Origin of the sequence: Pseudoalteromonas sp. GW168-MNA-CIBAN-0100, from assembly GCF_040309225.1 — a bacterium.
GTDB lineage: Bacteria > Pseudomonadota > Gammaproteobacteria > Enterobacterales > Alteromonadaceae > Pseudoalteromonas > Pseudoalteromonas arctica.
Map to the genome: position 1 here is coordinate 1 of NZ_JBEOOL010000007.1, position 115,343 is coordinate 115,343.

The window sequence follows — 115,343 nt, forward strand, 5'->3', positions numbered from 1 at the left end:
CTGTGGTTTGTGTGGTAACAACCATTTGATCATGAATTGAGCTTCAACTCAATTTCTTAAGATCTTACCTATGACATGGATGTAGGTAAGGGGCGTGAGCAGGACGCGGAAGCTTTGCTCGGTTTTTACTTATTCTTACAGGGATGTAAGTCAGTAGAATAACGTAGGAGCAGTTACCGAGCCACTAGGTTACAAATCTCGCGCCGCGATTAAATAGCCCCTAGATTGAACAAATTTTAATCCTGAAAGGTCAACAGGTCCAATAACTGAGACATTATTTATATGCATTCAATAAAGTTAGTATCTGAAGAATTAACACCATCAAAAGTAGTCTGTGTTGGCCGTAACTATACCGCACACATTGCAGAGCTAAATAACGAAACGCCAGATCAAATGGTGTTATTTAACAAACCAAATAGCGCGATTACTAATACGTTATTTGCGGCTCATAACGGCGATACGCTGCATTATGAAACCGAGCTATGTTTTGTAGTTAAAAATAAAAAATTTGTGGGGGTTGGACTCGGCCTTGATTTAACTAAGCGCACGGTACAAAGTAAGTTAAAAAATAAAGGGCTTCCATGGGAGCGCGCTAAGGCGTTCGACGGCTCTGTAATTTTAACTGATTTTGTAGCGCTAACTGATGAAATGAAGCACTTTACCTTTGAACTTAAAATTAATAATAAAGTAGTTCAGCGAGGTGATACTCATTTTATGCTGCATAACCCGGACTCAATTTTACAAGAAATTAGTGAATTTATGAGCTTAGAAGATGGTGATGTAGTAATGACAGGCACACCTTCGGGCGTGGGCGAGGTAACGCCTAAAAGTATTTTTGCTGTTGCACTTTATGCTAATGATCAGTGTTTACTTGAGCATCAGTGGCAAGTAAGTAAAAATTAATAACTTGCTGTTGGTAGTGTTTATCAAAGTCGGCAAAGGTAGTTTTAAGCCAATTATGCTGACTTTGTTGATACTCAGGCGATTGTAGTACATTATTTTTTAGCGCGCGGTTAATTTTTTTAAGCGCTTGCTGTGCAAAATTATTAGGTGCGTTAGCCGCACAACCTATTGCTCCTCGTATAAATTGAACATCATTTTCTTCTATTGGTACACTTTCTATATTCGTATACTCCCCTTGTTTATTAAAGTAATCGGCCATAAACGGGTAATCAATTGAGTAGTCTAAAAAGCCATGACTCAAGCGTGCTATAACAGCCTGACTTTCATTTTCGCTACTCCAACTTAACGATGACTCTTTATCTCGTTTTGTATTTTCAATAATTGTATTAATTTTAGTTGTAAATTTACGTGCAGCAGCTTGCCCGTATACGTATTGCGGGTCGGTTAATAAATTAATAAGGTGAATGGGCGAGCCGTGCTTTTCTTCTAATTTGGGCTTTAGCTCTTTAGTCGTGATAATTGAAAATGGGGGATATACCGTTGTTGGATTTGAGTAGTTAAGTAGTTGGTTATTATGTTTTTTATAAATAACACACGGGAAGCATACGTTTTTTCCTTCATTTAAATATTTATTTATACGCTGCTGAGGGACAATTAAGCGGGTATGTTTTACATCTGTTATTGTTCTAATGAGTTGCTCGGTTAGGTTGTCGCAAATACCGCCTTGTGGTGCACTTTCGCTTTTAGCTATATGAAAAGGGGGCGTGTAACTTTGCAGCCAAACAATTTCTTCTAGAGGCTGTACTTTTTTCTCAACGGCATGCGCGTTAAATACAATTAATAGGCAAAATGCATAGTATCCGTTTCTCAGCATTGATAAGTGTTCGTTGAATTAAGAAAACTTAATTAAAGTATAGTGTTGGTTGTAGTAGGGTCAAATATTTTAGTTAAAAGCAGCCTTGTTCAAGGCTGCTTTTAACTGGTACATGCTTAATAAGGCATAGGATAGTTTTTAAATATAGTGTTAATCTCACTAAGAATTTCGTCGCTTAACGTGATGTTAAATGCATCAATATCTTCTTTCAATTGGGCTATGCTTGTTGCACCAATAATTGAAGAGGTTACGCCATCTACTTGGTTACACCATGCGAGTGCTAGTTGTGCTGGAGTAATATTGTTTGCATGAGCCAGCTCAACATACTGCTTAGTGGCTTGCTCTGCATTGGGTGTATCTCTAAAAATACCGTTGCGCTGCATGAAGGTCCAACGAGAGCCTTCTGGGCGAGCACCATTTAGGTATTTACCCGTTAATAAACCGGCCGCTAAAGGCGACCACGGTAAGTAGGCAATATCTTCGTGTACACATTGTTCTATTAAATACGGCCAGTCTTTAGCATGCGCTAAGCTAAACTCGTTTTGAATAGATACCATGCGCGGTAAGTTATGCTCTTTGGCCAAACTTAAAAACTGGCTTATACCCCATGGCGTATCGTCAGATAAACCGCAGTGTTTAATTTTACCTCCTTTAACACATTCATTAAGGCCTTCTAGAATATCAAGCATACTAGCTTGCTGCTCTTGTGTATTTACGTCGGTAAATTTAAGAGTGCCGGGCCATTGTCTGCCAAAGTGCGGGGTAGAGCGGTTTGGCCAATGCAGCTGATATAAATCAATGTAGTCGGTTTTAAGGCGCTTAAGTGAATCGTCTACGGCTTCTATTACTGTTTGGTGCGTAATATTGCCACCATCACGTACCCACGATAATCCATTGCCTGCAATTTTTGTAGCAAGTACCACATCGCTGCGCTTTTGCTGATTACGCGATAGCCAATTGCCAATAATTTCCTCAGTTTTACCATAGGTCTCTGGAGAGGGCGGTACTGCATACATTTCGGCTGTATCAATAAAGTTTACGCCTTGCTCTAACGCGTAGGCTATTTGTTCATCAGCATCGCTTTGAGTATTTTGTTTACCCCAAGTCATACTGCCTAAACATACTCTTGAAACGTTAATACCACTGCTGCCAAGTGGGCTGTATTGCATGAGAATTCCTTATTGCTCGTCTTGAGAGTAGCTAACTAACGCCGATAAAAGAGGCTCTGCAATGAGGGCTTTTTGGCCTGTTTCAAAATCAAACATAACCACTTTTGAAGTGCCTGTTGTTGTTATAGCGTTTTGTGCGTGACTAAATACGGTGTAATTCATAACAAATCGGTCTGTTTTTATATCAGAAATAGTAACACCGACTGTAAGCGTATCTGGGAATGTAACTGGGCGTTTATAACGAATGTTATTTTCGCTTATTACCGGGCCCACGCCATTAGGGCTTATTGTATCGAACAGATTTATTTTATTTAAGAAGTCGATTCGGGCTATTTCAAAGTAACGTAAATACACTACATTATTTACGTGTTGTAGTGCATCCATATCAGCCCACGCTACGGTGATGTCGGTATGGATAGGGTGCTGATCTTTAAACGTTTGCATTATTTATTGGCCCTTAATTTTAAAGTACTTAGATTATCAACATGGGGTTACGAGCTCAAGGTAATTAATGGCATGTTTTTTTATAAGATGATTGTACCTGTTTAATTTTAGGTCTACAGTTAAATTACACAGACAAACACAAAAACACACAAAGGTAAAAATATGCAGAATATAATTAATTGGTCCTTAGCTTGTTTAGTTTTTATAGCCTCTTTTACCTGTTACGCAATGGGTAACGAATCAGGCGCTATTATTTTAATGTTAGCGGGGTTTTTTTTCGAGGTTATGTTTTGGTTGCGCGGTTATAAAGAGCAAGAAGGTAATAAGCGCTTTTTTTAATCGCTAACTAGGGCCTGTTGACCTTTCAGGATTAAAATTTGTTCAATCTAGGGGCTATTTAATCGCGGCGCGAGGTTTGTGACCTAGTGGGCTAAGTAAAAACCGAGCAACAAAGAGTAAATTGCCCCTAGGCAGAACCCTTCGGGCAGCGTATGTTTGGCATTTGTGCTACGTTATCGCCTATTTATGGGGAATAACCACACTACATAGGCTCTGCCTTTCCTAAATACCAAACATACTGCTGCAAATTTAACCTCGAAAGATAAACAGGCCCTAGGCTTGCTTATCACATTTGATTCTATAATAATGACTGTATAAATAACCAGTTATTGTTGTGGTGATGAAGAAGTTTATTCACATAGACATGGATTGCTTTTATGCAGCAGTAGAAATGCGAGATAATCCAAAACTTGCATGTGTACCGCTTGCTATTGGAGGCAATAGCCGACGAGGCGTGCTCTCAACCGCTAACTACATAGCTAGAGAATATGGCGTACGATCGGCTATGTCGAACTATCATGCTAAACAATTATGCCCCGATTTAGTTATTGTCCCTGGGCGCATGGCTGTATACAAAGAAGCTTCAAATCAAATACGTGAAGTATTTAGCCGCTACACAGACTTAGTTGAGCCTCTTTCTTTAGACGAAGCCTACCTAGATGTAACAGACAGCACTGCTTGTAAAGGCAGTGCCACACTTATTGCACAGCAAATAAGAGCCGATATTTACAATGCCACAGGGCTCACTGCATCAGCAGGTATTGCACCGATTAAATTTATTGCCAAAATAGCCAGCGACGAAAAAAAACCGAATGGTCAATTTGTCGTTTTGCCTCATGAGGTCGATGACTTTTTAGCGCAATTACCGCTGGGGAAAATTCCGGGGGTGGGTAAAGTAACGCTCGAAAAGCTAAATTTAAAAGGCTTATATACCGGCAAGGATGTTCGTGAAAAAGGCGTTAACTGGATGCAGCAACATGTGGGTAATTTTGGTGTGTCGCTTTATCAAAAATGTGCAGGTGAATATGTTGGTAAAGTATCAACAGATCGCATCAGAAAGTCGCTGAGTGTTGAGCATACCTACGAATACAATAAAACAAGTTTGCAAGAGTGCTTAGATGAGCTGCCAAAATTGTTAGACGAATTAGTTTTAAGACTTAATAAACAGCAATTACAAAACCGTATTAATAAGCTGAGTGTTAAAGTGAAGTTTGCAAATTTTGTAGTAACCTCAGCCGATCAGGCATACCACGAGCTAAACACAGAAATATTTATTCAACTCCTTACTAAGGCTTATCAACGAGGGCTACAACAACCTGTAAGATTACTTGGCATAGGCGTTGGCATTAAAAGCGAGCCAGAACAAAACTTTCAACTTAGTATTCTCGATTAAGCTGTAAAGCCTGTAACCCCAAGTTGCCATTTATTGGCAACTTGTATAATTAGCTCATCGCACCTTGCTGGTCTTCAATATTTAAATCGACGATAATAGGGGCTTATGTTTTCTAACAGGACTTTATTTATGGCATACCCTCAAGCGGTTAGTGCAAGCCTTGAATGTACATCTCATGATGCGCTTATTATTATTAGTGATGACTTTTCTCAATTACCAAATAACTCATTACGTGATGCTATTTTAGACCAAGCAAAAGTTGATTCTCGTATTGGTAAACAAGTTACTTTATTAGTGATTGAAAACAAACGCGTTGTACTTGCGCCAACGGGTCCGTTAAATAGAGATTACGACGATGTTCGCCGTTATTTTGATGCTGCTAAATTAGCAATTAACGAAGCAAAAGCGTCGGGTAGTGTTAATCCTGCATTATTTTTACCAAATTTAAATGGCGATAGCCGTTATCAGCATGCTTTAGAAGTTGCTTATTTAGGCGCTTGCCAAGCCTTATGGCAGCCATTAGAAGCGCGTGAATATCACGGTGAAAGTATTGAACCTATTACTCAAATTGGTTTAGTTGGCGCAAGCGAGCAAACAATTAAAGCTGTTAATGCAATTGCTGCAGGCCAATATGCCGCGCGTGACTTATGTGGCACTGAACCTGAGCGTATGGCTCCACCACGTTTTGCTGATTACTGCGTTGACTTATTTAAAGGCTCAAACATTGCGGTTGACGTAATTGATGATATTGCAGCTATTGATAAAAACTACCCAATGCTAAGCACTGTTGCTCGTGCATCGTATGCAGTTGAGCGCCATCACCCACGTGTTGTTAAGCTTGAATATGTACCAGAGGGCGAAATTACTCGCACACTTATGTTTGTAGGTAAGGGTCTTGTATACGATACAGGCGGCGCCGATTTAAAAGTTGGCGGGCACATGGCAGGCATGAGCCGCGATAAAGGCGGCGCTGCTTCTGTTGCGGGCTTTATGAAAGCCGTTGCGGATTATCAGCCTAAAGGCGTTAAAGTGGTATCGTACTTAGCTGTTGTTCGTAACTCTATTGGCTCGGATTGTTTTGTGCCAGATGAAATTATTACTAGTCGCGAAGGTATTCGTGTACGTATTGGTAATACCGATGCAGAAGGGCGCTTAGCAATGGGCGACCTGCTTAGCGAAATGAAAGATTTAGCTAAAGGCGAAATAAACCCAACGTTATTTACTGTTGCTACATTAACGGGTCACGCGGCACGTGCAATGGGTCCTTACGGTGCGTATGTTGAAAATGGTCCAGCTCGTAGCGCTGGTATTTCACGTCAAATAGCTGACCTTGGAGATTTGTGGGCCGATGGCGCTGAAGTATCGCGTTCTCGCCGTGAAGATTATGACTTTATTAAACCACGCACGCTAGCTGACGATGTACTCTCGAGCAATAACGCAGCATCTGCTGTTACTGCGCGTGGACATCAGTTCCCTATGGCGTTTATGGCTATTGTTGGTGGGCTTGATAAGCACGGTAACGACTCTGCACAACCTTTGCCTTATGTGCATATGGACATTGCAGGAAGCGGTGTTGAAGGCGGTGATTGGCAGCATGGCAAGCCAACGGCTGCATCAGTAACCAGCTTGTTTGCACGTTACTGTTTGTAAGCTAAAAACCTACATGCAATAAAAAAGCCCTGTTAATTCAGGGCATTTTGCATTTTATGATAATTATATGGGTTAGGGTTAATCTAATTTAAAACGATTAACTACGCTCGAAAGCTCTTGGCTACTTTGTTTAAGATTATCACTGGCATCGGTAAGCTGTTTAGTATTATTTAATGATTGCTCAGTTGATTGAGATAGCTCATTAATACGCAAATTAACCTCGTCGGCAGCTTGAGTTTGTTGCTCTGTGGCGCGTGCTATTTGGCTGTTCATTTCGGTAATAATTGAAACAAGTCGTTCTATTTCATTAAGTGAAGTATTGGCCGATGACGCCTGATCTACGGTAGAAACTGAAAGTGCTTGGCTTGATTTAACAGCTTCTACTGCTGCTTTTGCACCTTCTTGAAGTTTAGTGATCATGGTTTGAATTTCGTCGGTACTTTGCCCTGTACGACTGGCTAGTGTTCTTACTTCATCTGCAACAACAGCAAATCCTCGGCCATGCTCTCCTGCGCGAGCAGCCTCAATGGCAGCGTTTAATGCCAGTAAGTTTGTTTGCTCCGATATGCTTCTTATTACATCAAGTACAGAGCCTATATTATGGCTCTCGTTGGCTAAATCTTCTGTTACACGGCTGACTGTTTCTATGTTGCTTGAGAGTGTTTCTATTGCTGTAATTGTTTGCGCAACCACATTTTTACCCGTTGATGCGTTTTGTGCTGCATCTTTAGCTGCTTGCTCTGCGGCTTCGGCGTTACGGCTTACATCATGTATTTGGTGAGTCATTTGCTCCATGGCAGCTGCAACTTGGGTTGAGCTATCGTTTTGGAGCTCAATAAACGAGTGGCTTGTTCTACTTGAATCATCAACTGTATGCGCATGCTCACTTACGTCGTTTGCACTTTGTGCTACATGAACAAGTGACTCTCGCATTTTTAAAACAAATAAATTAAATGAATGTGATAGTTCAGATATTTCATCATTACCGGATTCATTTAATTTACGGGTTAAATCGCCTTCACCTTGTGAAATGTCTTTCATCATATCGGCTGCTAAACGAGTAGGTATTAAAATGCTCTTGCCTATAAAGTAACTAAGTAAAATAACAGCAATAATCATAATTGTTGCACTGACGACTATAAGGTTTCGTTGCTCGCTAAATGCTTCGTCAATTGAATCAAGATAAACACCTGAGCCAATAATCCATTGCCATTGATTAAAACCTTTAACAAATGCGATTTTTTCAACGGGTTTTTCTTTACCTGGTTTTGGCCATTTATAAGGAATAAATCCCTCGCCAGAGCGTTTAACTATATTAACCATATCAACAAACAATGCTTTGCCGTCAGGGTCTTTGTTATTGGTTAAATCTTTTCCCTCAAGCGCAGGTTTTATAGGATGCATAACCATTGTTGGCTGGTAGTTGTTAATCCAAAAGTAATTGGTTTTGTCGTAGCGTAGTGCTCTTATTGCATTAAGTGCTTGCGATTGAGCTTGTTGTTGAGTAAGTGAATTACTTTGCTCAAGGTCATAAAAGTGCTCGATTATACTGTACGCAGTTTCTACTACATTTTGTGTTTTTGTGTATTGCTCGTCTTTTAGCGAGCTATATTGATGAGTTAGGCTCGATATACTAAGTACTATTAGTCCAAATATAACTATGGCTATTAACAGTGAAAAACGCTGGGATATACTAAAACTTCGTAGATTAGGCATACATTTATCCTCAAAAAGTGTGCGCTTTAGCGCATAGAATAAGCGTAGCTAAAAAAAGAGTTTAATCTAGGCTTAACGTCCATTAATGCAAAAAAAAGGCTGATTTATCAATCAGCCTTTAGTCTGTTATTACTTTACTTGCTTATTTAACATCAAAATGACGATTAAAGAAGTTTGTAATTGTTTGATGTAAGTGTGTTTGCACTTGTTTACCACGTAGGCTGTGCTTAGAGCCTGGGTAGGTCATCATTTCAAACTGTTTTTCGTTATCTTGCAGTTGTTTAAACAATTTAGTTGAATGCGTAAACAGCACGTTGTCGTCAGCCATTCCATGGTAAATCATTAATGGGCCTTTTAAGCCATCAGCATATGGAAATACTGCGCTGTCTTCATACCCTTTAGCATTCGTATCAGGGTGACCTAAATAACGCTCTGTGTAATGCGTATCGTATAGAGCCCAATCGGTTACAGGAGCACCCGATACGCCGGCTTGAAAGTAATCGCCTGCTTTAAACATAGTCATAAGTGCCATGTAGCCGCCGTAGCTGTGGCCATAAACACCGATGCGTTGTGGGTCTACGTAATCAAGTGTACGTAAAAACTCTACGCCTTTAATTTGATCGGCAACTTCAACCACGCCTAGGTTTTTATAAATAGCATCTTCAAACTTTTTACCACGGTTGTACGAACCACGGTTATCCAGTTGAAAAATTACGTAACCTTGTTGCGCCATGTACTGAAAGTACAAGTTTTTACTGCGCCAGCTATTCGTCACTCGTTGAGCATGCGGGCCGCCGTATACGTTAACAATAACAGGGTGCTTTTTGCCATCAGTAATGTTGCTAGGCTTAAATAAACGGTAATGCATAACTTGGCCATCTTCGGCTTTAATTGTGCCGTATTCTGGTTTTGTTAAGTCGCTTAAATAAGGAGTAAGCGGATGGTTACTATCAAGCTTATTTTCTTCAAGCCATGTAATAAATTCGCCGTTTACTTTACGAAGCGCTGCTGAGTTTGGTTTATTATCAGACGAGCTATTATCGATAAAGGTTTTATTGTCTTTTGCTAGCACAACATTATGGTACTGACCTTTTTCGGTGATACGTTTGGCATCGCCCTTTTTAAATAAAGGCGCGCTGTATAAATGGCTTTCAAGCGGTGTATCTTTTCGGCCGGCAAAGTAAACAATGCCTTTTTTCTCATCAATACCTTTTAAGCTATCAACAGCCCAATCACCAGAGGTGATTTGACGAACAAGTTGACCGTTTGTGCGATACAGATATAAGTGTTTAAAACCGTCGCGCTCAGATGCCCATACAAAATGTTTTTTGTCTTTTAAAAACTCAAGATCAAAATGTAGGTTAATCCACGTTTCGCTGTTTTCGGTTAATGCTACTTTTTGGACTTTAGTTTCGCTGTTATAAAAACGAAGCTCTAATTTATGTTGCGAGCGATTTTGCCATTGGTAAGACAGTGTATTGCCGTCTTTTAGCCACTTAGCACGCGCGATATAAATGTCTTCATCTTTACCTAAATCAATCCAATCTACTTTTTGGTCATTTAGTTTAACCACACCGAGTTGAATTTTTACGTTATCGGTACCTGTAAACGGGTAGCGTTGATTAAATAATTTAACTTCATCAGCGTAAATTTCGTTACGGATAGCTTCTTTTACTGGGGTTTCGTCAACGCGGGTATAGGCAATTTTAGTTTCATCACCTGACCACCAGTAACCCGTCATGCGGCTCATTTCTTCTTGAGCTACAAATTCGGCCATGCCGTTTTTAATTACGCCGCCGCCATCTTTACTAAGCTGAATCTCTTTACCTGATTCAAGCTCTAAAGCGAATAGGTTTTGCTCTCGAATAAACGATACGTAGTTACCTTTAGGTGAAAAGCGTGCATCGGTTTCAAATGTTTCAGTGTCGGTTAGTTTTTTACTTTTAGCAGAGGCTAAATCGTAATAGTAAAGGTCGCCGTTAAGTGGGAATAAAAGTGCTTTACCGTCTTTAGACCATTTGTATTCTAATATGCCTTTACCAAAAATACGTTGGCGTTCGCGGCGTGCTTTTTCTTCATCAGATAGGTTTTCTGGGCCTGAAAATAACTTTGCCGAATCAACTAGCACACGGTTGGTGTTATCTTTTAGATTGTATTCCCATAAATCGTAACGGTTGTAGTCATCGCTTTTGCCTTGTAAATAAGTTACACGGCTGCCGTCAGGCGAAAATTTAAGTTGTACAGGTGATTTACCTGAAAGGCTCGGATCGTCAAAAATACGCTCCAACGATAAAGGTTTTGCTTGAACACTAATAGCGCCAACCATTAATGGAAGGGCTAGTGAGAGGTGTTTTATTTTTTTTAGCACAAGGTTGCCTTAGCTTATTATAAATATTGCTTTGATGGTAAAGCCAAGCGTGTGCAACTGCAACTAAATGCTATAAAGTGGCGATTATTAAAGACAAAGTAGGACATAACAATGACTAACCCTGAATTTAAACTAGCGCCAGAACTTAAACGCGACTGTATAGAGCTTGCCGATTGGCCACTGTGTAAAGTACTTTTATTGAACGACAGCCAATATCCGTGGTTTGTATTAGTGCCTAGGCAGGCTAACTTAAAAGAGATAATTGATTTATCTGAGGATGATCAAATTGTGTATTTAAAAGAGTCAGCCAAGCTAAGTAAATTATTAATGGATGTGTTTAGCCCTGATAAGTTAAACATAGCGGCTTTGGGTAATATGGTGCCGCAATTACATATTCACCATATTGCACGCTTTACTACTGATGCTGCATGGCCTGCGCCAATTTGGGGTAAGTATCCAGTTGTGCCGTATACAGATGTACAAATTACAGAGTTAAAAAAAGCGCTGCAGTTTTAAGCTGCAACGCTTTTTTAGGGTTTAGCTAAGTTTAACTAAAATTACTTAAGCCCTAGTACTTCTTTACCTTGCTTAAACGTTACATCTACAGGGATATTTGCTTTACTTAGTTTTTCTAAGTCTTCAGCAAGTTCTTCTTTTATATCGCCATGCGTTGCAATTAGTTGATCTACTTTTTCGTAATCGCCATCACCTTGTAAGGTTAAAATTAAGCGAGAAAGCTTGGCCATTGCAATGCTCATTTTTTCCATATTAACGCGGTACAGGCCTTCTTCATTTTTAGAAAAAGCGCCTTCTTGAGCAAAAAAGTTAAAGCGGATCATATTTGCTTTACCATGCGCACTTGATGCTCCAAAACGAACTGAGCGGAATATACCCGCCATGAAGGTCGTGTAATAATCTTCAATAGTTCCTTCTGTAATTTCGCCCTTTTTAAGTAATTGCTCAATCATGTACAGGCCTAAAATGTCGGCTTTACCTTCTTCAAGCGCACTTGCGTGTTCTTGTAATGATTGACGAACAGTACCTTTACCTGTGATTGTATTTTTAATACCTAAACCGTGAGCGACTTCATGGAACATCGTATTGGCAAAAAATGCATCAAAAGTAATGTGTTTACGCTGCTCAGGTACAATTAACTGCTTTGAAATTGGTACTAGAATTTTATCAAATTTAGCACGCATCGCATTTTTAAGTTGCAGGCGACGAGTTCCTTTTTCTAGCTGTACTTGCTCATCGTTTGGTAAGTTAATTGCAATTGTTTTACTCCCCGCGTTTGAATGCCCAGCGTAGTAAACAACATCATATGCATTTAGGTCGGCGTCAGAGCCCGGTACTTCTTGTTTGTACTTAGCATCAACGGGTAAGCCTTTTTGAAGCTCAGGTAAAAATGCGGCAAACTTAGCTAAGCGTTCGCTCCATTTTAAATCTTTAATAAGTACGTAAGATTCATAAGCTGCGCGGTAACCAAATAATTGATCTTCATAAGTCTCAATTGGACCAATAACCACATCTACTGGGTTGTTTTTCATATCCATCCAAGCAAAGTCAGATACTTGGAAGTCATCCTTTTGTAGAGCATCAGCACGCAGATTTAAGTAATTAGCAAACTCTTTATCGTCAGCAAGTTTACTAGCTTGACGTAAAAGGTCAGCGGCTTTTGCAAGCTCATTAGCGTATTCTTTTGAATATGGCACGCTGTAAAGCTTACCTTGCTCATCACGCTTAATTACAGAGTAAAGGCCAGTTTTGTCTTCAACGTCTGCATTGTTTAACTCTTCTTTGGTTATATCGGCAGGGTAAAACTGTGCGCCAAGAGGTTTTTCTTTATAGCTGGATAAAAACGCTTCATCGCCATTTAAACGATCCCATGGACCGTAGTTAATATCGGCAAATTTACGTACTTTGTCGTCGTTTAGTTTTGCTAAAAAAGCATCTTTATTTTCACCAAAAGATTGTTTCCAAAATAACTCGTCCATTATTTTTGAAGCATCAATAAGCTTTGCAACCATTGCTCGTTGGTTGTCGCTTAAGTGCGATAAATCACTTTGTAAGCTAAAGTCGGTGTAAATATCTAAACGTTGGTTATTTGCATTAATAAGCTCAGGGCCTGATTGTGCACTGCTTTTTTGAGCAAGCTCTGTGGCTGTGTTGTCGGTAGAAGACGGCGCTTGTTCAGAACATGCACTAAGAAAAACGACACCAGAGAGCATAATTGCTTGGCTAATTTTATTTAAGATCATTATATTGCCTGTTAAAAAGTAAGTTTAATAATTTGTACTGCTTTAGTTAAAAGACTAAATATGTACAAACGCTTCCTTATTGTGAGTGCATTAAAGCAAAACTAAATAGTAAATAGCAAGTATTTGGCGTTGTAAGGCAAGCATGAGCGATAAAGCATTATAAATAAAAATAAACTTCTATAATTATCTTAACTTTATCGGTAAGTTAGACAATACTAATTATATTACTAATACGAAAATTAACTGCCTGAGTTTGCAGTTACTTTACAGGCTGAACACAAAAGGACGGCAGCTTTATGTCTACAGAAAACGCTTTATTAACGATTCTAGTCGATAGAATAAATAACGATACGTTGGTTTTACCAACGCTACCTGAAGTAGCGATTAAGGTTCGCCAAGCTGCAGATAACCCTGATGTGAATTTAATGCAAATGTCAGATGTAATCTCACAAGACCCAGCGCTTTCAGCTCGTATGATAAAAGTAGCTAATAGTGCGATTATGGGACGTTCTGTAAAAGTATCTAATTTACAACAAGCAGTGACTCGCATTGGGTTGCGCCAAATTAAAAATATTGCAACGGCTATGGCTATGGAGCAATTATTTGTATCAAACAATGAGCTGATTAAAGGCTACATGGGCAAGGCTTGGCAAAAAACATTAACCGTTGCTAGTCATTCAATAACACTCATGGAGTTTTACTTAAAAAACAATAAACACACTTCATTAAATCGTGATTCAATTACATTAGCTGCGCTTGTTTATAATATTGGTGTATTACCAATTTTAACAGAAGCTGAGCGCCACCCTGAAGTGTTTGCCAACCCAAGCTTTTTAGCGCACGCAATTCAAAAGCTGAGTGGAAAAATTGGCTCATCTATTATGCAAGCGTGGGAATTTCCTAAAGAGTTTGTTGATGTAGCTCTAAGCTGGGCAGATCCAAGTTACAAACCTGATAAAGTTAGTTACGTAGACTTTATTCGAGTAGGCGCTATTTTAGAGGGAACATTACAGGTTTCTGATAAGTCAGCAGCGCTGCAAACGTACATAGATAAAGGTGTAATACCGTCTATGCAGCTATTCACAAGTGATGAGTACAACGACATGCTAAAAGATGTGAAAAACATGTTTAGCTAAACATGTTTTATCACATAAATAAAAAGGGTTAACTTGCGTTAACCCTTTTTATTTATTTATCGATAGTCTTTTCTGTTTTGGTTTTTTCGTACCGTTTTATTCCTGCTACCCATGTTTGCAGTACGTTTGTTTTGTATATCTCGTCAACAGGTACTTTAAAGTAGTTTTTATCAATTAAAATAAAGTCGGCCCATTTACCTTTTTCTAAACTACCCACCTTAAATTCTTGATGAGCTGAATAAGCGCCACCGAGAGTAAATGCACGTAATGCATCTTCGCGGCTTAGTACTTCACTTGCGCGCCAGCCGTTTTCAGGTAGTTTGTTATGATCCATGCGTGTAATGGCTGAATACAAACCATCAAATGGATTTGCAAGCTCTACCGGGTAATCAGAGCCTGCTGCAACAACCGATCCTTGCTTTAAAAATGTTTGCCAAGCATAGGCACCGCTTAATTGTTTTTCAGTTAAGCGTTGCTCTGCCATATGCATATCAGAAGTGGCATGTACTGGCTGCATTGAAGGGATTATTTTTAACGCTTTAAAGCGAGGGATATCCTCAGGCGTTACAATTTGTGCGTGCTCTATTCGGTTACGTAGTAATATACCGCCCGTTTTTTTAAACACATTTTGATAAGCATCAAGTACTACTTTATTTGCTTTATCGCCAATGGCGTGGGTATTTGCGCTAAAGCCGCTTTTAAAGCTTTGTGTAAAGAGCGCTTCGAGTTTTTCTTGTGTTTCAAGCATTAAACCATGGTGACCAGGTCTGTCTGCGTATTCTTCAATCAGAGCGGCTCCGCGAGAGCCAAGTGCGCCATCGGCGTAAACTTTAACACTGCGAATTTCCATAAAGTCATTTTTGTCGTGGTATCGGCCTGCCTTTAACATTGTATCTAAATCAGGGCTTGCACCACTTAACATTGCCACAATACGTAGCGGTAAATTACCAAGGTCGCCGCGCTCTTTGTAAACCTCCCATGTGGCTTTATCAATACCTGCATCGTGAGTAGAGGTAATGCCTAAACTTAATAAATGCTTACCTGCTGCATCTAGTGAGTCACTTATATCTTGCTTTGAAGGGGCTGGCATATGCTGGGTAATTAGCGATTCTGCTTTATCTACAAAAATACCTGTAGGATTGCCAAATTCGTCTTTAATTATTTCACCGCCCTCAGGCGCTTTTGTTTGGGCGGTAATACCAGCAAGTTCGAGCGCTTTTGAATTAACCCAAATGGCGTGACTATCAACCCGCGAAAGAACCACAGGTCGATCGCTAACTACTTTGTCTAAATCTTTAGCTGTAGGAAAGCGTGTATCAGCCCAAAGCTCTTGGTTCCAACCACGCCCTATAATCCAACCTTGTTTGTTATCGGCAAATACTTTTAGTTTATTTGTTACTTCATCAACCGATGTTGCGCCGCGTACGTCAAGTTGCGATAAATTGTCGCCAAGGCCAATAACGTGCCCATGAGCATCAATTAAGCCAGGTAATAAGGTATTACCGTGCGCGTCAATTAGCTTGGCATCTGGGTAGCTATCTTTAAGTGTTTCGCTACCGAGCTTAACTACTTTGCCATTTTTAATAACGAGGGTAGAAAACTGCTGTATTTCACCTTTGTATAAAGGGGTATAACCATTGGCGTTATAAATTACTTTTGTTTGTGCGAGAGTGTAGCTAGAACTAGCGCAAAGGCTGGCTAGTATGAGTGGTTTGATTATTTTTTTGAGTGGCATAGTTACTTAATTTTTATTGTTAATTTACTTACATTAACAAACTTGATTTTATAATACCAATGAATTGATAGACCTCATTTTAATGTTTTTCTCTATATTAACTGTTTACAAAATAGGTAATTGATGTGATTATTTAGTATGTAAAACAATCAATAAAGCATAAGGAAACGCTATGAAAGCCCTCTATTTATTACTCCCATTAACTTCATTACTTGCGGCATGTGGATCGACACCTACTGCAGATAAAAGTGTAGAAAAGCTAAACCATACTGATGTATCAAATGCTGAAATACGCGATTATATAGATTTATCAAGTGTTGAACTGCGCGACAGGGTGAAAGACTATTGGAATATTTCCACAAGAACAGAACCACGATATCCAATAGCTGCTGCAAAAAAAGGTCTTGCTGGTTGTGTAGAACTCATGACTATTATTAATTCTGAGGGTAAGGCGCAAGGATATAAAGTAATTTCTTCATATCCTAAAGGGTTATTTGATGAAGCCGCAGCTCAATCTTTAAATACATGGGCCTGGCTGCCTACTGCCGTAAATGTAACTAAACAACCTATACTTACTCATATTAGAATTGATTTTATGATTGATTCAATACCAGTAGGTAAAAAATATTTAAAAAATTGTCCGGCTGGCGAAACATTTCAAGTAACAGGAAAAACTAAAAAAATCTCCTACTGATGAAACATTTCAAGTAACGAGAAAATTACAAGGTTTGAAAAAAAGTACTTATTTACCTCACTTTAAAGTTACTTTCGGTGTGTGTAATATTTTAGCTCGAACCTTTGTAAAATCAGATGGGTATTAATACTAATATTTATAAATAAATAAGCATTAAGAATAAGGAAATGCTATGAAAGCCCTCTATTTATTACTCCCCTTGAGCATGATGCTAACAGATTGTAGCTCAACGTCTGATAAACAAGTAAGCGATGAAATGCTGAGTTTTATTGATTTATCGAGTCCTGAACTGCGAAGTAAGGCAGGTGAGTATTGGGGTGTTGCTAAAAGAGTTGAGCCGCGATATCCGATAGAAGCTGCAAAAAAAAGTATTTCAGGTTGTGTTGAGCTTGCTACGTTAATTAATTCACAAGGTAAAGCCCAAGGGTATAAGGTTATCTCGTCTTACCCTGAGGGCGTGTTTGATAATAATGCGGCAGCTGCTGTGGGTTTATGGCGCTGGAAACCGACAACTGAAAATACGAGTAATCAACCTGTTCTAACTTATCTCAAAATGGATTTTATGGTAAGCCCAAAACCTACTGATGCAGAGTATTTGGCGCATTGTTCTAAAAATAAAGCCTGAACGTAATTAATAGATATAAATATAATAAGCTAGGTGTTTGTTTACCTAGCTATAAAACTACTTACTTGCATATAAGCCATATTCATTTAATGCTAATTTACCGTCTTTGTCACTGTCGTAGCTTGAAAATCGTGACCACAAAGCCGGGTCTATAGCGGTTTCTGAACGTGATAAAAAACCGTCTTTATTCCTATCTAGCTTTTTAAATTGCTTTGCAATGTCGTTACTTGCGGCAAAACTAAATGCGCTAAAAATACTAAACGCCAGCAGCGTTATATAGCTAATACTTTTCATATAAATCACTTAGTAAAGGTTGTTAGTTAGATAACTTTTAAATTCGACTAGCGAAATTTGGTTATCTTGGTTTTTGTCCCATTTTACAAAGGTGTTTAAAAGTTGTGGTTGGGGATCAAGTTCGTCGTGTGTTAAATAGCCACTTTTGTCGCTATCTAGGTGATCAAAGCGTTGCTTTACATCAAGTGCCGCGGCATCAAAACTTAATAGCATTAAAATGCTTATAACAAGGGAAAGTATCTTCATGGTTTTCCTTCCAAAAGATGTATTAAAAGTTCGTGGCTAAAATAAAGTAAAAAGGAAAAAGCACTTGCCGTAATTTAACTCCCAACATTAAATCCTTTTACACACTCCCTCAGGGATTATGGCAAATGCTTTTAAATTCAGTTTACCTGTAACAAGCTTAAGTAAAGCTTAATCAGTAATTACTCATTAAGGCTTAAAGCTTTCAAATTCTTTTTTTGAGACTTTTTCATCACCGTCTTCATCTAAGTCGGCAAATTGTCTCATTACTTCTTTGTCTTCCTTTGCTTCTACAATTGATATTTGTCCATCCATATCTTTATCTAAATGGGCAAAGCGCACGTTTGTTGGCGATGCAATTACGGTGGCACTAATTGCTAAAAACATTAATGAAAAAGCGGCTATAAGTTGTTTCATAATCACGTTCCTTATTAAATGAGTTTATTGAATAAATTTTTTGAATTCATCTAGCGACAATTGCCCATCTTGATTAGTATCAATTTGTAAAAAATTTTCGTGTAGAACGGCATCTTCACCTGCTTCGGCTTCACTTAATGTGCCGTTACTGTCTTTATCAAGCTCGTTAAAAGTCGCGTGAACGTCCATTGCGTGTGCGTTAGCGCCTAAAAAGCCTAAAGCCAGTAATGATGAAATTACTAAAATGCGTTTGTTCATAATTATTTCCTTATTGATTAAAGTTATTACTCCTACTACAAAAATGATGCCAAAAATAATTGTTGTTAATTTTCAAGTGTTTATATTTTTAACTTGAAAGGGGTGAGAAGTTTTTACGGGGTTTATTGTAATTTTTGTGTGCCTTTTGCAACACTATATAGTGAGATTAAAGGTAGGTTTTAAAAATCAATGGTTTACGTTGTCTCTATTTGGCGACACATTGTTTTTGTAGCGCTGGCTGTTAATCGTATTAAATATAATTGCTGGTTCAGCTAGTGTATAAGGTAAGCACTTAATAATAGAACGCTTAACTTAAAAGGACTAAACGAAATGCCAGCAACCATAGCTAAAAAATACCATGCAATGCTTAACTGGCGGCCTAATTTAATTGGGCAATTTGCAATGAGTATGCTGCTTTCGTTACTCCCGCTTTCTATAGTGGTGATTGTATTTTTAAATGCGCTTAACAAGCAGTTAGCAGTGACTCAAAGTATCGTGAGTAACAACTACCAAGTTACCAAATCGTTTAATATCCTAAAACAAGAACTCAACAGCCTTGAGCGCGCCACTAGGCAAAACTGGGTATTAAAAAGCGAATCGTTAGATAAGCTCATTGTCGATAAATGGCAATCATCCCTGCAAAGTGTTGATGAACTTAAATTTGTAAACACGGATAAAGATTATACCCACCAATGGCAACGCTTATATGTCACCTTACAAACAGCGCATGTAGAGCTTGTTGAGCAAAAACAACAGCAAGCGGAGCTATTTGTGCCAGTGAGCGATTTAGTTGCTGAGCTTACTTTATGGTTACGTGATAAAAATGAAGCGCAAATTACCAATAACCAAAATGAGCTTACAAGCCTACAAACTTCATTTATAAACTGGCTGGTGGCACTTATTCCGCTTACTTTAATTGTTGGTGGTGGTTTTTTATGGCGTATAAGTGGGCGATTAAAAGGGTTAACTACGGTTATTGATAAGCTAGGGCAGGGACATTGGCAGCAAAAAATATCTGTGAAAGGCTCCGCTGAGCTAGTTGAGCTAGGAGAAAAACTCCAATGGGTGCAAGAGCAGCTTCATATGCTTGAGCAGCAAAAAGATACCTTTTTACGCCATGTTACCCATGAGCTAAAAACGCCGCTTGCTTCAATGGTCGAAGGCACTGATTTACTAACTGATGAAATAGTAGGCCCAATTACTGCTGAGCAAAAAGCAGTGCTTGAGCTTATTAGCCAATCTATGGTGCGCCTTCGTACAATGATTGACAGCCTGCTGAGTTATAATGCAATTCGCACCAGTAAAGACAGCCTAAGCGAAGTTGAGTTTAGCTATCTTATTAATAAAATTAATAGCCATTTTGAACATCGCTTAAGTGCGCGTCAGCAAGCTCTGCAATGGCAAAATAACTTACCTAATAAAGAGCTTGCTTTACCTAGTGAGCTTATTGAGATGATTTTAATTCAGCTTATTTCAAATGGCTTAAAATTTTCACAAGATAAGCAAAGCGTTACTATTAATTTAGCACTTGAGCAAAACCAACTTTGCATTGCAGTGCTTGATAAAGGGTGTGGTATTAAAGAGCAAGAAAAAACTCAAATTTTCAGCGCATTTTATCAAGGTAAACACAGTAAAAATGTTACGCTGCAAGGCAGTGGGCTAGGCTTAACTATTGTGAAAGAATCTGTTGAACAGCTAAGAGGTACACTTACTGTTGAGCATAACGAGCCGCATGGTTGCCGGTTTTCAATTAAAATTCCCATAACAAAAAATCTAGGAGTTAATTAACATGCGCTTGCGTTTAATCGCTATTTTATGTGTGCTCAGTAGCAGCATGGTTATATCAGGTTGTGCAATTACTAATGGGCAAGAAGAGCGTGTGTCAATTACACCTGCACCTGTGGTCGATACCAAAATAACAAACGACAAAAACAGTAAACCTAGTCCAAAACCCAGACCAAAAATTGAACCAAGCTATCCGCCTGCAGAGCAAGTTATTGCATGGCACGCTAATCAGTGTGGCGGATTTAAATTGGTGCCAAAAAAAGATATTTTTACAGGTGAAAACGATCTTAAACGTTTTTTTAAATTTATGTGCTTAAACATAAATGATGATCCAAATACGGTAATGACTCAGTTGCTAAAACTCGATCTTGCTTACTTTTGGCCAGATGATATAAAGCAATATTTATGGCTTCAAAAGCAGCAAGTGACTATGCAAATAAATGCTAAAAAAGAGCAGCAAGCACTTAACAATAAAATGCAAGAAACCCTCTCATCGTTAGCAACGATTGAGCAGCAGCTTTTACTACGAGAAGAAACTAAGGAGCAGTAACTATGGCAGCAACTAAAGTGCAAGGTGCAAAAGTATTACTCGTTGACGACGACGCTAGCTTATTAAAACTGCTTGCTATTCGTATCAAATCAAAAGGATACGAAGTAACGACCTGTGAAAGCGGCTTAACCGCACTACAAACACTTAAAAGCCAAGTGTTTGACGCCGTAATAACCGACCTACGTATGGATGAAATGGATGGCATGGCACTGCATCGTCAGTTGCAAAGCCGCTACCCTGCATTACCTGTCATTATGATGACAGCGCATGGTTCAATTCCTGATGCCGTAGAGGCAACTAAGCAGGGCATTTTTGCATTTATAACTAAACCTGTAGATAAAGATGAGCTATTTGACAGCCTTGCTAAAGCGATAGAAATACATGGTGTTAATGCAGATGAAGCAGCACCTAAAAGTAATATAGTTACGCGCAGTGGTGCAATGCTGCACTTGTTAGAGCAAGTAAAACTACTTGGGCCAACGCAAGTTAATGTATTGATTTCGGGGGCTAGTGGTACAGGTAAAGAGCTACTCGCACAGGCGATTCATCAGCATAGTCATGTAAGCGGTGGTCCTTTCGTTGCAATTAACTGTGGCGCTGTACCAGGGGAGCTTTTAGAGTCTGAATTATTTGGTCATAAAAAAGGCTCTTTTACGGGCGCAATTAAAGATCACCAAGGCTTGTTTCAACAAGCTGAGGGCGGCACGCTATTTTTAGACGAGATAGGCGATATGCCACTTAACTTGCAGGTTAAGTTACTGCGCGTATTACAAGAAAAAACAATTCGCCCCGTAGGCTTTCAAGAAGAAATAGCAATTGATGTACGTATTGTATCGGCAACACATAAAAATCTTCCTGAAGCTATTTTAAACCAGCAATTTAGAGAAGATTTATACTATCGCTTAAACGTAGTTAATTTAAAATTACCGCCACTGTGTGAGCGCCGCGAAGATATAAGCTTATTAGCACAGCACTTTAGTGCAAGCATTGCTAAACGCATGAAGCAAACTGAAAAACACTTTGCAAGCGATGCTATGCATGCGCTTGTGCGTTACGACTGGCCAGGTAATATCCGCCAACTACAAAACGTAGTAGAGCAGGTTGTAGCATTAACGCCAAGCGATGTTATTTCAGAGCACTTAGTGTTAGCTGCGCTAAATAGTAACGAAACAAACGTAGAGCCATTATCACTAAACGACGCTAAAAAAGAGTTTGAGCGCGACTATGTAATTAACACTTTAAAAATGGCAGGTGGTAACGTAGCCGAAGGCGCTAAGCTTGCCAAGCGCAACCGCTCAGATTTTTATAAGTTGATTAAAAAGCATAATATTGATGTTGATAATTTAGGTTAAGGAAAAGCATGCAGTTATTTATGGTGTATTTAGGCGGGCGAATTCAAGGATGCCACATAGAAATGCACGACATTCGCTTTGTGGTTGGGCAAACCATAGAGCAAACTTATACAAAGTTAAAAAGCCAGTGGGTAGGCGACAGAAGTAGTGTTCATATGGATAGCTACATGGCAATTAATCATATTGATGGCTTTAAAGTAGAAGTTGTTGATAGCTATGTGGAGCAAAATAAACAACTCTATTTTGTAAATTTAGGCGCTTACAGAAGTGATTCTATGGCTGAGCAACACGACTTTGCACTGTATGTTGCAAGCAGTAGTCATGAAGCTAAAGAGCGAGCTAAAAACGATTTACTCGCAGGGCTTAGCCATATTCATAAAGATGATTTACATGACGTAGACGATTGTTTTGCGATTGATTTACTCGACAGCCAGCTAAACATTAAGCTCACGCCCAGCGGTATATCGCAGCCTATAAAGCCAGACTGGTTTGGCTATCACATACTTTAAATTATAATAAGTAGCTAAAACTAAGCAGGATTAAGAGTCCTGCTCGTTTTGTTCATCCTTTTCGCTTTTAGCCGCCATTTTAAACGCCACAATAACCAATCCAAACATAGCAAACGGCAGTGCTGCTAACATGTATTCAACCACATTACTGTCTTGAAAATTTGCTTGTAGTAAAAAGTGACCCGCCACACACATTAAAATAACCACTAATAAAATAGGTAGTAACATAAGTTCTTTTTTTGATGAATGGTTTTTCATTAATTGTGAGGCTATAGCTGAAAATAATGCGCCATTGTAATGAGCTTACTTAAGCTTGGCAAACACCGCAGAATTTTTTAATTAATGTTATGATTAGTATCAAACCATTTTATTAATGTTCATGGGAATAAAGTGAAAAGTAACTTAAAAAAAGTTTACCTCGTTGGTGGTGCAGTGCGCGACAAACTGCTAAATATAAAATCAAAAGATAACGATTATGTAGTGATTGGTGAAACGCCAGACACAATGCAGTCGCTCGGTTTTGTACCAATAGGTAGCGACTTTCCGGTTTACTTGCACCCAAAAACAAAAGAAGAATATGCACTTGGGCGCACAGAGCGTAAAAGCGGCAAAGGCTATACTGGCTTTGTGGTTGATGCCAGCCCAACAGTGACGCTAGAAGAAGATTTAGCAAGGCGTGATTTAACCATAAATTCAATGGCGCTTGATGAACACGGTAATATTATTGACCCGTTTAATGGCCAAACTGACTTACAAAATAAAACACTGCGCCACACCACTGAGGCATTTGTAGAAGACCCTGTTCGAGTACTGCGTATTGCCCGTTTTTTAGCCCGCTATGGCAGTGATTGGCGTATTCACCCAAGTACGTATGCATTAATGCGCGAGCTTAAAAATAAAGGTGAGCTAAATCATTTAGTACCTGAGCGCGTGTGGCTTGAAACTGAAAAAGCACTGGGTGAAAAGTACCCTGAGCTTTATTTTGAAGCACTGCAAGGCTTAGGTATTTTTCCAGAACTTGAGCGCATGGTTAATGTACCGCAACCGGCAAACCATCATCCTGAAGGTGATGTATTTGTACATACTATGCTGGTACTTAGGCGTGCAGCCGATTTAAATTTTAATTTAGAAACACGTTTTGCTGCACTAACCCATGATTTTGGAAAAGCGCTTAGTTTTAAAAAATATGGAAACCTACGTGGGCACGAACGCGAAGGTGTTGCAGTTATTGAGGCGTTTTGTGAGCGCTTAAAAGTGCCTAACCGTTTTCGCGATATTGGCGTACTCACCAGTGATAATCACACCCTTTGCCACACGATTGATCAGTTAAGGCCGCAAACCATTCACAAGCTAATAGTGACTAATTTAAATGCGTTGGTACACCCAGAACGTTTTATAGCGTTTACCCAAGCATGCCAATGCGATGCACAAGGGCGTGGTGAAACACTTGTTGATAAGCCATACCCGCAATCAGCTAAGCTGCGAGCAATTCATACTGAACTGCAAAAAATGGATAAGAAGCTGGTAGTGCAAAATGCACTTAAAAATGGCAAAAAAGGCCCTGAAATAGGCGAAGAAGTAAAACTTGCAGAAATAAACTGCATTAAAGCATTTTTAGAACATGAGAAGTCCCAAGCGTAATAAAATTAGACTAAGTAGTGCGATACGCCTTGGTTTTTAGTCGCGTCGTGCTTTCTTAGCTCTTTGTAGTTTGTACTTTTTGGTTTTACATTTTCAGACTCAGGTTTTTTAGAGGGCCTGTATAAGTCAAAAATAAAGTCTAGTTCTTCACGCTCCAGTGATGGTTTCATGAGTATTCCTTCAATTTAACACTTTAATATGATGTAGGGTATGGTCATTCGACTGAATTAAAAGTGAATAGTTACATTTGAAGTTGTACTAAATTGTAACTGGCAGGTTTTGAGGGATGAGAGGTGTTTATTTGTTAATTTATATGGAGTTAAGGTAAATTAAAATAATTCTTTTTAACTAAAAATATACAGCTTAATTTATTACGTACTTACTATTTGCATATAATGCTGTGGCTATAAATATAACGGTACAGATATAACGGTATAAATACAGCCCTAACTATTAGCTAACGGCAGTGTTACGGTAAACACGACACCATCACCTTGTTCGTTGTTTTGCGCAGTTACACTGCCTTTATGATAGTCGCACACCAGCCTTACAATATAAAGACCTAACCCCAAATGTGGCTGTTGCTGCATTTGCTGGCTACGTACCGACACCATAGAGTCAAAAATATGCTCAGTTAATCCTTCGGGTAACGCGGGGCCTGTGTTACTCACTGTTAATGTTGCTTTATTTTCGCTCTGCTTAAGGCCTACATTAATAGCCGTATTGGCCTCACTAAACTCCAGCGCGTTATTAATAAGTTTATCAAGCAGCTGAGCTATAAACTCCGGTGCACCTTGCATAGGTAATTTGTTTTGGCATACATCAAGCGTAAATAACTGGTTTGGGTAAGTAAGCTGATAGCCTTGCATGCAGCCATTTATTACTTTTTGTAAATCAAAAGGCTCAGGCTCGTTGCTTTGAATACTTTGCTCAAGGCGAGTGGCTTCGCTCATGGTGGTTATTATTTTACCTAAGCGTTCAACGCCTTCACTGGCGCGATCGAGGTATTTTTGACTCAGCTCGTTTTGTGGCAAGCTTTGTAAGTTTTCGAGTGACGAGCGCACTACGGCAACAGGCGTGCGAAGCTCATGTGACAACCGCGACGACATATTTTCTAAGTAATCGGTATAGCCACCAAGTCTACTAACAATGTTTGAAAAACTACGAGACAGATCGCCAATTTCATCGTTAGCGTCACTGTAATTAATACTGCCGGTAACACGCCCTTGTGCATCAATTGCTTGCTCAGCTGTATCGCGTAGTCGTCTAATACGGCTCGATATACGCGAGGCAAAAAAGAACAGGGTAACAGTGCCAATTAGCATAACGGCTAAAATAACGTTAAAGAGTTTTTCGAGCGATTTGTTACGCAGTGTTCGTACGCCGTTTGTGGTTTCCTCTGCTATTACTGCGCCAATTACTTGGTCTTGAATCCAAATAGGGTAAGCGGCCGATAAAATAACGGCTTTACTGTCGGGTGTTAATCGCCAAGACGATGCTGGTTGTCCTTTTAATGCTTTCGCTAAATGTGTGCCCTGCATAGAAGCTACATCGTGCAGGGTATCTAAAAACTTATTTTCGGGGCGCGTTAATATTTTATAGTAAATTGGGTGCAAGTAATTTTGCTCAAAGCGCTGCCACCAGGTTTCAGGTGCTTGGTTAGCAAGTCCATCAGCCCAAACGCCATCTGCATTTTGAATAGTACCCGATTGCGCAAGTACACGATGATGGTTATCGACCACCCAAATGCGGCTACCACTGTGGCCCATGCCTTTTAAAATACGGCTAATTTCTGGAGAAGGGACTAATACTGAGCCTAAATCGTTTGGGTTATTTAAGTTTGAGGTCGACATTATTTTAGGCTCTAATAATGCCTCTTTACTATCAATGTCAACAATGGCAAAGCCAAGTTTGTTGCCCAGCATGTTAATAGGAAAGCGCAGCTCTACGTTATAACCTGATTCGGTACTTTCAAAATAGCCCTGAATTTTTGTAAAAGGGGCTTTGGTATTTGCATCAAACGCATTAACCCAGCCGTCTTGGCGCGGCGCAATAATGTAAGTGTTAAACTGGGCGTCAGGTGTTTTTAAACCAATTTGTAAATAATCGTTATTGGTAATGCTTAAGCTATTTTTAGCGCGATAAATAAGTGTGTTATCAGTTACTTTAAATACGGCGTATAAATAATTATCAAATTTTCCCACCATATGATCAAACGATAAGTCACTGGCTTGATGTTTGTTATCTGTTTTTTGTAAGTAGCGCTTGTCGTAATGCCAAAATAGCGGTTGATAGCTGTCCCAATCGTTAAGTTTACCGTCGAGCTGAATAGGGTTTTTAAGATTATAAGCGTATAAATCGCGGCCTTTTACTACTTGGTCTAAAAAGTTAGTTTGCTCGTCAAATAACGCAGGGCGCTCATGCAATGCGGTAGCAAGTGCTCGAGTGGTGCCTACGAGGGTTTTTTCTTGGCCTTGGCGTAAAAACTTTTCCATTTCCCACACGTACTCGTAGCCAAGCCACGGTAGCAGAAACAAAAAACATGAAAGTAATATAAATTTACTGCGCAGACCAAATCGAAGCATTAGTGTTGTTCCCACCGATAGCCCATGCCATACACGGTATCTATGCAATCAAAGGCGCTGTCGAGTGCTATAAACTTTTTACGAATACGTTTTACGTGTGAAGTAATGGTGCTGTCGTCTACATAAATTTTTGCATCGCTCATTAAATCGTTACGGCTTTTAACATGGCCTGGTCGCTGGGCGAGTGAATGCAGCATCCAAAATTCGGTTACGGTTAAATCAACTAATTGTTGTTGCCAAAATACCTGCATACGTTGCGTGTCTAGCGTTAACTGCCCGCGTGTTATGAGTGCATTTGCATCAGCAGGTTGTTCAAGTGCTTCCATTCGGCGAAATAGCGCACCAATACGCGCAGCCAAGTGAGCCAAGCTTATGTCTTTTGTTAGGTAGTCGTCGGCGCCCATGCGCAGGCCGCATACGGTATCTATTTCGCTATCGCGGGCGGTTAAAAAAATAATAGGCAGTGTTTTAGAAAGCGATCGCAATGTTTGGCACAGTAAAAAACCACCATCTATTTCATGGCCTAGGCCAATATCAACAATGGCTAAATCGGGCAGGGCATTTTTAAATGCAGCTTCAGCGCTAGCGCGATCTGCAAAGCCACTCACTTGGTAGCCCTGTAAGCTCAGCATTTCAATGTAGTTTTCGCGGATTGCGGGTTCATCTTCGACGATGGCTATTTTTTTCATTTTAATCATTATCCTATTGCCTCTTTGTGCACTATATCGAAGTTTTTAAGTTAAGTACGCTTAAAAAGGCAATTGCCATTTTTTTGCCACAATTGCTCAGCAGTTTGCCATTTTTGATCCCCTTTGTTGCCACTTGAGCTTGTTTTAATACACCCATCAAAACAAAACATCATAAATTAAAAAGTAAGTTTAAGGATCAAATCATGAAGAAGACATTAATCGCGTTAACACTCGTTGCTAGTTTTTGTACTCCAGCAATTGCCTCAACATCTAACACGCCATCAAAAGAAGCCCATAAAGAAACGGCTATTGGACTAGGTGCAGGCGCTATTATTGGCGGCGTAGTGGGTGGGCCAATTGGTGCGTTTATTGGGGCATTTGCCGGTGGCTTAATAGGCGATTCAAAAGTAGCCGATAACAAAATTGCTGAGCAAGAGCGTGCCATTACGGTCATGAAAGAAAAAACCAGCGATTACCAACACGTGCTTAACCACAACAATATGTTAGAGCAACAGGTAGAAGTGCTTGCCAATCAAAATGAGCAGTTAACTCAAGTTCAAATTAATAACTTATTGGCGATGACGGTACAATTTAAAACAGGTTCAAGTGTTGTTGCCCCGCATTTTGCACTGCAGTTAGACCAACTCATTACCTTGTTAAACAATCAACCACAACTCGTACTTGATTTAAGTGGCTTTGCCGATCAGCGCGGCAATGAGCAAGCTAATCTTTTACTTTCTAAAGCGCGTGTAAATGCCGTGCAAAGCTATTTAATAAAACACGGCGTAAGCCATAAACGCTTAAGCACGCAGGCATTTGGCGAGCAGCAAACATTGGCTAATAGCAACACGGTGGAAGATAACTTTTTTGATAGACGCGTAACGCTTACCACTCGCTCAATGAATAGTGTAAATGGCCAAACGGCGAGTAACTAAAACTAACTGAATCTAAGTAAAGCTAAGCGTTCGATGGAGTGATTTATGTTTAAATTGAGTAAACCAACCAAAATGCTTACTAAAGTAAGCATTTTTATATTCATAGTGATTGTGCTGTTAGCTAGCTTTAAAAGCCATGCGCAATCACCCAAGTTAGAGCTTTTTGATAGCAATGGTGCGCCAGCGGGCTCTGCAATAGTATTAAAAAGCGATGCCAATATGACCTTAACCGGCCTAATTAATCATGTTGTAGTAACGCAGACCTATCAAAACGAAAACCCGTTTGCGGTTAATGCGCGCTACGTTTTTCCATTGCCAGATGAAAGCGCCGTACATGCCATGACAATGCGTATAGGTGAGCGAGTCATTAAAGGCCAAATTGATAAAAAAGTGGAAGCTGAAAAAAAATACGAGGAGGCTAAAAAAGCAGGTAAGCAAGCGGCCCTTGTACGCCAGCAACGCGCCAATATGTTCATTACGAATGTGGCAAACATTGGTCCTGGGGAGCAAGTAATTATTGAGCTTGAGTATCAAGAAATAATTGACTATAGCAGCGGCACATTCGCTATTAGGTTTCCGACTACCATTACACCGCGTTATCACGCGATTAGTGGTGAGGTTGAGGTTAATACTCAAAACCAAACGCATACTAACCCACTCCCAACGGGGTGGTTAAGCCCTGTTTACAGCATTCAAAACATCACTCAAAATAGTACTCAAAATGATAACGTACCAAGCAGCCAATTTAGCTTAAACATAGATATAGACGTAGGCTTAGAGCTGGTGGATATCAATTCTAAATTTCACAATGTTGATGTGCAAAACACTGCGTTTGGACAATATAAAATAGCATTAAATGAGACAAATGCAGTTAATCGCGACTTTGTACTTGAGTTTAAACCGCTGCAAAAAGAGCAAGCTCAAGCCGCATTTTTTACTCAGCAGTTTGAAAATGGTGACCGATACGGGCTTGCTATGCTAATGCCACCGGGGGATCACTTTACACAAACTCAGCGCTTACCTCGCGAAATGGTATTTGTAGTTGATACGTCAGGCTCTATGCACGGGCAATCTATGGAGCAAGCTAAAAAAGCGTTGTTTTATGCGCTGTCATTACTCGATAGCGACGACAGCTTTAACATAATTGGTTTTGACAACATAGTGACTCCAATGAGCGATAAACCACTTATAGCCAGCGACTTTAATTTACGCCGTGCAGAGCGATTTATTTATAGCCTAGAAGCCGACGGCGGCACAGAAATACAAGGTGCGCTTAATGCCGTACTTGATGGCAGCGAGTTTGATGGTTTTGTACGCCAAGTTGTATTTTTAACTGATGGCAGCGTAAGTAATGAAGATGCATTATTTAAAAATATTCAAAGTAAGTTAGGCGATAGCCGCTTATTTACGGTAGGTATTGGCAGCGCACCTAACAGCTTTTTTATGCGCCGAGCGGCAGATATAGGCAAAGGCTCATTTACGTTTATAGGCAGCACAAGCGAGGTGCAACCTAAAATGCAGCAGTTGTTTGATAAGCTTGCACATCCGGCTATTACTAATTTGGCGCTAAGCGATGAAAGCGGTAACAGCTTAGATTTTTGGCCATCACCACTACCTGATTTATATTTTGGCGAGCCTATCATGGTCGCTATAAAACTTAATAATGCTAAAAGTGTGGTACTTGCTGGGCAAACTGCACAAGGGCCCTTAAGTATTAGATTAAGTACACAAAATAGCTCAAGCGCTCAAGGTATAGCAAAACTGTGGGCGCGCCAAAAAATCAAATCATTACTTTTATACAACGAGCAAAGTGTAGTTAAAGATGAAGTACAGGAGCTTGCGCTTACTCATCAATTACTTAGCCCGTTTACTGCTTTTATAGCGATTGAACAAACTCAAATAAAAGAAGTGGCAGAGCAAACGGCGCAAGCTACTAATGCAGTACCACAAGGTATGGCAATGCGTTTACCGCAAACCGATGGGCAAAGCAGGTTACATATATTACTAGGCTGTATTTTATTATTGGGATTTAGCGCCCTTAAAATAAACCGATCATTTAAGTTAAGCAGGGCACGTAAATGAAAAAGTGGCTAAGCGTGGGTTTACTAATAGCTGGGCTTGGATTATTTGGTCACGGCGCTTATATGCAGGCAAAAGCGTGGCTTGCTCAAGTATTAATTGAGCAAGCATGGCAAGAGGCACTTAAATCACCCGACACTAAAGTAAAGCCGTGGTATTACGCCGACAGCTACGTGACTGCAAAGCTTGATTGGCCAAGCCATAATAAAACATTAAGTGTATTAGCTGGAGCGAGTGGTCGCAATTTAGCGTTTGCGCCTAGCCAATTTTTACCTGCAGGGGAGCTGGGCGGAAAAGAATTTGGAAACGAAAAAGGCGCGCTAATAGCCGGGCATAACGACACCCACTTTGCATTTTTACAAAACGCCAAAGTAGGTGAGGCGTTTACTTTGCAACTGCAAAGTGGGGTGATTCAAAATTATAAGGTAACGGGGATTGAGGTTATTCATCAATCCCAAAACTCATTTTTACAAACATCTGGGCTGTATTTGCTTACCTGTTACCCTTTTGATTCGCTTGCCTCGGGTACTGATTTAAGGTTGCTTGTATCTGCGCAAATGTCTTCGCCCGATTCACTAAGCGGTATATCAACCACGAGCTCTTGATGGCGCTGGCTTATCATTACGCCAATAAATACCACAAATATGCTCAGCCATTGCCAAGCGTTGAGCACTTCGCCCAAAATAATAGCTGACAAAATAAGTGTAAAAATAGGAATTAAATTAGAGTACGCAGCAGCGGTTAATACCGATACTTTGCTAATTGCATAGTTGTACATGCCGTAGCCGCCAAGGGTTACACACGAACCTAAATACAAAATGCTCATGAGCGCAGTTAAGTCGTGTTGGTTTTCGCTTGGTAGGTCGATAAAAAATAAAAACGGCGCAAAAAACAAGCTGCCGCTAATACCTTGCAACGCAATTAAAGTCAGGGGCGAGTAGCGATTAGCTAAATGTTTAATACTTACGGTATAAAATGCAGCGCACACCATCGCCATAAGCTCTAAAAAGTTACCTAGTAACGGATTAGGTGCTTGGTCGGTACTTGGTGAAAGAAGCGTAAGTAAAATACTGCCGCCAATACACAGCGTAAAACCGACCACGATGGATTTACTTATGTATTCTTTAAGCAATAAAAAGGCAAGCAGCGCAATAATAATAGGCAAGCAAGAGACAATAACACCGGCCTGCGAGGCTGATGTGTACTCCATTGCATGGCCTTCAAATAAAAAGTATAAGCAAGGCTCAGCAAGCGACATACCCACTAAATACTTCCAGTCACCTTTTAAATACTCAAACCGAATAACGTAGCGCCATAAACAAAGCGACAAAACTAACGTGGTGAGCATGCGTAAAAATATCACCAATGCAGGGTCGTAAATAGCAATGGCGTATTTAAGCGCAATAAAAGAGCTGCCCCATAAAAAGGTGGCAATAATTAAACATAAACTGGCAGGCATAGAGAGTAATTTACTTAATTTAATAAAATCAGATCCTAGCATGAAAATTTTTAACTTGTTCAAAAATACCGAGCTGGTATAAATTAATTCATCTTTAATTAATCAATAGTAAAAAGCACATGCAAAGGGAACAGGTAATAGTTGTAAAGCTTGGTACAAGCGTACTAACTGGCGGCACCGATAAACTAGACAAAGCACATATGGTTGAATTAGTACGCCAATGCTGCGAGCTTAAAAAGCAGGGGCATCACGTTATTTTAGTATCGAGCGGCGCGGTAGCTGCTGGGCGCGAACAACTATTAAAACCCTGTGGCAGAAGCTTAATTGATAAACAAATGCTTGCTGCAATTGGACAAGGTCAACTTATTCATATTTGGCAGAGCTTGTTTGCTTTATACGGGGTAAATGTAGGGCAAATGCTGCTTACTCGCGCTGATGTAGACGACAGAGAGCGCTACCTTAATGCCCGCGATACACTCAATGCGTTATTAAATTACGACGTTGTGCCCATCATTAACGAAAATGACGCAGTCGCTACCAGTGAAATAAAAGTAGGCGACAACGATAATTTATCGGCACTTGTCGCTATTTTGGCTAATGCTAATAAATTATTGCTACTTACCGATCAAGAAGGGTTATTTACCAGCGATCCGCGCACAAACGCCGATGCTACTCTCATTGGTGAAGTAACACATATAAACGATGAGCTGCGCCAACTTGCTGGTGGCAGTGGTACAAACTTAGGTACTGGCGGCATGGCGACTAAACTGCAAGCCGCCGACATTGCAAGGCGCGCAGGCGTTGAAGTTATTATTGCTAAAGGCGCAGGTAAAAACGTTATTTTAAAATGTATGAGTGACGAGTTACCTGGTACACGCTTTTTAAAACTCACCGCTCCAAAAGATGGCCGTAAAAAATGGCTACTAGCTGGGCCTAAAAGTACCGGCCAAATTGTTATAGATGCAGGTGCTATTAGTGCCCTTCAAAATAAAGGTGCAAGCTTACTTGCTAAAGGCGTTACTAATGCATTTGGACGTTTTGAACGCGGTGATTTAATTGATTTAATAGATGCAAAAAATCAAGTAATTGCACGGGGCTTAACGCGCTTTAGTAGCATCGAGGTAAATAAAATAAAGGGTGCGCATTCTAGTCAAATAGGCCAGTTACTCGATTACGATAGTGGTGCAGAAGTACTTCATAGGGATGATATGGTATTGCTATAGAAGCACTTTTAGTAAATTAAATTACTTGAGTGTAATTCTCGCAGTATTACACTTTTTTGATTGTAAATTTGTGCTAAAATCTGGCTCCTTAAATTGTTGTAAGCAGAGCACAGAACATGAAATTAGTTCGTTGGTTTTTAGGTTGTATAATCTTATTCTTTAATTTTGTATTTACTCCTCGCAGTAAAAAGCGTGCAAGCGACGAGCAAGCACAGCTTGATCAGCAAACCTCACAATTTAAACTGTATCAATTTAAAGCATGCCCGTTTTGTGTAAAAGTACGTCGCGCCATTAAACGCGAAGGCTTAAACATAGAAACACGCGATGCAAAAGACAATGAGCAATATCGTCAAGAGCTACTAGAACAAGGCGGCAAAGTTAAAGTGCCTTGCCTGCGTATAGAGCAAAACGGCCAAGTACAATGGCTGTACGAATCAAACGATATTATTGCTTACTTAAACAAAGTAGCTGCATAAACCACTTTTATTATCTCACTTATTTAAAGAGAATATACCATGACAATTCGCACCCGTGTTGCCCCGTCGCCAACTGGTGACCCGCATCTTGGCACCGCTTATATCGCCTTATTTAACTACTGTTTTGCTAAACAACAAGGCGGTGAATTTGTACTTCGTATAGAAGATACAGACCAAGTACGTAGCACGCCAGAGTCTGAACTTGCGATTATGGATAGCCTACGTTGGTTAGGGCTTGAGTGGGATCATGGTCCTGATGTGGGTGGCGAATTTGGTCCTTACCGTCAATCTGAGCGTAGCGATTTATATAAAAAATACGCGCATCAGTTAGTTGATGATGGTAAAGCGTTTTACTGCTTTGCAACAAGCGAAGAGCTTGATCAAATGCGTGAAGAGCAAATGGCAGAAGGCCTACGCCCTAAATATGACGGTCGTGGTTTAAACCATACAGATGAAGAAATTAAAGCAAACTTAGCTGAAGGCAAACCTTACGTTATACGTATGAAAATCCCAAGCGAAGGCACATTTAAGTTTAACGACTACTTACGTGATGAAATTGAGATCCCGTGGGAAAACGTAGACATGCAAGTGCTTTTAAAAGCGGATGGCTTTCCAACGTACTTTTTAGCGAACGTAGTTGACGACCACCATATGGAAATTAGTCATATTTTCCGTGGTGAAGAGTGGATTAACTCAGCACCTAAGTTATTAAAACTGTATGAAGATTTTGGTTGGGAAGCGCCAGTACTTGGTCACTTACCATTACTACGTAACCCAGATAAATCAAAGCTGTCTAAGCGTAAAAACCCAACGTCTATTAATTACTATAAAGAAATGGGCTACCTGCCAGAAGCCGTGCTTAACTACTTAGGCCGTATGGGTTGGTCAATGCCTGATGAGCGTGAAAAGTTCACACTTAATGAGATGATTGAAAACTTCGACATGAAGCGCGTATCGCTTGGTGGTCCAGTATTCGACGTAGATAAATTAAGCTGGTTAAACGGCATGTGGATCCGCGAAAATCTAACCGACGAGCAGTTAATTCAGCGCTTTGTTGATTGGAAGTTTAATGGCGAAATGCTCGCTAAAATATTACCAGAAGTTAAAACACGTATTAATACGCTGTCGGATATGGTTGAGCTTGCAGGGCACTTTGTAGGTGGTATTCCAACTTACGATCCTGCGCTATTAACAGCCGGCAAAGCAGACGAAAACGTGATTCGCCAAGCGCTACAATTTTTTGTATGGCAGCTTGAAGGTTTACGTAGCTTTGAAAAGCCCGCTATTTTTGCAATTGCAAAAGAAGTTGCAACATTCCACGAGCTTAAGATTAAAGACTTTTTAGAGCCAATATTTGTCGCAATTACTGGCAAAACGTCAAGTACGTCAGTGCTTGATGCAATGGAAATATTGGGGTCTGACCTATCACGCGCCCGTTTACGTGTAGCACTTGCTCATTTAGGTATTTCTAAAAAGCAGGCTAAAAATATAGAGCGTGCGTACCGCGAATACCCAAGTGCATAATTGCTAAACAATGTACTTTTAAAAGCCGAGCTTAGTAAAATAAGTTCGGCTTTTTTGTTTCAGGCTGTTTAGCTATATGACATCGTATTTTGATATTGTTTAACTAAAGTATTAGTACTTAGCCCAATGATACAATAGGGTATATAAACTCATGGGAGGCAGTATGATTGCAACCGTTAAAAACAAAGCCATTTTTAGCAGTAACACATTTTCGATAAACCTTGTTACTTACCCAACCAATCATAGCGTAATGAACCATATTGACCCTGTGCAGCAAGGGCGCTATTACAAGCTCAATTTTGTATTAGAGAAACCTAAAGCGGGTGGGGTATTTAAATGCTCAAAATGCATTATAAATTTATTTAATCGCGTGTATTTGTTCAGACCCGATAAGTACGAACACAGCGTATCTAAAATCGAGTCTGGAAAGCGTGTGCTACTGAGCTTTGCGCTTAATATATAATTTGCACTTTTACTTATTAATAGTCGTAGGCCTGTCCGGTGCATAAAACAGATAAGTCGCAGTACGATACAGAGGTTTCACTACAGGAATTAATAGTAAAAGCATTCCCGCCCCTGCGCATAGCATCAGCTTTAAGTAAATCAATCGCGTTTGATTTAGAGCGATTGTAACTTGCATTATTGCTGCCCATACCGTCGCCATCACAGCTTTCACCTTCTATTCGGCCTAAAAGTGTTGCGCCACTTTCGTGTGCTTCTTGGTCGCTATAAAATTGCTGTAAATCTCTTTTATTAACGTAGGTGCCAATTTCTTGAGATAAAACGCCGTTGTCTATATCTGTATGATAAGTCATGCTTGAACAACCAGTTATTGTGGCGAGCACAGTTATTGTTGCTATAAAACGTAGCATATTCATTAATCCTTTAATTTATTTAAAGTAGTAAATTACTAACAAAATCAAATGCTGGCAATGTTTACTGCTGAGTAAATTGTTAGCATTTGTAAATGTATTTAGATTTTACTGAGCATAGGGTAAGTAAACAAAAAGAAGTGACAAACATTAACCAACCAATGGCATAAAATAGCCCACTCTAAGCGCTGCGTTTTATAAAAAACATAGCCGTATCCTAAGCCTGCAATAAATGAAACCAATACATAGTTAAATCCTCCAGCAAAATGCGCCAAAGCAAACACTGCAGCTGTCATTATTGGAGCAAGTAGCGCTAGGCGAGTAGATGTGATTATTTGGCTAAGTTTGGTTTGTAATAAACCTCTAAACAAAGCTTCCTCAGTTACACAGGTAAATAAAAGATTAATAGCAATAAAGGCTAACCAAAAGTTGGGCACTTTTGGGTTAAAGCTTACAAGTCCAAGTGTTAAAGCCGCAGTGAGCGAAGCTAAAACAGTAGCAATAATTATAAAAATAGGTTGTTTAACGTTTAATGGGCCTGCTTTATTAGAGTCTGCTTTTAAAGCTTTTTTATTCGAATAAAAGTAAGCACAAAGGAATAACCCAGCCATAGCTTTATCAAAATTAGCATAAAGGGTAAAAGCAATCGCATCGCTTGTAATACACTCATCTATAACAATAGGGAGGTTATTAAAACCAGGCACCCAATGAAGTGCTAATGCCAATGAGGAAACTATAAAAACAGTACTTAATATAGCGCGTATTATTGCCCGCTTTGTATTTAGCACACTGTAGTATAAAACAACGTAAAGCCCAGTACTGAGCAGTGCATATAAATTTATGTAACCTTGAAAATACGCACTTACAACACCTAAAGCTAGTAAGTAGTGCCAAAGGGGTTGCCGCATTATTGATATTTTGCAGTACGGAAAAACACATATAATTGATAGCGCTAATAAATAAAAAGTCATTGTTTTTTATTGCTCTGTTTTATTTAGCCATTAATCTAACAGATTCGACCTCTCAATATTTTTTTTCTGGTAATATAGATAGGTTATAAGCAGTTTAAGCAGTGAACAAACTATGTTAAGTCCTTTTTTTCAGCAGCATGCTGATTATGTTTCTATCTCTCGTGAGCAGGGTTGTCGATTCGCTAAATGCGTTGCTGACGATTACAATCCACTTCACGACAAAGATGCCAAAAAGTTTTGCGCGCCAGGAGACTTACTTTTTTCATTGGTACTAGACCGCTACGGTATTAGTGAACAAATGGAATTTACTTTTGCTGGTATGGTTGATGAAAACACCAAACTTAATTTTCCTGAGGGAGCTGATGAGTTTGATGTTACCAATGGCGAAAAAGTAATTTTAAAGGTAAAGCGCAGCGGTAAAACCAGCCAATGCCCAGCATTAACTAATAGTCTTATAAAAAATTATGTTGAGTTTTCTGGTACTACTTTTCCGCATGTAATTATTCCATTAATGGGCAAGCAAGAGGTAATGATAAACCCTGCTCGTCCGATGGTGATTTACGAATCAATGCTTATCAATCTTGATAATCTTAATATTACAGAACCAGAACTTGAGTTTGCAGAGCCTAGTTTTGAGTATGCCGGTAAGCGCGGAAAAATCACACTACGTTTTAACCTGTTAGAAAACGGCGTTAAAGTGGGTAGTGGTGAAAAGCACATGGTGGTTTCGGGTATTCGCGAATACTGCCAAGCAACAGTTGATGATTTAATCGCGTTTTACAACGAACGTAAAGCGACACTAAAGCCAGCTTAAAGCTACAGAAAATTATAAAAGGCGCTAAATACAACTGTTATTTAGCGCCTTTTTTATTGGTTTTTTATTGTTTTAGCGCTAAAGCGAAAGTGAGTAACTACGATTAAATACTTTTCTGAACTGGTTAATTTACGCAGTACAGTAATATGCGTACAATAGCGCTCTTTGTTATTTTAAAGCTAAGCCTATGTCTGCCACTACGTTCTCATCACTTAATCTCGACCCGTTATTATTAACTGCGATTGAGCAAAATAATTACACTCAACCTACCGCAATTCAGATTAAAACCATTCCGCCTATTTTAGCCGGAAGTGATGTAATGGGCAGTGCACAAACAGGTACAGGTAAAACAGCTGCTTTTGTTTTACCGCTGTTACATAAGCTTTTAAATACACCTAAAAAAGATGAACCAGGCGTTGCTCGTGTTGTAATTTTAACGCCAACCCGTGAGCTTGCTCAGCAAGTATTTGCAAGCTTTGAAAAGTACGCACAAGGCACTAACATTAATGGTGCTTTAGCGTATGGCGGCGTAAGTATTGGTCCACAAATAAAAGCACTTAAAACAGCCCAAGTTATAGTGGCAACACCTGGGCGTTTACTTGATCATATAGTTAAAGGCAGTGTGGTGCTTTCAAGCGTAGACTCCTTAGTGTTTGACGAAGCTGACCGCATGCTTGATATGGGTTTTATTGATGAAATTAGACGTATATTGCGCCATATCCCAGGCGATCGCCAAACCTTACTATTTTCAGCTACGTTTGATGACAGCGTGTTTGAGCTCAGTAAAAAGTTATTAAAAAACCCAGAGCTAATTGAAGTTGATAAACGTAACTCAGCAGCCGTTGAAGTAGAGCAAGTTATTTACGCTGTAGATGAGGATCGTAAGCGCGAGCTTGTATCGCACATGATTGGCATGAAAAACTGGCGCCAAGTGCTTATTTTTACCCGCACAAAACAAATGGCTGATCAGCTCGCTAAAGAAATGTGTAAAGACGGTTTAAAAACCGAGTCAATCCATGGCGACAAATCACAAGGCGCGCGCGACCGCGCACTACAAAACTTTAAAGATGGTATTACACGAGTACTTGTTGCAACGGATGTAGCCGCGCGTGGTTTAGATATTTCAACACTTAGATACGTAATTAACTTTGAGCTACCATACATTGCAGAGGATTACGTACACCGTATTGGTCGTACAGGTCGTGCAGGTGAGCAAGGGCTTGCTATGTCGTTGGTTAGTATTGATGAGCAATGGTTACTAGAAGAAATAGAAGTACTACTCGATACGCGTTTAACGCCACAATGGTTAGCAGGCTACGAGCCCGATCCAAATAAAAAGCCAAAAGATAATCGTAAAAATACTAATAAGTCGCGAAAAGATCGCGATAAAAAGCGTATTACCGGTAAAAGAGAGCCAAGTAGACGCCGTAAATAATAGCTTTTCCTTTGCTTTTTTGCCTATACTGGAGCTATTAAATAGCCGAGGTAAAGCAATGTTTGAAATTGATCAATGGGCATTTTCTGGTATTGATGGCCAAATATCTTTGCATAAATGGCAAAAAACAATCGACCTTATAACGGGGCTTTTTTCAGCCCCGTCTGGTTATATAGTTCAGGCAACAAGCAAAGGCTATCGCGTTGTTATTAGAAGTAACGAAGGTGGCTCTAACTTTGAGACCAACCCTATACTCCCTCCTCAAACTCCTCTGTTTTGTCGCCACGTAGCTGAAACTAACAATACATTATATGTTAATGATGCAAGTAATAATGATGCATGGAACACCCTACCAGAAGTAGTTGAAGACGGTGTTGAATCCTACCTAGGTTTACCCATTCATTGGCCTGAAGGCGAAGTGTTTGGCACGTTATGTTTAAAAGACACTAAAATAACAAGCTATACCGATGAATACTTTGAACTCATAGAACAGCTACGCGATTTGATTGAAGACGACTTAGCGCTTGTTTATAGCTATGAGCAAATGCGTGAAATAGCCATGTTAGACTCATTAACGAATATTTATAATCGCCGAGCACTTAACTTACTAGCTCAGCAAAAGCTTAACTTAGCACTGCGTTTAGGCTTTGACGTGTGTTGTTTGTTTATCGATATAAACGACTTTAAAAAATTAAACGACACCTGCGGACATGAAGTGGGCGACAAAGCCTTAATTATATTGGCAGATACGCTAAAAACGCATTTAAGAGATGCTGATATAGTAGGGCGCTTAGGTGGCGATGAGTTTGTTGCAGTAATGCAAGTAAGCGATAAAAGCAAGATTAACTACATCATGGATAAAATTTCGACTGAGTATTCAAAAGCCTTACTCAAAGAAGACGTTTGCGATTTATCGCTTAGTATTGGTTATAGTTTTACTAATAAGCAAAAGCAGCCCTTTGAAGCGCTATTAAATGATGCAGACCACGCAATGTATAAAAATAAACAAGCGTATAAGCTCGCTAAAAAGGCACAATAATAAAAGGAGGTTCGTCATGACTCATGCCACACAAACTTGGCTGGTTTTTTCTGCGATAGGTTTTATTTTTTCCTTAGCAATAATAAGCTTATTTGAAACGTTCCCTAGCATTAGATTTATATCTAATGAGGGAATAATTTTTGGTGTTATGTGCTCCTCTATGGGGTTTGCCTTAAAAAGGCTTGAGAGTAATAACCAAAAACACCTTCAATAAATAGCTTAAGCTGCAAATCTTTACTTGTATTTATTAATTAATTTTTCAAAGAACGGACATAAAAAAGCAAGCCATGAGGCTTGCCAAGAAGGGTGTTAATTAGCTCTAACCTAGCTTTTAAGCTATTAGCTTTTCCGCAAGGTTCAATTCCATAATGGCTTTTAATAAACGGTATAAATTAATTGACGCGTCAATTTCTTCTTTACGGTTTGTTAAGCTTTCAATATTTAAGCCCAGCGGTACATCTAAATGCGCACAGCTTTTAAGTATTAAGTCGAGGTTTTCGCGGCAAATACGGACTGATTCGCTTAATGTATTGTCTGCATCAAGCATGCGCCATTTAGTTGCCTCTGGCACTGAGATACCCAACCATTGCATAAACTCTAAGGTTTTTTCGCCGCCGCACGGGGTAAACGTTAATATAATACGTTGAGGTGTAATCCCTTGTGCTTTACATGTACGTGCGTAGCTAGTAATTAACTCTATAGTCGCTTGTGCATCGTAAACAGCTTGCGATATAAAAAACTGACAACCTTGTGCTGTTTTTTCTATTAATCGTTCGTGCTCATTTCGTTTACTTGAATGGCGCTCGGCAATCGTAACGCCACCTAAAAAGAAATCATCTGATTGCTCAGCCATCGCTTTATAAGCATCTGGCAGGCTTAGCTTTATATCGCCTATCGATGATGGGCTACCTACTAAAACTACATTTTGTAAATCGTAGTCGTTTTTAGTTTCACTTAGCCAATCTTTAAATTCGCCTACGCCACGCTGCGCCACACTTTTATAAGTAATCACATCTTGTGCAGATAAATTACGAAGTAAATGGCTGTATTCACGCGGATCAACGGTTTGTTTAAACGCAAATGGACGGTCTTGATTAGTGCGGCTGCTTTCGTCTTGAATGTCATAAATTATCACGCCGTCGTATTCAATTTCGTGTAAGCGACCTAATAGCTTTTCTGCAATGGTTTTTAATTGCGCTTTATCGGTGCCAATTTTAGGCGGGGTAGTACCAATAAGATAAACACCTTGGTTGGTGTCCACTATCTTCTCTTTTAGTGATAAAGCCATAATCCTCATTCCAGCTAAGTTTGTTTTGATGGATTTAATATAGCAGCCATTTAGACGTCTAGATAGATTTATTTAATGAAAGTTTTTCAATTAACATGATGTTTATTCATAGTGCTTGTTCCCATAATTTATAATTGACACAGTTGTTTACATAATAAATTCCCTTGGGGCTCTTATATTTATTGGCTTTGGGGCATAATTAAAGAGTTAAATCTGACAACAAATTTGCTCAATTTAAAAAGGGACAACAATGAAATTTAAATTATTAGCAACCAGCTTAGCGGTATCGCTGGCGTTAACAGGTTGCGCCATGCAACAAAACCAAAGCACGCAAACAACTGCACAACAAGAACAAGTAAATAAAGCTGATGACCGTGTTTTCTCGCAAGATTATTTAATTGAAGAGCTAGAAAACGGCTTACGTGTCATGGTTGTTAAAACCGACTACCCTGATGTAGTGTCGCTGCAAATTCCGGTATCGGTTGGGTCGCGTAACGAAGTTGAAGAGGGCAAAACAGGCTTTGCTCACTTTTTTGAACACATGATGTTTAAAGGCTCACAAAAATACCCTGAAGATGTGTACTCAGACATATTAAAAAATTCAGGTGTTGATAACCGCGCTTATACAACAAACGATTTTACAAACTACCATTTAAACTTTTCAAAACAGCATCTTGATAAAGTGCTTGAGCTTGAAGCTGATATTTTTCAAAACTTAACCTACACCGAAGAGCAATTTAGAACAGAAGCACAAACGGTAAAAGGTGAGTACTTAAAAAACAACGCGAGCCCAATTCGTAAATTATTAAGCGCTGTACGCGAAGAAGCGTTTGATAAGCACACGTATAAACACACCACTATGGGCTTTTTTAAAGACATAGAAGCCATGCCAGCTCAAATGGCGTACGGGAAAGAGTTTTTTGCTAAATTTTATAAACCTGAGTATGTGTCACTTGTTATTGTGGGCGATGTAGATCCACAAGCAACAATGGCAATGGTTAAAAAGCATTGGGGTAGCTGGAAAAAGGGTAACTATGTTGCTGACATTAAAGCAGAGCCTGTTCAACAAGCACCAAAATATTTGCACCAGCAAGATGAAGCGCTACCAGGGCATTGGTTACTTGTATCGTACAAAGGCGCTGCGTGGGAGCCTGCTAAAAAAGACAGAGCGGCACTTGATTTAATCTCACAGCTTTATTTTTCAAATAATTCAGATTTATATCAAGAGCTAGTGGTCGACAAAAAAATTGCCAGCCAAATGTTTACCTATAACCCAGAGACCAAAGATCCGGGTTTATTACACGTATTTGTTAAAGTAGAAAACGCAGATGATTTAGCCACTGCGCGCGATGCCATTAACCGAACTTATGCAAAAGCACGCACTGAGCTTGTTGATGAGCAAAAGTTGAGTGATTTAAAATCGAACCTTAAATACAGCTTTATTAATGGCTTGGATTCATCGCAAGCGATTGCATCAACTCTTGCCAGCTACATGCATTTTGAGCGCGATCCTGAGGTTATAAACCAGCTGTATAAATCGGCAGATAACATCACCAGCGCAGATATTAAAGCCGTTGCTAACAAATACTTTACTGATAACGCACGTACCACATTAACGATGTCGGCACTTGATAAAGCCCCAGGTTTCGAGCAAGAGGTTGATTTAAATGCGCTTACTGCAAAGCTTGAACAAGCACCTGCGGCACCTGTATTTAAAGTACTTGATAAAACCAATAGCTCGCCATTAATTGATGTTAACTTTTTATTCAATACCGGTGCGGCTGCCGACCCACAAGGTAAAAAAGGTGTTGCTGCGCTCACTGCGGCTATACTTGCACAAGGTGGCTCAGAGGCGACAAGCTATAAAGATATTCAAAAAGCACTTTATCCGCTTGCGGGTAGCTTTGGCTATCAAATAGATAAAGAAATGCTGTCGTTTCAAGGGCGTATTCATAAAGATAATGCGGCGCAGTGGTATACACTTGTGAGCGATCAATTACTAAACCCAGGTTTTAGAGATGACGATTTTAAGCGCCTTAAAAAAGAAATGATCGACGGCATTAAGTCAGGCTTAAAAGCATCTAACGATGAAGAGCTAGGCAAAGAAGTGCTATACAGTGCGCTTTACAAAAATCACCCTTATGAAAGTTACAACTACGGTGATATTTCGGATTTAGAAGCGTTGACGCTAGATGATGTTAAAGCGTTTTATAACAGCGAGCTTACGCAATCTAAACTCACGGTTGGCTTAATTGGGGCTGTGCCTGCAAAGCTTAAAGCTAAAATGATGAGCGATTTTGCAACGCTACCAAAAGGTGAGCAAAGCCGTTTAAGTATTCCTGATGCACCAGCGCTTAAAGGTCATCATGCAACTATTGTAGAAAAATCGGCGCAATCGACAGCGGTATCGTTTGGTTTTCCTATTGATACAATAAGAAGTAGCGAAGACTGGACAGCCCTTTGGCTTGTGCGTTCGTACTTTGGTGAGCACCGTAGTTCTAACAGCTTTTTATATGAGCGCATTCGTGAAACTCGCGGTATGAACTATGGCGATTACGGATACATTGAATACTTTCCACGTGGTATGTTTCAAACCAAGCCTGATGCAAATCTAGGGCGCTCTGAGCAAATATTTCAAGTGTGGTTACGCCCACTTCGCTCTAATAACGATGCGCACTTTGCAACACGTACCGCCTTGTTTGAGCTAGATAAGCTAATTAAAAATGGTATGAGCGAAGATGACTTTGAAGCAACGCGTAACTTTTTAATTAACTTTGTGCCGCAAATGGTGGCAAGTCAAAACCGCCAATTAGGTTACGCACTTGATAGCGAATTTTACAACATAGATAGCTTTGTAAGTTACGTAACTAACAAACTTAAAACGCTAACGCTTGCTGATGTAAATCGCGTTATTAAAGAAAACTTACAAACAGACAATGTTCACTATGTGTTTATAACCGCAGACGGCGCTGATATGCAAAAACGTTTAGCATCGCAGCAAACCTCACCAATGGTTTACAACACAAAAAAACCAGCGGAACTAGTTGCTGAGGATAAAGTAATTGCTGATTACAAATTAGCAATTCCTGCAAAAAATATTGAAGTAGTAAAAGTTGAAAAAGTATTTCAATAATTTAAGTGGTTTTTAATGGTTGGAAAGTGCCCTAACTTATGGGGCACTTTATATCTTTAATGACTCTGTAGTAGGGTCCTTTAATTAATGAAACGCGCATCATATATTTTGATGGCAATACCAATAATCATAATTATTAAACTAATGAGAAGTAATATATTTATTCCACGCTTTTCTTTATTTTTTAATTCAGAGTCATCACTCATTTTGAATTCCTCATTTCTATTTGTTTATGTAAAAAATCAATAAAACTAAATATAGCTTAGCTCGGTATAATGAACAAACTTAGCTTAAATCCTAATTAATTTAGCGTTTTTTTACGCCGTCAGCTGTACGTCAGTCCGTATTTTTTCATATGACAGGTGAGCTTTCGTATGTTGCTAGCTTTTGATTTTTATTAATTTACTATATTTTAAGTATGTATTGGTAATTTTAGCTACTGTCGTATAACTTAATCTAAAAAATGGGTACGTATTTGAAATATCATTTCTGGGTGCTAGGGCGTGTTGAACTCTGTGGATTGAAATTTGTTCAATCTAGGGTCGATTTAATCGCGGCGCGAGGTTTGTAACCTAGTGGGCTAAGTAAAAACCGAGCAACAAAGAGTTAATCGTCCCTAGTTATATCTAATAACCAGAACAAATAACTAAGGGATTAACACCTTAGGCTTTAAATCCGTTAGACTTGGGAAAAGGCTATTTTATATCAACTTAAGGCAGTGCAGTATTATGCGTCATGCAATTTGGCAACAGCTTCGCGACGAAGCTAACGATGTAGTAACACGTGAACCATTATTAGCAAGTCATGTTTATTCATGCATTTTGAATCATGATTGTTTAGGTTCGGCATTGAGCTTTATTGTTGCTAATAAGTTGGCTGATGCGGTGGTATCGGCATTCACTATCCGAGAGCTGTTTGACCAAGCATTTGTAAAATGTGACCGTATGCTATCTTTTGTTGCTGAGGATATTAAAGCGGTAAAAGACCGCGACCCTGCATCAGAAACCTATCTTACGGTTATATTAAATCTAAAAGGTTTTCATGCTATTCAGGCACACCGTTTGGCTAATTGCTTGTGGCAACAAAACCGCAAAGAGTTAGCGCGCTTTATTCAAAGCCGTAACTCTGAAGTGTTTGGGGTTGATATTCACCCAGCATGTAAAGTAGGTAAAGGCATTATGTTTGACCACGCAACCGGTATTGTTATTGGTGAAACAGCGGTAATTGAAGATAATGTATCAATTTTGCAATCTGTAACGCTTGGCGGTACAGGTAATGAGCAGGGCGATCGTCATCCTAAAATTAGAGCGGGTGTATTAATTGGCGCTGGCGCTAAAGTGCTTGGTAATATTGAAGTAGGTGAGGGCGCACGAATTGGTGCGGGCTCAGTTGTACTTAGCAATGTTCCACCACACACAACCGCTGTTGGCGTACCCGCTAAAATTATTGGTCGACCGGATTGTGAGTGTCCGGCGCAAAGTATGAACCAAAACTTTTTAGCAAATCCTGAGCCTGAAAACGAATCGCACACGAGTGCAATGCTATAAGTAATTAAAAAATAATAAAACTTAAAAGGAATTAACATGAACAAGAATAGTTTATTGGCTCTAGGGATTGGGTTTATTGCGGGTGTAGGTTTAACTTGGAGCTACTTTAACGCAGCTTCAAGTCATCCAGAATCTGTTAAGTCGCAGCCAAGTTATGAAAAACAGCAAAAGCTTCATACTGAACAACAAAGTAATGAAGTATTAAGTAATGCAGACTCTGCAGTACCTGAGCAAGATGCTAGTATAGAGCCCGCTGAAGACACGCCTCCAACCTATTCAGAAACCCAAATGCTTGATGAACTACCTTTAGAAGAGCAAGTAACTCAGCTTAAGCAGCAACTCGCCGAACAGAAAGCGACAGTTAAAAGCATTTTAAAGCAAATGAGAGGTCCTTCAGATTTTGAGAAGATCTTACGTGATAAATTTGAAAAGCAAACGCGTGACGAAGAATGGGCTTATCGTACTGAAATGGCATTACAAGATTTTTTATTAACAGCTGATTTAGCGATTATACCCGATGTTGTTAGTGCAAAATGTAAAACGACGATATGTGAATTTGAACTAGCCGCACCCGCTGATAACGACACATTTGATAATTCTCAATGGCGAGAGCTAAACGACAAGTTGATGAAGCAAGAGTTTTGGCAACAATTTAAAAGCACTACCTCCACATCAAGCGATAGCGAGCTTAAATTGTTGCTAAGTACAGAGTTTTAAGTAATACCAACTTTATGTAATAGGTATAACCTGTGATTCTATAGAGCCATCAACGAGCTCTGTAATCAAAACATCGCCTGTTTTAATTTGCCCCACAGATTTAACCACTTTGCCTTGTTGTGTTTTAGTGATGCTATAGCCGCGCGCTAAAACATTAAGCGGACTTACTGAATCTAACCTGCTTGCTTGCAGTGCTAAGCTATTATTCGCTTGCTGTAACTGATGTTGTATAGCTTGGTTTAGCCTAGCTTGTAATTGCGAAAGTTGATGGCTTGCTGTAGCGAGTTTTTTATCGGGTGATTGGCGCATTAAACGCGGCGTTAAGTTATTGAGTGTGCGTTCTTGTTGGTATAAACGATTACGCATCGCCTGTTGCAGCGCAATGCTTAGCTCATCCAAACGTTGTGATTTTTGATTAAGCTGATTACGCGGATGACATAAATTAAGGCGGTGTTGTAACTGCGTTGCTAGTGCGCGCTTGTCGGCAATGCCGTGCTTAAACGCGTTAGATAAACGATTAACTAATTGCGTTACTTTGTTGTGTAACTCTTGCGTATTTGGGCTTACAAGCTCAGCTGCGGCTGATGGGGTCGCTGCACGAACATCAGCAACGTAATCGCTAATAGTGGTATCTATTTCGTGGCCTACCGCACTTACTATGGGTAATTCACTTTTGAAAATAGCGCGGGCGAGCTGTTCGTGATTAAAACACCATAAATCTTCAAGTGATCCGCCGCCTCGCCCTAAAATAAGTACGTCTACTTCATCACGTGTGTTGGCTAATTCAATTTGGTTAATTAAATGCACGTGCGCTTCTTTGCCTTGTACCATAGCAGGGTAAATGATGACTTCTAGCTGCGGTGCACGGCGTTTGAGTACCGTTAAAATATCTTTTATAGCAGCGCCGGTTGCTGAGGTAATAACACCAATGCGATTAATATTTTGGGGCAATGGCTGTTTGTGAGCAGAGCTAAATAATCCTTCGGCGGCTAAACGCATTTTAAGCGCATCAAATTCTTGTTTTAGCTGGCCTTCGCCTGCGGGTTCCATATGCTCAACAATAAGCTGGTAGTCACCGCGAGGTTCATAAAGCGATACACGCGCTTTTACTGTAACTTGTGCGCCATTTACAGGGCGGTAGCTTTGGTTGCGATTATTGCCTCGCCACATGGCGGCTTTAATTTGTGCTTTATCGTCTTTTAACGAAAAGTACCAATGTCCAGATGCAGGGGTAATAAAGTTAGAAATTTCGCCCGTGAGCACTAAAGATGCAAAACCTTGCTCAAGGATTGTGCGAATTTCTCTATTAAGGCGTGAAACGGTGTAAACCGCCTGCGAAGGCTTCGAAAACATAAAAAACAACCTAAAACTATTTATAAAGCAAGGGTCTATTGATCTTTGCAGGTTAAAATTTGTTCAAACTAAGGGCGATTTAATCGCGGCGCGAGGTTTGTAACCTAGTGGGCTAAGTAAAAACCGAGTAACAAAGAGTTAATCGCCCCTAGGCTGAACCCTTTGGGCAGCGCTTGTTTGGCATTGATGCTACGTTATCGCCTATTTATGGGGAATAACCACACTACATAGGCTCTGCCTTGCCTAAATACCTAACAAACTGCTGCAAATTTAACCTTAAAAGGCCAATAGACCCTATATTATCATAAATATTTGCGAAATATTATTTACTCATGCCAACAACGCTGTTAAAATTTGGCCGCAATTCCTTATCTTAGATCCACATGTGAGAAGTTGCCAAAATGCTTAGAATCGCTAAAGAAGCTCTTACCTTTGATGACGTACTTTTAGTACCTGGTCATTCTACTGTTTTGCCACACACGGCAAATATTTCAACTCGCTTAACGCGTGGTATCAAACTTAACTTGCCGCTTATTTCAGCATCTATGGATACTGTTACAGAAGCTCGTTTAGCTATTGCCCTTGCGCAAGAAGGTGGTCTTGGTTTTATTCATAAAAACATGACTATTGAAGAACAAGCGAAAAACGTACGTAAAGTTAAAACCTACGAAGCAGGTATTGTTTCATACCCTGTAACGGTTACTGCCGATTTAACAATTGCAGATGCAATTGAGCTTTCGCACGAAAAAGGTTTTTCAGGCTTTCCGGTTACCGATAGCAATAATGTGCTTGTAGGCATTGTTACTAGTCGTGATATGCGTTTTGAAACTAAGCTTGAACAGCCTGTTTCTACCGTTATGACTAAAAAAGAAAAGCTTGTTACCGTTAAAGAAGGCGCAGCACGCGAAGAAATTTTAGGCTTAATGCACGAACACCGCATTGAAAAAATCCTTGTTGTTGATGATGAATTTAAACTTAAAGGCATGATCACAGTAAAAGATTACCAAAAAGCCCAAGACAAACCTGACGCATGTAAAGACGACCAAGGTCGTTTACGTGTAGGTGCTGCTGTAAGTGTTGGTGCAGGTACTGATGAGCGTATTGCTGCATTAGTAGAAGCGGGTATTGATGTTTTACTTATCGATACATCGCATGGTCACTCTCAAGGTGTTATTGACCGTGTTACTAAAACGCGTAAAGAGTACCCAGACTTACAAATTATTGCAGGCAACATAGCAACAGCTGAAGGTGCGATTGCACTTGCTGATGCGGGAGCGGATGCAGTTAAAGTAGGTATCGGCCCAGGTTCTATTTGTACTACACGTATTGTTACCGGTTGTGGCGTTCCACAAATTACCGCTATTTCAGATGCTGTTGAAGGCTTAAAAGGTCGCGACATTCCTGTTATTGCTGATGGTGGTATTCGTTTTTCTGGTGATATTGTTAAAGCACTTGTTGCTGGTGCATCGTGTGTAATGGTGGGTTCACTTCTTGCTGGTACTGAAGAAGCACCAGGTGAAGTTGAATTATACCAAGGCCGTTATTACAAATCTTACCGTGGTATGGGCTCATTGGGCGCGATGGATCAAAAAGAAGGTTCATCAGATCGTTACTTCCAAAAATCAAACGAAGCAGACAAGTTAGTACCTGAAGGTATTGAAGGTCGCGTAGCTTACAAAGGTCCTATTGCAACGATTATTCATCAGCAAGTGGGCGGCCTACGAAGCGCTATGGGCTTAACGGGTTGTGCAACAATTGAAGAGCTAAATACAAAACCACAATTTGTACGTGTTACTTCAGCAGGTATGGGTGAGTCGCACGTTCATGATGTGCAAATCACTAAAGAAGCACCAAATTACCGCTTAGGTTAAGCAGCGTAATTAATTTAATATACTGGGCTTGCTTTGCAAGCCCTCTTTTTAGTCGTTTACATTAACAAACGGCATTTAGCATCAGACTTTACGAGATACTCCATGAGCAAAGATATTCACGATTCACGAATTCTCATTTTAGACTTTGGTTCACAATACACTCAATTAATCGCCCGTCGTGTGCGTGAAATTGGTGTTTACTGTGAGCTTTGGGCATGGGATGTGACTGAAGAGCAAATCCGCGAGTTCAACCCACAAGGTATTATTCTTTCTGGTGGTCCAGAATCAACAACACTTGAAAACAGCCCGCGCGCTCCTGAGTATGTATTTAATGCAGGCGTGCCTGTGCTAGGTATTTGCTACGGTATGCAAACAATGGCAGCTCAACTTGGCGGAAGTGTACACAGCTCTGATAAAAAAGAGTTTGGTTACGCACAAGTAGAAAAAGTAGGCAGCTGTGCATTATTTGATGCAATTGAAGACAGCATTACCGATGGCGGCAACGGCATACTCGACGTATGGATGAGCCATGGCGACAAAGTAATGGATATTCCAGCTGGTTTTGCAACAACAGCTAAAACATCTACTTGTCCACATGCTGCAATGTCTAACGAAGAAAAACGTTTTTACGGTGTACAGTTTCACCCAGAAGTAACACACACGCATCAAGGTCAGCGCTTATTAGAGCGTTTTGCTATTGATATTTGTGGCTGTGAAAAATTGTGGACTGCTGCAAAAATTATCGATGATGCTATCGAGCGTATTAAAGAAACAGTTGGCGATGACGAAGTTATTTTAGGCCTCTCTGGTGGTGTTGATTCATCGGTTGTGGCTATGCTTATTCACCGTGCAATTGGCGAAAGACTAACATGTGTATTTGTTGATAATGGTTTACTTCGTTTAAACGAAGGCCAACAAGTAATGGACATGTTTGGTAATAAATTTGGCTTAAATATTGTTAAAGTTGAAGCTGAAGAGCAGTTTTTAAATGATCTAGCGGGTAAGTCAGACCCAGAAGATAAACGTAAAGCCATTGGTCATACGTTTATTAATGTATTTGATGAGCAAGCCAAAAAGCTTAAAAATGCAAAATGGTTAGCGCAAGGTACAATTTATCCTGATGTAATTGAATCAGCGGCATCTGCAACTGGTAAAGCGCATGTTATTAAATCTCACCACAATGTGGGCGGATTACCAGATGACATGAAAATGGGCCTTGTTGAGCCATTACGTGAATTATTCAAAGATGAAGTACGTAAAATTGGCCTAGAACTAGGTTTACCGTACGACATGCTTTACCGTCATCCTTTCCCTGGACCAGGTTTAGGTGTGCGTGTACTTGGTGAAATCAAAAAAGAATACTGTGATTTATTACGCCGCGCTGATGCGATTTTCATCGAAGAGCTTCACAAAGCTGAGCTCTACCATAAAGTAAGCCAAGCGTTTACTGTATTCTTACCTGTTAAATCGGTAGGGGTTATGGGCGATGCACGTAAGTACGATTGGGTTGTATCACTTCGTTGTGTGGAAACAATCGACTTTATGACAGCGCGCTGGTCACATTTACCTTATGAGTTTTTAGGTGTGGTATCAAACCGTATCATTAACGAAATAGATGGTATTTCTCGTGTTGTTTACGATATTTCAGGTAAACCACCTGCAACTATCGAATGGGAATAATTAATTTTAGTTTTAATTAACTAATTTTAAGTGATTAAAAAACGGCGAATTAGCATGCTAATTCGCCGTTTTGTTTATTTAAAAAGCAGTTAAACTAAAAGAGTGATTTTTCTCTTTACCTTTGGCGAAACTTCTCTATAATTCGTCGTCATTGCAGGGGCGTAGTTCCAATTGGTAGAACAGCGGTCTCCAAAACCGATGGTTGGGAGTTCGAATCTCTCCGCCCCTGCCATTTCTTCTTTACATCGTTTTTATTACTTCTTATATTGTTCAAATGTCTAATCTACTGAGTTGTTATGCATACACGTTACGCAGCTATTTTTGATATAGAAAATCTTGAACTCAATCAACATTATTGTCCTCAAGCAAATGATCAAGCTAATACTTTATCGCAAAGCTCGATAGCTAGTTCTTTAACGCTAAATGAGCAACTACTTGCAGACATTAAACTCAGTGCAGAACCTATTATTATAAATAGCGTTGTACAGGGCAGTGAGATGCAATTAAACGACAATAAGCTTACATTGCCAACCCCACAGCTCAACGGCTCTGAGAAGCGTGCTTTATGGGCTTTAATGAGTGAACACCTTGATAAACTTTAAATCAGTAGATGAAACTGCAATACCTCAATTAATGGCCATCGAAACAGCGTGTCATAGCCATCCGTGGACTTTAAATACAATGGGTTCATGTATAGGTGGGCGCTATTTTAATGTTGCCGCATTTGATGAGGCGAGCATGATTGGTTTTTATATTGGTGAAAAAGCAGGGCCTGATTTTACGCTTATGGATATTTGTGTAACACCAAGTCACCAAGGGAAGGGTATTGCAAGGCAGTTGTTAGCGCAGTTTATTGAATATGGTGAGCAGCAAAATGCTGAAAACCTCTTTTTAGAAGTACGCGAATCAAATACGCGTGCTATTGCGCTGTACGAGCGCGCAGGCTTTGCTGAGATGTCAGTGCGTAAAAACTACTACCCAAGTGATAACCCTGCTAAAAATGGCTTTGAAGACGCTATTTTAATGGGTATGGCGCTAGGTTTAAACTTTTCATAATTAAAGTCGGTAATTAGCATTTAAAATATAGAGCCGTTAAAGTACTGCATTTGTACAGTTTTGTAAGTTTGCTTTTTAGGTTACTTTGTCGCTAATTGCTTGCTCAATGGCTGCTATTAAATCATTTACCAGCTCGTCTCTTGGTACTTTATTGTTACTTTTTAAGTTCTCTTCAAGTGCCGCAGCGCTATGGTAAATTTCATCAAAGTTAAAGCATCCAGAACTGCCTTTAACACTGTGCGCTATACCTCTTAATGCTTCCCAATCATCACAATGCTGCAAAGCTTTAACTTCTTCTAAATATGTAGGTAAGTTAGCTAAGTAATTATCGGCAATTTGCTGAAACTTTTCGCTCTTTAATAGGCTATCCCATTTATTTTGATTATCTTTTTCAAGATGCAGGTAGCTTACGAGTACGTTTTCCAGAGCATCTTTATCAATGGGTTTAGCCAGTGCTTTGTCGCAACCAGCTTCTAGATAAGTGCCTATATCATGGTTCATGACATTGGCAGTAAGGGCAATGATAGGGCCATCATACGCTGCATGACGAAGCATTTTAGTCGCTTCTAATCCGCCCATTACAGGCATTTGCATATCCATAATAATAAGTTGGTAGTCGTTTACGAGCGCCATTTCTACAGCTTGTGCGCCATTACTGGCAATATCGGGTTCAAGACCCCAGGTTTGCAGTAATAATTTAATTAATAGTTGGTTATCTGGGTTATCCTCAGCCACTAATATATTGGCGTCGAAGCTATTGGTTGCAAACGATAAGAGAGGATCTTTCTCTGGTATTAACTGGCTTTCTTGCGTTAAAAACTCAAGCATGGGTTGATCATCAGATAGCTGACATGCCACCCTAATTGTAACTCGGCTACCTACACCCACTTCACTTTCAAGGTTTACATCGCCACCAAGTAACAGTGCTAAGTTTTTAGAAATACACAACCCAAGACCTGTACCACCAAAACGGCGTGTAGTTGTGGCATCGGCTTGTTCAAACGGCTTAAATACACGTTCTATTTGATGCTCAGACATACCAATACCAGTATCTTTAATTACAAACTCTAGCTTTTGACTTGCTTGTAAATAATGCACACAAATAGACACGCTACCATTTTCGGTAAATTTAACGGCGTTATTAGCAATGTTTATAAGTATTTGTTTTAAGCGGGTCACATCACTATAAATGGTGCGGGGTAGCGGCAGTTGATAGTCGATATTAAGGGTTAATTGTTTTTCTTGTGCCAGTGGTTGAATAATTGATTCAATGTCGTGCACAAGCTGCACTACGTTTAACGCTGACAAATCAACAGCCAGCTTTTCAGCTTCAATTTTAGATAAATCGAGTATGTTATTTATTAACTCTAGTAAGTGTTTTGAATTACGTAAAATAGTGCTTAGGTGTTGTTTGTCATTCGCTACTTTATCGTTGTGTAGTAACTGCTCTGTAAAACCCATAATGGCCGTGAGCGGCGTGCGTATTTCGTGACTCATGTTAGCTAAAAAACGACTCTTAAGTTGATTAGCTTGCTCAGCTTGGCCAATAGCTAACTCAAGTTGGCTGTTCATAGCTTCAAGTGCTTGGGTACGACTTTCCACTTTATCTTCAAGGTGGTGTTTGTATTCTTCAAGCTGTTGTTGGTAGTGCCTTATTTGATTAACCATGTGGTTAAAGTCGTTAAATAAAACACCTACTTCATCATTTGTATGAGCTGGTAAGTGCACCGACAAATCGCCATCACCAACACGGTGGCTTGCAGCACCTAGTAATTCAATTGGGTTAAGTAATAAATTACGTACCACTATAAAAATTAATATTGGCAGGGTGATCACCGAAATAATAACAATTAAGCCTGTTATTAAACTTATGGCTTTACCTGATTGATAAAGCACCCCTTTGGGAATGGTCGATACGTAATAATATCCGCCGGGCATTTGCACTGCAAAAATCATTCGCTCTATTTTGTCTATGCTTGAGAGTTCAATAGTTGAAAGCATGCCGATATCAGCGAGGTCGTGCACTTGATTAAGTTCGTACTCGCTTATGTATTGGCCACGCATATTGTAATCGGAGCTAAATAAAATTTTCCCGTCTTTAGTCAACATTAAATTAAGCGTGTTGTTATATGGCGCTTCTAAAATACTAGAGTTTAGTATTGAAGGTTCTATATGTATTACAATGAAACCAAGCTGCTGTGGTCGTTTTAAATAGTAATCAACACTATAAATTCGTTGAATAAAATACAAACTAGTGGTGCCATCATCCTTTTGAATCATAAATTGCTGTTTACTTAAATTACTTTGCAATACTTGATTAAAAAACGGGTAGCTTTTAGGCGCTGTTGTTAGGTTGTTAGAGTAGTAGGCATCGCTTTTCCCACTGGCTGAAACTAAATTAATGCTAATTATATCGGGATAAGCCTCACTGTAACTGGCAAATACATCCATAAGCGCGCCAAGTTTTCGGGTGTAATTACCGTTGGCACGAATGTCGTTTGCTAAAAAATCACTAAGTACTGGCGAGGTTGAAAGTAGTTTTGCAGTAGAGTGAAAAGAGTCGATATAATTAAATATTTTTTGCTGTTGTTGCTCAACAAAACGGCTCATTATTAAATCAGCTTGTTTTTGTGTTGAATTAGTTACATTGGTGAGCGTAAAGCCACCTAAAAATAGCAGCGGTAGAATAACAAGGGGTGTTATATACCATAATAATCTAATACTTAACTTACTGGTTTTCATGACCAAACGACTTATCCTCCATGCAATCTATCAATAATATGCGTTACGACTTTATTACACAAGCTTGTGGCGGTCTTGGTGGCTAAATTACAATCAGTAGTTGCATGGTATTTAGCTCTGTATTGGTGTTTTTTTATTTTATTAAGTTATTTTAATTTAATAAGTTACATGCTTATAACCGTTATTTTATTGTTCAAAAAAGTTTACATAAATTTACATCTTTTAAAGTCATTTTTTTAAAGATAAATGCTATCACTTAAAATTGAATATTCTAATTTACTCTCAGTTATAAATACCAGTGGGTTAACGCAGGGCTGTTAGCCGGGCCACTAGGTTATCTTCTCAAGCAAGGCTTAAAAATTCTAATGGTGTGCAGAGGCTTGGTGTATTGTGTGCTGATCCTATTTATTTGGCTTATTACTGATTTTTTGTACCTCATTTGCAGTTAGGCTTCCCAAAATCCATATTAATAAAAAAGATCAGCTAATAACCAACCATTGATTGTTTATAAGGCCAAGATCAGCGAAAATAGTCTTCAATTACGATTAACATAACGGATCGCATGTGAAGGGCCAATTTAGGGCTTTTCTGATGGTGTGTTGAGCTTTCGAGGTTGCTCTATACCAATTTTATTAAAACAAGATCGTTCTAGCGTATTAAATAACTCACTAACTACGTTAAAAATTATTCATAGAGAATAACTCTATGTGATAATTTCGCCTTGTTATTGCGCTATTTTATTATCGCTATAATAGAACGCTAATTTAATGCAATTGGTATTATTTAAGCCTTGAAAGCTCAGCATACTTAAAGTGGATAATATCCGTATACAAACTAAAAGAACTTTTTTAATGGCAGATCAAAATCTCCTTAGCGAAATTAATAAACGACGAACCTTTGCTATCATCTCTCACCCAGATGCTGGTAAAACAACCATTACCGAAAAAGTATTGTTATTCGGACAAGCGATTCAACGAGCCGGTACCGTAAAAGGCCGTGGTTCTAACCAACATGCAAAGTCTGACTGGATGGAAATGGAAAAAGAGCGTGGTATATCTGTTACTACCTCTGTAATGCAGTTTCCATATAACAACGCACTTGTTAATTTACTTGATACGCCAGGACACGAAGACTTCTCGGAAGATACTTACCGCACATTAACTGCGGTAGATTCGTGTTTAATGGTTATTGATGCGGCAAAGGGTGTAGAAGATCGTACCCGTAAGCTAATGGAAGTTACACGCCTGCGTACAACGCCAATTGTTACGTTTATGAATAAATGTGACCGTGAAATTCGCGACCCAATGGAAGTGCTTGACGAAGTTGAAACAGAGCTAAATATTGCCTGTGCACCCATTACTTGGCCAATTGGCTGTGGTAAAGAGTTCAAAGGTGTTTATCACATTCATAATGACGAAGCTGTTTTATACAAAACAGGTCAGGGTCATAAAATTCAAGAAGTTCGTACCATTAAAGGTCTTGATAACCCAGAACTTGATATTGCCATTGGTGAAGATTTAGCTGCGCAATTACGCGATGAGCTTGAGCTTGTTATTGGCGCATCAAACGAATTTGATTTAGATCTGTTTTTAGCAGGTGAGCTTTCGCCAGTTTATTACGGTACCGCACTTGGTAACTTTGGTGTTGACCACGTTTTAGATGGTTTAACTAAATGGGCACCAACGCCACTGCCTCGTGAAACCGAAGACAGACTTATTGTCGCAACTGAAGAAAACTTTACTGGTTTTGTATTTAAAATTCAGGCCAACATGGACCCTAAGCACCGTGACCGTATTGCATTTATGCGTATTGTATCGGGTAAGTACAGCCAAGGCATGAAAATGAATCACGTGCGAATTGGCAAGCAAGTGAGCATTTCTGATGCGGTAACCTTTATGGCGGGCGATCGTGAGCGCGCAGCTGACGCTTACGCGGGCGATATTATTGGTTTGCATAACCACGGTACCATTCAAATTGGTGATACGTTCACACAAGGCGAAAAACTTAAATTTAGCGGTATCCCTAACTTTGCGCCTGAATTATTCCGCCGTATTCGTCTTCGCGATCCACTTAAGCAAAAGCAATTATTAAAAGGCTTAGTACAGCTTTCTGAAGAAGGTGCTGTGCAAGTATTTAGACCGCTTATAAACAACGATTTAATTGTGGGCGCGGTAGGTGTACTTCAGTTTGATGTAGTTGTAGCGCGCTTAAAAGCCGAATATAACGTAGATGCTATTTACGAAGGTGTAAACGTAAATACAGCGCGTTGGGTAAGCAGTGACGATGTGAAAAAGTTTGAAGACTTTAAGCGCAAGTGCGAAAGTAATTTAGCACTCGATGGTGGTGATAACTTAACTTACATTGCGCCGAGCCGTGTAAATCTTAATTTATCCGTAGAGCGTTACCCAGAAGTGACATTTAACCACACTCGCGAAAACTAGAATCGACTGACTACAGTTAACTGAAAGCCTGCTTTGGCGGGCTTACAAAGGTAAAAAATATGAATATTCGTACTATTTTAATCGAAAAAGCCATTGCCGCTATGGCGGGCGCAGGCTTACCTGAAGATACAAACCCAGCAGTAACACAAAGCACACGTCCACAATTTGGTGATTACCAAATTAATGCAGCAATGGGCGCGGCTAAAAAAATGAAAAGCAACCCACGTGAGCTTGCGCAAAAAATTATAGATAATCTTGATGTAAGCGATATTGCTCAAAAGACTGAAATTGCTGGCCCAGGTTTTATTAATATTCATTTAAAGCCTGAGTTTTTAGCGCAAAGCGTACAAGCCGCTAACAGTGATGCAAAGCTTGCTGTAAACGAGCATGCTAACCCGCAAAAAGTGGTTGTTGACTATTCATCACCAAACCTTGCTAAAGAAATGCACGTAGGCCATTTACGTTCAACCATTATTGGTGACTCAATTGTGCGTGCGCTTGAATTTAGAGGTGATACGGTTGTACGTCAAAATCACATGGGTGATTGGGGCACGCAATTTGGTATGTTAATCGCGCATTTAGAAGATCAAATTAGCCAAGGTGTAGATTTAGATTCTGTAGCGCTTGCTGATTTAGAAACCTTTTATCGCGATGCTAAAAAGCGCTTTGACGATGAAGAAGGCTTTGCAGATAAAGCACGTAATTACGTTGTTAAATTACAAGGCGGCGACGCACACTGTGAAAAACTTTGGAAACTATTTATAGCCACCTCAGTTAAGCACTCTGAAGAAGTATACAAACGTTTAAATGTAACGCTTACTCAAGCCGATATTATGGCTGAAAGCGCATACAACGCAGAGCTCAACGATATTATTAGCCTACTTAAAGATAAAAACATTGCCGTAGAGTCGCAAGGTGCACAAGTTGTATTTTTAGATGAGCTAGCTAATAAAGATGGCGAGCCTTCAGCGTTTATCGTACAAAAATCTGGCGGTGGCTTTTTATATGCAACAACAGATTTAGCAGCATGTGATTACCGTTCAAATAAATTAGGTGCTGATCGTATCTTAATTTTTGTAGATGCACGTCAAAACCTACACTTTAATCAAGTAGAGCTTACAGCGCGTAAAGCAGGTTTATTACGAGACGAAACAAGTTACGAGTTTTGCCCGTTTGGCACCATGATGGGCGCCGATAACAAACCATTTAAAACACGTACTGGCGGCACAGTAAAACTTGCTGACTTATTAGAAGAATCAATTAACCGTGCAGCTGCAAAACTAGCTGAACGTGAATCGGATTTAAGTGATAGCGATCGCAGCGAGATTGCACGTAAAGTAGGTATTGGCGCAGTTAAATACGCCGACCTTTCTAAGCACCGTACCAGCGATTATATTTTTAACTGGGACAGCATGCTAAGCTTTGAAGGCGCAACCGCCCCTTACTTACAATATGCTTATACACGTATACGCAGTATTTTCCGTAAGTCAGGCGTTGATGCAGCTACATTAAATTCAGATGTTGCAATTATTGAGCCTCAAGAAAAAGCACTAGCACTTAAGCTACTACAGCTTGAAGAAGTACTTGATTTAATGATCAGCGAAGCAACACCGCACGTACTATGTGGTTACTTATATGAGCTAGCAAGCTTATACATGACATTTTACGAAGCCTGCCCAGTACTTAAAGAGGGCGTAGAGCCAAGCGTGCGCGATAGCCGCTTAGTGCTGTGTAATTTGGTTTCTAAAACATTAGAAACGGGATTAGATTTGCTAGGCATTGAAGTTATGGAGCAAATGTAATCACCGTCGTATTTTAACCTAATACTGCGTTATCCAATCCGACTTACCCTAATCACATACAAACCGTATGCTCATAGGGATAAGCCGGATTGGACGCCTTGTCTTAGGCTAAACTACTTAGGTAAACCGTATGCTGCGTGTAGTTCGCTTTGACTGCGTTGTCGTGCTTTTTTAGCCTAAGTCACATACTAAATGTATGCTCCTTGGCATAAAAAAGCACTCCGTCTTGTCAGCACTTCTACACTTGCAGATATCTGAGTTGTGTAGTTTACGTTGTAGGTTGGGTTGAGTGAAACGAAACCCAACGATACGCCTGAGACTCTATGTTTATTACTATCGAATGCACCTGAGGCTCTGTGTTTATTGCTATCGATACACCTGAGACTCTATGTTTACTGCTATCGAATACACTCGAGACTCGGTGTTATTGCTATCGAATGCACCTGAATCTTAATATTTGTTATTACTCAACATCTATTGTTTTAAGCTCGCTACTCTAAGCTCTTTTCTAAGGCTTTATTTAAAGGATTTGTTATGAAACTCGAAGATATCCGCCGTGAATACCTGCAAGACGCGTTAAGCGAAGATAACTTGCAAGATGATCCATTCAAGCAGTTTGAAACATGGCTTGAGCATGCAGTGGCAAGCCAGTTACCCGATCCAACTGCGATGGTTGTAGCAACTGTTGATGAAACCGCTCAACCTTCACAGCGCATTGTGCTTTTAAAGCATCTGGATGATAACGGTTTTGTCTTTTTTACCAATACAGGTTCGCGTAAAGCGCAAGAGCTTAAAGGTAATAACAAAATATCGCTGCACTTTCCGTGGCACCACATGGAACGCCAAGTTATTGTATATGGCGAGGCTAAACCATTGCCTACCTCTGCTGTGGCAAAGTATTTTTTATCTCGTCCTAAAGAAAGTCAATTAGCAGCGTGGGCGTCAGCGCAAAGTCGTCCGGTGTCATCACGTAAAGTACTCATGGAAACCTTCGCCAACATGAAAAATAAGTTTGCTAAAGGTGAAATACCACTTCCTGATTTTTGGGGCGGATATTGTGTAGTGCCCACTAAAATTGAGTTTTGGCAAGGTGGGGCGCATCGTTTGCATGATCGCTTTATATATCAGCGCCAAGCAGATAATAGCTGGCAAATTACACGCTTAAACCCTTAATAAATAGATGAGTAAGTAACCGTGCAATTTATTGACTCTCATTGCCACCTCGACTTTAGCGAGTTTGATTCGAATCGTGAATCGCTCATAAACGAGTGTGTAGCAAAGGGAGTTAATCAGTTTGTTGTGCCGGGGATTACGCTTGCTCAATCGCATACTCTCATAAAACTCAAAGCAACTTACCTAAGTATAAAAATAGCCGCAGGGCTACATCCTTACTTTTTAGAGCAACATAACGAATCGCACATAGAAGCGTTATTTGAATTCGCGACTGCAAATAAGCATCAGTTGGTAGCTATTGGGGAGTGCGGGCTTGATCGAAGTATTGAAAACCTTCCTAAACAAACTTATTTATTTGAGCAGCAAATAGGGCTTTCTAATGAGCTTAACTTACCGCTTATTGTGCATCATAGGCAAAGCCATGATTTAATTGCGCAATCGTTTAAGCGGTGTAAGCCAAAAAACGGGGGAGTGATTCATGCCTTTTCGGGCTCACTTCAACAAGCGCAGTACTATATTAAGCAGGGTTTTAAGCTTGGCGTAGGCGGCATTATTACCTATGATCGCGCAGTTAAAACACGCGCTGTTATTGCTGCTATTGAGCCTGAGCACTTAGTGCTTGAAACCGACTCACCTTCAATGCCGTTAAGCGGTCATCAAGGTGAAGTTAACACGCCACTGCATATACCTGATGTATTTAACGCGTTATGTGATTTAAAGCCACATAGTGAAAGAGGGACGCTTGCAAAGAAGCTTTACGATTCTTGTTCAGATGTTTTTTGCATATAGCGATTTACCTGCCAGCGTTTTAATCCTCGGCCTAATTGCCACGTAAAAATACACGCAATCACTAGCATTAATAGTACCTGCCGACCTAAATCGTGAAAATGGTTGTGGCTGTCGGATATTGCGGCGCGAGTTAAATAAGTAACAGACACAAAGCCTATAGGGCGGTCATCATCGCTTATCACGGGTTCCATAAAAGGTGTTTTTAGCTTACTAATACCCGGTGTAGAGTCAGGAAGTTGTCCATAAATATGGTGTGACTGCCAATTGTCACTGCTAGCAATTAAAATGCCTTGTTGATCATAAATAGTCGCAGAAAGTACAAATTCATCTTTACTTATATCGTTACAAATGGCGTTGAGCTGTGGTTTGTTTTTTTCAATAAGCGGTGTTTTAACATTTAAAGCCATAAACTGAGTGAGGCTTTTTGCCGTGCTATCGGCACTATCATAAAGTAACTGATGACTCTGAAAACTACTATTAACACCTACCCAGCTTAGTAATACAAAACAACCAGCCGCTAGTATTAAGCGAACAAGTCGTTTTCTTTGAGAAGCAGTAATAGGGTTTTTAATATGGTTATTTTTCATAGTCACCGTTTATGCTACTGACAGCATTTTGATTTGATGTTACAACTACACTAACTATAACCTTAAACCCCACCTGATGGCGAATTTAGTGTTGAGAATACCAGTTATGATATGCCAATTATCAGGAAAATAAAAATAAACACGGAGATCCCATGTCGCAAATCAACATGGCACAGCAAGCTGCTGAGCAACCATTACAACACTTAACTCTAAATAAATGGTTTAGCTATAGTGGTGGTGTATTTACACCTCTCAATTATATACCAAACAAAGCATTAGGGTTATTTAGCATCGCATTTGCGGGTGATTTTGAAGAAAAACACATTGTTAGCATTATTGATTTTTTAGCTACGCATAACCAAACAGTCAGTGCTATATGTCAATATCAACCAGATTTAGGGTTAGCTCCAGCACTGTGTTTTTACGTGCAAAACTCCGATCAAGCTATAAACCCGTTAGTGCTACAAGAGTTTTCAAACACCCTAGATTGTCAATTAGTGCAAGTTGCTACTGCGCCTAATTTATATGAGCCTGGTTTATTGGTTATGGATATGGATTCAACTGCAATAACTATTGAGTGCATAGACGAAATAGCACGCCTTGCGGATGTTTACGACGAAGTAGCCTCTGTAACCGCACTTGCAATGGCGGGTAAACTTGATTTTAGCGAGAGTTTAAATCAGCGCGTAGCTAAACTGGCTGGTATTGAAAAAAGCTTAATTGAAGAACTAAAAAGTGCATTGCCACTCATGCCGGGTATTAAAGTGCTGTGTCAAATTCTAAAACAGCATGACTGGTATTTAGCAATTGCATCAGGTGGTTTTGTACCGTTTGCAGAGCGCGTTCAAGAGCTTATTAATTTAGATGAAGTGCACGCTAATGTACTCGAGTTTAAAGACGATAAACTAACAGGTAAAGTACTGGGTACAATTGTAGATGCACAACAAAAAGCAATTATTCTAGAGTCGTTACAACATAAACTAGGGCTTGAGAAGTCGCAAACAGTTGCTATTGGCGATGGCGCAAACGATTTAGTCATGATGGGAAAAGCTGGCCTAGGTGTAGCAGTGCATGGCAAACCTAAAGTAGTTGAGCAAGCACAAGCGGCTATTTGTGAAGGGTCATTATTACAATTGTTGTATATGTTGGCCATTCCGTTAGATAAAGAGCCCGCTCTTTAAAGTTGTTTAAGTTAAACCGCTTAGCGTAAGCGGTTTAACCAAATTAGTTTACGGCGGCCCATTTGTTCAACTTGCTCTTTTTTAAGCTCTAAATGGCTTAGAGCTTCTTCAGTTATATCTACTACGTCCCCCACACCCGCAACAGCCCATAAAGCTTCCTCTAAATCTTTTGCTTTATGCATAGCGTATTGGCTTACGTATTTTAGCTCGTTTGATAGGTAGTCAGTATCGGGGCGACCTGTGCGCGAAATATACAAACGCATCACAAATATAAGTTGTGATGTAATGTCTTTACTAATTTGTTTATAAAAGCTGGAGTAGTCTTCACCTAAAGCGCATTGGCTAACAATAGCCTCTTCAATTTTGCCCTTACGAGGGTCGAAATTAATAGCGAGTGTAAAAGCAAGCGGTGCATCTTGGCGACTGCGATCTTTAATATTAGGCGTTATTACATTAATAATTTGCTCTTCGGTAAGAATACTCGAAAAGTCAGTTTTGTTACCTAATAAGCCAAAGTTTTGCAAAATAACATGCATAGGACTGGCGTATAAGCCATAACCAATTGCACCTGTTTTAAAGTGTGCAGCTTCTTTGTGTAAATACAGCGGAAATTGGCATACACTTTTTGTAACCATATTTCTAAGTGCAGTAGATAAGCCTTCTACTTTTGGCGCTTCTTCAGATACTTTAAGTTTGTCTTTATTACCTTCTATTAGCTGAGTGAAAAAAGTCACGCCAGCATGGGGTAAATCAGCAACACGATTCGCTTTTAGGTTAATAGTAGTGAATGACTTACTAATGGCCATTATTTCGTACTTTAGTTCGCTAAGTTTATGCTTTTTAGTTATTTTTTGAAGCTCAGGAAATGTTAAAAGTACTATATCGCCTTTTTTAAATGTGACTGGTTGCTCGCACTCTAACTGCAAACCCATTACAGAAAAGTCACGTGTATAACCGTTAAATACTTCATCATTAATAGTGACACTAACTGGTGTTTTATAAAGGTAGCGCTTATGCGAGCGTAAATTTACGTATTCAAGTGGCACAATATCTAAATAAGGTGGCGTTTTATGTTTGGCGTGGCCAAAATGCTTAAGCTGATTTACTAACGCTTTATCAAAAGTAAGTTGTTTATAATCTGCTTGCTCTGTTTTATTGCCAATACTTGTAAGTACAACAATATATTTAACGTCTTTTATAAGGCCTTTAACTCGAGGGGAAGGCGGCTTGTTGAGTTTTTCAATATTAGCGCCAGCACTATTAGGTAATGAAAGCGGTATAAAAGAATCATCTGGATGACTTGGCATTATTTGTATTTTAAAGCACTGCCAACTTTCTTTTTGGCTACCAAAACCTAAAAATAGATCACGTAATTTAGGGTTATTATTTAGCTCAGTTCGTGTCGCGGAGTAATAGTAAATTTTACCCGATGATATATGTGTAAATGTATAGAGGTAATCTTCTTTGACCGCGGTAATTTGGGTTAGTAATTGTGTAATGCGCTGATGATTGAGTATATTGTACAAACACGGTGTTTTTCTTTCATTGGTAAAATAGCGCTGGATAAAAATATTATTTTCAGTAGTAAGGCTAAGGCTTGGGTAATACTGTTCATCTTTTTTGCTTAAAAATACATATAAAGACGTTACACGAGGGATGTAGTATTGCTCATACCCCTTTGATACTACAGCATCGAGCGTGTTATCTAAATTTACTTTATAACGACGTTTATTACCGTGAATAAAGCTTTCTAAAAAGTCATTAAAGGCATCGTTATTTTCGATATAAGTGCGTTTTAAGCGAATGTGGTTGTATTCACGAGAGATATTTTCAACGGCAACAACCTCGTATTGAATACCGTTCTTTAGGCCAAGTTCAAAGTCTTGTTCAAGGCCTACCAAGCGCATTGCTATTAGTTCACCTTTTTTTATAGAGTAGCGCGTTGCAAGCTTAACTTTACAACCGCTTAAAGATATATCTGAGGTGCTAGCAGCAATGTTCTTTTTATCTTTGTAATCAATAGTTACTTTTATTGAGTAATTCATCCGTTCTTCACGGCGGCTCTCGTAAGAGGCAAACTTAATTACTTCAGTGCTTAAGTTACTTTCTGATTCTTGTAGTTCTGATTTTTCGGCGGCTTGTTTTTGTAATACGCGGTGGTTATTTTCTGTATTCATTACGGCTTCGTAAACGGCTAGGGTATATTCACCATGCTGTTTAAGTGCTTTTTCAAACACTTCAATGGCTGTGTCATCCATAAAGTGCTGTTTGCCGTTATGCTCATACGGTTTTACTTGGCCCGTCACTAATCCACGAAGATCAACAAAGCGTGCCACTGGCTGAGATAAGCGTGACATTTCCATTTTCATCAAAAATTGCTCAGGTTTGGTTAACCCAGCGGTTTTTGATTTGAAAATTAGGTCAAATTTAGCATTGCCTAAATATGTTTTTAACTCATTCACGAGGTCTTCGTGTTTGAGCATTATGTCATCAGCCATTTATAAAACCATCACCGTCTAATTGAAAAAGTAGGTATACTGTTAAGTCCATTTATTAGAAGTTCAATAAACGTTAAATCGCGCTATGTTATTAATATAGGTACAATTATTTTAGTTACTACTGTTTAGCTCTTGTTATTATGTGTTATATGCCATTTTGTTGGCAAGTTACTTTAAACTATTTCAAAGCAAAAAGTATGCCCTAAATTATAGCTAAAAAGAAACACCATGTGTATTTAATGATTGTGACGCTAGATTTTTACGCAGGCAAGAGTTTGTTGCTAAGTAAATGCTTGAAGTGGCAAAATAAGTTATTAACAGTAAATGTTTTTAAAATTAGAGAATCGTAGATAAGGTTATAAATGACTAAAGCGGCAAAAATAGAGTTTGTGTGTACAGAATGTGGCATGAACTACCCACGTTGGCAGGGTCAATGCCGCTGCGGTGCGTGGAACACATTAGCAGAATTTAAACCTTCAGCAGGGCAGAGTAAAAAAGCGTCAGTTCGAGCAAATGTAGGTGGTTATGCTGGCGGTGCTGGTGGCGGCTCTAAAAAAATTAATGATATTGCTACGTCAGAGGCAGAAAAACAGCTGACAGAAATTGGCGAGCTCGATCGTGTGCTAAGCGGTGGTGTAACGACCGGCTCTGTTAATATAATTTCGGGTGATCCAGGTGCTGGTAAAACAACATTGCTATCTGACCTAGTAGCGAGAATGTCACAACGTATGCCGTCACTTTACTGTACGGCCGAGGAGTCATTATCGCAGTTTAAAAACAGGGTAAATCGTTTAAAGTTAAACTATAACCCTGACGAGCTTTATTTACTTTCAGAAACCAGTGTTGAAACCATCATTGAAGAGCTCGAGAAAAATAAAATTAAGTTTGCTGTTATTGACTCTATTCAAGCGGTTGTAACCGAAACGGCAAATGGTAGCCCAGGTTCCCCTTCGCAAGTAAAAAGCGCCGCCCAAGCATTGACTCAATACTGTAAGCAAAATGATGTAACCATGTTCATTATTGCTCATGTAAATAAAAATAACGAAATAGCAGGTCCTCAAACACTTGTACATATTGTCGATGCGCTTTTACACATAGACACCAATGATGGGCAAATTCGAACCCTTAGGGCAAATAAAAACCGCTTTGGTGATATAGATACCGTTGGCATTTTTAAAATGTGCGAACGCGGTATGTTGAGTGTTGATAACCCGAGCGAAATATTTTTATCGGGGTCTACAACCGACTCGCCAGGCTCTACAATTACCTGTATCCGTAAAGGTAATCGAAATTTACTACTTGAAATTCAATGTTTAACTACCGAAACCGAGGCGGAATTTCCGCAGCGTGTTTGCGTTGGTTTAAACATGAACCGCATAAAAATGCTGACTGGCATATTACGAAAACACACTAAAACCAAAATATTCCACGATACGTTTTTTAATATTGTGGGTGGCCTAAGAATAGATGAAACAGAAACTTGTATTGATTTAGCATTGGTTACCGCGCTACTTAGCAGCTTAAATGAATTTGTTGTGCCACGTACCACGTGTATTATGGGCGAACTCAGCTTAAACGGCGATGTACGCCCAATTGATAGTGGTGTGCCACGTGTTAAAGAAGCAGCACAACATGGTTTTACAGAAATATATATTCCATTTCGTAATTACCATAAGTCGATGGAAGGGCTGGGCGCTAAAATTACCCCAGTTAAAACAGTACATGAGTTGCTTAGTTTAATTAATTAACGCTTATCGGTGATGTTCTTCGATGTTACTCTTGAGTTAAGATTATTTTATATAAAGAATTCAATAAGGAAATAACATGAAAAAATTAGTAATAGTTGCAGCGATTGTAGCTGCGGGCGTTGGTGGCGTGAGCTATGCAAATTATGTAGCTACACAAGAAGTGCGTGCAGAAGTAGATAAGCAACTTGCTTTAGTAAGCGAGCAAACTGGCGCTACATTTAAATATGCTGGTTTATCGGCAAGTGTTATTTCAAAAAGCGTAGAAATAACAAACATGGAAGTAATAAGCCCTGAGGGTGACAATGTTGCTAATATTCAAAGCATTGAAATAACAGGTTACGAGCCAGATAAAATATCACCGCATACATCATTTGATGTAAAAAGCTTTCAGTTTGACAAAAATTTTGTTTCAAAATTACCTGCTGATACAAACGAAATGCTAGCCTCAGCAAGTTACGATTTACATTCATCACTTGATTACGATGAAGAGTCTGGCAATAGTGATGTAGTAGTTAAGCTTGATGCAAAAGACATTGTTAGTTTTAATATGGATATGGGCTTGGCTAATTCAAAAGCATTAATGGATGCTTCATTAGCGATTAGTAAAGCGCAGCAAGAAGCGGGTAACCAGCCACTTACTTATGAGCAAGAGTTACAGCAGCAAACACTTGTTATGCAAGCAATGAGTAAGTTAGAGCCGCGCAATGTTAGCTTTGCCTTAAATAACCAAGGTAAGTTAAAAGACTTACTATCAAGTGAGCTTGAAAAGCAAGGCATGACGCTAGAGCAAATGGAAATGATGTTAGAGCAGCAGTTACAACAAGCTCCTGTAACTGAAAATATTGCAGAGGCTTTAACTAGCTTTGCTAAAGGTTTAAATTCATTCAGTGTGTCAGCAAAGCTACCTGAAGGTAAAACTATGATGGAAATTAACCAACAAGTTATGATGCTAGTAGGGCAACCTGAAGAGCTAGTTAAGTTTATTAACTTAGAAGTTAAAGGTGATTAGGCCTTAGTTTTGTATTAATAAAGGCGCCAATTGGCGCCTTTATTATTTTGTGTTGTTAGCAGTTAGTGACTCTGATTGCTAAAGCAGTTTGCTTTTATGATATTGGTGATTATTTGTTGCGATGGTTTTATTTTTTCCAACGCTAAAAACTCATCAGGCTGATGCGCTTGGTTAATTGAGCCTGGGCCCATTACGATTGTTTCACAACCGAGTTGCTGGATAAACGGCGCTTCAGTGCAATAATTTACCGCGACAGCTTTTTGCCCCGCTATTTTTTCAGCCATTTTCACTAAAGCACTGTCGGTGTTACCACTAAATGCCGGGATTGGTTCATGTAAATCAATAACACTCACCGCATTTGGATATTGCTGATTTATCTCTTTTGTTGCATCAAGCACTAATGCTTGTAGTTCTTGTACACTTAAACCTGGTAATGGGCGCATATCTATATGCATTTCACAGCAACCACAAATTCTATTCGCATTATCGCCACCATGAATATTGCCTAAGTTTAATGTTGGATAAGGAATCTCAAAGTGATTTATTGAATACTTATGCTTTAATTGCTCTTTTAAGATCATCAATTTTGTAATCACTTTATGCATTACTTCAATGGCGTTAAGGCCACGTTCGGGATCTGAGCTATGCCCAGAGCGACCAACGACTCTTATTGCTGTACTCATATGGCCCTTGTGCATAAATACTGGCGTCATATCAGTAGGTTCGCCAATTATACAGCGTGCAGGTTTTAAATTAGGGTGCTTACATATTTGTTGTGCACCTGCCATAGTTGTTTCTTCATCGGCAGTGGCGAGTATTAAAATAGGTTGAGTTTGCTGCTTTTCATCAAGTTCACTAATCGCTTGTAATACAAAAGCAAAAAATCCTTTCATATCAATGCTTCCCAGCCCATACAATTTATTGTCTAGTTCGGTAAGTTTAAACGGATTGTGGTTCCAGCGGCTGTCATCAAAAGGCACTGTATCAGTGTGGCCCGCAAGCATTAACCCGCCATCGCCTTTTCCACGTTTTGCTAATAAATTAAAGCGGCCCTTACCTCCTTCTAATTCAATAATTTCACACGTAAAATCGAGTGTTTCGCACCACCTCGCAAGGAGTTCAATTACGTTTTTATTGCTCATACACAAGCTGTCTTCAATTGCACTAATAGAAGGGGCTGCAATCAATTGTTGATACATAGAAATAAACGAAGGCAAAGGCATAAAAAAATCCAAAATTATTATTCAATTTAATTGCATAACAATATAAAAGTATTTATGATGAATATCAATTCACTTTTTAAGCATAAATATATTAAAGTAAAGCTATGAAAATAATGCGACGATAATCTACAAATTCATTAAATTAAGTCTTAATTTAGCGTCTTAGCTAGTTTAAGCGAACAACATATATATTTAGCAGTAAATTTTAAAATAACGAGTAATCAATGAATGTAGTTATTATTGGCGCAAGCGGTTATAGCGGCGCAGAGTTAGCAAGCTTAGTTGCTAATCATCCAAACCTTACCTTAACAGGCTGTTATGTATCTGAGGGTAGCTTAGATAAAAATAAATTACTAAGTGATTTATACCCAGAGCACCTTGGCTTACTAGATTGTCCTTTACTTCCTCTTAGTGCATCAGCTTTTGATGACATTCAAAGTGATGCTGACTATGTGTGTTTATGTACCGATCACAAAGTAAGTGTTGATTTAGCGCCTCAATTTTTAGCTATGGGTAAAAAAGTATTTGATTTATCTGGTGGCTATCGCCTAGCAAGTAATGATGATTACGTTACTTATTATGGTTTTGAGCATCAACACCCAGAGCTTTTAAATGAAGCGGCTTACGGTTTAGCAGAGTGGAACCATGATGCTATCGCTAACGCAAAGCTAATTGCTGTTGCAGGCTGTTACCCAACAGCGGCGCTCAATGCACTTAAACCGCTTAAACAAGCAGGCTTATTGAGCAGCGAAAGTATTATTATTAATGCCGTTTCGGGCGTTACAGGTGCCGGGCGTAAAGCGAGTGTAGGAACACATTTTTGTGAGGTATCGCTTGCACCTTATGGTTTGTTTAACCATCGCCACGGTCCTGAAATTGAACAACACCTTGGCCACAAAGTATTATTTACACCGCATCTAGGTAGCTTTGCGCGCGGTATTTTAGAAACTATTTATGTACAACTTAAGCCAGGCGTTACCAAGGAAAGCGTTGCATCTGCTTATCAAGTGCTTGCTAACGAACCATTAATTCGTTTGTTAGGCGATAAAATACCTTCAATCAAAGGTGTTGCTAAGCAACCATTTGTTGATATTGGCTGGCAGCAACAAGGCACGCAGTTAATTGTAATGTCTGCCATTGATAACTTATTAAAAGGCGCTGCTGGACAAGCTTTGCAGTGTATCAATATTTCTATGAATTTAGATCACACTACGGGCTTAAAAGGAGCGTTTTAAATGAGTAAAAAAACGTGGGTTATTAAACTCGGTGGTGCAGTACTTAATACAGAAAATGCAGCAAAAGCGTTATTTGACGTGCTAAGCGAGCAAAAAGATGATGAGTTTGTCATTGTTCATGGCGGTGGTTCTTTAGTAGATACATGGCTAAAGCAAGCGGGTTTTGCTAGTGCTAAACACCAAGGTTTACGTATTAGTCCAGCAGAGCAAATGCCTTATATAGTGGGTGCGCTTGCAGGCTGCGCTAATAAACAATTAATGACTCAAGCTATAAGCGCAGGGCATAAGCCTGTCGGCTTAAGCCTTTTTGAGGCGGGTGTGACTGCAACTCAAAAATTAAAAGCGCTTTGCTTAGTAGGTAAATGCACAAGTAACGACGATTCTATCATCAATGATTTACTTAGAATTTCTCGTTTACCTATTGTTAGCTCTATCGGCTTTGATGAACAAGGCTTGTGGTACAACGTAAATGCAGATGAAGCTGCAGCGGCTATTGCCAGTAATTTAAATGCAGAACTAATTTTTATGACGGATGTAGAAGCGGTACTTGACGCAAATAAACAACCGTTACATCAACTTGACACAAAACACATTGATACTTTAATTACAGATGGAGTAATTGTGGGCGGGATGGAGGTCAAAGTTAAGACCAGCCTTCACGCTGCCCAACATTTACGACGCGGTGTGTATATTTCCAGCTGGCAAAAGCCAGAAAATTTAACTGCTCTGCTGCAAGGTGAGCATGTCGGAACAAAGATTACACCATAGGTTTATTATGTTTGAGAATTTTTTAACGGGTTTAGAATTAGACCAAGAAGGCGCACTTAATTTATTAAAGTTAGCGCAAGATATAAAAGCAAAGCCAGAAAAATACAGCCAAGTATTATCGGGTAAATCAATCGTAACATTGTTTGAAAAACAAAGTTTACGTACACGTTTATCGTTTGATATAGGTATTAATCGCCTTGGTGGTCATGCTGTTTATTTAGATCAGCAAAATGGCGCTATGGGTGCACGTGAATCAATTAAAGATTTTGCACTTAATATTTCTACTTGGGCCGACGGTATTGTGGCGCGTGTAAATCAGCACAGCACATTAACCACGTTAGGCGAATATTCATCGGTACCTGTGGTAAATAGCTTGTGTGACTTGTACCACCCTTGCCAAGCACTTGCTGATTTTTTAACACTTCAAGAAGTACATGGCGATGTAAGTGAGCTTAAAGTAGCTTACTTAGGTGAGGGCAATAACGTGACTCATTCATTGATGTTACTTGCGGCAACGTTAGGTACTGACTTTGTTGCTGTAACACCAAAAGGGTGTTCGCCAGATTCACAAATACTTAAAAAAGCAGAGCAAATTGCAGCAATGAATGGCGCATCAGTCATGGTGAGCGATAGAGTTGAAGCTGCGGTTGGTGCAAACGTTGTATATGCAGATACATGGGTATCAATGGGTGATACAACGCCGCTTGAGCAAGTAAAAGAAAAATACATGCCTTATCAATTAAACCAGGCATTGCTAGATCAAACAGGTGCGACTACGGTATTGCATTGCCAACCGGCACACCGTGAATTTGAAATTACCTCTGAGGTAATGGATGGTCCAGCATCAAAAATTATTCAACAAGCAGAGAATCGCATGCATGCGCAAAATGCCCTGCTAGTTACATTACTAAATCCAAATTTTGTTAAGGAACACCTATGAGTTCAATTAAAAAAGTCGTTTTAGCCTATTCTGGTGGTCTTGATACGTCGGCTATCGTGCCATGGTTAAAAGAAAACTACGGCTGTGAAGTAATCGCGTTTGTTGCCGATGTAGGTCAAGGCGCTGAAGAGCTTGAAGGCGTAGAAGCTAAAGCAATTGCCTCTGGTGCATCTGAATGTTACGTAGTTGACTTAAAAGATGAAATGGTAAGTGATTACATTTACCCAACGCTTAAAACGGGCTCAATTTACGAAGGTACTTATTTATTAGGTACTTCTATGGCGCGCCCAATTATTGCTAAAGCACAAGTTGAAATTGCACGTAAAGTAGGTGCTGATGCACTTTCTCATGGTTGTACTGGTAAAGGTAATGACCAAGTTCGTTTTGAATCATGTTTTGCAGCACTAGCCCCTGATTTAAAAGTAATTGCGCCATGGCGTGAGTGGGACTTATCGAGCCGTGAATCATTACTTGATTACTTAGCAGAGCGTGACATTCCGTGTTCAGCATCTGCTACAAAAATTTATAGCCGTGATGCTAACGCATGGCATATTTCGCACGAAGGTGGTGAGCTTGAAGACCCATGGTGTCAACCAACTGAACAAGTATGGACTTGGACTAACTCTCCAGAGCAAGCACCAGATAAATCAGAACTAGTAACATTAAAAGTTGTTGAAGGCGAAGTGGTTGCTGTAAATGGCGTAGAGCTTAAACCTTACGATTGTTTAGTCAAATTAAACGATATTGCATCGCCTCATGGTGTTGGACGTGTTGATATTGTAGAAAATCGTTTAGTTGGCATGAAGTCACGCGGTTGTTATGAAACGCCAGGCGGCACAGTCATTATGGCTGCGCTTCAAGCCATTGACGAGCTAGTGCTTGATAAAGCAAGCCGTAAGTGGAAAGAAGTACTCGGTGGCGAGTTCTCGCATTTAGTATACGACGGCCGTTGGTTTACGCCTCTTAAAGATTCTATTTTAGCCGGTGCTGAAGCACTTTCTAAAGTGGCAACAGGTGAAGTGGTACTTAAGCTATACAAAGGCCAAGTAACTGCAGTTCAAAAGCAGTCACCAAATAGCTTATACAGCGAAGCATTTGCTACATTTGGCGAAGATGATGTGTACGACCAATCACACGCTGAAGGCTTTATTCGTTTATTCTCGCTTTCAAGCAGAATTTCAGCACTCGCTAAAAAGTAATTTATTACGCCCCTTATAAAAGGGGCACTACAGGGTTTGGAGAGATTTCATGGCATTATGGGGCGGACGTTTTTCTACGGGTCCAGATGAGGCGTTTAAGCAATTTAACGACTCTCTTCCCTTTGACTACCAGTTAGCAGAGCAAGATATTATTGGCTCTGTGGCATGGGCTGGTGCACTTGAACAGGTAAGTGTACTTTCAAGTGACGAGCACACAAGATTAGTGGCTGCATTAAATGAGCTGCTTGAAGAAGTTAAAGCAGATCCACAAGCGGTAGCTACTTCAGGTGCAGAGGATATTCATTCACATGTTGAAGCAGCTCTAATTGAAAAAGTAGGTGATTTAGCTAAAAAATTACATACAGGCCGAAGCCGTAATGACCAAGTTGCCACCGACTTTAGATTATGGTGCCGTGATACGGCTGACCATTTACTAGATGCTATTGCACAGCTTAAAGGCGAGTTTGTAGCGCTTGCAGAGCGAGAGCTTGGCACAATATTACCAGGTTACACGCACTTACAGCGCGCACAACCAGTATTGTTTAGCCACTGGTGTATGGCGTATGTAGAGATGCTAGAGCGTGATGAAAGCCGCCTGCAAGATGCTAAAGCGCGCATGAATTTTTGCCCATTAGGCAGTGGTGCATTAGCAGGTACTGCTTATCCGATTGATCGCCAAGCATTAGCGCATGGGCTAGGTTTTACAGCGGCTACAAAAAATAGCCTTGATGGCGTATCTGATCGTGATTTTGTGTTAGATCTTTTAAGTTGTGCGTCTATTTCGATGATTCACTTATCTCGTATGTCAGAGGATCTGATTTTTTATAATTCGGGTGAAGCCGGATTTATAGAGCTGGCTGATAACGTAACATCAGGCTCATCGCTCATGCCTCAGAAAAAAAATCCTGATGCACTCGAGCTTATTCGCGGTAAAACCGGACGTGTATTTGGTGCATTTAGCGCTATGATGATGACGTTAAAAGCGCTGCCACTTGCATACAATAAAGATATGCAAGAAGACAAAGAAGGCCTGTTCGACGCTATGCCAACATGGCTTGCATGTATTCATATGGCGCAAGCATGTATTAAAGGCGTTAAAGTAAACGGTGATAAGACACTTGCTGCAGCAAAAGGAGGGCATGCAAATGCCACCGAACTTGCTGATTACTTAGTTGCTAAAGGTGTGCCATTTAGAGAAGGGCATCACATTGTAGGTGTACTTGTACAGCTTGCGATTAGCGAAGGTAAAACGCTTGAAGAGCTATCGCTTGAGCAGTACAAATCAGTAAACACTGTATTTGAAGACGATGTTTACCCAGTACTTGAAATTGATGCATGTATAAAAGCACGTAAAGCCCTTGGTGGGACGTCTATTGAACAAGTAACTAATGCTGTTAAAGAAGCCAAAAAAAAACAGCAAATAACGGTACGTGATGCAAATTTAGATGATGTAGAAGCAATTGCCACACTTATACAGCATTGGGCAACGGTAGGTGAAAACCTGCCTCGTGCAAAAAGCGATATGGTGCACTCTATTAACGAGTTTGCAGTAACAGAAATAAATGGAAAAGTGTCGGGCTGTGCGTCGTTATACATTTACGATACCGGCCTTGCTGAAATACGCTCATTGGGTATAGACCCAAAAAGTAAAGTGTCGGGGCAGGGTAGACAGCTTGTAGATCATCTACTTACTAAAGCCAAAAAATTGGCACTTAACCGAGTTATTGTATTAACACGCGTACCAGATTTTTTTGAACAACAACGTTTTACTTTTTGTAGCAAAGACTCTTTGCCTGAAAAAGTAATGAAAGATTGTGAACTTTGCCTTCGTAAAGAAAATTGTGACGAAGTAGCAATGGAATATATTTTGAAGTTAAGTACACGTGCGGAGATCCCGTGTAAATACGTAGCTTAAAATCCCTGGATACAAAAAACGTACGGTTATCCCTGTGCGTTTTTTTATGTTTGTAGTAAACTGGTCGGAGCTGTTTGGTTTGATTATATAAGTATGTTTTGAGTGAGTTTTAAGGTGTCAAAAAAAGTTGGCACATTGGTTGCTTCGTATAAGGTAGATAGCAAAATAGCTATCACTACTTTAAACAGGTGATGCATTTATCTACATAATGATGTGGTTAAAAGTTGCACCAAATATAATTAAAACTTTTACAAGGATCAATCACATGCAAGTTTCAGCTAATAGCCAAGTACAAATGCAAGCATACAACAAAACACAACAATTAAAGCCTGCAATGGAACAAACTGCTAGCCCTAAAACCCTGCAATCTGATACAGTAAGCATTTCTCAAGAGGCTATTGCTGCAGCAAGTAGTGATAGCTTACAACGCGGCGGGGGCAGTGTAATGCCTGTCAGACCAAAGTAATAATTTAAGGTTTTAAATGATTCTAACTGAGCTTTTTGGGTTGTTCTCACTGTCTGCTTTTACGATGTGGGGATTTCTGATGACTTTCTTTTTTAATGTGTTTGTATACTCATTAGATGTAAAAAGAGGTACAACTCTTCTGCTCAGTTCATTTATTATGATGATATCTTATACCTTATCTGACTACTTCTATACATGGCTTTCTATTAAAAACTCAATATACTTGGATTGGGCTTTGTATGATATTTCTACTATTTTAGCGTTAATATGTATATATAAAATAACAGAAAAAACAACACCTTCTTTTTTGTATTTAATTGGTGGATTGTCTATAAATTCGATTTTCTTTTTTTGTATGTATTTAGATATGTATATATTCGGAAATATGGAACGATGGTTTTTTTGGGATGTTTATACATACGCAGTTAATTTAATGGACTTAATGATGATAGTCGCATTAATTGTTGATAGAGACTTCCTCGGTCTTCATAAATTAAAGAACAAAATCCTCAGCTACTTCAAGTCAAACGATACCCATAAAGTAACCTAGTTTAAAATGTACTTAACTGGTGCTTTTCTGGATTATATAAATGCTTTTACACAATGGGGCTTTTTAATGGCCTTTTTGTACTGCTTAGTATCTAGTGTCAATATTAAAAATAAATCCCTTCTCATTACATCAAGCATTATGTTGTGTTCATATTTTTTAAGTGGATACTTTACTATATTGAATGCTCCTTATTTAGATTGGATTTTATATGATTTTCTTACCATAGTAGCGATACTCTTTTTTATAAAAATTGACTTTATTAAATGTTGCCCAAGTGCCAATTTTATTCTGATAGGTTTAGTCATTAATAGCCTCCTCGCATCAGTAATGCATTACGATCTATATATTCTTTACCACTTAGATGAGTGGTGGTATTGGAGTTTTTATTCTGTTGGGAGTACTTTAATAGATGTATTGATGATGCTCTCGCTAATACTTAATAAAAATCTTATAAAAATGTCGCCTTTAAAAATTATTAATTTGAATAAAAAAAATCTTAATAATAATGAGTGAACTCATAATTAGCCCAACAGTTTCTTTGTACATAGGTGCATTTGTACAATGGGGATTCCTTATGGCCTTTTTGTACTCCCTTGCTCATTCGATTAATAAGCCTAATAAAGAAAGAGTGTATTTGTCTTTGGTTATGAGTATTTCATATTCATTTAGTATATTTACAAATCTGGATACGGTAACTTATCTAGATTTTTTGTTTTCCGATATTTTAACTCTCCTAGTTATTATTTCCCTTAGGCGGCTCTGGCATGATGGTATTACCTATCTATATATCATTACTGGTTTAGCTATAAACTCAACTCTACATTTTCTCATGCATTACGACATCTATATATCAAATAATACAAGCTACTGGTGGCTTTGGAATGCTTACGCAATAGGGGTCAACGCTGCTGATTTCATAATGGTAGCTATATTTTTTATAAACAAAGATTTTTTATACTTGATGAAATTTAGAAATGGTTTGATTGCGAGTTTGAAGAGGATAGTTAGTGTCTGACATACTGTGGGATCTGGTAGCGATTAGAGATTATGTAGGTATTTTTATTACATGGTTCTTTGTAATTGCATTTCTTTATAATTTATCAGCAAGCATAAATAGTCCCTATAAAAATACAATGTACCTTTCTGGTATTATGATGATTTCGTATACCTTAAGTACACTGTTCGATATGGTTATAGTGTCTCACTTAAACTATTTTTACTTCGATATTGTAACTCTAATTATTATTTTTACGTTTAGGTACTACAGCCGAAGCCCAATTCCTAACGCATTTTATTATCTTGTATTTGGTCTGAGTATTAATGCATCTTTATTTTTAGCTATGCATTACGATATAGAGATTCTAGGTACTCTATATTATTGGTGGTTTTGGAACGTTTATGTATTTGGTATGTACTTTACAGATTTGATAATGCCATTAGCGCTTATCTTTAACAAAGATTTTTTAGGTCTAGTTAAGCTTACTAAATTTTTAACTGAAAAATTTAAAAGGTCACGCAATGCATGATTTTTTATGGCAGCTGGCTAGTTTATACGACTATATAACTATTTTTACTACATGGTCTTTTGTACTCGCTTTTTTATATAATTTGTCTGCAAGCATTAACAAGTCTGACAAAAGCTGCACACAACTTGCATTCATTATGATGGTATCTTACACCTCAAGTATTTTTATGGATCCCTTGAGCAACACACCCCATTTGACCCTTTTTATATTTGATATCGTAACTATGTTTTTTCTGATTATATGGCTGATATACTTTAGTAAAAACCTCCCCGTAGCCTTTTATTATCTTTTAGTTGGACTTAGCTTTAACGCATTTGTTTTTTTTGGAATGCACTACGACAGTATTGTTTTAGGAAATTTGGATTACTGGTGGTTTTGGGCCTTATATGTAATAGGGCAAATAATTTCTGATTTAACGATGCTTTTAGTTCTCCTAATTAATAAAGACTTTTTAGGTTTGGTTGCATTAAAACGGTATTTACTTAATCGTATAAAAAACACCCATCAAAAGGTTGAATAAAATGGAGGAGCTATTTTGGCAATTAAATTCAGTTAACGAATATTTTGGAATATTTATTACATGGCTTTTTGTTTTTTCTTTTTTGTTCACTCTATCAGCGGCTATTAATAAGCAAGATAAAAGCCGAGTTCACCTTTGCTTTATTATGATGGCTTCGTATACATTTAGTTTGTTTATGGACATAACTACTGCGGCTCCGCATTTAAAGTTGTTTATATTTGATGTGCTAACAATTGCCGTTATTTTTATGTGGCGTATTTTTTTAGGACGTAAAATACCGTACGGATTTTATTATCTTATTGTAGGGCTTGCTATCAATGCCTCACTGTTTATGGGGATGTACATTGATAATACTCTTTATGGCAATTGGGATTTTTGGTGGTTGTGGATGCTGTATGGTTTTCTTATGCCTATTATTGATATCACTATGGCGCTAATACTAATTATCAATAAAGATTTGCTAAAACTTGTTTGGTTAATTAAAAAATTAAAATCATCTATACAAAAGCCGAATTAGCGCATACAAGTTATGCGCTAATTCGGGAAGTGTTATTGGGCACCACAGCCCAATTTAGTTTTTAGCGCTTTAACAATTACCGGGTCTACAAACTCGCTTACATCACCATTGTGGCGAGCTACTTCTTTAACGAGTGTTGATGAAATAAATGAATTTCGCTCAGCGGGTGTTAAAAATACACTTTCTAAGTCGGGGTTCAGGCGGCGGTTCATGTTAGCTAATTGAAATTCATAGTCAAAATCAGATACAGCTCTAATACCGCGAATAAGCACATTAGCATTGTGCTCGCGTGCAAGATCAGCCAATAAACCAGAAAAACCAATCACCTTAACATTATCTATGTGGCTTAAAATAGAGTTTGCAAGCTCAACACGTTCTTCAAGGTTAAAGCAGGGTTTTTTACTTGGGTTATTAGCTACCGCAACTAATACAGTATCAAACATTTTAGCTGCACGTTGAATAAGGTCTGTGTGCCCATTAGTTAGTGGATCAAAGGTGCCAGGGTAAATTGCAATAACTTTCATAATGTTCACTATTTATTATTTTAGCGCTAGTTTAACAGTGTTTATGCCACAAAGCAGCCTAGCTAAAAAAGCATATAAACACTTACTTTCTTTAAACAGGTCAGTCCATGGTGGGAGTGTTTTAATGATTCATATTTGTTTATACTGTTTACCTCTTTTGAGTGTAATGTAGCCTATAGATAATTTGAGTATTAGCATATGAATACCAAGGATAAAATAATACACACCAGTATTTTGTTGTTTAACGAAAATGGTGAGCGTGCAATAACGACAAATCATATTGCATCAAACTTAGGGATGAGCCCGGGTAATCTTTATTATCATTTTAAAAATAAAGAAGACATTATCCGTCATATTTTTGCGCTGTATCGCGATCATTTAAATACTCACTTTAAACCTATTAATAAAGATGATGATGCATTTAATCATTTAACGGCTTACCTAGATTCGTTATTTGAGCTGATGTGGCGCTATCATTTTTTTTACGATAATCTCGGGGATATTCTCTCTAGAGATGCTGATTTAAAACAAGCTTATATTGATTTTCAGTTAGAGTTGTTAGAGCAAGTTCGTAAAATTATTTTAGGACTTCGCGACAGTGAAATGATTGCTATTGATGAGCAAGATGTCATTGATTTAGCACATACACTAAAGCTAACGGTTAGTTTTTGGACGCCTTATATTAAAGCCCGTAGGCCAAGTGGTACGCTTGCTGAGCAAGATATATATCATGGCATTTTAAAAGTACTTACATTATTTAGAGCGTACAGTACCGATAAAAGCATTGATAAAATGAACCTGCTACGTGAAAAATATACTGAATTAGCGCAACAAGCCTTAGGGCCTGTTGACCTTTCAGGATTAAAATTTGTTCAATCTAGGGGCGATTAAATCGCGACGCGAGGTTTGTAACCTAGTGGGCTAAGTAAAAACCAAGCAACAAAGAGTTAATCGCCCCTAGGCTAAACCCTTTGGGCAGCGCTTGTTTGGTATTTATGCTACGTTATCGCCTATTTATGGGGAATAACCACACTACATAGGCTCTGCCTTGCCTAAATACCAAACACACTGCTGCAAATTTAACCTCGAAAGATAAACAGGCCCTAGCTGTAGTTTAATCGATAGTAATAGGCTGTTTCCTAGGCGCTGAATTTTTTGCTATAATCCCGCGCCAAATGCCTGGGAGCGCGAATTCCCGCAGTCTAAGAGTGAACTATGCTTAAATTTATCGTCAAACTACATCCTGAAATAGCCATTAAAAGCCGTTCAGTCCGTAAACGCTTTACTAAAGTGTTAGAAAATAACATTAAAATTGTATTGCGCCGTGTTGACGAAAAAGTACAAGTAAGAAATAACTGGGATAACATTTCAGTTGTTACAAAGCTTGAAGACGCGCAAGTTCGCCTTGATTTTATCGATAGCCTTAAACGCATCCCTGGCATTGTTCAATTTATTGAAGTAACCGAAACACAATTCGAAACTCTTGATGATATTTATCAAAAAACCATCGCTTTAGTTGGTCATACTATTGTAGGTAAAACCTTTTGTGTTCGTGCTAAGCGCATAGGGCAACACGATTTTACCTCAACTGATTTAGAGCGTTATGTTGGTGGTGGATTAAATCAACATATTGAAGGCGCAAGCGTAAAGCTTAGCCGCCCAGAAGTAACAATACGCCTAGAAGTAAAAGACGATAAAGCTTACATTGTTTCTCATACACATTTTGGTATGGCTGGTTTTCCTCTGCCAACTCAAGAAGATGTGCTTTCGCTTATGTCTGGTGGTTTTGACTCTGGCGTAGCAAGTTACCAAATGATTCGTAAAGGCGCACGAACACACTTTTTATTCTTTAATCTAGGTGGCGCAGCGCACGAAATTGGCGTTAAGCAAGCAAGCTACTACTTATGGAAAAAATACAGCTCTACACATAAAGTTAAATTTGTAACGGTTGATTTTGAACCTGTTGTTGCTGAAATTTTAGAAAACGTTGAAAACAGCCAAATGGGTGTTGTACTTAAACGTATGATGATGCGCGCGGGTAGTGTAGTTGCGCAAAAGTTAAACATTCAAGCACTTGTCACTGGTGAAAGTATTGGCCAAGTATCTAGTCAAACATTAGCGAATTTAAGCGTGATTGACCGTGTTACTGAAACGCTTATTTTACGCCCGCTTATTCAACACGATAAGCAAGAAATTATTAATATTGCTCGCCAAATTGGTACGGCTGAAATGGCAGAAACAATGCCTGAATACTGTGGTGTTATTTCTAAAAAGCCAACGGTTAAAGCCAAAATAGACGTTATTCTTGGTGAAGAAGAAAAGTTCGACTTTGATGTACTTGATACCGTTGTAAACAACGCACGTATAATGGACGTGCGTGATATTGACGTAGAAGCCAAACAAGAACTTAAAGAAGCTGAATCGGTTGCTGATTTGCCTGTAGGCTCTGTGGTAGTTGATATTCGCTCACCAGAAGAAGAAGAAGCTGCACCGCTTGCAATCGATGGTGTTGAAGTGGTTCATTTACCGTTCTTCCGTCTGGCGACTAAGTTTGGTGATTTACCAAAAGACACCGACTACTATTTATATTGTGATCGAGGCGTAATGAGCCAACTACAGGCACTTATGCTGCACGAACAAGGCTTTGAAACGGTAAAAGTTTACCGCCCATAAGGTTTGTCGTCTTAAAGTTAAGAATTTATATAAGCGTGGTTTATACCACGCTTTTTTTTGCCTGAATTTTGACAAACAACTCATCATTGTAAGGTGTAGGAATACCGTGAAGTTTACCTTGTTGGCTAATATAGCCACATATAGCTGATATTTCAGTTTCTCTGCAATGCGCTACGTCTTGCTGCATTGAAGAGTAATTGTCAGACGTTAATTCCATTATTTTATAAGCGGTATTAAGTGCTTTAATCAATGGGATATTAAGCCCTTGTACGTTTGCTATATTGCATGCTTCAGTGAGTGCATTAAAAATTATAGCGTTGTACTTAGGTGCGCGTAACTCACCATTTTTTACATTACTTAAAGCGCTTAATGGGTTAATGGCAATATTTACGAGTAGTTTTTCAAAACGAAGCTGCTGAATGTTATTAGTAAACTTTAGGCTGGGTATTACTTTAAAAATATCAGCTATTGGCGCGCTATTTTGAAAAGCTAATTCATTACAAGCACCAATAACACTTTGTCCCTCACCAGTGTGCTGCACAATGTATTGGTTTGATTTAAAGCCCGCTATGCTTGTCGTTAAAAAGTAGAGTGCTTGGTGAGTGCTTAGCTGGCTATTTACCTCATCAACATTACCCATTCCGTTATGCGAAAGTACAACAGAGCAATGATTTGGTAAAAACGGCTTTATTTGCGTAAATGCATCAAGTACTTGAAAGGCTTTAACGGTAAATAAAACAACATCAAATTCAGCCGCTTTATTTAGCTGATTTAATGAAATAAATTGTGCGTCAATTTTTTTAGATGCACCCTTTCCTCGACTATAAAAGCGGGTATTTGTTGGGCTTTTGCGAGTTAAAACACTGACATTATGCGACGCACTTAGAAAATGACTAAGTAACAAGCCAATAGCACCATCGCCGACAATTAAAATATTAGCCATATGGGTTCTTTTTTCGAGGTGTAAAAATTACTCTAAGTAAAAAGTAGCTTGCGGCACCTGCAAAATCAGCAAAAAAATCACCGAGTGATGCTTGCCTATATGGAAGTGCGTCTTGCATTATTTCTATAGAGGCGCCATAACCTGCCAATAAAAGTATTTGCGCATATAAAGGAAGCTTAAACGCTTTATCCATTATTATGGCTAGTATAAAAAAAATCCCAAAATGGGCCACTTTATCAACATGAGGAAATAAATTTACAACGCCACCTTTTATTTCTTTGGCAAATAAAAAGGTAAAAGCTACTATGCTGATTAAAAAAATTGCTTGATAAACACGCCTTGTCACGACAAATCCTAAAATCGCTTAAAAAAGAGGCGCAAGTATATCAAACTAATTTAATATCGCACCTGAACAAGATGCAGAAAAATGTAAAGATTTATAATTTTAGCGTTATAATTACCACATAAAATTAAGATTAAATAGTTAGGAGCAAACCAATGCCTTCATTTGATATTGTATCTGAAGTAGAAATGAACGAAGCTAAAAACGCAGTTGATAATGCAAATCGTGAGCTAGAGACTCGCTTTGACTTTAGAGGCGTTGATGCATCTATTGAGCTAAATGACAAAACAATTAAGCTTAAAGCTGAAGCAGACTCTCAGGTTATGCAATTATTTGATATTTTAGCTAACAAAATATCTAAGCGTGGTATGGATGTATCAAGCTTAGAGCTTCAAGATATTACCCGTGCAGGTAAAAATGTATTTCGTAACGTTGGCTTAAAGCAGGGTATCGAAAAGGACATGGCTAAAAAAGTAGTTAAAGCCATTAAAGACTCTAAAGTTAAAGTTCAAGCTGCTATCCAAGGCGAAGAAGTACGTGTAACGGGTAAAAAACGTGACGATCTTCAAGAGGCTATGCAAGTAGTGCGCAGTGCTGAGTTAGGTCAGCCTTTTCAGTTTAAAAATTTCCGCGATTAATTAATAAATAGTTTTAAATTAAGCATGCTTTAATCTGTTTATACTTACAGACAGATTGAAGCTACTTACTCTTTTTAAATATCTCACTATTATCCCTCTTTGCTGCCTAGATACTCCCGTATGTATTAATCTTCTTTTTGATATTTAAGCTATTATATTTAATCACATGCAATTAAGTACTTCACACTAGAAGGTATTAAAATGAAACGTCATCAATTATTTTTGTTATTTGTTTTGCTTACATTTACCAAACCAAGCTTATCAAAAACAGTTGATATTGATGTACTGGTTGAAGATGGCTACTTTCCCATTATTATTAATGCGCAAAAAAAGCAGGGTTTTGCTCCTGAGTTTATTAAGATTTTAAACGGCGCACAGCAGGAGTTTAATTTCGTACTTAAGTCTCTACCTGTAAAAAGGCTTGCTTTGTCAGTTGAAAAAAATAATTTTGATGTTTTATTTTTAATGGCACTGCAATGGATACCACAATCAGCGCAAGAGAATATTAAAAAAACCGAATTTTATACCATTACCAAAAATGAGCTTTATACGCTTAAAGAAAATACAAATGAGCAAGCTTACTTTGACGACATTACGTCATTAACAAAGGTTGGGGTATTGGGGTACTCGTATCAATTTGCTGGATTTAATACAGATGCCGAATTTTTAAGTGAGGAACATCAGGTAAGTTTAACCATTGATGAATTCAATGTGGTTAAAATGCTGCTATTAAAGCGCGCGGAAGTAGGTGTTTTAAATAATATTGCTTACCAATATTTTAAAAATAAAAATACTTTTAATATGGATTTACTCTATAAAAGTAACGTACCAGATGCCGTTTATAAAACGCACTTTTTAGTTAACTCTAAATCAAATAAGATCACTAGTAATAAAATGGATGAAATACTAAGCTTACCTACTGCACAAATACAACTTCAGAAGCTACTTGATAAATATGGCGTTTCTTCAAACTATACTAGCCCCTAACTGCATTTTAAAGGTTTTTAGCTGTATAGACGTCCATTGACATTTGTAAACAAAATACTCACAATAGCGACATATTTTCAAGGTGCTTGCTAGCCACTTCATGTAATGATTTTTTTAGCAGGATAATCGGGAAGTTGGTGCGTTTTCATGATGACTACAAGCCCAACACTGCCCCCGCAACGGTAAAGTATTGCATATTTTGATGTGCTTACTGAGTCCGGAGACCGGCCTTGATGCAATCTTACTTACTTAAATCTTTGCGGTGGGCAAAGGTAGGGGACATCATGTTAAACAAAACAACTTTAGGCGTTGCTATTTCTGCTGCGCTTTCATTTTCTGTGTCTGGCGCAGAGCAATCAATTGAAAAAATAACCGTTACAGCTAATAAATTTGAGCAATCAATCAATGACGTTTTAGCAAGTGTAAATGTTATTGAGCGTGCAGAAATAGAAGCAAGCAACGTACGCGATTTACCAACCTTATTAAGCACGCGAGTTGGTTTTCAGGTTAATCCAAACGGTGGTTTTGGCCAAAATACAGGTGTGTCACTTCGTGGTACTGGCTCTGGCGATACGCTAATTTTGATTGACGGTGTACGTACAGGCTCAGCAACACTTGGTCAAAAAGCATTAAATAATGTCCCTTTAAATAGTATTGAACGCATTGAAATTATTAAGGGCTCTCGCGCGGCTGTTTATGGCTCTGATGCACTCGCTGGTGTTATTAATATTATTACGCGTGAGTCGGATAACTTATCCCTAAGCGCTACATTTGGTTCTGACTCTTATCAAAATTATCAAGTTGCAGGCTCTGTAAAATCAGATGATATAACAACAGCATTTAACGCAGGCTTTGAAAAAACAGATAACTTTGATGCACTGCAAGGCGTAGCACCAGATGAAGATGGCTATGAAAATAAAAACCTTGGTTTTAAAATAAACTACACCGATGCACATTACGGCGACTTTAAGTTTTTAGGCCAATACAGTGAAGGCTATGCAGATTACGACAGTCGCTTTAGCCCAGCCGACAGTACGATTGAACGAGATGATTTTAAAAACTATCAGCTTTCTGCAGGTTGGAGTAAAAACTACACTAACCAAACGCACAGTATTGATTTAGCGCTAGCAACGGATGATTCAGACAATACATATGTTGATTTTTCAGTTGGACCAACAACAAGTACTTTTATAACTAAACGCACACAAATTGATTATAACGGCCAATACCTATTATCTGATGAGCTTAACATTAGTGGTGGTATCAATTGGTACAACGATGATGTATCTCATAGTTCGCAACTATTTGTTGAAGACAGCCGAGATGTACTTGCTGTGTTTGTAGGTGCTTACTACGATGCAGATAAAGTATTAGCTAATTTAACTGTTCGCCAAGATGACGACGAGCAATTTGGCGACGAAACAACGTATACCGCAGCTGCAGGTTATCATTTATCTGAAGATGCAACATTTCGTATAAACCAAAGTACTGGCTTTAAAGCCCCTACATTTAACGATTTATATTTCCCACTTTATGGTAACCCTGATTTACAGCCTGAAAAATCAGTAAACCGTGAGTTAGGTTTGAGTGTGGACTTTGATATTGCGCAAGTTGATGTTGCAATTTTTAGAAACGATATAGAAGATAAAATTGATTACGATGCAAACTTTGCATTAGCTAATATCGATGAAGCACGTTATGAAGGGGTTGAATTTAGCTTATCTCAGCAGTTTTTTGGTTTTGATAGCAACCTTAACTTTACTTATTTAAGTGCAGAAGACGAAGAAACGGGCGCAGAGTTACGTAATGTTGCTAAACGTACTTTTAACTGGGAACTTGCAAAACAGTTTGGTGCTTTTGATGCAAGCTTAGACATGCAATACCGTAGCGACCGACAAGGTGCTGTGACGCGTTTAGGGTCATACACGCTTTGGAACTTAGCGGGTAATTATCAAGTAAATGAGCATATTGAAGTTTCGCTTCGTGTAGAAAACTTATTTGATAAAGAGTATAACGCTGTTGATTCAAATACTGATTTTACAACGGGTCAAGTGTATTACTACAACACGCCAGAGCGTCGCTTTTTTGCAGGCGCAAGCTACCAGTTTTAACGGTATCTATTAATATTAAAAAGCCCGACTTATATCGGGCTTTTTAATGTGTAGCTAAGTTTAACTAATCAATTTAACTAATCAATTTAACTACTCAAATTAGCTAGTCAGCTAAGAACTCTTTAAATACGGTTTCAAACTTATGTAATTTAGGTGCTATTAAAATACTACAGTAGCCCTGCTGTGGGTTTTCGTTATAGTAATCTTGATGATAATGCTCTGCTGGATAATACGTAGTGGCAGGGCTGACTTCTGTCACAATTGGCTCACTCACATGGCTTTGCAGTTGAGCTATCATTTCATTGGTTTGCTTTAGTTGAGCTTCATCGTGATAGTAAACAACGCTTCTATACTGTGTGCCTATATCGTTACCTTGGCGATTCAATTGTGTTGCATCATGCAAAGTGAAAAACATTGCTAGCAGTGTTTCAAAGCTAACTACAGTGGTATCAAATTCAATTTTAACAACCTCAGCGTGCCCGGTTGTGCCAGAGCATACAGAATTATAGGTTGGGGTGTCGGTTTCGCCACCGGTATAGCCAGAACTCACATCTAATACGCCATTTACACGTCTAAATGCTGCATCTATACACCAAAAACAGCCGCCACCAAATGTTGCTACTTGCGTTGTTGAGCTCATAAGTATTCCTAAAATGTATATGGAGTTTAAAGGCGAGCATAAATTGTATGCGCCGCAACAACAAGGTTACGGCGCAATAAAGAGATTAGATCTCTTCGAAAGGCTTTTCAGCAGCTTGTTTATTCAGCTTTTGTTGTAAAAACTCAGGTGATTGTGTATTTTTCGATAGAGCATAATACGCAGCAGGTACAACAAAAAGAGTCAGCAGAGTAGATACAATAACCCCTGTAAACACAACTACACCAATTACCATACGGCTTTCGGCACCGGGGCCTGAAGCAAAAACCAAGGGAACAGAGCTCATAACGGTTGTAAGTGAGGTCATTATTATTGGGCGAAGGCGCTGGGTAGCTGCCTGTAGTATTGCTTCACTAAACTCAACGCCTTTATCGCGTAATTGGTTAGTAAATTCCACAATCAAAATACCATTTTTAGCACTTAAGCCTATGAGCATAACAATACCTATTTGGCTGTAAATATTTAAGGTCAGTCCTGTAGCCCAAAGCCCAAACATAGCGCCCATTAAACCAAGCGGTACGGTAAGCATAATTACAAATGGGTGCATAAAGCTTTCAAACTGCGCAGCAAGCACTAAAAAGGTAACGGTGAGTGCAAGTATAAATACGTAGGTCATCGCTGATGCGCCTTCGTAATAAAGCTGCGACTCACCTTTGTAATCTACTGCGCCATCTATATCGTTTTCTTGCGCGGCTACTTCGTTTAAAAAGTTAAGCGCTTGCTCAAGGGTATAACCGTCGGCTAAGTTGGCGCTTAATGTAATTGCGCGCATACGGTTGTAGCGGTTTAAGCGCGATGCTGTTGCTTCTTCTTTTAAGCTGATAAGGCTATCAAGTGGAACTAGTTCACCGCTTCGTGATTTAAGGTATATATTTGAAATATCAGTAGGATTGGTAAAATCTTCTTTTGTCCCTTTTAAAATCACATCGTATTCTTCACCGCGGTCAATAAAGGTCGTAACACGGCGCTGGCCAAGCATTGTTTCTAGTGTACGGCCTACATCAGATACCGAAACGCCTAAATCGGCAGCTTTGTTTTTATCTATGCTAACTAAAAACTGTGGGAAGGTTTCTTTGTAATCATGATCGATTCTTACTAAACCAGGGTTTTGCTCAGCACGCTTTATTATACGGTCACGCCAATCGGCCAGTTGAGCGTAATCATTACCTTGCAGTACAAACTCAATTGGGCGAGATGAGCCACCACCACCAATACCACGGCGCATAATGGCAAATGCACGAACATCGGTAACTTCTTGCATTTTACCGCTTATTTCGTCCATTACTTCCCAGGTTGAGCGTTTGCGTTTATCCCAATCGGCCATACCCACAATCGCAACACCGCCGCTGCCACCCCAGCCAGGCACTCGAACAAGTACGCGACTTAGCTCACCGGCTTGCGAGTAAGGCATTAAGCGCTCTTCAATTTTAGCCATATTAGCGGCGTTATTTTCGTAACTTGCGCCCTCAGGGCCGCTCATCATAATAAAGAACGTGCCACGATCTTCTTTTGGCGTTAGCTCAGAAGGAACTTGTAAAAACAACGAGTAACTAACAAAGCCAGCTAATAATAAGCTCACCATTAAACCCCATTTACGGGTTATGTTGGTGGAGAGTGAATTACGGTAACTTACTTCAATTTTAGTAAACTGGCGGTCCATCCATTGGCTAAATTTATTTGGTTTGTCTGATACTTTAAGTACTTTAGAGCACAAGGCTGGTGCGAGAGTCAGTGCTGTAACACTTGAGAAAAATACGGCAGCACTTACCGCCATAGCAAACTCAGTAAATAATGCACCTATACGGCCATCCATAAATACTAATGGCACAAACACCGATATTAGTACAAGAGTGGTTGCTACTATAGCAAAACCTACTTCACGCGCGCCTCTAAATGCAGCTAGTAACGGCGGCTCACCCAGTTCAATACGGCGGTGAATGTTTTCAAGCATTACAATGGCATCATCTACTACTAAACCAATGGCCAGTACTAAGGCAAGTAAAGTGAGTAAGTTAATTGAGTAGCCCATTGCCAATAAAAACATAAAGCTACCAACAAGTGCGACCGGTACGGTGACCGCAGGGATAAGCGTTGCTCGTATATTGCCTAAAAACAAAAATATAACGAGTACGACTAAACCCATAGAGATGGCAAGTGTGCTGTAAACTTCATTAATAGACTCTTTAATAAATACAGACGAATCGTAGCTGTCTTGAATTGTAGTGCCTTGAGGTAGGTTGCGTTTGATTTTTTCAAGTTCACTGCGTGCGTTATCTACTACGGTAAGTGTGTTTGCTTTAGCTTGTTTTACAATACCTAAGCCAATCATATTACGCCCGTTACCACGAAATAAGCTTTCGTCATCGGCAGCTTCTAAACGTACATCGGCAACTTCACCTAAACGTACTAAGTAACCTTCATCACCACGTTTAATTACCAGGTTTTTAAAATCGCGCTGATCTTTATAACTACGGGCAGTACGCACGGTAAAGTCACGATCTATAGATTCTATTTCGCCAGCCGGTAACTCAACGTTTTCTGTACGAAGTGTGTTTTCTATATCGCTTGAGGTAATACCCCGTGCGGCCATTGCTTGGCGGTTAAGCCAAATTTTCATGGCGTATTGGCGCTCACCACCAATACGTACGTTAGATACACCATCTACTACGGCTAAGCGGTCAACAATAAAACGCTGCGCGTAATCAGAGAGCTGTAACGAGTCCATTGTTTCGCTGTTTAATACAAACCAGGCGATTGGGCTTTCATCACTATTTGATTTAGATACTTCTGGCGGGCGTACCTGATCAGGCAAACTATCAAGTGCACGTGCTACACGTTCGCGTACATCGTTAGATGCTGCATCTATGTCGCGGTTAATATCAAACTCAATGGTAATGTTTGAGCGCCCATTACGGCTCGAAGAGTTAATACTTTTGATGCCTTCAATACCTGAAATTCGATTTTCTATTATTTGCGTTATTTTGGTTTCTATAATTTCGGCAGAAGCACCTGTGTATTCAGTGCTGATATTTACAATCGGCGTTTCAATATCCGGGTATTCACGAAGTGGCAGCATAGTAAACGCAACCAGTCCAAAAGTAAGAAGCAGTAAATTAATTACAATGGCAAAAACGGGGCGCTTGACGCTAGTATCTGTAATTTTCACGTATTACCCCTTTACGCTTACTTTACTTCCAGAGCGAATTTTTATTAGCCCCTCAGTAACAATTTGCTCGCCATCAGTTAGGCCTTCGTCGATAGCAACCCAGCCATTATTTCTGCTAGCAACATGCACTTCAATTTTATTAGCTATCCCATCTTGAATTTGAAAAACAAAGTGTTTGTCTTGCAAAGGTATAACCGCTTTTTCTGGCACCATTAAAGCTTGGTTGCTGCTTAGCTCAAGTGCTGTATTTAGTAACATACCAGGGCGAAGTAATCCTGATTTATTGGCAAAACTTGCTGTTACTTCAACACTGCGAGTAACCGAATCAATACGCGAGCTAATATGCGTTACCTTGCCGTTAAATGTTTGTCCTGGGTAGGCATCGTTTTGCGTAAGCACTTTCATGCCCATATTTAATTGTGCTAAATATTTTTCAGGTACTTTAAAGTCAACTTTAATAATACTAATATCATCAAGTGTTGTGATTATTGTTGTATTACTTACGTAAGCACCTATTGATATTTCACGCTTACCTAACAGGCCTGAAAAGGGCGCACTAATAGTCATTTCGTTTAATTTAGTTTTAGCGCTTTCTAGTTGGGCCTCTGTTGCATCAACACGAGATAACTGCTCTTCAAGTAACGACTTTGCCGTTGATTGCGAGCGTGAAAGTTCGGTTAGGCGATCTAATTGACGTTGTTCTTCACGTAAGTTAATGCCAAGCTCTTTAACGGCAAGCTGTTCTTGTTGGCTCTGTAACTGTACTAACTTTTGTCCTTTACTGACTAAGTCGCCGTCTTTAAAATATATATCTGTGACATAATCGTTTTGCGCACTTTTTATATAGATTGCTTGGTTTGCACGCGCGCTACCGATCGCTTCTATCATCACTGCGTTTTCCTGAGAAGTAACAGTATGAGCTGTTACTTGAGTAGACATTTGTGATAAATCGGCCTGTTCGCCGTGGCTAGCGGGTAGATATAAATAAACGCTAAATATTAGAAGTAACGTAATAATAAATGGAAAAAGTGCTTTACCTGATTGTCTTGAGTACATTGATTTCATACCTGAAAATGAATTGTAAGTATTGTACGAAATAAGACCGGGAAAAGACGGTTATGTGTCTCATAAATTTGTGCGTTAAGCGTAAAAGTAAATAAGATTTATTCATTGTTCCTATTTTGTTGAGGAAAAAGCGGTAATGTATGAAATTTAAAACCACCTGTAACTTATGTATAACAACAAGAAAGGTCATAATTTGGGCTGTTATTATGCTTGTTTTTTATATGGTGTTTTACCAATATGGATAAATCTAACAATGTCATTAAGTTTCGGGCACAAGGTGCGCGAAACGCAATTGAAGTGCTTGTTGCAGGTGCAATTGGTTTAGTTTTCATTATGTTGTTTAATTTACTGAGGCCGGGTGAGATTAGCATACTTGAAATATTTTTAGTGAGCTTGTGTATTGCCGCTATTTTTATTGGATATTTAAAAACTCAAGAGCCATATCATAGCCTTATATTAAATGAGTCTGAGCTCGTTTATTACCATAAGTACGGAGCTTGGTGTATGCCTCATAGTAACTTTAATCACAGTGGTATACCCAAAGTAGAAGATGGCTTTGATTACTTAGAATTAAATGCGGTTGGTATAAAGGTAAACGACATAGATGACTTTTTAACAAGCATAGCGCCTCGAATTGCAGGGAAATTATTAATAGAGCAGCGTAATTTATTTATGCAAGTTGTTCAAAAACATTGCAAAAATGGCAATTGCCCATCAGAATGGCTAATAGAAGATACACATTACACATCCCATAAAGGGATAAGCTATACTGGTCTTATAGCTATGTTTGCTAACAGGACTAAGCACCTTCAACTGTTAACCGGTTACGATTTATTATTACCAGCCAGTGTGTTAGATAGAGATATCTGGGCATTTAGTGCTAACTTAAATAAGTGGAAGCGCGAGCCTAGTCAGTTTATAGCGTCGCAAATTAATAATTAAGCTGCGACTGTAGGAAAGAAAAATGAGTCAAGAGAGAGCCTTTTTAAAAAGTGGTCGAAACACCATAATACATAAAGATAAAAAGCATGATTTAGTGATTGTAAACTCTGAAATTCATCCTAAAATTAAAGTGACTCAACATGGCTTAGAGCCATTTAAAGAAGAGTTACCTAAAAACCGCCGTGATGCAAAAGATCGCTATTTAGAAATAGTCTATGTTGGAAGCCCTGATATATTTGGCGAAGAAAAACAATTACTATTTATTCAAGCTTTAGATGGGCGTGAATACAAAGTAGATTACAGTAAAATCGGTACGAAATTGTTTGTACGCATTCATCAAGATACATATATGTAGTACTTTAATGGCATCTTTATTGCTAGTAATTACACTATAGTAATTATTTGACATAATAAGGTGCTGCGTATGAAAGCGTTTGCTTTAATCCCCCTCATTTCTTGCGGTTTGCTGAGTGCGTGTGGAGGTGGTGGCGGTGATAGCGATAATACAGTTGTAGAAACATCTGTTAATGCTGGAACCGATTTACAAATTATCGAAAAAACTGAATTTACTATCACAGCACAAGGTTCCCCCGCTGATGGTACGTTTTCATGGCAACAAGTTAGCGGCCCAAGCTTAGAAGGTTTTCCGCTTGAAGGCGCTGAGCAAACATTGACAGCCCCTGACGTAAAAACTGATAGTGAAATAATCTTAAGAGTAAGCTATCAAAGCACCGGTAGTAGCGCTGTTAGTGACGACATTTCTATTTCAGTGAGCTCTAATAATCAACTTCCTCTTGCTGTTGTTACCCAAACATCTCCTGAAACACTTCCTTCTGTATACAAAGACACAGTTACTTTGAGCGCCCTTGAGTCGAGCGATCCTGATGATAATGGCCAAATTGATAGTTACTTGTGGCAACTGCTATCAGGTCCTGATTTAGATATTGCTAGCTTTAATGAGTCAACTCTTAGCTTTTCTCATCCATTACTAGAAAGTAACGTAAATTTATCTTGGCAGCTAACAGTCACTGATGATGAGGGCGGTGAGGCAAGTACTCAATATTCAATGACGCTTAATAAAACAAATGAACTAGTGGATGCAAATGCAGGCGCTGATCAAAATGTCGAAGAGTTTGAAGAAGTAACACTTGACGCAACGAATAGCGAAACTGTCACCGATACCTATCAGTGTAAGTGGCAACAACTTACCGGTAATAGCGAAACATTAAGTAATAGCGACCAATGTACAACGACATTTTTTGCCTCTGATGTAGATACTGAATCCACGTTGAGCTTTGAAGTAACGGTAACCGACTCAAAAGGACGCACCGATACAGATTCTTTATTTGTTGATGTATCACCAAAAGCGCTTGGGCTTATAAACGATAGTGGTGTTGGTGAGTGCTATAACAACACCCAACGCATTAACTGTGAAAGCGATGACTTTCCAGCGCAAGATGCTGAACTTGGACGCGATAGCTATGCAAACCGCTTAGATAAGGTTGGTAAAGGTAATTTAGCGTTTGATTACACTAAACTTAATCAGTTTGCTGATGAAGTTGGTGATGATAGTAGTGACTTTACCTGTATACGCGATAATGTTACTGGACTTGTATGGGAAGTAAAAAGTGAATCCTCAGGAGTATTGCCAAATACAAGCTTGCGTGAGGGTCAAAATCATTACTTTTGGGATTTAGGTGATACAACCTTTACAGACACCAGTACAGCCAATTCAACTTGTCCGGATGATACGAGTTGTGGAGTACAAAGTTATATAAACGAAGTGAATAACTTAGATTTTTGTGGTGGTACAAATTGGCGGTTACCTACTTATACAGAGCTTTTAGGTTTAATTGATTATGGTAAGCAAGGGCAAAGCATATTAATTGATGAGGTGTTTTTCCCCAATATGCCAAGTGAAAGTGCATTAAGCCACTTACGTTATTGGACTTCACAAACCGCAGCCGATGGTACAAGTTTATCGCAAGCGTACATTATTGATATGAGTGATGGTAACGATCTTGCTTATCCAAAAGAAAATACCGCGTATGTTCGTTTAGTTAGAAGCCGTTAGGAGAAAATAATGAGATTAAAATTACTCTATGCACTAGCAACTATAAGCTTGAGCTTTAATATTGCAGCGGCGCAAACGTGCTACGACGGTGCAGATACCACAACGCCGACAGATAGATTTACCATAAATACAGATGGCACAGTGTCTGATACCGAAACAGGCCTTATGTGGCAACGTTGTAGTTATGGGCAAATTTATAATACAGAGACGCAGCTTTGCGAAGGCTCTACACCTTCTCTTACTTGGCAAGAAGCACTACGCGGTGCTAAAAATGATACAACCGCAGATTACGATGATTGGCAAATGCCTAACATTAAAGAGTTGGCGAGTATTTTAGAGCACAGTTGCACCGAGCCGAGCATTAATGAAGAGGTGTTTTTTGGTACTAAGCTTCAAAACTATTGGTCAAATACATCGGGTGTGAGCACGATGAGCTCTGCATGGGTTTATCAATTTGATAGTGGCCTGAATAGTTTGCACGCTAAAACAAGTAATGTGTATTTACGGTTAGTTCGCTACGAAGAGTAAATTACATACTAAGATTAGACAGATGAAAGTGCAGCCTTAAAACCGCTGCATTTTTTTGTTTTACATAAATTTACGTTATTTCAATAATAAAGCGCTTACAACGTTGTCACTTAGTGCGTTTTTTTGCCATTATAGGCCGTGATTTAATTACGAAGGAACATCACGGTGTATTTAAGCTATTTTGGCCTGAATGAAAAACCTTTTTCAATTTCGCCCAACCCTCATTACTTATTTTTAAGTGAACGACATAAAGAAGCCTTAGCACACCTTACCTATGGATTAGGTGAAGACGGTGGTTTTGTATTATTAACAGGCGAAGTGGGTACTGGTAAAACTACAATTACCCGCAGTATGTTAGAGCAGTTACCCGAAAACACGCAAGTAGCGATGATCCATAACCCAGCACTTTCAGAGCTAGAGTTATTAGCTAGTATCTGTGATGAGCTCAACATTAGTTACGATGCTAATAATGCGACGCTTAAAAGTCTTACCGATATTATAAAAAAGCACTTAGAGACCAATAATAAATCGGGTGGGCACACCATACTTATAATTGATGAAGCGCAGTTACTTGCCCCTAATGTGCTTGAACAATTACGCTTGCTGACAAATATAGAAACCGATCATAAAAAATTATTACAAATAGTATTGGTTGGTCAACCTGAGCTACAAGAGCTTTTAAAGCGCAATGAATTAAGGCAACTCGCCCAGAGAATAACAGCTCGTTACCATTTATTACCACTTACGCAAGGCCAAACAGTTGCTTACATAAAGCATCGGTTACATGTTGCAGGATGTGATAAAGGAATTTTTTCGATGGATGCCATGCAAGCTGTTCATCAATTAACCGGTGGTGTGCCACGATTAATGAACTTGGTATGTGAGCGAGCTTTGGTAGGCACTTTTGCAAAGCAGCAGTTGATAGTTGATAGCGATATAATAAAAAAATCAGCACATGAGTCATTACCCATGGATTTTGTAGCGCCAGTTAATGAGGCCAACAAAGCAACGTCATTTGTACCATATAGCCTTGCATTCGCTGCTTTATTTGCCGTAGGCATTGGGCTTTCATTTATTTTATAGTTAGGTAAGTTATGTCTTATTTATTAGATGCGCTAAAGCAGTCGCAGCAATCAGATATGAGTGCTGAGCAATACGACTTACAATCAGAGCAGTTAAAGCAACAGCAAGCACTTAAGCGTTATAGACGATTAGCGTTAGTATTTGGTACAAGCTTAGCTGCTTTTATTGCGGTAGCTGGTGGGTTTACTACTGGTAAGTGGTTTCAAGGTACTACTTTATTAAACATATCGGAACCCGCTGTAATTAAGGTGGTTGAAAGCGAAAAATCGTCAACTAAAGAAAAAGTTAAAGAGGTAGATGCCGCAGTTGAAAAGCAGCAAATAGCTAAGTTAGAACCTGCTAAAGTAGCTCCAACAAATACTGCAACGATTGAAGGGCAACTTGTACATGTGCAAACACCTAATGGTGTACAGCAAATGTTATTAACGCCTAATGGGCAATATATTCCTATGCCATCGAGTCAGGTCACGAGCGCAACGGGTTATAATCAGCAGAACGTGCAACAAGTAATGCCAGTTCAAAATTATAATCAGCCAGTATTTAATCCACAAAATAATTACAATCCAAATAATACACAGAACGCTTCGGTATTTGGGCAAAGTCAAAATACAGCATCAGCTCAACTAGATATGAGTAAATATAAAGTACTAGGTAAGCCAATTAATGGTAACAACCAATCTCAACAGATGAGCGATCCTGAGCTTGATGAGGTGCCTACAACACTTAAAAATGCGTTTGCGCAAGCTATACAAGACGTCGAAAAAAATCAGGATTATGAAGTTACCCATGCATCAAAAACGTCATCACGTGTTGAGCCTGTAGAATTGCTACCAGATGGCTTGCAATCAATGTTACCTAGTATTAAATATCAAGCGCATATTTATTCATCGAGCGCTGACAAGCGTTGGATCAAGCTAAATGGCCGAGAGCTACATGAAGGAGAGAGCATAGGCGCTTTAACTGTAAGAGAGATTACACCTGAGCAAAGTGTACTTGATTTTGATGGTTATGAGTTTAGCTTAAAAGCTTTGCAAGACTGGCCGCAGTAAACGCTTAGCTATTATGTTGAGAGCTCGGTAGAATGTTGAGCTCTCAATATTGCTTAGGATAATATTGAGTTTTTATAAAAGCGTTCTAAATCAATATTATATTCTTTAGGTTTCACCGCTGACTCAAGGGTATCTAGGGTTTTTTTATTAGCTAAATCGATATCTTTTATCTCTGTATAGCGACTATGCTTAGCACTGTAAAATGTTTTAACGATAGGTTTTAGCGGTGTGCTAGGGTTACTCTCGGTCACTAAACCAACTTTTTGACTCGATAATCTAACGAGCGTTCCTACCGGATGAATACCAATACATTGAATAAATTTATTAAGCAGCTCGGGATCGAAGCTATCTGGGCATCCGTCTTTTAGTATTTTAAAGGCTTTTATTGGCTCCATGCCTGCTTTGTAAACACGTTCTGCGGTAAGTGCATCATATACATCCACAATTGACGCCATACGTACGTATTGACTTATTTCGTCGCCCTTTTTAGCAAACGGGTAGCCTTTACCATCAAGCCTTTCGTGATGCATGCCAGCAATATCAACTGCAATACCCGTTAAACCAGACTCTTCTAATATCTCTTTACTGAAAAGCGAGTGCATTTTCATTATTTTAAATTCATCATCGGTAAAGCGACCTGGTTTATTGAGTATTTCATCAGGAATTTTTATCTTACCAATGTCGTGTAAAAGTGCGCCGGTAGTCAGTTCAACGATAATGTTTTTTTCTATACCTAAATGCTTAGCAAAAATCCCCATTAATATCGATACATTAATAGAGTGCTCAAGTAGGTAAGCATCTTTTTGGCGCATTTGGGTAAGGCAGGCTAGGGCATCTTGGTTTCTAAAAACAGAGTCCATAAAGCCACTTGCCAGCTCTCTGAATGGCGTAATATCTATATCGCGGCCTGCTTTAATATCTTTAAATGCTTTTATTTGCAGTGTTTTAGCTTCGTCATACAGCTTTTTTGCCTTTCCCATTTCTTGTTCGGCACTGTGTGTTTTTTGCCAAGGGTCACGCTTTATTTTTGTTGCAGGTACAGTGATAGGAGCTTTTTCAGGGACTGAGTCAATGAGGGTTTTATCAGGGTCTATTTCTACTTCTAAAATTCCTGCTTTTATTAGGTTATTAATACCAGCCTGAGTTTTAACCCAGCCTTGATTTTTAATTTTAATACTGCCAGTTTGCCTGGTAACACTTTGCACAAACATACCAGGCAGTAACTGACCAACAGGAATTATTTTCAAATTTATTACTTCTATTGTTAATCTTTCATTAAGCTAACAAATATATACGTTACTACCTAATAAAAAAGGCACTTTTCAGTGCCTTTTTTTATTTTTTAGTTAAAAAGCATTAGCTTAATTATTCATCATCTTCAACAAGCGTCATTAGTGATGTGTTACCACCTGATGCTGTTGTATCAATACTGATTGTTTTTTCAGTAATAAGACGTTTGATTAATGTATCGTAATACTCAGAGCTAATTACCGGTAAAATAGCACCTTTACGCTGTGCAAGCTGTTGGCTAAAGTAGCCTAAGCGAGACGAACGAGCAGCAACTACCGCACCGGCTAAATGAGGGTGCGCCAAAATAGCTTGTAACTGATTAGGTTTAGCTACTTGGAAAACACCTTCTGCAACACCTGTAGAGATAAATTTATCTTTAAAGGCAACGGCTTCATCATAAAACAGCTCAGACGCTACAGTAATTACCGTATTACCTGCGGCAATAGCAGTGATGATAGACAATGCCCAGAAGTTAAATGATGTGCTCTTATCTGCATAACACACTACACAACCACGTGCTTCTAGATGAAGTGTATTAGACTCACCCGTTGGCCCAGGCAGGGTAGTAAACTTACGCATGTGCTTTTCAAGGCGGTTAAGCTGTGCACGTGCTTCTGATAATGTTAATGCTAAGTCGTCTGCTAAATCGTCGATAATTTCTACCGTCGCGATTTTAGCAAGCAACTGACGTACAGCCGAAACACGGTCGTTTAGTGGTGTTGCGCGCCAGATTTTTTCATCGCGCATTGAGTTAGCCATTAGCTTTTTAACTTGCTCATTTGCACCGCTGTAGTGGTGTAAATCAAGTTCGTCAGGCGTCAGGTTTGTCATTTGTACGTTATCTGGTGATGCCTTTTCTTTTACTAAACGTTGTAGGTAGTTAGGGCCACCGGCTTTAGGGCCAGTACCTGATAAACCACGGCCACCAAATGGTTGCACACCAACAATAGCACCAATCATGTTTCGGTTAATGTAAACATTACCCGCACGTGACATTTTAGCAAGGTACTCACAGCGCTCTTCAATACGTGAATGAACACCCATTGTCAGACCATAGCCCGTGTTATTTATTTGATCCATCACATCATCAAGTTCATTCGATTTAAAGCGAACAATATGAACACATGGGCCAAATACTTCACGTTTAAGTACTGATAAGTCTTTGATTTCGTATAAACGAGGAGCAAAAAAGTATGCGCCATTTTGTGTATTATCAGGAATTTTACATTCGTAATGAAGTATAGAATTACCTTTTAAGTACTCAACGTGCTCGTTTAAGTTTTTAAGTGCTTTTTCATCAATTACCGGACCAACATCAGTTGATAGTAACGATGGATCGCCAATGTGTAACTCAGCTAGAGCACCTTTAAGCATTTCGATAATGCCATCTGCTACGTCATCTTGAATGAATAAAACACGAAGAGCAGAACAACGTTGGCCAGCACTTTGAAAACCAGAACTGATCACATCATCAACTACTTGCTCAGGAAGTGCCGTTGAGTCAACAATCATACAGTTTTGGCCACCTGTTTCTGCAATTAACGGTACTTGAATGTCGTTACGTGCAGCAAGTGTTTGAGAAATTAATGTGCCTGTTTCAGTAGAACCTGTAAACATAACCGCTTGAATGCGCTCATCAGGAACAATTGTTTTACCTACTTCTGAGCCGCGAGCGATAACCGGTTGAACAACGTGCTCAGGTAAACCAACAGATAGCATTAGTTCAATGGCACGAAGGGCGATTAAACTTGTTTGCTCAGCAGGCTTAGCAATTACAGTGTTACCTGTAACAATCGCAGCAGCAACTTGGCCTAAGAATATTGCAAGCGGGAAGTTCCACGGGCTAATACATAAAATAACGCCACGGGCTTCAAAACGTTCATCTTTAGACAACTCTTCAGCGCGCGCTGCGTAGTAACGACAAAAATCAACCGCTTCACGTACTTCATCAATACCATCTTGCGCTACTTTACCCGCTTCTTTAATACAGATAGCGACTAGTTCGTCGTGATGACGTTCTAAAATGTCAGCAACGCGGCGCAGTAAATTAGCTCGCTCTTTTACTGGTGTTTGTGACCATGATTCAAGTGCCGCTTCAGCGTTAGCCAGTAATACTTTCATCTCTTCGCCAGTTTGTAACTTAACGTGGCCGATGATTTCTTTGTGATTTGCTGGGTTTTTAACAGCCAATGAGCCTTCTGGTACTTGGCTTTGCTCAATTAAGTGCTCGTTAAACCATGTTTCAAGATTCTCTTTGAAAGGGGTAATAACATTAATATCGGTTAAATCCATGCCTTTAGAGTTAGCACGTTCTTCACCGTATAAATCAATTGGCATTTTGATTTGCGTATTGTACTTATTACGCAAGCCTTGCAATGTTTCTACAGGGTCTGGTAGTAATGATTCAACAGGTTTTGTTGTATCTACAATCGCGTTCACAAATGATGAGTTAGCACCATTTTCTAACAAACGACGAACAAGGTAAGCAAGTAGGTCTTCGTGTTGACCAACTGGGGCATATACACGACATTGAATTTTTTCTTCGTTAACGATTTGGTCGAATAAAGATTCACCCATACCGTGCAAACGTTGAAATTCAAAACCGGTGTTGTCGCCTTTCGCTACTTCTAAAATAGTCGCGGCAGTGTAAGCGTTGTGTGTTGCAAACTGCGGATAAAGTACGTCGCGCGCTTCAAGCATTTTAATAGCACATGCTTTGTAAGAAACATCGGTTGTTGCTTTACGGGTAAATACAGGGAAATGCTCTAAACCATCTTGTTGTGTGGTTTTGATTTCAGTATCCCAGTACGCGCCTTTAACTAAACGTACCATCATTTTACGACCAACACGGCTTGCAAGGTCGGTTAGCCATTCAATTACAAAAATAGCGCGTTTTTGGTACGCTTGAACCGCTAAGCCAAATCCTTGCCAATCACCAAGATCTTCATCACTAAATACTGCTTCAATTACATCTAATGAAATATCTAGACGGTCAGCTTCCTCAGCATCAACGGTAAAGCCGATATCGTATTTTTTAGCTGCAAGCGCAAGCTCTTTTAACTTTGGTACAATTTCTTCCATCACACGGTCTTTATGAGTGAACTCATAACGAGGATGAATAGCAGAAAGCTTAACTGAAATGCCAGGGCTCTTAATTGGACCACGGCCATTTGCCGCTTTACCAATAGAGTGTATAGCATTCATGTAGCTGTCAAAGTAACGCTTCGCATCTTTCATTGTGCGCGCGCCTTCGCCTAGCATATCGTAAGAATATACATAACCTTTTTGCTCTGTATCGGCAGCACGTTCAATTGCTTCGTCAATGGTACGACCCATAACGAATTGCTTACCCATAATTTTCATAGCAAAATTTACAGACTTACGAATAACTGGCTCACCCAAACGACCAATGGTCTTTTTAAGCATGCCGAACTGTTGTTCTTTCGTTTTGTCTGTGTAGTTAACCATTTTACCGGTAACTAATAATCCCCAAGAAGACGCGTTTACGAATAAAGAATCGCTGCTGCCTAAATGAGAGCTCCAATCACCTTTCGCTAACTTGTCACGAATCAGTACATCTTGAGTTGCTTTGTCTGGTACGCGAAGCAGCGCTTCGGCCAAACACATTAATACAACGCCTTCTTCACTAGAGAGTGAAAATTCATTTAAAAGCGCATCAACACCGCCTTGCCCATCTTGCTCTTTACGAATGTTTAAAACAATCTGGCGGGCTCTTTCCCAGGCACGACTTCGTGCTTTTACGCCTACTTCTGCAAGCGGTAAAATATGATCAATAACCGCATTTTCATCTATGCGGTAGAAGTCACGGATTCTTTGTCTAATAGGACAAATCGTTGTTAAATCGCCGTTGAATAACATAAGCAACCCTCAGGAGTGTTAAGAATTAAAGTAAAATTAATTACCAATAAATTACCAGTGATATTGTGAGTGCATTCTAATTAAATTTCAGCAGAATATGCTGGTTAAATTTCGCGTTTTACGATAATTTACAGGGCATAAATTTAACTTATCCGCATAAAATTCTGTTATGACAATTCCAAATAGATTACGCATGCTAGATCGTATTGATTTAGCCATACTAGACGTTCTACAAAAGAACGGCAGAATTTCAAATGTTAACCTCGCAAAACAGGTTAATTTGAGTGCAAGCCCGTGTCTTGATCGTGTAAAACGATTAGAGCAAGAAGGCTATATCGAAGGCTACTACGCTAAGCTTAGCGAAGCAAAGCTTAATCAAAGCTTAGTAGCACATGTTCAAGTGTCGCTTGTTGCTTCAAATACAGCAGTATTTAAGGTATTTAGAGAGCATATACTAAGAATACAACAAGTCGTTGAATGCGACATGGTGGCAGGCGGTTATGATTATTTATTAAAAATCCGCGTTTCTAATATGGAAGAATATAGACAAGTTCTTGGCGACTTAGTCGATATTCCCGGCGTGGGCACTCATCATACTTATATGGTGATCGAAAAGATTAAAAAAGACGAAGGGCTGCTAATCGACATTTAAGCTTTTCTCAAGTAATAAAAAACCGCAATTGCGGTTTTTTATTTTAGTAGATAAAGGCTATACCAAATAGTTAGTACATCACCTTATACATAATTTATTACGACCTTCCGACTTCGCTCTATATAAAGCCGTATCAGCCGCGCATATTAATGCCTCAGATGTTCTGTACTGATTATCGTATTCACACGCTAAACCCTGGCTTACACTTATCTTTACATTCGCTGGCAAACCAATATCTCTAAAATTAATGTTGAGTATTTTTTCTTGAATACGTTTTGCGATCATTTCTGCATTTGAGACATGTGAGCGGGGTAATACAACAGCAAACTCCTCACCACCATAGCGTGCTACTAAACTATCTTTTGAGGGGAGGCAGTCTTCAATTGTTTGAGCTACTTTTTGCAAACATTTATCACCCTTTACATGACCAAAATTATCATTAAACAGTTTAAAAAAATCAATATCGATCAAGATAAAACTCAAAGGCTGTTTGTCTACTATGCATTCTTGCCAATTTTTAATAATCGCCTTTTCTAAAGTGCAGCGATTAGCGACGCCTGTAAGGTGATCTATTTTGGCTATGTTTTCGAGTACTTTATACTTTTTAACATGCCTAGAAATATCATGCATAATACAAATAAATAGAGGGATATTGTTTGTAGTTGATGCGGGTATACAAGAAATTGAGAGCTCTATATCTAAACAGTTACCATTGTTTTTTATTATTTTAACTTCTTTCGGGCCATGATTGAGTGGTGTTTGATAGTTGTTTTTCCAACTTTCAAACATGTATTGATAGTCATCGCGATACTGTTCTTGTAAACAATCTTGCCATTTTTTACCTATTAACGAGTCAGACGTAACATTAAAAAAACGAGCTGCAACGGGATTTACTGATTCAAACACTCCATCCGCATTAACAATAAAAATAGCATCGGCCATCACATTAGTGACATTAATAATTGCGCTTATTTTTTCATTGTTAACGGTATTAGAAATGCTGCTCATTAATGCAGATACAGCGTTGTCGGTGTTGTTTGCTCTGCTATTTTCATTATTGTTAGACATGGTGTTGCTCATTTTTATTGTTAATGAAACTTTATGTCTAGGAGTTTATTTAATTTATGGTTTTTAAACCTTTCGGTAACCTTCTTTTTTAATTTGTTGATTTTATTTGTTTTTATTGAAGTGTGTCAGTGCTTAGCTAAAAGGTAGTTAGGTTATAAATAAATTGCACTGGGGAAATTATGCTTGTGCAATTTAAAATCAATAATTAATTTTTGTCTTTATTTATAACTTGTGGGTCAGGGCTTGAATAAGGTTTATCATTACACTCAACGTTAAATATTAAACATGCAGTGCCTGAGTTTTTTGCTGTATCGGTGACGGTGATTGCTTGGCGGTTATCACTAAGTTCATAACTGAAATCTTGGGCACATGTTCCGATTTTATTAGTAATTGTAGCCCCCGTGAAAAAAAAGCCTAGCCCAACTGTTACAGGAGTTAAAGTGTAAGTACCTGCAGTTTCGGCTCTTACTGTACCGCCGCCGTCAACGGCTTTACCATTTTCTGTATAGCTAAAAACGGCCTCTTTTTTATCGTTAAACTCAATATGTACTTGAAAATCGACTTTTTCTAAGGTGGTATTCATGTTATTTCCTTTGTATTTATAGTTTAAAGTCAGTAATGCCTAGTTTTATCAGGCTTGCTGTTATTGTTGGTATTTCGTTTGCTCGGTTTAAGCAGGTATATGCTTGTACCTGCGGGTACTTTACGTGAATACTTTGGTTTATTTTTACTGTTTGAGTAATAGCTTTAAGCGCATTTACGCAAAATTGCTCTCGCTGTTCGCTGGTCGAAGCTAATTTAGCTTTGAGCAGGTTTATATTTATGGGAGCTAAGTTATCTCTATTCTTCATTTTATTGGTTATGTAACGTTTATATTCGCCATCATTCTCAAGGGTTGTTAATAACTCTTGCGCTTTAAGAGGGAAGTTTCTGTCAATAAAATAGCGAGCCAGACTAATTTGTGTATTAATAGAATTGATACTATTAAAACCTTGTGATTTTAAGAAGCTAATAATTTCTCCTATTCTTGAATCTACTTTTTTGTCATAAGACAACATTATTAATTGCGCTAAAGAGCGATAATACATATGTTGAAATTCATTATTTTCTGGATCTTGCTTTAAAGCCTCATTTATATTTTCATTCGCAAAGCGAGCTTTTAAATAGGCCATTTTTTTATCAGGTAAATAGCTTAGTAAATAGCCTTGTTGCATATATATATTTGCTGACATATAAAAAAGACTCGCGTCATCAGGGTAGTGATTAGCCACCTTTTTGACCACAGCAACTGCATTGTCCAATATATACACTGCAGTGTTGAAGTTACCAAGCATACCTTCAGTTTTTGCAAGCCAACTAAGGGTATCTGCTTTATCACGCAATAAGTTTTTATTGTTGGGCTTTAGCACAAGCGCTTCGTTTTTAAGAGTAAGTGATTCGGTAAAGCTCTGTTTTGCCGCTTTATAATTAAATTGTTTTAAATACAAAGATCCCAGCGAATTATGTGAATACGACAACTCCATAATGGAATTAAAATCATTCGCTGCTAATGAATACATGGTTTCGCTATACATATGATACTTTTTAAATAATGGCTCAGTGGCAGCGTAATCACTTTTATCATAATGAAGCTGGCCTAACCAAAAGGCATTGGCACCCGCAAGCGTTAGTAATTCTATATTGTTAGGCTGTATTTTTAATAATGCCTCAAGGCGGGTGCGGGCGTTTTCAAAGGCGGTAAAGGCTTCATCGGTTTTACCTCGGGAATAAGCTACTTCACCCATTGCTTCGAGGGTTTGTGCGTACTGGAAACGGTTGTTAAATTGTGCTTTATCATCGCTAAAGCTAAAGAGTGAACCTGATTCGTCTGTTTGATTTGTAAAATATTCAAGTGCTTTATTACTAATACCATCAAGTAAGTCCATACGCTTTACGCTACGCAGTTTGTCGGCAAAGTCACCCACCATAAACCCCAGTAAGCTTTCGGCCTCAAGCTGTTTTTTTTGCGCATGTTGCTGGGCCTTAAAACTAGTAAAGCTCATTAATAACGCGGTAAATGTAAGTAAGCACAATAAAGCAACGGTCACCCGTTTTACTCTTATTTTTGTTTTTGTTTTTTTAATAGAGCTTTTGATAAGAGTGTGCTCGTTATCATCTAATTTAAACAGTTTGTCGTTTAGTAATAGCTGCGCTTCTTGTAGCGGTTTACCTGGCGCTAGGAGGTAAGCACTACTTTTACCTTCATCTATCCAATTTTGCGCTTGGTGTTGTAAGCGGCTTTTTATTGCTAAGGCATCTTTATGATCATTAATCCATTGTTTTGCTCGCGGCCATTGACGTAATAATGCCTCGTGAGCAAGGCTAAAACAGGCTTCTTGATTTTGTAAATGCGATACAAATAAACGGCTATCGACCATGGCTTGCACAAGCTCTTTTTGGCTTGTGTTCGTTAATGTTTGCCAGCGGGCAGCGCGGCTCGTAATGGTTTTACCATCTGGATTTAAAGTGATCAGCTGTGATAATACGCTTTTTAGTTGCTGTTGTTGCTCGTTGCTGAGGTCAATAAATATATCTTCTGCTTTTTTGCCTATGGCTCCCTCAATACCCCCGAGTTTTGTGTAAACACTGTGCAGTAGCTCGTTACTATCACTGCGCTGCAAGTACAGCTCTTGCAATGTGTATTGCAGCATGGGTAATGCATCGGGGTTATTAGCTGTATCGGCGCACAATATTTCATCCAGTGGTGTTTGGGTTTCTGGGTCATTCGAGAACGTTAAATTAGCGGTTAACGCTGGCAGGCGAATAATTTGTTGAAGCTCTTGGCGATTTGGCGGTGTTAAATCGTAGTGCGCGCCATGAGCTTTGCCTGCCATTAGACTTGGTTGTTCAACCACTAAAGGGTAAAAGTCGTTACGACACGCACTAAATACAATCACAGTTTTAGAGGTTGCTAAGCGCTCAATAACTGATAAAAAATGGCTGCGCGTTTCGCTACTAAATAAAGGAGAAGAAAGCAGTACTTCTAAGCGGTCAATAAATAAAAATAACTGGGGTGTTTTAAGTTGTGTAGAGGCTTTGCTAAGTGCAATTTGTATGGCGTTGATTACGCCATCGATTGCCAATTCTAGTTGCTCTGCCAGTGTTTGCGCGCTTAATCCTTCAAATACAGGAAGGCCATTTATATCCCAATCAAGCAATGCAGAAGCTAAATCTAAAAAAAGTCTATTTTTATGAACATCTGCAAAGTCGAGTTGGCTATAAGAAATAACCCCAATGCCGTTATAGCCTCGCTCATCTAGCAGTTTTGGTAAAATCCCAGCATTAACAAGCGAAGATTTACCCGTACCGCTAGGGCCAAGTATTAAGCAAAAAGCACGACCAAATTTAACTTGGCTCGATATTCTATTGAGTAACGTTTCTATAGATTGATTGCGGCCAAAAAATAGGTGTGTATCGCTTGGGTTGTAGGCGCTTAATCCTAAAAAAGGAGAGCCACCTTGCCATGTGTTTTCACTTTTTTTTATATCTTCAGCCAGAGGAAACTCAAGTTTTGCAATAACGCGGTAACCACGTTTGCGAATAGTTTCTATGTAGGTGGGCTCACTTGCTTTATCACCGAGGGCTTTTCGTAACTGGGTAATTGTTTTATGCAGCGGGTTATCGCCTACCTCAACATTTTTCCAGCATTGATCTAATAGCTCGTCAGTAGTAACAATTTCGCCTTTTTGGAAGCAAAGATGAACTAACACATCCATGGCTTTTGGTTCTAACTGTTTATTTTTTTCTGCACGCTGAAGAGTATTTGACTGGGGATTGACTTGCCAATCACCTAAATAAAAAGGGCTGCGATTCATAATGGCTCATTATTGTTATTATGTAATTAAAGCGAGTGATTAGCCGACTTTTTTAACCAAGTCTTTATATTACAGATAAAATAACAAACAGATAAGGAGTTTTTACGCAGTAAAAGAAGTTTATTGATGTGGGTAATTCAATATTGAATTACCCACTGGATTTTATGACTATATATCGCTTTTATTTATAGTAATGACGCGTTGAGGGAATGGGATTTCAATATCAGCGTTATTAATTGCTTTATAAACACCGCCATTAATAGCCAGCTTGGTTTCAATAATTTTAGTGGTAGGTACCCAATATCGGTAGCTTATTGTAACACCGCTATCGGCAAAGCGTTCAATACCCACTTGTGATAACGGATTTTGTGCGACTAATTCGTGTGCTTTAAGTACGTCTTCAATAAGGCGAATCGCGTTATCAGAGCAAGCACTATAGGCTATATCTATTTCACCTTTGACCAATGAGTAACTAAATGAGTTATGAAGTATTTCACCTACTATGTGCTTATTTGGAATGGTAATTTCTACTTTTTCTTCATTGATTAAAATAGTGTAGCCAAGCTCAATTGTTTTAACTTGGCCGCTTACATTTTTAACTTCAATAGTATCACCAACAACAAAAGGTCGAGTGGCTATAATGGCAAGGCCTGCACCATAGTTAGAGAGCATTCCTTGCAGCGCTAAACCTGCACCCAAAGACGCAGCACCAATGGCTGCTACAAATGGCGTAACGCTGATACCTATTTTTCCAAGTGCAATAATTATAACCATTACAATTAGCAGTACTTTTACCACGCTACTGACAAAGTTAGTAAGCGTAATGTCAACGTTATGACGGGTCATTAACGCGGCTACAAATTTGGCAAGCTTTTGTGCTATCCACAAACCAATGAGGACGATAAAAATAGCGCCAACAATTTGCATACTGTAGGTAACCATATACTCAGTAAGCATGGTGTAATATTTTTCAAACTGTTCGATTTCAGAACTGATCATAAAGCGCTCTATGTTAGGGCTATGTTGTATTTTTCCAACTATAGCAAAATGTTGACTAAAAATGGATATAACAGCGGCACTATAATCGCTGTTAATAAAGCACTTAGCGCCATTGCAACTGAGGAGTAAGCGCCTACTTTTGGATGCTCAGCAATAGCAGCAGCAGTCCCAATTGCATGACAAGCTGTGCCCATGGCAACACCTTGAGATTCGTGATTAAAAATATTAATGAGTTGAAAAAGCATAAAGCCAAATAAAGCGCCTAGTAAACCAATAAAAATAACTAAAACCGCAGCAAGAGAGCTAATCCCCCCTAATGAGTCAGTAACAATTAAAGATATTGGGGTTGTGACACTGAGTGCGGCAACAGATGCACTTAGCTGCGCAGGCGTATTAAATAATATGCTTAGCAAAAATGCCACAACGGTTGCGTTAACAATACCTAAGCTACATGTTGCGACTATGAGTAATAGGTTTTTTCGTACGTGTGTAAACTGCTGATATAAAGGAAGCGCTAAAGCCACAATCGCGGGCTCTAATAACCAGCTTAATAATTTGCTGTGCGAGGCAAATTGCGTATAAGGCAGATTTAGGTTAATTAGTAATAAAGCGATAATACTAATACTTAAAAATACGGGGTTAGTGAGCGATTTAAATACGCTGTTTTTTATACTTTGGTTTACGGCCCTTAGCGCTAAAAATAATACAATAATAAAAGGAATACTTAGCCACCATAAATTAGGCTGTAGCTCTGAAATAGCGGAAAAAGTAAAATCAGTCATTATTTTCTCTTCCCTTAAAGTTCGCAATTACACTGCTAACAAGCAACAAGGTAGTTATAGGGACTAGCACCACAACTGAGGCTAAAAATGCCCAGTGCGATTTTATAAGGCCGAGATGTTCAATAAATCCCACACCCGCAGGAATGAAAAAGATAGGCATAATATTTAAAATAGGGGAGGCGCATGGTTTTACATGTTGCTCTTTTACAATACCCGATAAGAGTAAAACTAATAAAATAACCATAGCAAGTAACGGTGCAGGAAAGCTTCCACCAATAAAGTGCATAGTGAGTTTAGCGCAGGCTAAACATAGTAAAATAATAGCGCTACTGAGCAGATATTTCATCAAAGTGGCCCACAGAAAAGATAAGAGCTTAACTTTAACAAATCAAACTCTTTTATGCATTGTGCAATAGTCTACCAGTGCTTTGTATTTGCGTAGGTTATATTCGCTTTTCCTTTTGCTTTAGCAATTGCTTTTTTAGTGTTTGGGTTTAGCAATAAGCGAATTTGGCTGAAGGTTTCTTTAGCGAGTATTTTTCGTTGGTTTGGTTTATAGCTAAGTTGTGTAATGCGTTTAATTGCAGCGAGCGTATCTGGTGAACGCTCAAGTAATGTATTGAGCATGTTTTGCGTTGCTTGCTGAGTATCATCGGTAAGTTTAGTAACCAAACCTAGCTCATTTGCTTGTTGTGCAGTGATTGGGTTTGCGTGGCTTGCAAGCCAAAGTGCTTGGTCGCGCTTAACTAAACCGCTCATCATTACATTTGCGCCCATATCGGGGCACAATCCCCAACGCGCTTCCATAATGGCAAGTTTGGCATCAATATGAACAACTCTGTAATCTGCCCCCAAAGCTATTTGCAAACCCCCCCCTAAACAGTTGCCATCAATTTGTGCAATAACGGGCACACTCAGTGACTGCCAGCCTAATACTACTTTTTGCGCTAAATTTTGATTGCCAGGTAACCATTTAAGCAATAATTTCACTATGTTCATTGGTGTAGCCATTACTGCAGATATATCAAGGCCTGCACAAAAATGTTCGCCATCGCCTTTTATTACCACAGCACGAATACTGCGATCTCTTTTTATATTTTTAATGGCTTTGTTTAGCTCTACAAACATTTCAAAGCTTAATGCATTTTGTTTTTTTGCTCTGCTAAGCGTGACGGTTGCAATGCCATTTTGTTTTTCTAGTTTTATCATTACACACTCCTCTGACCTGTTGCTTGAGCTTATGTTGTTATAGGAATTAAGTAAAGTGACGGTATTTTTTAAATAAATGGAATTTATTGCTAAAGCCGTAGTCTTAAAGGATTGGTTTTAGATGAGAAAAAGCTAAACAATTCGAACCTAAGATAATAAAAATATTTTACATTGTTATTTTAACTAAAATAATAAAAGTAATCTTTATATTCAATAGGTTAGGTAAGTTGTTATTTATCGTTTTAGTTGTATGATGAATAAAGCATGACTCGGTTACAAAAAAGTCAGTGTTTTACGCTTTTTTTTATCAAAATGATGATGAGATTTGATAATATAGCGCAACTTAAAAGCTTAAGGTTAAGCACATATGTCGGGTCCACGTTTATATACGGTAGAAGAAGCTACTCACCAAGCTTATGATATTTTTTTAGAGTTAGCGCCAAATAACTTGAGTGAAAAAGATGTTGAAGACTTTAATGAGTTTAGAGAAGACCTAGGCTTTATTGAAGAAGACGAGCCAGATGACCAGTGGCAAGACTTTGTAGCCCTTGAAATAGAGCCAGAGCACTTTATTCAGGTGTTGGTTGGTTTAGAATTTGAAAATGATGATGTTTTGTTTGCTAAAATTTTGATTAGTCGTGATAAAGATGCTCCGTTTTGTCATATTTTATGGAAAGAAACTGAATAAGCAATACTGCTTATTTTTATAATTGTGTGCAGAGAGAGTATTGTGCGTAAGTATTTATTTTTAATTTTTTTAATAATTAGCTGCCCAAGTTGGGCCGTTGATCCATTTGAAGATTTTCATGAATATGGCAAGCTCTCTGATGAAGAAATTCATGAGTTACACAAAGGTGACATGTTCTACGGTGATACTGAATTTGGCTTTATTCTAAGTAAAGGTAACACCAATTCGACCAGTTTTAAGCTCAAAGGTAATTTATACCAAGACTTTGAAAAGTGGCGTAACCAATTTAAAATAGACTCTCTTTATAAGCGTGATGAGAACGATGAAAGCGGTGGCACTGATGTTACAGCTAATCGTGTTTTTGTATCAGCGCAAGGTAACTATAAAGTAGGTGTTAAAAACTCCTCATTTTTTATTTACGGTGATTACGAAGAAGATGAGTTTAGTGGACTTGATTTTAAAAGTACGGTGGCGACAGGCTATGGTGCGCGTGTATATCAAGGCTCTAAAAACAAAGTAGATATTGATATAGGACCTGGCTTATACCGTTCAGTAGCCGATGAAGATTCGGATGTGAGCGAAGATGAAATTAATAAAACTGGTTATTTAGTACGTGTTGCAATGCAGTGGGAACGTTTGGTTTCTAAGCGTACTCGTTTTAATCAAGATGTGAGTATAGAGCAGTCGCTTTCAGGTCTTAATTCTCGCTTAAAATCGGAAACCGCACTGATAAGCCAAGTGATTGGTGCGGTATCACTCAAATTTACCTACATGTATCGTTATAATTCAAAACCCGAAGATGATAAACTCAAGTTTGACTCAGAGCTGAGTGCTACATTGGTATACAGCTTTTAAGTATTTATTTAATTTAGAGAATATTATGTATCAGCATAAACAGTATGCGGTGTTTATCTTTTTTGTATTAGCGTGGATAGGCGGTTTTGTAGCGCTTGCATGGAACTTGTTAGGCGCTGATGGTCCTTTAATGATATTTGCTGGGATTTTAGTGCTGGTGGGCTTTTTGTTCCATGGTCTAACAGTAAAAGTAGATGATAAAAAAATTAGCTGGGCGTTTGGCCCAGGCGTTGCAGGGCAAAGCATTGAGCTTGGCGAAGTAGTAGAAGCTAAGGCAGTTCAAAACTCTTACAGACACGGTATTGGTATGCGAATTACTCACGATGGTTGGGTGTATACAGTATCTGGCTTTAGTGCAATACAGCTAACGCTTAAAGATGGCACTTTGTATCGAGTTGGCACAAACGATCAAAAAGGTTTACTAGCCGCTCTAAAAGAAAAGAATGTATCAATCGCGCTGCCTAGTAAGGCAAAAACTGAAACGGTTAAGCGCAACAATATGATATAAAAAAAGCGCCCTAGGCGCTTTTTTTCTTGGTTTAACAGTATATTAGTGGTCGTGACCACATCCACCTTCACCATGTACATGACCATGAGTGAGTTCTTCTTCGGTTGCATCACGTACTTCTAGTATCTCTACATCAAAGTTAAGTGTTATGCCTGCAAGTGGGTTATTACCATCTACAATAACTTCTTCATCTTGGATATCGATGATCATTACTGATTGGTCACCATCATCTGTTGATGCACGAAATTGCATGCCGACTTCAATTTCCATACCTTCAAACATCGACTTAGGTACAGCTTGCATTAGGTTATCGTGGCGTTCGCCATAACCTTCATCAGGTTCAACTTTTACGCTAAGTGTGTCGCCTGGTTGCTTGCCTTGCAAAGCATTTTCTAGGCCTGAAATTAAGTAGCCTGTGCCAATGATAAAGTGTAGTGGCTCACCACCGAACGAATTATCAATGCTATTGCCATCATTATCCATTACCGAATAATGCATTTTTACCACTTTGTTTGCCGCAACGATCATAGTCATTCCTATTTATTCATCTTCAAGAGAGTAGGGTAGAGGCAGAATGCTTAGCTCCACCTGAGGTGTGTGTTTTGCACGAAGTACCTGAGTTACATCAGTATCGTTTGGCAACACAACGAGGCCTGTTAATTTATTTGTTTGTTCATTAAAACTTTGTGCAATTAGTTTACCCGCACGGCGCCAATTTTCGCCTAATTGGGTTTCTAAATCGGGCTCTGAAAGTATCCCTTCGCTTTGACCTGAGACTATATACATTGCACGCTTATTTTTACCTAGGTACTTCATGCGAGCCACAGTTTCTTGACCGGTATAACAC

At 39.1% G+C, this 115,343-nt stretch carries 104 protein-coding genes, 1 tRNA gene and 1 riboswitch (1 of these 106 running past the window's edge); of the genes, 63 read left to right on the forward strand and 42 right to left on the reverse strand.

What is annotated here, in order from left to right; translation table 11 throughout:
* Positions 1-282: 282 nt before the first annotated feature.
* Entirely contained in the window at positions 283-903 is a 621-nt protein-coding gene (locus tag AAEY62_RS05570; protein WP_024590079.1) for a fumarylacetoacetate hydrolase family protein, read from the forward strand.
* Here AAEY62_RS05570 and AAEY62_RS05575 read toward each other — a convergent pair.
* The 3 genes from AAEY62_RS05575 to AAEY62_RS05585 form a co-directional block, all read right to left on the reverse strand.
* The gene (locus AAEY62_RS05575) at positions 854-1,777 is read right to left on the reverse strand and encodes an ABC transporter substrate-binding protein (RefSeq protein WP_024590078.1); all 924 of its coding nucleotides are present in this window, start codon (positions 1,775-1,777) and stop codon (positions 854-856) included. The genes AAEY62_RS05570 and AAEY62_RS05575 overlap by 50 nt on opposite strands.
* Before the next feature lie 116 nt (positions 1,778-1,893).
* Positions 1,894-2,946, reverse strand: a complete 1,053-nt coding sequence (locus AAEY62_RS05580) for an aldo/keto reductase (RefSeq protein ID WP_024590077.1) — start codon at positions 2,944-2,946, stop codon at positions 1,894-1,896.
* 9 nt (positions 2,947-2,955) lie between these two features.
* Positions 2,956-3,390: an acyl-CoA thioesterase gene (locus AAEY62_RS05585; protein ID WP_010553137.1), complete on the reverse strand. Its 435-nt coding sequence runs from the start codon at positions 3,388-3,390 to the stop codon at positions 2,956-2,958.
* Positions 3,391-4,069: 679 nt separating this feature from the next.
* Between AAEY62_RS05585 and dinB the strand changes: the two genes are divergently transcribed.
* Positions 4,070-5,122, forward strand: coding sequence for a DNA polymerase IV (gene dinB / locus AAEY62_RS05590; protein WP_024590076.1), 1,053 nt, complete (start codon positions 4,070-4,072; stop codon positions 5,120-5,122).
* Between the two features lie 129 nt (positions 5,123-5,251).
* On the forward strand, positions 5,252-6,772 hold the full coding sequence (locus tag AAEY62_RS05595; RefSeq protein ID WP_024590075.1) for a M17 family metallopeptidase: 1,521 nt from the start codon (positions 5,252-5,254) through the stop codon (positions 6,770-6,772).
* Between the two features lie 78 nt (positions 6,773-6,850).
* Here AAEY62_RS05595 and AAEY62_RS05600 read toward each other — a convergent pair whose 3' ends face one another.
* The gene (locus AAEY62_RS05600; protein WP_350603021.1) at positions 6,851-8,488 is read right to left on the reverse strand and encodes a methyl-accepting chemotaxis protein; all 1,638 of its coding nucleotides are present in this window, start codon (positions 8,486-8,488) and stop codon (positions 6,851-6,853) included.
* Between the two features lie 142 nt (positions 8,489-8,630).
* The gene (locus AAEY62_RS05605; RefSeq protein WP_101163420.1) at positions 8,631-10,856 is read right to left on the reverse strand and encodes a S9 family peptidase; all 2,226 of its coding nucleotides are present in this window, start codon (positions 10,854-10,856) and stop codon (positions 8,631-8,633) included.
* Positions 10,857-10,967: 111 nt separating this feature from the next.
* Between AAEY62_RS05605 and AAEY62_RS05610 the strand changes: the two genes are divergently transcribed.
* On the forward strand, positions 10,968-11,372 hold the full coding sequence (locus AAEY62_RS05610) for an HIT domain-containing protein (protein ID WP_101217522.1): 405 nt from the start codon (positions 10,968-10,970) through the stop codon (positions 11,370-11,372).
* Positions 11,373-11,413: 41 nt separating this feature from the next.
* Here the strand turns inward: AAEY62_RS05610 and AAEY62_RS05615 are convergent, their stop codons facing one another.
* On the reverse strand, positions 11,414-13,114 hold the full coding sequence (locus AAEY62_RS05615; RefSeq protein ID WP_024590071.1) for a DUF8614 domain-containing protein: 1,701 nt from the start codon (positions 13,112-13,114) through the stop codon (positions 11,414-11,416).
* Between the two features lie 296 nt (positions 13,115-13,410).
* Here AAEY62_RS05615 and AAEY62_RS05620 point away from each other — a divergent pair, with 296 nt between their 5' ends.
* Positions 13,411-14,250 carry an HDOD domain-containing protein gene (locus AAEY62_RS05620; RefSeq protein ID WP_024590070.1) on the forward strand — a complete coding sequence of 280 codons (840 nt, stop codon included), beginning with the start codon at positions 13,411-13,413 and terminating at the stop codon, positions 14,248-14,250.
* Between the two features lie 52 nt (positions 14,251-14,302).
* Here the strand turns inward: AAEY62_RS05620 and AAEY62_RS05625 are convergent, their stop codons facing one another.
* The gene (locus AAEY62_RS05625; protein ID WP_350634710.1) at positions 14,303-15,985 is read right to left on the reverse strand and encodes an amidohydrolase; all 1,683 of its coding nucleotides are present in this window, start codon (positions 15,983-15,985) and stop codon (positions 14,303-14,305) included.
* Between the two features lie 172 nt (positions 15,986-16,157).
* Between AAEY62_RS05625 and AAEY62_RS05630 the strand changes: the two genes are divergently transcribed.
* Together AAEY62_RS05630 and AAEY62_RS05635 are read left to right on the forward strand one after the other, a co-directional pair.
* Entirely contained in the window at positions 16,158-16,679 is a 522-nt protein-coding gene (locus tag AAEY62_RS05630; RefSeq protein ID WP_024590068.1) for an energy transducer TonB, read from the forward strand.
* A gap of 172 nt (positions 16,680-16,851) precedes the next feature.
* Complete coding sequence (locus AAEY62_RS05635; RefSeq protein ID WP_024590067.1) at positions 16,852-17,304, forward strand: energy transducer TonB; 453 nt, start codon at positions 16,852-16,854, stop codon at positions 17,302-17,304.
* A gap of 57 nt (positions 17,305-17,361) precedes the next feature.
* On the opposite strand, the gene AAEY62_RS05640 is transcribed toward AAEY62_RS05635, so the two are convergent.
* The 4 genes from AAEY62_RS05640 to AAEY62_RS05655 all read right to left on the reverse strand — a co-directional run bounded on the left by AAEY62_RS05640 (position 17,362) and on the right by AAEY62_RS05655 (position 18,516).
* A complete protein-coding gene (locus tag AAEY62_RS05640) occupies positions 17,362-17,598 on the reverse strand; it encodes an EF-hand domain-containing protein (protein WP_007581557.1) in 237 nt (78 codons plus the stop codon).
* 9 nt (positions 17,599-17,607) lie between these two features.
* The gene (locus AAEY62_RS05645; RefSeq protein WP_007581558.1) at positions 17,608-17,844 is read right to left on the reverse strand and encodes an EF-hand domain-containing protein; all 237 of its coding nucleotides are present in this window, start codon (positions 17,842-17,844) and stop codon (positions 17,608-17,610) included.
* A gap of 186 nt (positions 17,845-18,030) precedes the next feature.
* Positions 18,031-18,258 carry an EF-hand domain-containing protein gene (locus tag AAEY62_RS05650; RefSeq protein WP_007581559.1) on the reverse strand — a complete coding sequence of 76 codons (228 nt, stop codon included), beginning with the start codon at positions 18,256-18,258 and terminating at the stop codon, positions 18,031-18,033.
* A gap of 24 nt (positions 18,259-18,282) precedes the next feature.
* Positions 18,283-18,516 carry an EF-hand domain-containing protein gene (locus AAEY62_RS05655; RefSeq protein WP_007581561.1) on the reverse strand — a complete coding sequence of 78 codons (234 nt, stop codon included), beginning with the start codon at positions 18,514-18,516 and terminating at the stop codon, positions 18,283-18,285.
* Between the two features lie 330 nt (positions 18,517-18,846).
* Between AAEY62_RS05655 and AAEY62_RS05660 the strand changes: the two genes are divergently transcribed.
* Genes AAEY62_RS05660 through AAEY62_RS05675 form a run of 4 tightly spaced genes read left to right on the forward strand, consistent with a single transcriptional unit; the run spans position 18,847 to position 22,712 of the window.
* Positions 18,847-20,304: a sensor histidine kinase gene (locus AAEY62_RS05660; protein ID WP_024590066.1), complete on the forward strand. Its 1,458-nt coding sequence runs from the start codon at positions 18,847-18,849 to the stop codon at positions 20,302-20,304.
* Between the two features lies 1 nt (position 20,305).
* Positions 20,306-20,851 carry a hypothetical protein gene (locus AAEY62_RS05665; protein ID WP_350634711.1) on the forward strand — a complete coding sequence of 182 codons (546 nt, stop codon included), beginning with the start codon at positions 20,306-20,308 and terminating at the stop codon, positions 20,849-20,851.
* A gap of 2 nt (positions 20,852-20,853) precedes the next feature.
* Positions 20,854-22,203, forward strand: a complete 1,350-nt coding sequence (locus AAEY62_RS05670) for a sigma 54-interacting transcriptional regulator (protein ID WP_024590064.1) — start codon at positions 20,854-20,856, stop codon at positions 22,201-22,203.
* Between the two features lie 8 nt (positions 22,204-22,211).
* The gene (locus tag AAEY62_RS05675) at positions 22,212-22,712 is read left to right on the forward strand and encodes a DUF1543 domain-containing protein (RefSeq protein ID WP_024590063.1); all 501 of its coding nucleotides are present in this window, start codon (positions 22,212-22,214) and stop codon (positions 22,710-22,712) included.
* 30 nt (positions 22,713-22,742) lie between these two features.
* On the opposite strand, the gene AAEY62_RS05680 is transcribed toward AAEY62_RS05675, so the two are convergent.
* Positions 22,743-22,970, reverse strand: coding sequence for a hypothetical protein (locus AAEY62_RS05680; RefSeq protein ID WP_007581571.1), 228 nt, complete (start codon positions 22,968-22,970; stop codon positions 22,743-22,745).
* A gap of 132 nt (positions 22,971-23,102) precedes the next feature.
* Between AAEY62_RS05680 and AAEY62_RS05685 the strand changes: the two genes are divergently transcribed.
* Positions 23,103-24,353: a multifunctional CCA addition/repair protein gene (locus AAEY62_RS05685; RefSeq protein WP_024590062.1), complete on the forward strand. Its 1,251-nt coding sequence runs from the start codon at positions 23,103-23,105 to the stop codon at positions 24,351-24,353.
* Positions 24,354-24,358: 5 nt separating this feature from the next.
* On the opposite strand, the gene AAEY62_RS05690 is transcribed toward AAEY62_RS05685, so the two are convergent.
* The 3 genes from AAEY62_RS05690 to pdsR all read right to left on the reverse strand — a co-directional run bounded on the left by AAEY62_RS05690 (position 24,359) and on the right by pdsR (position 27,627).
* Positions 24,359-24,523, reverse strand: a complete 165-nt coding sequence (locus AAEY62_RS05690) for a hypothetical protein (RefSeq protein ID WP_007581574.1) — start codon at positions 24,521-24,523, stop codon at positions 24,359-24,361.
* 276 nt (positions 24,524-24,799) lie between these two features.
* Positions 24,800-26,938, reverse strand: a complete 2,139-nt coding sequence (gene pdsS, locus AAEY62_RS05695; RefSeq protein ID WP_024590061.1) for a proteobacterial dedicated sortase system histidine kinase — start codon at positions 26,936-26,938, stop codon at positions 24,800-24,802.
* On the reverse strand, positions 26,938-27,627 hold the full coding sequence (gene pdsR, locus AAEY62_RS05700; RefSeq protein ID WP_024590060.1) for a proteobacterial dedicated sortase system response regulator: 690 nt from the start codon (positions 27,625-27,627) through the stop codon (positions 26,938-26,940). The genes pdsS and pdsR overlap by 1 nt, the downstream gene beginning before the upstream one ends.
* Before the next feature lie 203 nt (positions 27,628-27,830).
* Between pdsR and pdsO the strand changes: the two genes are divergently transcribed.
* From pdsO to AAEY62_RS05715, 3 genes are read left to right on the forward strand one after another with little or no spacing between them, the layout of a single operon-like run.
* The gene (pdsO, locus tag AAEY62_RS05705) at positions 27,831-28,562 is read left to right on the forward strand and encodes a sortase-associated OmpA-like protein PdsO (protein ID WP_024590059.1); all 732 of its coding nucleotides are present in this window, start codon (positions 27,831-27,833) and stop codon (positions 28,560-28,562) included.
* A gap of 45 nt (positions 28,563-28,607) precedes the next feature.
* Positions 28,608-30,644 carry a marine proteobacterial sortase target protein gene (locus AAEY62_RS05710; RefSeq protein WP_029769846.1) on the forward strand — a complete coding sequence of 679 codons (2,037 nt, stop codon included), beginning with the start codon at positions 28,608-28,610 and terminating at the stop codon, positions 30,642-30,644.
* Positions 30,641-31,246, forward strand: a complete 606-nt coding sequence (locus AAEY62_RS05715) for a class GN sortase (RefSeq protein ID WP_081709144.1) — start codon at positions 30,641-30,643, stop codon at positions 31,244-31,246. The genes AAEY62_RS05710 and AAEY62_RS05715 overlap by 4 nt, the downstream gene beginning before the upstream one ends.
* On the opposite strand, the gene AAEY62_RS05720 is transcribed toward AAEY62_RS05715, so the two are convergent.
* Positions 31,141-32,100, reverse strand: a complete 960-nt coding sequence (locus AAEY62_RS05720) for a DMT family transporter (RefSeq protein WP_350634732.1) — start codon at positions 32,098-32,100, stop codon at positions 31,141-31,143. The two genes, AAEY62_RS05715 and AAEY62_RS05720, sit on opposite strands and share 106 nt — an antisense overlap.
* 119 nt (positions 32,101-32,219) lie before the next feature.
* Here AAEY62_RS05720 and proB point away from each other — a divergent pair, with 119 nt between their 5' ends.
* The 4 genes from proB (at position 32,220) to AAEY62_RS05740 (ending at position 35,786) form a co-directional block, all read left to right on the forward strand.
* Positions 32,220-33,323, forward strand: a complete 1,104-nt coding sequence (gene proB / locus AAEY62_RS05725) for a glutamate 5-kinase (protein WP_024590056.1) — start codon at positions 32,220-32,222, stop codon at positions 33,321-33,323.
* A gap of 116 nt (positions 33,324-33,439) precedes the next feature.
* A complete protein-coding gene (locus AAEY62_RS05730) occupies positions 33,440-33,799 on the forward strand; it encodes a glutaredoxin family protein (RefSeq protein WP_007581591.1) in 360 nt (119 codons plus the stop codon).
* Between the two features lie 39 nt (positions 33,800-33,838).
* Positions 33,839-35,323 carry a glutamate--tRNA ligase gene (gene gltX, locus AAEY62_RS05735; protein ID WP_007581594.1) on the forward strand — a complete coding sequence of 495 codons (1,485 nt, stop codon included), beginning with the start codon at positions 33,839-33,841 and terminating at the stop codon, positions 35,321-35,323.
* Positions 35,324-35,486: 163 nt separating this feature from the next.
* A complete protein-coding gene (locus AAEY62_RS05740; RefSeq protein ID WP_021032137.1) occupies positions 35,487-35,786 on the forward strand; it encodes a hypothetical protein in 300 nt (99 codons plus the stop codon).
* 16 nt (positions 35,787-35,802) lie between these two features.
* Here AAEY62_RS05740 and AAEY62_RS05745 read toward each other — a convergent pair whose 3' ends face one another.
* Both AAEY62_RS05745 and AAEY62_RS05750 read right to left on the reverse strand, forming a co-directional pair.
* Positions 35,803-36,195, reverse strand: a complete 393-nt coding sequence (locus tag AAEY62_RS05745) for a hypothetical protein (RefSeq protein ID WP_024590055.1) — start codon at positions 36,193-36,195, stop codon at positions 35,803-35,805.
* 101 nt (positions 36,196-36,296) lie between these two features.
* The gene (locus AAEY62_RS05750) at positions 36,297-37,166 is read right to left on the reverse strand and encodes a CPBP family intramembrane glutamic endopeptidase (protein ID WP_024590054.1); all 870 of its coding nucleotides are present in this window, start codon (positions 37,164-37,166) and stop codon (positions 36,297-36,299) included.
* Positions 37,167-37,278: 112 nt separating this feature from the next.
* Here AAEY62_RS05750 and AAEY62_RS05755 point away from each other — a divergent pair, with 112 nt between their 5' ends.
* The 4 genes from AAEY62_RS05755 (at position 37,279) to AAEY62_RS05770 (ending at position 40,668) form a co-directional block, all read left to right on the forward strand.
* Positions 37,279-37,980, forward strand: a complete 702-nt coding sequence (locus AAEY62_RS05755; protein WP_024590053.1) for a DUF3581 domain-containing protein — start codon at positions 37,279-37,281, stop codon at positions 37,978-37,980.
* 187 nt (positions 37,981-38,167) lie between these two features.
* Positions 38,168-39,415, forward strand: a complete 1,248-nt coding sequence (locus AAEY62_RS05760) for a DEAD/DEAH box helicase (RefSeq protein WP_024590052.1) — start codon at positions 38,168-38,170, stop codon at positions 39,413-39,415.
* A gap of 58 nt (positions 39,416-39,473) precedes the next feature.
* Complete coding sequence (locus tag AAEY62_RS05765) at positions 39,474-40,454, forward strand: sensor domain-containing diguanylate cyclase (protein WP_024590051.1); 981 nt, start codon at positions 39,474-39,476, stop codon at positions 40,452-40,454.
* 16 nt (positions 40,455-40,470) lie between these two features.
* Positions 40,471-40,668: a hypothetical protein gene (locus tag AAEY62_RS05770; RefSeq protein ID WP_024590050.1), complete on the forward strand. Its 198-nt coding sequence runs from the start codon at positions 40,471-40,473 to the stop codon at positions 40,666-40,668.
* 117 nt (positions 40,669-40,785) lie between these two features.
* Here AAEY62_RS05770 and AAEY62_RS05775 read toward each other — a convergent pair whose 3' ends face one another.
* Positions 40,786-41,742: a methylenetetrahydrofolate reductase gene (locus AAEY62_RS05775; protein ID WP_021032136.1), complete on the reverse strand. Its 957-nt coding sequence runs from the start codon at positions 41,740-41,742 to the stop codon at positions 40,786-40,788.
* Positions 41,743-41,992: 250 nt separating this feature from the next.
* Here AAEY62_RS05775 and AAEY62_RS05780 point away from each other — a divergent pair, with 250 nt between their 5' ends.
* Complete coding sequence (locus AAEY62_RS05780; protein ID WP_350634713.1) at positions 41,993-44,875, forward strand: M16 family metallopeptidase; 2,883 nt, start codon at positions 41,993-41,995, stop codon at positions 44,873-44,875.
* Between the two features lie 80 nt (positions 44,876-44,955).
* Here the strand turns inward: AAEY62_RS05780 and AAEY62_RS05785 are convergent, their stop codons facing one another.
* Positions 44,956-45,081, reverse strand: coding sequence for a hypothetical protein (locus AAEY62_RS05785; protein ID WP_007581611.1), 126 nt, complete (start codon positions 45,079-45,081; stop codon positions 44,956-44,958).
* Between the two features lie 522 nt (positions 45,082-45,603).
* Between AAEY62_RS05785 and cysE the strand changes: the two genes are divergently transcribed.
* Positions 45,604-46,422, forward strand: coding sequence for a serine O-acetyltransferase (cysE, locus tag AAEY62_RS05790; RefSeq protein ID WP_007581613.1), 819 nt, complete (start codon positions 45,604-45,606; stop codon positions 46,420-46,422).
* Positions 46,423-46,458: 36 nt separating this feature from the next.
* On the forward strand, positions 46,459-47,139 hold the full coding sequence (locus tag AAEY62_RS05795) for a hypothetical protein (protein WP_024590048.1): 681 nt from the start codon (positions 46,459-46,461) through the stop codon (positions 47,137-47,139).
* A 12-nt stretch (positions 47,140-47,151) separates the two neighbouring features.
* Here the strand turns inward: AAEY62_RS05795 and xseA are convergent, their stop codons facing one another.
* Complete coding sequence (gene xseA, locus AAEY62_RS05800) at positions 47,152-48,492, reverse strand: exodeoxyribonuclease VII large subunit (RefSeq protein WP_024590047.1); 1,341 nt, start codon at positions 48,490-48,492, stop codon at positions 47,152-47,154.
* Positions 48,493-48,893: 401 nt separating this feature from the next.
* Between xseA and guaB the strand changes: the two genes are divergently transcribed.
* The 5 genes from guaB (at position 48,894) to rimI (ending at position 53,099) form a co-directional block, all read left to right on the forward strand.
* Complete coding sequence (gene guaB / locus AAEY62_RS05805; protein ID WP_002958783.1) at positions 48,894-50,363, forward strand: IMP dehydrogenase; 1,470 nt, start codon at positions 48,894-48,896, stop codon at positions 50,361-50,363.
* A 102-nt stretch (positions 50,364-50,465) separates the two neighbouring features.
* Positions 50,466-52,043, forward strand: coding sequence for a glutamine-hydrolyzing GMP synthase (guaA, locus tag AAEY62_RS05810; RefSeq protein ID WP_024606053.1), 1,578 nt, complete (start codon positions 50,466-50,468; stop codon positions 52,041-52,043).
* Between the two features lie 155 nt (positions 52,044-52,198).
* Positions 52,199-52,275 (forward strand) — tRNA-Trp (locus AAEY62_RS05815).
* 64 nt (positions 52,276-52,339) lie between these two features.
* Entirely contained in the window at positions 52,340-52,645 is a 306-nt protein-coding gene (locus AAEY62_RS05820) for a hypothetical protein (RefSeq protein ID WP_350602992.1), read from the forward strand.
* Positions 52,632-53,099 carry a ribosomal protein S18-alanine N-acetyltransferase gene (rimI, locus tag AAEY62_RS05825; RefSeq protein WP_007581622.1) on the forward strand — a complete coding sequence of 156 codons (468 nt, stop codon included), beginning with the start codon at positions 52,632-52,634 and terminating at the stop codon, positions 53,097-53,099. Before AAEY62_RS05820 ends, rimI begins: the two co-directional genes overlap by 14 nt.
* Before the next feature lie 75 nt (positions 53,100-53,174).
* On the opposite strand, the gene AAEY62_RS05830 is transcribed toward rimI, so the two are convergent.
* Positions 53,175-55,841, reverse strand: a complete 2,667-nt coding sequence (locus tag AAEY62_RS05830) for an ATP-binding protein (protein ID WP_024590044.1) — start codon at positions 55,839-55,841, stop codon at positions 53,175-53,177.
* A gap of 851 nt (positions 55,842-56,692) precedes the next feature.
* Here AAEY62_RS05830 and prfC point away from each other — a divergent pair.
* The 4 genes from prfC to AAEY62_RS05850 all read left to right on the forward strand — a co-directional run bounded on the left by prfC (position 56,693) and on the right by AAEY62_RS05850 (position 62,046).
* Positions 56,693-58,282 carry a peptide chain release factor 3 gene (prfC, locus tag AAEY62_RS05835; protein ID WP_007581628.1) on the forward strand — a complete coding sequence of 530 codons (1,590 nt, stop codon included), beginning with the start codon at positions 56,693-56,695 and terminating at the stop codon, positions 58,280-58,282.
* A gap of 59 nt (positions 58,283-58,341) precedes the next feature.
* Entirely contained in the window at positions 58,342-60,084 is a 1,743-nt protein-coding gene (gene argS, locus AAEY62_RS05840) for an arginine--tRNA ligase (RefSeq protein WP_007581630.1), read from the forward strand.
* Between the two features lie 534 nt (positions 60,085-60,618).
* Positions 60,619-61,257: a pyridoxamine 5'-phosphate oxidase gene (gene pdxH, locus AAEY62_RS05845; RefSeq protein ID WP_024590043.1), complete on the forward strand. Its 639-nt coding sequence runs from the start codon at positions 60,619-60,621 to the stop codon at positions 61,255-61,257.
* 21 nt (positions 61,258-61,278) lie between these two features.
* Positions 61,279-62,046: a TatD family hydrolase gene (locus tag AAEY62_RS05850; protein WP_024590042.1), complete on the forward strand. Its 768-nt coding sequence runs from the start codon at positions 61,279-61,281 to the stop codon at positions 62,044-62,046.
* Here the strand turns inward: AAEY62_RS05850 and AAEY62_RS05855 are convergent.
* The gene (locus AAEY62_RS05855) at positions 62,013-62,633 is read right to left on the reverse strand and encodes an AhpA/YtjB family protein (protein WP_007581635.1); all 621 of its coding nucleotides are present in this window, start codon (positions 62,631-62,633) and stop codon (positions 62,013-62,015) included. The genes AAEY62_RS05850 and AAEY62_RS05855 overlap by 34 nt on opposite strands.
* A gap of 152 nt (positions 62,634-62,785) precedes the next feature.
* Here AAEY62_RS05855 and serB point away from each other — a divergent pair, with 152 nt between their 5' ends.
* Positions 62,786-63,814: a phosphoserine phosphatase SerB gene (serB, locus tag AAEY62_RS05860; RefSeq protein ID WP_024590041.1), complete on the forward strand. Its 1,029-nt coding sequence runs from the start codon at positions 62,786-62,788 to the stop codon at positions 63,812-63,814.
* Positions 63,815-63,834: 20 nt separating this feature from the next.
* Here the strand turns inward: serB and AAEY62_RS05865 are convergent, their stop codons facing one another.
* Complete coding sequence (locus AAEY62_RS05865) at positions 63,835-66,312, reverse strand: PilZ domain-containing protein (protein ID WP_024590040.1); 2,478 nt, start codon at positions 66,310-66,312, stop codon at positions 63,835-63,837.
* 362 nt (positions 66,313-66,674) lie between these two features.
* Between AAEY62_RS05865 and radA the strand changes: the two genes are divergently transcribed.
* Both radA and AAEY62_RS05875 read left to right on the forward strand, forming a co-directional pair.
* On the forward strand, positions 66,675-68,060 hold the full coding sequence (gene radA, locus AAEY62_RS05870; RefSeq protein ID WP_024590039.1) for a DNA repair protein RadA: 1,386 nt from the start codon (positions 66,675-66,677) through the stop codon (positions 68,058-68,060).
* A 76-nt stretch (positions 68,061-68,136) separates the two neighbouring features.
* On the forward strand, positions 68,137-69,069 hold the full coding sequence (locus AAEY62_RS05875; protein WP_024590038.1) for an aq_1923 C-terminal domain: 933 nt from the start codon (positions 68,137-68,139) through the stop codon (positions 69,067-69,069).
* A 62-nt stretch (positions 69,070-69,131) separates the two neighbouring features.
* Here the strand turns inward: AAEY62_RS05875 and argE are convergent, their stop codons facing one another.
* Positions 69,132-70,292, reverse strand: a complete 1,161-nt coding sequence (argE, locus tag AAEY62_RS05880) for an acetylornithine deacetylase (protein WP_350634714.1) — start codon at positions 70,290-70,292, stop codon at positions 69,132-69,134.
* Between the two features lie 224 nt (positions 70,293-70,516).
* On the opposite strand from argE, the gene argC reads away from it, so the two are divergent.
* From argC to AAEY62_RS05930, 10 genes are all read left to right on the forward strand, one after another.
* The gene (gene argC, locus AAEY62_RS05885) at positions 70,517-71,527 is read left to right on the forward strand and encodes an N-acetyl-gamma-glutamyl-phosphate reductase (RefSeq protein ID WP_024590036.1); all 1,011 of its coding nucleotides are present in this window, start codon (positions 70,517-70,519) and stop codon (positions 71,525-71,527) included.
* Positions 71,528-72,295, forward strand: coding sequence for an acetylglutamate kinase (gene argB / locus AAEY62_RS05890; protein WP_024590035.1), 768 nt, complete (start codon positions 71,528-71,530; stop codon positions 72,293-72,295).
* Positions 72,296-72,302: 7 nt separating this feature from the next.
* Positions 72,303-73,235: an ornithine carbamoyltransferase gene (locus AAEY62_RS05895; RefSeq protein ID WP_024590034.1), complete on the forward strand. Its 933-nt coding sequence runs from the start codon at positions 72,303-72,305 to the stop codon at positions 73,233-73,235.
* Positions 73,232-74,434, forward strand: a complete 1,203-nt coding sequence (locus AAEY62_RS05900; protein WP_007581653.1) for an argininosuccinate synthase — start codon at positions 73,232-73,234, stop codon at positions 74,432-74,434. The genes AAEY62_RS05895 and AAEY62_RS05900 overlap by 4 nt, the downstream gene beginning before the upstream one ends.
* 49 nt (positions 74,435-74,483) lie before the next feature.
* Positions 74,484-76,349, forward strand: coding sequence for an argininosuccinate lyase (argH, locus tag AAEY62_RS05905; protein WP_007581654.1), 1,866 nt, complete (start codon positions 74,484-74,486; stop codon positions 76,347-76,349).
* Between the two features lie 265 nt (positions 76,350-76,614).
* Positions 76,615-76,815 carry a hypothetical protein gene (locus AAEY62_RS05910; protein ID WP_342875729.1) on the forward strand — a complete coding sequence of 67 codons (201 nt, stop codon included), beginning with the start codon at positions 76,615-76,617 and terminating at the stop codon, positions 76,813-76,815.
* 16 nt (positions 76,816-76,831) lie between these two features.
* On the forward strand, positions 76,832-77,365 hold the full coding sequence (locus AAEY62_RS05915) for a hypothetical protein (protein WP_350634716.1): 534 nt from the start codon (positions 76,832-76,834) through the stop codon (positions 77,363-77,365).
* Positions 77,366-78,372: 1,007 nt separating this feature from the next.
* Positions 78,373-78,891: a hypothetical protein gene (locus AAEY62_RS05920; protein ID WP_101164305.1), complete on the forward strand. Its 519-nt coding sequence runs from the start codon at positions 78,373-78,375 to the stop codon at positions 78,889-78,891.
* Complete coding sequence (locus AAEY62_RS05925) at positions 78,884-79,411, forward strand: hypothetical protein (protein WP_101164304.1); 528 nt, start codon at positions 78,884-78,886, stop codon at positions 79,409-79,411. Before AAEY62_RS05920 ends, AAEY62_RS05925 begins: the two co-directional genes overlap by 8 nt.
* Before the next feature lies 1 nt (position 79,412).
* The gene (locus tag AAEY62_RS05930) at positions 79,413-79,928 is read left to right on the forward strand and encodes a hypothetical protein (protein WP_024590027.1); all 516 of its coding nucleotides are present in this window, start codon (positions 79,413-79,415) and stop codon (positions 79,926-79,928) included.
* A 32-nt stretch (positions 79,929-79,960) separates the two neighbouring features.
* On the opposite strand, the gene coaD is transcribed toward AAEY62_RS05930, so the two are convergent.
* Positions 79,961-80,452 (reverse strand): pantetheine-phosphate adenylyltransferase, encoded by a 492-nt coding sequence (coaD, locus tag AAEY62_RS05935; protein WP_101164303.1) that lies wholly within the window; start codon positions 80,450-80,452, stop codon positions 79,961-79,963.
* A gap of 198 nt (positions 80,453-80,650) precedes the next feature.
* Here coaD and AAEY62_RS05940 point away from each other — a divergent pair, with 198 nt between their 5' ends.
* Entirely contained in the window at positions 80,651-81,343 is a 693-nt protein-coding gene (locus AAEY62_RS05940; protein WP_024592300.1) for a TetR/AcrR family transcriptional regulator, read from the forward strand.
* Positions 81,344-81,667: 324 nt separating this feature from the next.
* On the forward strand, positions 81,668-83,125 hold the full coding sequence (gene thiI / locus AAEY62_RS05945; protein WP_101164302.1) for a tRNA uracil 4-sulfurtransferase ThiI: 1,458 nt from the start codon (positions 81,668-81,670) through the stop codon (positions 83,123-83,125).
* Positions 83,126-83,165: 40 nt separating this feature from the next.
* On the opposite strand, the gene AAEY62_RS05950 is transcribed toward thiI, so the two are convergent.
* Together AAEY62_RS05950 and AAEY62_RS05955 are read right to left on the reverse strand one after the other, a co-directional pair.
* Complete coding sequence (locus tag AAEY62_RS05950; protein ID WP_101164301.1) at positions 83,166-84,068, reverse strand: ketopantoate reductase family protein; 903 nt, start codon at positions 84,066-84,068, stop codon at positions 83,166-83,168.
* Positions 84,061-84,414 (reverse strand): VanZ family protein, encoded by a 354-nt coding sequence (locus AAEY62_RS05955; protein WP_007581666.1) that lies wholly within the window; start codon positions 84,412-84,414, stop codon positions 84,061-84,063. The genes AAEY62_RS05950 and AAEY62_RS05955 overlap by 8 nt, the downstream gene beginning before the upstream one ends.
* A gap of 152 nt (positions 84,415-84,566) precedes the next feature.
* Here AAEY62_RS05955 and AAEY62_RS05960 point away from each other — a divergent pair, with 152 nt between their 5' ends.
* The 3 genes from AAEY62_RS05960 to AAEY62_RS05970 all read left to right on the forward strand — a co-directional run bounded on the left by AAEY62_RS05960 (position 84,567) and on the right by AAEY62_RS05970 (position 88,147).
* Entirely contained in the window at positions 84,567-85,049 is a 483-nt protein-coding gene (locus tag AAEY62_RS05960) for a YajQ family cyclic di-GMP-binding protein (RefSeq protein ID WP_007377833.1), read from the forward strand.
* A 201-nt stretch (positions 85,050-85,250) separates the two neighbouring features.
* Positions 85,251-86,036: a transporter substrate-binding domain-containing protein gene (locus AAEY62_RS05965; RefSeq protein ID WP_101164300.1), complete on the forward strand. Its 786-nt coding sequence runs from the start codon at positions 85,251-85,253 to the stop codon at positions 86,034-86,036.
* Positions 86,037-86,099: 63 nt separating this feature from the next.
* Positions 86,100-86,283: riboswitch (cobalamin riboswitch) on the forward strand.
* Between the two features lie 37 nt (positions 86,284-86,320).
* Positions 86,321-88,147, forward strand: a complete 1,827-nt coding sequence (locus tag AAEY62_RS05970; protein ID WP_350634717.1) for a TonB-dependent receptor domain-containing protein — start codon at positions 86,321-86,323, stop codon at positions 88,145-88,147.
* A 103-nt stretch (positions 88,148-88,250) separates the two neighbouring features.
* Here the strand turns inward: AAEY62_RS05970 and msrA are convergent, their stop codons facing one another.
* From msrA to AAEY62_RS05985, 3 genes are all read right to left on the reverse strand, one after another.
* The gene (gene msrA, locus AAEY62_RS05975) at positions 88,251-88,787 is read right to left on the reverse strand and encodes a peptide-methionine (S)-S-oxide reductase MsrA (protein WP_165721049.1); all 537 of its coding nucleotides are present in this window, start codon (positions 88,785-88,787) and stop codon (positions 88,251-88,253) included.
* 85 nt (positions 88,788-88,872) lie between these two features.
* Entirely contained in the window at positions 88,873-91,971 is a 3,099-nt protein-coding gene (locus AAEY62_RS05980; protein WP_350634718.1) for an efflux RND transporter permease subunit, read from the reverse strand.
* Between the two features lie 3 nt (positions 91,972-91,974).
* Positions 91,975-93,027 (reverse strand): efflux RND transporter periplasmic adaptor subunit, encoded by a 1,053-nt coding sequence (locus AAEY62_RS05985; protein ID WP_024590017.1) that lies wholly within the window; start codon positions 93,025-93,027, stop codon positions 91,975-91,977.
* A 246-nt stretch (positions 93,028-93,273) separates the two neighbouring features.
* On the opposite strand from AAEY62_RS05985, the gene AAEY62_RS05990 reads away from it, so the two are divergent.
* The 6 genes from AAEY62_RS05990 to AAEY62_RS06015 all read left to right on the forward strand — a co-directional run bounded on the left by AAEY62_RS05990 (position 93,274) and on the right by AAEY62_RS06015 (position 98,712).
* Positions 93,274-93,978, forward strand: a complete 705-nt coding sequence (locus AAEY62_RS05990; RefSeq protein ID WP_165721048.1) for a DUF2982 domain-containing protein — start codon at positions 93,274-93,276, stop codon at positions 93,976-93,978.
* Between the two features lie 22 nt (positions 93,979-94,000).
* Positions 94,001-94,333: a hypothetical protein gene (locus tag AAEY62_RS05995; protein ID WP_024590015.1), complete on the forward strand. Its 333-nt coding sequence runs from the start codon at positions 94,001-94,003 to the stop codon at positions 94,331-94,333.
* Between the two features lie 69 nt (positions 94,334-94,402).
* Positions 94,403-96,052 carry an Lcl C-terminal domain-containing protein gene (locus AAEY62_RS06000; protein WP_007581674.1) on the forward strand — a complete coding sequence of 550 codons (1,650 nt, stop codon included), beginning with the start codon at positions 94,403-94,405 and terminating at the stop codon, positions 96,050-96,052.
* Between the two features lie 9 nt (positions 96,053-96,061).
* The gene (locus tag AAEY62_RS06005; protein ID WP_024590014.1) at positions 96,062-96,580 is read left to right on the forward strand and encodes an Lcl C-terminal domain-containing protein; all 519 of its coding nucleotides are present in this window, start codon (positions 96,062-96,064) and stop codon (positions 96,578-96,580) included.
* 165 nt (positions 96,581-96,745) lie between these two features.
* Positions 96,746-97,663, forward strand: coding sequence for an ExeA family protein (locus AAEY62_RS06010; protein ID WP_024590013.1), 918 nt, complete (start codon positions 96,746-96,748; stop codon positions 97,661-97,663).
* 11 nt (positions 97,664-97,674) lie between these two features.
* Positions 97,675-98,712, forward strand: a complete 1,038-nt coding sequence (locus AAEY62_RS06015) for a general secretion pathway protein GspB (protein ID WP_024590012.1) — start codon at positions 97,675-97,677, stop codon at positions 98,710-98,712.
* 53 nt (positions 98,713-98,765) lie between these two features.
* Here the strand turns inward: AAEY62_RS06015 and AAEY62_RS06020 are convergent, their stop codons facing one another.
* Both AAEY62_RS06020 and putA read right to left on the reverse strand, forming a co-directional pair.
* Complete coding sequence (locus AAEY62_RS06020; protein ID WP_024590011.1) at positions 98,766-99,959, reverse strand: cyclic di-GMP phosphodiesterase; 1,194 nt, start codon at positions 99,957-99,959, stop codon at positions 98,766-98,768.
* Between the two features lie 118 nt (positions 99,960-100,077).
* Positions 100,078-103,881 carry a bifunctional proline dehydrogenase/L-glutamate gamma-semialdehyde dehydrogenase PutA gene (gene putA / locus AAEY62_RS06025; RefSeq protein ID WP_024592081.1) on the reverse strand — a complete coding sequence of 1,268 codons (3,804 nt, stop codon included), beginning with the start codon at positions 103,879-103,881 and terminating at the stop codon, positions 100,078-100,080.
* A gap of 169 nt (positions 103,882-104,050) precedes the next feature.
* On the opposite strand from putA, the gene AAEY62_RS06030 reads away from it, so the two are divergent.
* On the forward strand, positions 104,051-104,533 hold the full coding sequence (locus tag AAEY62_RS06030) for a winged helix-turn-helix transcriptional regulator (protein WP_024590009.1): 483 nt from the start codon (positions 104,051-104,053) through the stop codon (positions 104,531-104,533).
* Positions 104,534-104,611: 78 nt separating this feature from the next.
* On the opposite strand, the gene AAEY62_RS06035 is transcribed toward AAEY62_RS06030, so the two are convergent.
* The 7 genes from AAEY62_RS06035 to AAEY62_RS06065 all read right to left on the reverse strand — a co-directional run bounded on the left by AAEY62_RS06035 (position 104,612) and on the right by AAEY62_RS06065 (position 112,445).
* Complete coding sequence (locus AAEY62_RS06035; RefSeq protein ID WP_007581681.1) at positions 104,612-105,601, reverse strand: sensor domain-containing diguanylate cyclase; 990 nt, start codon at positions 105,599-105,601, stop codon at positions 104,612-104,614.
* A 205-nt stretch (positions 105,602-105,806) separates the two neighbouring features.
* Positions 105,807-106,184, reverse strand: a complete 378-nt coding sequence (locus AAEY62_RS06040; protein WP_024590008.1) for a DP-EP family protein — start codon at positions 106,182-106,184, stop codon at positions 105,807-105,809.
* A 16-nt stretch (positions 106,185-106,200) separates the two neighbouring features.
* The gene (locus tag AAEY62_RS06045; protein WP_024590007.1) at positions 106,201-109,455 is read right to left on the reverse strand and encodes an nSTAND1 domain-containing NTPase; all 3,255 of its coding nucleotides are present in this window, start codon (positions 109,453-109,455) and stop codon (positions 106,201-106,203) included.
* A gap of 168 nt (positions 109,456-109,623) precedes the next feature.
* Complete coding sequence (locus AAEY62_RS06050) at positions 109,624-110,454, reverse strand: mechanosensitive ion channel family protein (RefSeq protein WP_024590006.1); 831 nt, start codon at positions 110,452-110,454, stop codon at positions 109,624-109,626.
* A gap of 38 nt (positions 110,455-110,492) precedes the next feature.
* Entirely contained in the window at positions 110,493-111,236 is a 744-nt protein-coding gene (locus tag AAEY62_RS06055) for an LrgB family protein (protein WP_024590005.1), read from the reverse strand.
* The gene (locus AAEY62_RS06060; protein ID WP_024590004.1) at positions 111,229-111,582 is read right to left on the reverse strand and encodes a CidA/LrgA family protein; all 354 of its coding nucleotides are present in this window, start codon (positions 111,580-111,582) and stop codon (positions 111,229-111,231) included. The genes AAEY62_RS06055 and AAEY62_RS06060 overlap by 8 nt, the downstream gene beginning before the upstream one ends.
* 71 nt (positions 111,583-111,653) lie before the next feature.
* A complete protein-coding gene (locus AAEY62_RS06065; protein WP_350634719.1) occupies positions 111,654-112,445 on the reverse strand; it encodes a crotonase/enoyl-CoA hydratase family protein in 792 nt (263 codons plus the stop codon).
* Between the two features lie 367 nt (positions 112,446-112,812).
* On the opposite strand from AAEY62_RS06065, the gene AAEY62_RS06070 reads away from it, so the two are divergent.
* The 3 genes from AAEY62_RS06070 to AAEY62_RS06080 are packed head-to-tail and all read left to right on the forward strand — an operon-like array spanning position 112,813 to position 114,496.
* Positions 112,813-113,133 carry an HI1450 family dsDNA-mimic protein gene (locus tag AAEY62_RS06070; RefSeq protein WP_007581697.1) on the forward strand — a complete coding sequence of 107 codons (321 nt, stop codon included), beginning with the start codon at positions 112,813-112,815 and terminating at the stop codon, positions 113,131-113,133.
* Positions 113,134-113,175: 42 nt separating this feature from the next.
* Entirely contained in the window at positions 113,176-113,988 is an 813-nt protein-coding gene (locus AAEY62_RS06075; protein WP_010553209.1) for a DUF481 domain-containing protein, read from the forward strand.
* A gap of 25 nt (positions 113,989-114,013) precedes the next feature.
* Positions 114,014-114,496, forward strand: coding sequence for a hypothetical protein (locus AAEY62_RS06080; protein ID WP_008168001.1), 483 nt, complete (start codon positions 114,014-114,016; stop codon positions 114,494-114,496).
* 42 nt (positions 114,497-114,538) lie between these two features.
* Here the strand turns inward: AAEY62_RS06080 and AAEY62_RS06085 are convergent, their stop codons facing one another.
* Both AAEY62_RS06085 and ygfZ read right to left on the reverse strand, forming a co-directional pair.
* Positions 114,539-115,024 carry an FKBP-type peptidyl-prolyl cis-trans isomerase gene (locus AAEY62_RS06085; RefSeq protein ID WP_007581704.1) on the reverse strand — a complete coding sequence of 162 codons (486 nt, stop codon included), beginning with the start codon at positions 115,022-115,024 and terminating at the stop codon, positions 114,539-114,541.
* Positions 115,025-115,036: 12 nt separating this feature from the next.
* A protein-coding gene (gene ygfZ, locus AAEY62_RS06090; protein ID WP_024609020.1) for a CAF17-like 4Fe-4S cluster assembly/insertion protein YgfZ crosses the window boundary here: on the reverse strand, positions 115,037-115,343 show its 3' end. The gene runs 605 nt beyond the window's last position; only the last 307 of its 912 coding nucleotides appear in the window; the start codon falls outside the window, past its right edge; the stop codon is at positions 115,037-115,039.

Coding starts and splice junctions, on each gene's coding strand:
- AAEY62_RS05570 (WP_024590079.1), top strand. CDS start 283: ATGCATTCAATAAAGTTAGTATCTGAAGAATTAACACCATCAAAAGTA.
- AAEY62_RS05575 (WP_024590078.1), bottom strand. CDS start 1,777: ATGCTGAGAAACGGATACTATGCATTTTGCCTATTAATTGTATTTAAC.
- AAEY62_RS05580 (WP_024590077.1), bottom strand. CDS start 2,946: ATGCAATACAGCCCACTTGGCAGCAGTGGTATTAACGTTTCAAGAGTA.
- AAEY62_RS05585 (WP_010553137.1), bottom strand. CDS start 3,390: ATGCAAACGTTTAAAGATCAGCACCCTATCCATACCGACATCACCGTA.
- dinB (WP_024590076.1), top strand. CDS start 4,070: ATGAAGAAGTTTATTCACATAGACATGGATTGCTTTTATGCAGCAGTA.
- AAEY62_RS05595 (WP_024590075.1), top strand. CDS start 5,252: ATGGCATACCCTCAAGCGGTTAGTGCAAGCCTTGAATGTACATCTCAT.
- AAEY62_RS05600 (WP_350603021.1), bottom strand. CDS start 8,488: ATGCCTAATCTACGAAGTTTTAGTATATCCCAGCGTTTTTCACTGTTA.
- AAEY62_RS05610 (WP_101217522.1), top strand. CDS start 10,968: ATGACTAACCCTGAATTTAAACTAGCGCCAGAACTTAAACGCGACTGT.
- AAEY62_RS05615 (WP_024590071.1), bottom strand. CDS start 13,114: ATGATCTTAAATAAAATTAGCCAAGCAATTATGCTCTCTGGTGTCGTT.
- AAEY62_RS05620 (WP_024590070.1), top strand. CDS start 13,411: ATGTCTACAGAAAACGCTTTATTAACGATTCTAGTCGATAGAATAAAT.
- AAEY62_RS05625 (WP_350634710.1), bottom strand. CDS start 15,985: ATGCCACTCAAAAAAATAATCAAACCACTCATACTAGCCAGCCTTTGC.
- AAEY62_RS05630 (WP_024590068.1), top strand. CDS start 16,158: ATGAAAGCCCTCTATTTATTACTCCCATTAACTTCATTACTTGCGGCA.
- AAEY62_RS05635 (WP_024590067.1), top strand. CDS start 16,852: ATGAAAGCCCTCTATTTATTACTCCCCTTGAGCATGATGCTAACAGAT.
- AAEY62_RS05640 (WP_007581557.1), bottom strand. CDS start 17,598: ATGAAAAGTATTAGCTATATAACGCTGCTGGCGTTTAGTATTTTTAGC.
- AAEY62_RS05645 (WP_007581558.1), bottom strand. CDS start 17,844: ATGAAGATACTTTCCCTTGTTATAAGCATTTTAATGCTATTAAGTTTT.
- AAEY62_RS05650 (WP_007581559.1), bottom strand. CDS start 18,258: ATGAAACAACTTATAGCCGCTTTTTCATTAATGTTTTTAGCAATTAGT.
- AAEY62_RS05655 (WP_007581561.1), bottom strand. CDS start 18,516: ATGAACAAACGCATTTTAGTAATTTCATCATTACTGGCTTTAGGCTTT.
- AAEY62_RS05660 (WP_024590066.1), top strand. CDS start 18,847: ATGCCAGCAACCATAGCTAAAAAATACCATGCAATGCTTAACTGGCGG.
- AAEY62_RS05665 (WP_350634711.1), top strand. CDS start 20,306: ATGCGCTTGCGTTTAATCGCTATTTTATGTGTGCTCAGTAGCAGCATG.
- AAEY62_RS05670 (WP_024590064.1), top strand. CDS start 20,854: ATGGCAGCAACTAAAGTGCAAGGTGCAAAAGTATTACTCGTTGACGAC.
- AAEY62_RS05675 (WP_024590063.1), top strand. CDS start 22,212: ATGCAGTTATTTATGGTGTATTTAGGCGGGCGAATTCAAGGATGCCAC.
- AAEY62_RS05680 (WP_007581571.1), bottom strand. CDS start 22,970: ATGAAAAACCATTCATCAAAAAAAGAACTTATGTTACTACCTATTTTA.
- AAEY62_RS05690 (WP_007581574.1), bottom strand. CDS start 24,523: ATGAAACCATCACTGGAGCGTGAAGAACTAGACTTTATTTTTGACTTA.
- pdsS (WP_024590061.1), bottom strand. CDS start 26,938: ATGCTTCGATTTGGTCTGCGCAGTAAATTTATATTACTTTCATGTTTT.
- pdsR (WP_024590060.1), bottom strand. CDS start 27,627: ATGAAAAAAATAGCCATCGTCGAAGATGAACCCGCAATCCGCGAAAAC.
- pdsO (WP_024590059.1), top strand. CDS start 27,831: ATGAAGAAGACATTAATCGCGTTAACACTCGTTGCTAGTTTTTGTACT.
- AAEY62_RS05710 (WP_029769846.1), top strand. CDS start 28,608: ATGTTTAAATTGAGTAAACCAACCAAAATGCTTACTAAAGTAAGCATT.
- AAEY62_RS05715 (WP_081709144.1), top strand. CDS start 30,641: ATGAAAAAGTGGCTAAGCGTGGGTTTACTAATAGCTGGGCTTGGATTA.
- AAEY62_RS05720 (WP_350634732.1), bottom strand. CDS start 32,100: ATGCCTGCCAGTTTATGTTTAATTATTGCCACCTTTTTATGGGGCAGC.
- proB (WP_024590056.1), top strand. CDS start 32,220: ATGCAAAGGGAACAGGTAATAGTTGTAAAGCTTGGTACAAGCGTACTA.
- AAEY62_RS05730 (WP_007581591.1), top strand. CDS start 33,440: ATGAAATTAGTTCGTTGGTTTTTAGGTTGTATAATCTTATTCTTTAAT.
- gltX (WP_007581594.1), top strand. CDS start 33,839: ATGACAATTCGCACCCGTGTTGCCCCGTCGCCAACTGGTGACCCGCAT.
- AAEY62_RS05740 (WP_021032137.1), top strand. CDS start 35,487: ATGATTGCAACCGTTAAAAACAAAGCCATTTTTAGCAGTAACACATTT.
- AAEY62_RS05745 (WP_024590055.1), bottom strand. CDS start 36,195: ATGCTACGTTTTATAGCAACAATAACTGTGCTCGCCACAATAACTGGT.
- AAEY62_RS05750 (WP_024590054.1), bottom strand. CDS start 37,166: ATGACTTTTTATTTATTAGCGCTATCAATTATATGTGTTTTTCCGTAC.
- AAEY62_RS05755 (WP_024590053.1), top strand. CDS start 37,279: ATGTTAAGTCCTTTTTTTCAGCAGCATGCTGATTATGTTTCTATCTCT.
- AAEY62_RS05760 (WP_024590052.1), top strand. CDS start 38,168: ATGTCTGCCACTACGTTCTCATCACTTAATCTCGACCCGTTATTATTA.
- AAEY62_RS05765 (WP_024590051.1), top strand. CDS start 39,474: ATGTTTGAAATTGATCAATGGGCATTTTCTGGTATTGATGGCCAAATA.
- AAEY62_RS05770 (WP_024590050.1), top strand. CDS start 40,471: ATGACTCATGCCACACAAACTTGGCTGGTTTTTTCTGCGATAGGTTTT.
- AAEY62_RS05775 (WP_021032136.1), bottom strand. CDS start 41,742: ATGGCTTTATCACTAAAAGAGAAGATAGTGGACACCAACCAAGGTGTT.
- AAEY62_RS05780 (WP_350634713.1), top strand. CDS start 41,993: ATGAAATTTAAATTATTAGCAACCAGCTTAGCGGTATCGCTGGCGTTA.
- AAEY62_RS05785 (WP_007581611.1), bottom strand. CDS start 45,081: ATGAGTGATGACTCTGAATTAAAAAATAAAGAAAAGCGTGGAATAAAT.
- cysE (WP_007581613.1), top strand. CDS start 45,604: ATGCGTCATGCAATTTGGCAACAGCTTCGCGACGAAGCTAACGATGTA.
- AAEY62_RS05795 (WP_024590048.1), top strand. CDS start 46,459: ATGAACAAGAATAGTTTATTGGCTCTAGGGATTGGGTTTATTGCGGGT.
- xseA (WP_024590047.1), bottom strand. CDS start 48,492: ATGTTTTCGAAGCCTTCGCAGGCGGTTTACACCGTTTCACGCCTTAAT.
- guaB (WP_002958783.1), top strand. CDS start 48,894: ATGCTTAGAATCGCTAAAGAAGCTCTTACCTTTGATGACGTACTTTTA.
- guaA (WP_024606053.1), top strand. CDS start 50,466: ATGAGCAAAGATATTCACGATTCACGAATTCTCATTTTAGACTTTGGT.
- AAEY62_RS05820 (WP_350602992.1), top strand. CDS start 52,340: ATGCATACACGTTACGCAGCTATTTTTGATATAGAAAATCTTGAACTC.
- AAEY62_RS05830 (WP_024590044.1), bottom strand. CDS start 55,841: ATGAAAACCAGTAAGTTAAGTATTAGATTATTATGGTATATAACACCC.
- prfC (WP_007581628.1), top strand. CDS start 56,693: ATGGCAGATCAAAATCTCCTTAGCGAAATTAATAAACGACGAACCTTT.
- argS (WP_007581630.1), top strand. CDS start 58,342: ATGAATATTCGTACTATTTTAATCGAAAAAGCCATTGCCGCTATGGCG.
- pdxH (WP_024590043.1), top strand. CDS start 60,619: ATGAAACTCGAAGATATCCGCCGTGAATACCTGCAAGACGCGTTAAGC.
- AAEY62_RS05855 (WP_007581635.1), bottom strand. CDS start 62,633: ATGAAAAATAACCATATTAAAAACCCTATTACTGCTTCTCAAAGAAAA.
- serB (WP_024590041.1), top strand. CDS start 62,786: ATGTCGCAAATCAACATGGCACAGCAAGCTGCTGAGCAACCATTACAA.
- AAEY62_RS05865 (WP_024590040.1), bottom strand. CDS start 66,312: ATGGCTGATGACATAATGCTCAAACACGAAGACCTCGTGAATGAGTTA.
- radA (WP_024590039.1), top strand. CDS start 66,675: ATGACTAAAGCGGCAAAAATAGAGTTTGTGTGTACAGAATGTGGCATG.
- AAEY62_RS05875 (WP_024590038.1), top strand. CDS start 68,137: ATGAAAAAATTAGTAATAGTTGCAGCGATTGTAGCTGCGGGCGTTGGT.
- argE (WP_350634714.1), bottom strand. CDS start 70,292: ATGCCTTTGCCTTCGTTTATTTCTATGTATCAACAATTGATTGCAGCC.
- argC (WP_024590036.1), top strand. CDS start 70,517: ATGAATGTAGTTATTATTGGCGCAAGCGGTTATAGCGGCGCAGAGTTA.
- argB (WP_024590035.1), top strand. CDS start 71,528: ATGAGTAAAAAAACGTGGGTTATTAAACTCGGTGGTGCAGTACTTAAT.
- AAEY62_RS05895 (WP_024590034.1), top strand. CDS start 72,303: ATGTTTGAGAATTTTTTAACGGGTTTAGAATTAGACCAAGAAGGCGCA.
- AAEY62_RS05900 (WP_007581653.1), top strand. CDS start 73,232: ATGAGTTCAATTAAAAAAGTCGTTTTAGCCTATTCTGGTGGTCTTGAT.
- argH (WP_007581654.1), top strand. CDS start 74,484: ATGGCATTATGGGGCGGACGTTTTTCTACGGGTCCAGATGAGGCGTTT.
- AAEY62_RS05910 (WP_342875729.1), top strand. CDS start 76,615: ATGCAAGTTTCAGCTAATAGCCAAGTACAAATGCAAGCATACAACAAA.
- AAEY62_RS05915 (WP_350634716.1), top strand. CDS start 76,832: ATGATTCTAACTGAGCTTTTTGGGTTGTTCTCACTGTCTGCTTTTACG.
- AAEY62_RS05925 (WP_101164304.1), top strand. CDS start 78,884: ATGCATGATTTTTTATGGCAGCTGGCTAGTTTATACGACTATATAACT.
- AAEY62_RS05930 (WP_024590027.1), top strand. CDS start 79,413: ATGGAGGAGCTATTTTGGCAATTAAATTCAGTTAACGAATATTTTGGA.
- coaD (WP_101164303.1), bottom strand. CDS start 80,452: ATGAAAGTTATTGCAATTTACCCTGGCACCTTTGATCCACTAACTAAT.
- AAEY62_RS05940 (WP_024592300.1), top strand. CDS start 80,651: ATGAATACCAAGGATAAAATAATACACACCAGTATTTTGTTGTTTAAC.
- thiI (WP_101164302.1), top strand. CDS start 81,668: ATGCTTAAATTTATCGTCAAACTACATCCTGAAATAGCCATTAAAAGC.
- AAEY62_RS05950 (WP_101164301.1), bottom strand. CDS start 84,068: ATGGCTAATATTTTAATTGTCGGCGATGGTGCTATTGGCTTGTTACTT.
- AAEY62_RS05960 (WP_007377833.1), top strand. CDS start 84,567: ATGCCTTCATTTGATATTGTATCTGAAGTAGAAATGAACGAAGCTAAA.
- AAEY62_RS05965 (WP_101164300.1), top strand. CDS start 85,251: ATGAAACGTCATCAATTATTTTTGTTATTTGTTTTGCTTACATTTACC.
- AAEY62_RS05970 (WP_350634717.1), top strand. CDS start 86,321: ATGTTAAACAAAACAACTTTAGGCGTTGCTATTTCTGCTGCGCTTTCA.
- msrA (WP_165721049.1), bottom strand. CDS start 88,787: ATGAGCTCAACAACGCAAGTAGCAACATTTGGTGGCGGCTGTTTTTGG.
- AAEY62_RS05985 (WP_024590017.1), bottom strand. CDS start 93,027: ATGTACTCAAGACAATCAGGTAAAGCACTTTTTCCATTTATTATTACG.
- AAEY62_RS05990 (WP_165721048.1), top strand. CDS start 93,274: ATGGATAAATCTAACAATGTCATTAAGTTTCGGGCACAAGGTGCGCGA.
- AAEY62_RS05995 (WP_024590015.1), top strand. CDS start 94,001: ATGAGTCAAGAGAGAGCCTTTTTAAAAAGTGGTCGAAACACCATAATA.
- AAEY62_RS06000 (WP_007581674.1), top strand. CDS start 94,403: ATGAAAGCGTTTGCTTTAATCCCCCTCATTTCTTGCGGTTTGCTGAGT.
- AAEY62_RS06005 (WP_024590014.1), top strand. CDS start 96,062: ATGAGATTAAAATTACTCTATGCACTAGCAACTATAAGCTTGAGCTTT.
- AAEY62_RS06015 (WP_024590012.1), top strand. CDS start 97,675: ATGTCTTATTTATTAGATGCGCTAAAGCAGTCGCAGCAATCAGATATG.
- putA (WP_024592081.1), bottom strand. CDS start 103,881: ATGTTATTCAACGGCGATTTAACAACGATTTGTCCTATTAGACAAAGA.
- AAEY62_RS06030 (WP_024590009.1), top strand. CDS start 104,051: ATGACAATTCCAAATAGATTACGCATGCTAGATCGTATTGATTTAGCC.
- AAEY62_RS06035 (WP_007581681.1), bottom strand. CDS start 105,601: ATGTCTAACAATAATGAAAATAGCAGAGCAAACAACACCGACAACGCT.
- AAEY62_RS06040 (WP_024590008.1), bottom strand. CDS start 106,184: ATGAATACCACCTTAGAAAAAGTCGATTTTCAAGTACATATTGAGTTT.
- AAEY62_RS06045 (WP_024590007.1), bottom strand. CDS start 109,455: ATGAATCGCAGCCCTTTTTATTTAGGTGATTGGCAAGTCAATCCCCAG.
- AAEY62_RS06050 (WP_024590006.1), bottom strand. CDS start 110,454: ATGATCAGTTCTGAAATCGAACAGTTTGAAAAATATTACACCATGCTT.
- AAEY62_RS06055 (WP_024590005.1), bottom strand. CDS start 111,236: ATGACTGATTTTACTTTTTCCGCTATTTCAGAGCTACAGCCTAATTTA.
- AAEY62_RS06060 (WP_024590004.1), bottom strand. CDS start 111,582: ATGAAATATCTGCTCAGTAGCGCTATTATTTTACTATGTTTAGCCTGC.
- AAEY62_RS06065 (WP_350634719.1), bottom strand. CDS start 112,445: ATGATAAAACTAGAAAAACAAAATGGCATTGCAACCGTCACGCTTAGC.
- AAEY62_RS06070 (WP_007581697.1), top strand. CDS start 112,813: ATGTCGGGTCCACGTTTATATACGGTAGAAGAAGCTACTCACCAAGCT.
- AAEY62_RS06080 (WP_008168001.1), top strand. CDS start 114,014: ATGTATCAGCATAAACAGTATGCGGTGTTTATCTTTTTTGTATTAGCG.
- AAEY62_RS06085 (WP_007581704.1), bottom strand. CDS start 115,024: ATGATCGTTGCGGCAAACAAAGTGGTAAAAATGCATTATTCGGTAATG.